Source organism: Dyella sp. (assembly GCF_035503745.1).
Lineage (GTDB): Bacteria > Pseudomonadota > Gammaproteobacteria > Xanthomonadales > Rhodanobacteraceae > Dyella_B.
This window is the reverse complement of the sequence record NZ_DATJTC010000036.1, coordinates 112,125-227,467: the sequence shown is the minus strand read 5'-3', so window position 1 is coordinate 227,467 and position 115,343 is coordinate 112,125. Positions and strand designations below refer to the sequence as shown.

Annotated in this window: 101 protein-coding genes, 2 tRNA genes, 1 pseudogene and 1 other annotated feature (2 of these 105 cut by a window edge); of the genes and pseudogenes, 60 read left to right on the top strand and 44 right to left on the bottom strand. The window is 62.9% G+C overall.

Annotated elements, in window-relative coordinates; translation table 11 throughout:
- From sigJ to VME63_RS14840, 6 genes are all read right to left on the bottom strand, one after another.
- Positions 1-710 carry the 5' portion of an RNA polymerase sigma factor SigJ gene (gene sigJ, locus VME63_RS14865; RefSeq protein WP_325434123.1) on the bottom strand. 190 nt of this gene lie to the left of the window's left edge, so only the first 710 of its 900 coding nucleotides appear in the window; its start codon is at positions 708-710; the stop codon falls past the left edge of the window.
- A 57-nt stretch (positions 711-767) separates the two neighbouring features.
- Positions 768-1,715, bottom strand: coding sequence for an aspartyl/asparaginyl beta-hydroxylase domain-containing protein (locus VME63_RS14860; RefSeq protein ID WP_325434122.1), 948 nt, complete (start codon positions 1,713-1,715; stop codon positions 768-770).
- Between the two features lie 90 nt (positions 1,716-1,805).
- Positions 1,806-2,594 (bottom strand): bifunctional hydroxymethylpyrimidine kinase/phosphomethylpyrimidine kinase, encoded by a 789-nt coding sequence (thiD, locus tag VME63_RS14855; RefSeq protein WP_325434121.1) that lies wholly within the window; start codon positions 2,592-2,594, stop codon positions 1,806-1,808.
- Between the two features lie 138 nt (positions 2,595-2,732).
- Positions 2,733-4,112 (bottom strand): PhoH family protein, encoded by a 1,380-nt coding sequence (locus tag VME63_RS14850; protein WP_325434120.1) that lies wholly within the window; start codon positions 4,110-4,112, stop codon positions 2,733-2,735.
- 73 nt (positions 4,113-4,185) lie between these two features.
- A complete protein-coding gene (locus tag VME63_RS14845; protein ID WP_325434119.1) occupies positions 4,186-4,647 on the bottom strand; it encodes a peroxiredoxin in 462 nt (153 codons plus the stop codon).
- A 363-nt stretch (positions 4,648-5,010) separates the two neighbouring features.
- Positions 5,011-5,574: a glycine cleavage system protein R gene (locus VME63_RS14840; protein ID WP_325434118.1), complete on the bottom strand. Its 564-nt coding sequence runs from the start codon at positions 5,572-5,574 to the stop codon at positions 5,011-5,013.
- Between the two features lie 113 nt (positions 5,575-5,687).
- Here VME63_RS14840 and dapA point away from each other — a divergent pair, with 113 nt between their 5' ends.
- Together dapA and VME63_RS14830 are read left to right on the top strand one after the other, a co-directional pair.
- Entirely contained in the window at positions 5,688-6,581 is an 894-nt protein-coding gene (dapA, locus tag VME63_RS14835) for a 4-hydroxy-tetrahydrodipicolinate synthase (protein WP_325434117.1), read from the top strand.
- A 53-nt stretch (positions 6,582-6,634) separates the two neighbouring features.
- Complete coding sequence (locus VME63_RS14830; protein WP_325434116.1) at positions 6,635-7,225, top strand: hypothetical protein; 591 nt, start codon at positions 6,635-6,637, stop codon at positions 7,223-7,225.
- 100 nt (positions 7,226-7,325) lie between these two features.
- Here the strand turns inward: VME63_RS14830 and fdxA are convergent, their stop codons facing one another.
- Positions 7,326-7,649, bottom strand: coding sequence for a ferredoxin FdxA (fdxA, locus tag VME63_RS14825; protein ID WP_325434115.1), 324 nt, complete (start codon positions 7,647-7,649; stop codon positions 7,326-7,328).
- Positions 7,650-7,696: 47 nt separating this feature from the next.
- Positions 7,697-7,772: transfer RNA gene (locus VME63_RS14820), tRNA-Glu, on the bottom strand.
- Positions 7,773-7,955: 183 nt separating this feature from the next.
- Between VME63_RS14820 and pcnB the strand changes: the two genes are divergently transcribed.
- From pcnB to panD, 5 genes are all read left to right on the top strand, one after another.
- Positions 7,956-9,290, top strand: a complete 1,335-nt coding sequence (gene pcnB, locus VME63_RS14815) for a polynucleotide adenylyltransferase PcnB (protein ID WP_325434114.1) — start codon at positions 7,956-7,958, stop codon at positions 9,288-9,290.
- Positions 9,287-9,769, top strand: a complete 483-nt coding sequence (gene folK / locus VME63_RS14810) for a 2-amino-4-hydroxy-6-hydroxymethyldihydropteridine diphosphokinase (protein ID WP_325434113.1) — start codon at positions 9,287-9,289, stop codon at positions 9,767-9,769. Before pcnB ends, folK begins: the two co-directional genes overlap by 4 nt.
- A 54-nt stretch (positions 9,770-9,823) precedes the next feature.
- Positions 9,824-10,654 (top strand): 3-methyl-2-oxobutanoate hydroxymethyltransferase, encoded by an 831-nt coding sequence (gene panB, locus VME63_RS14805; RefSeq protein ID WP_325434112.1) that lies wholly within the window; start codon positions 9,824-9,826, stop codon positions 10,652-10,654.
- Between the two features lie 11 nt (positions 10,655-10,665).
- On the top strand, positions 10,666-11,511 hold the full coding sequence (panC, locus tag VME63_RS14800; protein ID WP_325434111.1) for a pantoate--beta-alanine ligase: 846 nt from the start codon (positions 10,666-10,668) through the stop codon (positions 11,509-11,511).
- A 111-nt stretch (positions 11,512-11,622) separates the two neighbouring features.
- Entirely contained in the window at positions 11,623-12,009 is a 387-nt protein-coding gene (gene panD, locus VME63_RS14795) for an aspartate 1-decarboxylase (RefSeq protein ID WP_325434110.1), read from the top strand.
- A gap of 39 nt (positions 12,010-12,048) precedes the next feature.
- Here panD and queG read toward each other — a convergent pair whose 3' ends face one another.
- Positions 12,049-13,137 (bottom strand): tRNA epoxyqueuosine(34) reductase QueG, encoded by a 1,089-nt coding sequence (gene queG / locus VME63_RS14790; RefSeq protein ID WP_325434109.1) that lies wholly within the window; start codon positions 13,135-13,137, stop codon positions 12,049-12,051.
- Positions 13,138-13,273: 136 nt separating this feature from the next.
- Between queG and VME63_RS14785 the strand changes: the two genes are divergently transcribed.
- The 5 genes from VME63_RS14785 to VME63_RS14765 all read left to right on the top strand — a co-directional run bounded on the left by VME63_RS14785 (position 13,274) and on the right by VME63_RS14765 (position 19,868).
- On the top strand, positions 13,274-14,758 hold the full coding sequence (locus VME63_RS14785; protein ID WP_325434108.1) for an NAD(P)H-hydrate dehydratase: 1,485 nt from the start codon (positions 13,274-13,276) through the stop codon (positions 14,756-14,758).
- A complete protein-coding gene (tsaE, locus tag VME63_RS14780) occupies positions 14,751-15,236 on the top strand; it encodes a tRNA (adenosine(37)-N6)-threonylcarbamoyltransferase complex ATPase subunit type 1 TsaE (RefSeq protein ID WP_325434107.1) in 486 nt (161 codons plus the stop codon). Before VME63_RS14785 ends, tsaE begins: the two co-directional genes overlap by 8 nt.
- Positions 15,237-15,455: 219 nt before the next feature.
- Entirely contained in the window at positions 15,456-17,015 is a 1,560-nt protein-coding gene (locus VME63_RS14775; protein ID WP_325434106.1) for an N-acetylmuramoyl-L-alanine amidase, read from the top strand.
- Between the two features lie 44 nt (positions 17,016-17,059).
- Positions 17,060-18,889 (top strand): DNA mismatch repair endonuclease MutL, encoded by a 1,830-nt coding sequence (gene mutL, locus VME63_RS14770; protein ID WP_325434105.1) that lies wholly within the window; start codon positions 17,060-17,062, stop codon positions 18,887-18,889.
- A gap of 58 nt (positions 18,890-18,947) precedes the next feature.
- On the top strand, positions 18,948-19,868 hold the full coding sequence (locus VME63_RS14765; protein WP_325434104.1) for a DUF1684 domain-containing protein: 921 nt from the start codon (positions 18,948-18,950) through the stop codon (positions 19,866-19,868).
- A 51-nt stretch (positions 19,869-19,919) separates the two neighbouring features.
- Here VME63_RS14765 and VME63_RS14760 read toward each other — a convergent pair whose 3' ends face one another.
- On the bottom strand, positions 19,920-20,702 hold the full coding sequence (locus VME63_RS14760) for an enoyl-CoA hydratase-related protein (protein ID WP_325434103.1): 783 nt from the start codon (positions 20,700-20,702) through the stop codon (positions 19,920-19,922).
- Positions 20,703-20,875: 173 nt separating this feature from the next.
- Here VME63_RS14760 and VME63_RS14755 point away from each other — a divergent pair, with 173 nt between their 5' ends.
- From VME63_RS14755 to VME63_RS14745, 3 genes and pseudogenes are all read left to right on the top strand, one after another.
- Complete coding sequence (locus VME63_RS14755; RefSeq protein ID WP_325434102.1) at positions 20,876-21,628, top strand: FKBP-type peptidyl-prolyl cis-trans isomerase; 753 nt, start codon at positions 20,876-20,878, stop codon at positions 21,626-21,628.
- A gap of 35 nt (positions 21,629-21,663) precedes the next feature.
- A pseudogene (locus VME63_RS14750) lies at positions 21,664-22,445 on the top strand (NUDIX hydrolase).
- Positions 22,442-23,290, top strand: coding sequence for a sulfurtransferase (locus VME63_RS14745; RefSeq protein ID WP_325434101.1), 849 nt, complete (start codon positions 22,442-22,444; stop codon positions 23,288-23,290). The pseudogene VME63_RS14750 and the gene VME63_RS14745 overlap by 4 nt, the downstream one beginning before the upstream one ends.
- 28 nt (positions 23,291-23,318) lie before the next feature.
- Here VME63_RS14745 and VME63_RS14740 read toward each other — a convergent pair whose 3' ends face one another.
- Together VME63_RS14740 and VME63_RS14735 are read right to left on the bottom strand one after the other, a co-directional pair.
- The gene (locus VME63_RS14740) at positions 23,319-24,074 is read right to left on the bottom strand and encodes an enoyl-CoA hydratase/isomerase family protein (protein ID WP_325434100.1); all 756 of its coding nucleotides are present in this window, start codon (positions 24,072-24,074) and stop codon (positions 23,319-23,321) included.
- A 49-nt stretch (positions 24,075-24,123) separates the two neighbouring features.
- Positions 24,124-25,581 carry a DUF4139 domain-containing protein gene (locus VME63_RS14735; RefSeq protein WP_325434099.1) on the bottom strand — a complete coding sequence of 486 codons (1,458 nt, stop codon included), beginning with the start codon at positions 25,579-25,581 and terminating at the stop codon, positions 24,124-24,126.
- 203 nt (positions 25,582-25,784) lie between these two features.
- On the opposite strand from VME63_RS14735, the gene VME63_RS14730 reads away from it, so the two are divergent.
- On the top strand, positions 25,785-26,507 hold the full coding sequence (locus tag VME63_RS14730; RefSeq protein WP_325434098.1) for a response regulator transcription factor: 723 nt from the start codon (positions 25,785-25,787) through the stop codon (positions 26,505-26,507).
- Positions 26,508-27,200: 693 nt separating this feature from the next.
- Positions 27,201-35,243, top strand: a complete 8,043-nt coding sequence (locus VME63_RS14725) for a hypothetical protein (protein WP_325434097.1) — start codon at positions 27,201-27,203, stop codon at positions 35,241-35,243.
- Between the two features lie 251 nt (positions 35,244-35,494).
- Here VME63_RS14725 and VME63_RS14720 read toward each other — a convergent pair whose 3' ends face one another.
- Both VME63_RS14720 and uvrA read right to left on the bottom strand, forming a co-directional pair.
- Positions 35,495-37,066, bottom strand: a complete 1,572-nt coding sequence (locus VME63_RS14720) for a YadA-like family protein (protein ID WP_325434096.1) — start codon at positions 37,064-37,066, stop codon at positions 35,495-35,497.
- A 326-nt stretch (positions 37,067-37,392) separates the two neighbouring features.
- The gene (uvrA, locus tag VME63_RS14715) at positions 37,393-40,284 is read right to left on the bottom strand and encodes an excinuclease ABC subunit UvrA (protein WP_325434095.1); all 2,892 of its coding nucleotides are present in this window, start codon (positions 40,282-40,284) and stop codon (positions 37,393-37,395) included.
- 217 nt (positions 40,285-40,501) lie between these two features.
- Between uvrA and VME63_RS14710 the strand changes: the two genes are divergently transcribed.
- The 6 genes from VME63_RS14710 (at position 40,502) to VME63_RS14685 (ending at position 45,041) form a co-directional block, all read left to right on the top strand.
- Positions 40,502-41,026: a DUF2059 domain-containing protein gene (locus VME63_RS14710; protein WP_325434094.1), complete on the top strand. Its 525-nt coding sequence runs from the start codon at positions 40,502-40,504 to the stop codon at positions 41,024-41,026.
- Between the two features lie 117 nt (positions 41,027-41,143).
- A complete protein-coding gene (gene rplU / locus VME63_RS14705; protein WP_115476855.1) occupies positions 41,144-41,458 on the top strand; it encodes a 50S ribosomal protein L21 in 315 nt (104 codons plus the stop codon).
- 20 nt (positions 41,459-41,478) lie between these two features.
- Positions 41,479-41,736 carry a 50S ribosomal protein L27 gene (gene rpmA, locus VME63_RS14700; protein WP_325434093.1) on the top strand — a complete coding sequence of 86 codons (258 nt, stop codon included), beginning with the start codon at positions 41,479-41,481 and terminating at the stop codon, positions 41,734-41,736.
- A gap of 326 nt (positions 41,737-42,062) precedes the next feature.
- Positions 42,063-43,139 carry an Obg family GTPase CgtA gene (gene cgtA, locus VME63_RS14695; RefSeq protein WP_325434092.1) on the top strand — a complete coding sequence of 359 codons (1,077 nt, stop codon included), beginning with the start codon at positions 42,063-42,065 and terminating at the stop codon, positions 43,137-43,139.
- A 97-nt stretch (positions 43,140-43,236) separates the two neighbouring features.
- Positions 43,237-44,289: a N(4)-(beta-N-acetylglucosaminyl)-L-asparaginase gene (locus tag VME63_RS14690; protein ID WP_325434091.1), complete on the top strand. Its 1,053-nt coding sequence runs from the start codon at positions 43,237-43,239 to the stop codon at positions 44,287-44,289.
- Positions 44,289-45,041: a copper homeostasis protein CutC gene (locus VME63_RS14685; protein WP_325434090.1), complete on the top strand. Its 753-nt coding sequence runs from the start codon at positions 44,289-44,291 to the stop codon at positions 45,039-45,041. The genes VME63_RS14690 and VME63_RS14685 overlap by 1 nt, the downstream gene beginning before the upstream one ends.
- Before the next feature lie 257 nt (positions 45,042-45,298).
- Here the strand turns inward: VME63_RS14685 and rpsT are convergent, their stop codons facing one another.
- Positions 45,299-45,562 carry a 30S ribosomal protein S20 gene (gene rpsT / locus VME63_RS14680; protein WP_115476850.1) on the bottom strand — a complete coding sequence of 88 codons (264 nt, stop codon included), beginning with the start codon at positions 45,560-45,562 and terminating at the stop codon, positions 45,299-45,301.
- Positions 45,563-45,910: 348 nt separating this feature from the next.
- Here rpsT and murJ point away from each other — a divergent pair, with 348 nt between their 5' ends.
- From murJ to pgaD, 8 genes are all read left to right on the top strand, one after another.
- Positions 45,911-47,518 (top strand): murein biosynthesis integral membrane protein MurJ, encoded by a 1,608-nt coding sequence (gene murJ / locus VME63_RS14675; protein WP_325434089.1) that lies wholly within the window; start codon positions 45,911-45,913, stop codon positions 47,516-47,518.
- Between the two features lie 16 nt (positions 47,519-47,534).
- The gene (locus VME63_RS14670; RefSeq protein WP_325434147.1) at positions 47,535-48,488 is read left to right on the top strand and encodes a bifunctional riboflavin kinase/FAD synthetase; all 954 of its coding nucleotides are present in this window, start codon (positions 47,535-47,537) and stop codon (positions 48,486-48,488) included.
- Between the two features lie 363 nt (positions 48,489-48,851).
- The gene (gene ileS / locus VME63_RS14665; protein ID WP_325434088.1) at positions 48,852-51,710 is read left to right on the top strand and encodes an isoleucine--tRNA ligase; all 2,859 of its coding nucleotides are present in this window, start codon (positions 48,852-48,854) and stop codon (positions 51,708-51,710) included.
- Positions 51,711-51,860: 150 nt separating this feature from the next.
- Positions 51,861-52,385, top strand: a complete 525-nt coding sequence (gene lspA, locus VME63_RS14660; RefSeq protein ID WP_325434087.1) for a signal peptidase II — start codon at positions 51,861-51,863, stop codon at positions 52,383-52,385.
- 522 nt (positions 52,386-52,907) lie between these two features.
- On the top strand, positions 52,908-54,983 hold the full coding sequence (pgaA, locus tag VME63_RS14655; protein ID WP_325434086.1) for a poly-beta-1,6 N-acetyl-D-glucosamine export porin PgaA: 2,076 nt from the start codon (positions 52,908-52,910) through the stop codon (positions 54,981-54,983).
- A 2-nt stretch (positions 54,984-54,985) separates the two neighbouring features.
- Entirely contained in the window at positions 54,986-56,860 is a 1,875-nt protein-coding gene (pgaB, locus tag VME63_RS14650; protein WP_325434085.1) for a poly-beta-1,6-N-acetyl-D-glucosamine N-deacetylase PgaB, read from the top strand.
- Positions 56,857-58,107 (top strand): poly-beta-1,6-N-acetyl-D-glucosamine synthase, encoded by a 1,251-nt coding sequence (gene pgaC, locus VME63_RS14645; RefSeq protein WP_325434084.1) that lies wholly within the window; start codon positions 56,857-56,859, stop codon positions 58,105-58,107. Before pgaB ends, pgaC begins: the two co-directional genes overlap by 4 nt.
- Entirely contained in the window at positions 58,104-58,550 is a 447-nt protein-coding gene (pgaD, locus tag VME63_RS14640) for a poly-beta-1,6-N-acetyl-D-glucosamine biosynthesis protein PgaD (RefSeq protein ID WP_325434083.1), read from the top strand. Before pgaC ends, pgaD begins: the two co-directional genes overlap by 4 nt.
- Positions 58,551-58,705: 155 nt before the next feature.
- Here the strand turns inward: pgaD and VME63_RS14635 are convergent, their stop codons facing one another.
- Positions 58,706-60,172 (bottom strand): GGDEF domain-containing protein, encoded by a 1,467-nt coding sequence (locus VME63_RS14635; protein WP_325434082.1) that lies wholly within the window; start codon positions 60,170-60,172, stop codon positions 58,706-58,708.
- Between the two features lie 381 nt (positions 60,173-60,553).
- On the opposite strand from VME63_RS14635, the gene VME63_RS14630 reads away from it, so the two are divergent.
- From VME63_RS14630 to VME63_RS14605, 6 genes are all read left to right on the top strand, one after another.
- Entirely contained in the window at positions 60,554-60,718 is a 165-nt protein-coding gene (locus tag VME63_RS14630) for a hypothetical protein (RefSeq protein WP_325434081.1), read from the top strand.
- Positions 60,719-60,727: 9 nt separating this feature from the next.
- On the top strand, positions 60,728-60,988 hold the full coding sequence (locus VME63_RS14625) for a biotin/lipoyl-binding protein (protein WP_325434080.1): 261 nt from the start codon (positions 60,728-60,730) through the stop codon (positions 60,986-60,988).
- A gap of 871 nt (positions 60,989-61,859) precedes the next feature.
- Entirely contained in the window at positions 61,860-62,684 is an 825-nt protein-coding gene (locus VME63_RS14620) for a hypothetical protein (protein ID WP_325434079.1), read from the top strand.
- 931 nt (positions 62,685-63,615) lie between these two features.
- Entirely contained in the window at positions 63,616-63,903 is a 288-nt protein-coding gene (locus VME63_RS14615) for a DUF2845 domain-containing protein (protein ID WP_325434078.1), read from the top strand.
- A 376-nt stretch (positions 63,904-64,279) separates the two neighbouring features.
- Positions 64,280-64,396: a sequence feature (AL1L pseudoknot), on the bottom strand.
- A 566-nt stretch (positions 64,397-64,962) separates the two neighbouring features.
- Positions 64,963-65,835 (top strand): S1 family peptidase, encoded by an 873-nt coding sequence (locus tag VME63_RS14610; protein ID WP_325434077.1) that lies wholly within the window; start codon positions 64,963-64,965, stop codon positions 65,833-65,835.
- 974 nt (positions 65,836-66,809) lie between these two features.
- On the top strand, positions 66,810-67,718 hold the full coding sequence (locus VME63_RS14605; protein WP_325434076.1) for a hypothetical protein: 909 nt from the start codon (positions 66,810-66,812) through the stop codon (positions 67,716-67,718).
- 156 nt (positions 67,719-67,874) lie between these two features.
- Here VME63_RS14605 and VME63_RS14600 read toward each other — a convergent pair whose 3' ends face one another.
- The 4 genes from VME63_RS14600 to VME63_RS14585 form a co-directional block, all read right to left on the bottom strand.
- Complete coding sequence (locus VME63_RS14600; RefSeq protein WP_325434075.1) at positions 67,875-68,360, bottom strand: RidA family protein; 486 nt, start codon at positions 68,358-68,360, stop codon at positions 67,875-67,877.
- A 35-nt stretch (positions 68,361-68,395) separates the two neighbouring features.
- Positions 68,396-68,860: a cytochrome c gene (locus tag VME63_RS14595; protein ID WP_325434074.1), complete on the bottom strand. Its 465-nt coding sequence runs from the start codon at positions 68,858-68,860 to the stop codon at positions 68,396-68,398.
- Positions 68,857-70,440, bottom strand: coding sequence for a flavin monoamine oxidase family protein (locus tag VME63_RS14590; RefSeq protein WP_414648273.1), 1,584 nt, complete (start codon positions 70,438-70,440; stop codon positions 68,857-68,859). Before VME63_RS14590 ends, VME63_RS14595 begins: the two co-directional genes overlap by 4 nt.
- A gap of 110 nt (positions 70,441-70,550) precedes the next feature.
- Positions 70,551-73,103: a TonB-dependent receptor gene (locus VME63_RS14585; protein ID WP_325434072.1), complete on the bottom strand. Its 2,553-nt coding sequence runs from the start codon at positions 73,101-73,103 to the stop codon at positions 70,551-70,553.
- A 1,344-nt stretch (positions 73,104-74,447) separates the two neighbouring features.
- Between VME63_RS14585 and VME63_RS14580 the strand changes: the two genes are divergently transcribed.
- The 6 genes from VME63_RS14580 to VME63_RS14555 all read left to right on the top strand — a co-directional run bounded on the left by VME63_RS14580 (position 74,448) and on the right by VME63_RS14555 (position 80,453).
- Complete coding sequence (locus VME63_RS14580; RefSeq protein WP_325434071.1) at positions 74,448-74,951, top strand: hypothetical protein; 504 nt, start codon at positions 74,448-74,450, stop codon at positions 74,949-74,951.
- A gap of 301 nt (positions 74,952-75,252) precedes the next feature.
- Positions 75,253-75,918 (top strand): hypothetical protein, encoded by a 666-nt coding sequence (locus VME63_RS14575; protein ID WP_325434070.1) that lies wholly within the window; start codon positions 75,253-75,255, stop codon positions 75,916-75,918.
- A gap of 1,847 nt (positions 75,919-77,765) precedes the next feature.
- Positions 77,766-78,131 (top strand): lysozyme inhibitor LprI family protein, encoded by a 366-nt coding sequence (locus VME63_RS14570; protein WP_325434069.1) that lies wholly within the window; start codon positions 77,766-77,768, stop codon positions 78,129-78,131.
- A 526-nt stretch (positions 78,132-78,657) separates the two neighbouring features.
- Positions 78,658-79,254 (top strand): hypothetical protein, encoded by a 597-nt coding sequence (locus VME63_RS14565; RefSeq protein ID WP_325434068.1) that lies wholly within the window; start codon positions 78,658-78,660, stop codon positions 79,252-79,254.
- Between the two features lie 146 nt (positions 79,255-79,400).
- Positions 79,401-79,901, top strand: a complete 501-nt coding sequence (locus VME63_RS14560; protein ID WP_325434067.1) for a hypothetical protein — start codon at positions 79,401-79,403, stop codon at positions 79,899-79,901.
- Positions 79,902-79,928: 27 nt separating this feature from the next.
- Entirely contained in the window at positions 79,929-80,453 is a 525-nt protein-coding gene (locus tag VME63_RS14555; RefSeq protein WP_325434066.1) for a hypothetical protein, read from the top strand.
- Between the two features lie 211 nt (positions 80,454-80,664).
- Here the strand turns inward: VME63_RS14555 and VME63_RS14550 are convergent, their stop codons facing one another.
- From VME63_RS14550 to VME63_RS14540, 3 genes are all read right to left on the bottom strand, one after another.
- Positions 80,665-80,955, bottom strand: coding sequence for a tyrosine-type recombinase/integrase (locus VME63_RS14550; protein WP_325434146.1), 291 nt, complete (start codon positions 80,953-80,955; stop codon positions 80,665-80,667).
- A gap of 250 nt (positions 80,956-81,205) precedes the next feature.
- Positions 81,206-81,291: transfer RNA gene (locus tag VME63_RS14545), tRNA-Leu, on the bottom strand.
- A gap of 27 nt (positions 81,292-81,318) precedes the next feature.
- On the bottom strand, positions 81,319-81,900 hold the full coding sequence (locus VME63_RS14540; protein WP_325434065.1) for a cysteine dioxygenase family protein: 582 nt from the start codon (positions 81,898-81,900) through the stop codon (positions 81,319-81,321).
- Positions 81,901-82,036: 136 nt separating this feature from the next.
- Here VME63_RS14540 and VME63_RS14535 point away from each other — a divergent pair, with 136 nt between their 5' ends.
- Entirely contained in the window at positions 82,037-82,345 is a 309-nt protein-coding gene (locus VME63_RS14535) for a hypothetical protein (RefSeq protein ID WP_325434064.1), read from the top strand.
- Positions 82,346-82,369: 24 nt separating this feature from the next.
- On the opposite strand, the gene metX is transcribed toward VME63_RS14535, so the two are convergent.
- From metX to VME63_RS14440, 19 genes are all read right to left on the bottom strand, one after another.
- On the bottom strand, positions 82,370-83,470 hold the full coding sequence (gene metX, locus VME63_RS14530; RefSeq protein ID WP_325434063.1) for a homoserine O-acetyltransferase MetX: 1,101 nt from the start codon (positions 83,468-83,470) through the stop codon (positions 82,370-82,372).
- A 9-nt stretch (positions 83,471-83,479) separates the two neighbouring features.
- A complete protein-coding gene (locus VME63_RS14525; RefSeq protein WP_325434062.1) occupies positions 83,480-84,538 on the bottom strand; it encodes a tetratricopeptide repeat protein in 1,059 nt (352 codons plus the stop codon).
- Positions 84,535-84,939, bottom strand: coding sequence for a cytochrome c-type biogenesis protein (locus VME63_RS14520; RefSeq protein WP_325434145.1), 405 nt, complete (start codon positions 84,937-84,939; stop codon positions 84,535-84,537). Before VME63_RS14520 ends, VME63_RS14525 begins: the two co-directional genes overlap by 4 nt.
- 38 nt (positions 84,940-84,977) lie before the next feature.
- Entirely contained in the window at positions 84,978-85,520 is a 543-nt protein-coding gene (locus VME63_RS14515) for a DsbE family thiol:disulfide interchange protein (RefSeq protein WP_325434061.1), read from the bottom strand.
- A 3-nt stretch (positions 85,521-85,523) separates the two neighbouring features.
- On the bottom strand, positions 85,524-87,491 hold the full coding sequence (locus tag VME63_RS14510; protein WP_325434060.1) for a heme lyase CcmF/NrfE family subunit: 1,968 nt from the start codon (positions 87,489-87,491) through the stop codon (positions 85,524-85,526).
- Positions 87,488-87,958, bottom strand: coding sequence for a cytochrome c maturation protein CcmE (ccmE, locus tag VME63_RS14505; RefSeq protein WP_325434059.1), 471 nt, complete (start codon positions 87,956-87,958; stop codon positions 87,488-87,490). The genes VME63_RS14510 and ccmE overlap by 4 nt, the downstream gene beginning before the upstream one ends.
- A gap of 317 nt (positions 87,959-88,275) precedes the next feature.
- A complete protein-coding gene (ccmD, locus tag VME63_RS14500; RefSeq protein WP_325434144.1) occupies positions 88,276-88,473 on the bottom strand; it encodes a heme exporter protein CcmD in 198 nt (65 codons plus the stop codon).
- A gap of 11 nt (positions 88,474-88,484) precedes the next feature.
- Entirely contained in the window at positions 88,485-89,243 is a 759-nt protein-coding gene (locus tag VME63_RS14495; RefSeq protein WP_325434058.1) for a heme ABC transporter permease, read from the bottom strand.
- Positions 89,244-89,251: 8 nt separating this feature from the next.
- The gene (ccmB, locus tag VME63_RS14490; protein ID WP_325434057.1) at positions 89,252-89,947 is read right to left on the bottom strand and encodes a heme exporter protein CcmB; all 696 of its coding nucleotides are present in this window, start codon (positions 89,945-89,947) and stop codon (positions 89,252-89,254) included.
- Entirely contained in the window at positions 89,940-90,575 is a 636-nt protein-coding gene (ccmA, locus tag VME63_RS14485; RefSeq protein WP_325434056.1) for a cytochrome c biogenesis heme-transporting ATPase CcmA, read from the bottom strand. Before ccmA ends, ccmB begins: the two co-directional genes overlap by 8 nt.
- A gap of 21 nt (positions 90,576-90,596) precedes the next feature.
- Positions 90,597-91,031, bottom strand: coding sequence for a DUF3293 domain-containing protein (locus VME63_RS14480; protein WP_325434055.1), 435 nt, complete (start codon positions 91,029-91,031; stop codon positions 90,597-90,599).
- A 9-nt stretch (positions 91,032-91,040) separates the two neighbouring features.
- Positions 91,041-92,408 carry an NAD(P)/FAD-dependent oxidoreductase gene (locus tag VME63_RS14475; protein WP_325434054.1) on the bottom strand — a complete coding sequence of 456 codons (1,368 nt, stop codon included), beginning with the start codon at positions 92,406-92,408 and terminating at the stop codon, positions 91,041-91,043.
- 75 nt (positions 92,409-92,483) lie between these two features.
- Positions 92,484-93,245 (bottom strand): acetoacetyl-CoA reductase, encoded by a 762-nt coding sequence (phbB, locus tag VME63_RS14470; protein ID WP_325434053.1) that lies wholly within the window; start codon positions 93,243-93,245, stop codon positions 92,484-92,486.
- A gap of 70 nt (positions 93,246-93,315) precedes the next feature.
- Positions 93,316-93,813: a polyhydroxyalkanoate synthesis repressor PhaR gene (gene phaR, locus VME63_RS14465; protein WP_325434052.1), complete on the bottom strand. Its 498-nt coding sequence runs from the start codon at positions 93,811-93,813 to the stop codon at positions 93,316-93,318.
- An 87-nt stretch (positions 93,814-93,900) separates the two neighbouring features.
- Entirely contained in the window at positions 93,901-95,457 is a 1,557-nt protein-coding gene (locus tag VME63_RS14460) for a DHA2 family efflux MFS transporter permease subunit (RefSeq protein ID WP_325434051.1), read from the bottom strand.
- A gap of 22 nt (positions 95,458-95,479) precedes the next feature.
- Positions 95,480-96,685: an efflux RND transporter periplasmic adaptor subunit gene (locus tag VME63_RS14455; protein ID WP_325434050.1), complete on the bottom strand. Its 1,206-nt coding sequence runs from the start codon at positions 96,683-96,685 to the stop codon at positions 95,480-95,482.
- Positions 96,682-98,241: an efflux transporter outer membrane subunit gene (locus tag VME63_RS14450; RefSeq protein WP_325434049.1), complete on the bottom strand. Its 1,560-nt coding sequence runs from the start codon at positions 98,239-98,241 to the stop codon at positions 96,682-96,684. The genes VME63_RS14455 and VME63_RS14450 overlap by 4 nt, the downstream gene beginning before the upstream one ends.
- Positions 98,238-98,762 carry a MarR family winged helix-turn-helix transcriptional regulator gene (locus VME63_RS14445; protein WP_325434048.1) on the bottom strand — a complete coding sequence of 175 codons (525 nt, stop codon included), beginning with the start codon at positions 98,760-98,762 and terminating at the stop codon, positions 98,238-98,240. The genes VME63_RS14450 and VME63_RS14445 overlap by 4 nt, the downstream gene beginning before the upstream one ends.
- An 87-nt stretch (positions 98,763-98,849) precedes the next feature.
- On the bottom strand, positions 98,850-99,614 hold the full coding sequence (locus VME63_RS14440; protein ID WP_325434047.1) for a TatD family hydrolase: 765 nt from the start codon (positions 99,612-99,614) through the stop codon (positions 98,850-98,852).
- Between the two features lie 168 nt (positions 99,615-99,782).
- Here VME63_RS14440 and VME63_RS14435 point away from each other — a divergent pair, with 168 nt between their 5' ends.
- Both VME63_RS14435 and VME63_RS14430 read left to right on the top strand, forming a co-directional pair.
- Positions 99,783-100,427 (top strand): glycine zipper 2TM domain-containing protein, encoded by a 645-nt coding sequence (locus VME63_RS14435; RefSeq protein WP_325434046.1) that lies wholly within the window; start codon positions 99,783-99,785, stop codon positions 100,425-100,427.
- Positions 100,428-100,448: 21 nt separating this feature from the next.
- Entirely contained in the window at positions 100,449-100,922 is a 474-nt protein-coding gene (locus VME63_RS14430) for a glycine zipper 2TM domain-containing protein (RefSeq protein WP_325434045.1), read from the top strand.
- A gap of 83 nt (positions 100,923-101,005) precedes the next feature.
- On the opposite strand, the gene VME63_RS14425 is transcribed toward VME63_RS14430, so the two are convergent.
- Together VME63_RS14425 and VME63_RS14420 are read right to left on the bottom strand one after the other, a co-directional pair.
- Positions 101,006-101,440 (bottom strand): cell wall hydrolase, encoded by a 435-nt coding sequence (locus tag VME63_RS14425; RefSeq protein ID WP_325434044.1) that lies wholly within the window; start codon positions 101,438-101,440, stop codon positions 101,006-101,008.
- Positions 101,441-101,874: 434 nt separating this feature from the next.
- A complete protein-coding gene (locus VME63_RS14420) occupies positions 101,875-102,699 on the bottom strand; it encodes a folate-binding protein (protein WP_325434043.1) in 825 nt (274 codons plus the stop codon).
- 126 nt (positions 102,700-102,825) lie between these two features.
- Here VME63_RS14420 and VME63_RS14415 point away from each other — a divergent pair, with 126 nt between their 5' ends.
- The 14 genes from VME63_RS14415 to lpxK all read left to right on the top strand — a co-directional run.
- The gene (locus VME63_RS14415; protein WP_325434042.1) at positions 102,826-102,993 is read left to right on the top strand and encodes a succinate dehydrogenase assembly factor 4; all 168 of its coding nucleotides are present in this window, start codon (positions 102,826-102,828) and stop codon (positions 102,991-102,993) included.
- 90 nt (positions 102,994-103,083) lie between these two features.
- Positions 103,084-103,479 (top strand): succinate dehydrogenase, cytochrome b556 subunit, encoded by a 396-nt coding sequence (gene sdhC / locus VME63_RS14410; RefSeq protein WP_325434041.1) that lies wholly within the window; start codon positions 103,084-103,086, stop codon positions 103,477-103,479.
- Complete coding sequence (sdhD, locus tag VME63_RS14405; protein WP_325434040.1) at positions 103,476-103,871, top strand: succinate dehydrogenase, hydrophobic membrane anchor protein; 396 nt, start codon at positions 103,476-103,478, stop codon at positions 103,869-103,871. The genes sdhC and sdhD overlap by 4 nt, the downstream gene beginning before the upstream one ends.
- Positions 103,872-103,876: 5 nt before the next feature.
- On the top strand, positions 103,877-105,664 hold the full coding sequence (gene sdhA, locus VME63_RS14400; RefSeq protein ID WP_325434039.1) for a succinate dehydrogenase flavoprotein subunit: 1,788 nt from the start codon (positions 103,877-103,879) through the stop codon (positions 105,662-105,664).
- A gap of 24 nt (positions 105,665-105,688) precedes the next feature.
- Positions 105,689-106,471 (top strand): succinate dehydrogenase iron-sulfur subunit, encoded by a 783-nt coding sequence (locus VME63_RS14395; protein WP_325434038.1) that lies wholly within the window; start codon positions 105,689-105,691, stop codon positions 106,469-106,471.
- 61 nt (positions 106,472-106,532) lie between these two features.
- Positions 106,533-106,781, top strand: coding sequence for a succinate dehydrogenase assembly factor 2 (locus VME63_RS14390; protein WP_325434143.1), 249 nt, complete (start codon positions 106,533-106,535; stop codon positions 106,779-106,781).
- On the top strand, positions 106,753-107,184 hold the full coding sequence (locus VME63_RS14385) for a hypothetical protein (protein ID WP_325434037.1): 432 nt from the start codon (positions 106,753-106,755) through the stop codon (positions 107,182-107,184). The genes VME63_RS14390 and VME63_RS14385 overlap by 29 nt, the downstream gene beginning before the upstream one ends.
- A gap of 138 nt (positions 107,185-107,322) precedes the next feature.
- Positions 107,323-108,573, top strand: a complete 1,251-nt coding sequence (locus tag VME63_RS14380; protein WP_325434036.1) for a lipoprotein-releasing ABC transporter permease subunit — start codon at positions 107,323-107,325, stop codon at positions 108,571-108,573.
- Between the two features lie 4 nt (positions 108,574-108,577).
- Positions 108,578-109,273, top strand: coding sequence for a lipoprotein-releasing ABC transporter ATP-binding protein LolD (gene lolD / locus VME63_RS14375; RefSeq protein ID WP_325434035.1), 696 nt, complete (start codon positions 108,578-108,580; stop codon positions 109,271-109,273).
- Between the two features lie 160 nt (positions 109,274-109,433).
- Positions 109,434-111,752, top strand: a complete 2,319-nt coding sequence (locus VME63_RS14370; RefSeq protein ID WP_325434034.1) for a DNA internalization-related competence protein ComEC/Rec2 — start codon at positions 109,434-109,436, stop codon at positions 111,750-111,752.
- Positions 111,753-111,842: 90 nt separating this feature from the next.
- Complete coding sequence (locus VME63_RS14365; protein ID WP_325434142.1) at positions 111,843-112,508, top strand: MotA/TolQ/ExbB proton channel family protein; 666 nt, start codon at positions 111,843-111,845, stop codon at positions 112,506-112,508.
- A gap of 3 nt (positions 112,509-112,511) precedes the next feature.
- The gene (locus tag VME63_RS14360; RefSeq protein ID WP_325434033.1) at positions 112,512-112,943 is read left to right on the top strand and encodes a biopolymer transporter ExbD; all 432 of its coding nucleotides are present in this window, start codon (positions 112,512-112,514) and stop codon (positions 112,941-112,943) included.
- Positions 112,940-114,730 (top strand): lipid A export permease/ATP-binding protein MsbA, encoded by a 1,791-nt coding sequence (msbA, locus tag VME63_RS14355; protein ID WP_325434032.1) that lies wholly within the window; start codon positions 112,940-112,942, stop codon positions 114,728-114,730. Before VME63_RS14360 ends, msbA begins: the two co-directional genes overlap by 4 nt.
- 5 nt (positions 114,731-114,735) lie before the next feature.
- Positions 114,736-115,343 carry the 5' portion of a tetraacyldisaccharide 4'-kinase gene (gene lpxK / locus VME63_RS14350; RefSeq protein ID WP_325434031.1) on the top strand. The gene runs 373 nt beyond the window's last position, so only the first 608 of its 981 coding nucleotides appear in the window; the start codon lies at positions 114,736-114,738; its stop codon lies off the right edge, out of view.

The window sequence follows — 115,343 nt, the reverse complement described above, 5'->3', positions numbered from 1 at the left end:
ATCCGATGCCCCTGTTCGTGTTGGGCGATTTGCAGGTACAGCCGCGCAATGCGTTCGGCGCCGTGCAGCGGACGCAGCGTCGCGGTGACCACGCCGCCGCCGTCGGCGACGTGCACCGCATCGGCGGCGAGCAAAGCGTGCAGGTTCTGCGCGGTGGGGTGTTCCAGCGCGGCGGCAAAGCGTTCAAGCAGCTGGCGCTGGGTCGTCGTGTCGCTGTGAAAGCGCGGGCGATCCTGCCGCAGCCGCTGCCGGGCGCGATGCACGCGCTGGCGGCAACTTTCTTCGGTGATGCCCAGCATCGCGGCGGTTTCGGCGTGGCTGTAGTCGAACACTTCGTTCAACAGGAACGCGGCGCGCTCCTCGGCGCTGAGCCGTTCGAGCAGCAGCAGGAAGGATACGGTAAGCGTTTGGGCGCGCTCGGCTTCGGCCTCAGGTTGTTCGCCGCTTTCGATCAGCGGTTCGGGCAGCCAGGGGCCGGTGTAGCGTTCGCGCTCGACCTTGGCATGGCGCAGGCGGTCCAGCGCCAGACGGGTGGTGACCGTGACCAGCCACGCTTGCGGGTCGTCCAGCGCGTTTTTGTCCTGGGCGTGCCAGCGTAGCCATGCATCGTGCAGCACGTCTTCGGCATCGGCGGGGGTGCCTAGCATGCGATAGGCCAGCCCAAGCAGGCGCGAGCGATGTTGCTGGAAAAAGCGGGTGTCGCGGTCCATGGCGGATCTCCGATGGCTACGAACCAGGACGTGCCACACCCTTAAAACGTGACGGTTTCAGCGCACGAACGGCCACGGGGCGAGAAACACCAGCCAGATGAAGATCAGCATGCCGATGTATTTCACTGTCCGGAACAGCCTGGGGTACTTGCGCTTGAACGCCCGGTTGCGGTCGCGGTTGCGCTGGTTGAGCGCGAACATGCGATTGACGAAGCCGGTTTTTTCTTCCGGCGACTCGGTGTTGGGCGAGGCGGTGATCTTGCCCATGAATGCGCCGACACGATGGTTGATGGCGTTCATGACGCGCGTGCGCAACGGGCGCTCGACGTCGGCGAACAGGATCACGCGGGTCTGGTCGGTCTTGTTTTCGACCCAGTGCACGTAGGTTTCGTCAAAGACCACGTCTTTGCCGTCGCCCCAGGCATGCTCCTCGCCGTCGACGAAAATGCGGCAGTCGCGCGAGTTGGGCGTGATCAGGCCCAGGTGATAACGCAAGGATCCGGCGAACGGATCGCGGTGCGGATTGAGCTTGCTGTTGGGCGCCAGCGTGGCGAACATCGCGGCCTTGACGCTGGGGATGGATTTGAGCAGCGCCACGGTTTGCGGGCAAAGCGCCTCGGCCGACGCGAGCGGCTCGCCGTACCATTTCAGGTAAAAGCGCTTCCAGCCCTGCTTGAAGAAGCTGTTGAAGCTGGCGTCGTTGTTGTTCTGCGCGGCGCGTATGTGGCCTTCGTCGAACAGCTGCAGCGCTTCTTCGCGGATGGTTTGCCAATTCGCTTGCAGCAGATCCAGTTGCGGGAAGCCGCGGCGATCGAGGATCGGTCGTGCCGGCACCGCGGAAAATGCGTACATCAACAGGTTGTACGGCGCGAAGATGGCCGAGTGATCGACCAGTTGGCGATCAAAGCGCAACCGCGCGCGACCGCGCAGATGCACCAGCAGCACGCACAGTACGAAGGTCAGCAGCACGTAGAGGACGATAAAGCGAGGGCTGAGGAAATCCATCGTGAGAAGCGGTTCGGGTAGCGCCAGGTAGAAGGCTGGAATAAGTGGCCGGATGGCCGCAAGCCAAGGATTTTACAGCTATTGCAACGCTCAGTGGCGCAGCACGTGGACCGCGCCGCCGCCGGGGCGGTAGGCCTGCTTGAGTGCGCGATGCACGTAGGCGCTGGCTCGTCGCACGGCCTGGCGAGCGGAAAGACCGCTGGCGAGGCCCGCGGCGATCGCCGACGCCAGGGTGCAGCCGGTGCCGTGGCCTTCGCGCGGGAGACGGGCATGGCGGATTTCCAGTAGGCCGCGCGCGTCAAAAAAGCGGTCCACGACATCGTCGCCGGCCGCATGGCCGCCCTTCAGCAAAACCGCCTGGGCGCCCAGGGCGCGCAAGGTCTCGCCCGCCTTGATCATCTGGCTGGCATTGCGCAATGTGCGGCCGGTCAGCGCTTGGGCTTCGGGCAGGTTGGGCGTCAGCACGTCGGCCAGCGGGATCAATTCGTTGACCATCGCATCGAGGGCGTCTTCGTCAAGCAGGCGCGAGCCGCTGGTAGAGATCATCACCGGATCGACCACCAGCCACGCCGGTTTGCGCTTGCGCAGCTCGCGCGCGACCAGGCGCACGGTGGCGGCATTGCCGAGCATGCCGGTTTTTACCGCGGCGACAGGGAAGTCATCGAACAGCGCGTGGAGCTGGCTGCGGATGTGCGCGAGCGGGACGGGGTGCACCGCGGTGACGCCGCGGGTGTTCTGCGAGGTGATCGCGGCGATGACGGAAAGTCCATGCACGCCGTATGCATGGAAGGTTTTGAGGTCCGCCTGGATGCCCGCGCCACCGCCGGAGTCGGATCCGGCGATGGTGAGCGCAATGGGTGGTGATAAGGGTGGCCGCACGCTCTTGGCTCGTCATTCCGGCACAGGCCGGGATCCAGTTGGGTAAACCAGCGCGTAGCGCTCAAATTGACTAGCTTCGCTGTTGAAAGGCGCTTGGACCTGCACCGGAATGACGAGCCCAAAGCGACGAGCCAAAGGCTACATCGCCTCCGACGCAAAATCCGCCAGCCGCGAACGCTCGCCACGCCGCAGCGTGATGTGCGCCGAATGCGCCCAATGCTTGAAGCGGTCCACCGCGTAGGTGAGGCCCGACGTTGTCTCGGTGAGGTAAGGCGTGTCGATCTGCTCCACGTTGCCCAGGCATACGATCTTGGTGCCAGGGCCGGCACGCGTGATCAGCGTCTTCATCTGCTTGGGCGTGAGGTTCTGCGCTTCGTCGATGATCAGGTAGCGCGAAAGGAAGGTGCGCCCGCGCATGAAGTTGAGCGAGCGGATCTTGATGCGCGACGCCAACAGGTCATTGGTCGCCTGGCGGCCCCAACTGCCGCCTTCTTCCGGATTGGCGAGCACTTCGAGGTTGTCGGTGAGCGCGCCCATCCATGGCGTCATCTTTTCTTCTTCGGTGCCGGGCAGGAAGCCGATGTCTTCGCCCACCGACACGGTCGCGCGCGTCATGATGATTTCGCGGTAGCGTTGCTGGTCCATCACCTGGGCCAGTCCCGCGGCGAGCGCCAGCAGCGTCTTGCCGGTGCCGGCGGTGCCTAGCAGGGTGACGAAGTCGACGTCGGGGTCCATCAATACGTTGAGTGCGAAGTTCTGTTCGCGATTGCGCGCGGCGATGCCCCACACGCTGTGGTTGCTGTGGCTGTGATCGTCGAGCAGTACCAGCGTGGCATGTTGTTCGTCCACGTGCAGTACACGCAGTTCGACGCTGTTTTCGCCGGGCAGGAACAGGCACTGGTTGGGATGCCAGTCTTCGTCCTCGTGGCGATCGACCTTGTAGAAGGTACGGCCGCGCTCGTTCCACGACTGCACTTCGGCATGCTTGTCCCAGAAGTCTTCCGGCAGTTCGGTGGAGCCGGTATAGAGCAGGGCGAAGTCGTCCAGCGCGCGGTCGTTTTCGTAGTCTTCCGCATCGATGCCGTAAATCTTGGCCTTGATGCGCAGGTTGATGTCCTTGGTGACCAGGATCACCGCGCGATCGGGACTCTGGTCGCGCAGTTCGATCACCGCGGAGAGGATCTGGTTATCCGCCTTGCCGTGGCCGTTGCTGGTGCGCTGCTGAAAGTACAGGCGACCCACGCCCGCACCGCGGCGGAGCTTGACGCCCTCGGGGCTGCTCAGTTCCAGTCCGTTGCTGATGCCGTGGCCGTTGCCGCGTTCGATCAGCTCGTTGAGGAAACGGCTGACCTGGCGGCCGTTGCGCGAAACTTCCGACGCGCCTTTTTTCTTTTCGTCCAGTTCCTCCAGCACCGTCATCGGGATAAACACGTCGTGTTCCTCAAAGCGGAACAGCGAGGTGGGGTCATGCAATAGCACGTTGGTATCGAGAGCGTAGATGCGCTTGCTTCCGGTCATGCGGAAGGAACCTCGCGAGGCTGGAGGTGGAGGGGATGTGGCACGTTGGCGAAGGCGTGTGACGTAGAACAGATCACCGTGTTGGGATGGCGTCCAGCACCGCCTGGGCATGGCCGGGTACTTTTACGCCCCGCCATTCCGCGGCGAGCTTGCCGTCGGGGTCGATCAGAAAGGTACTGCGTACCACGCCCATGTGACGTTTCCCGTACAGCACCTTTTCATGGATCACGTCGAAGGCGTTGCACCAGGTTTCGTCGGCGTCGGACAGCAGCGGGAAGGGCAGTTCCTGCTTGGCTGCGAAGTTGGCGTGGGATTTGACCGAATCGCGCGAAACGCCGACGATTTCGGCATGCCGCTTGCGGAAGGCGGGGTACAGATCGCGAAAATCTTTCGCCTCGCTGGTACAGCCGGGGGTGCTGTCCTTGGGGTAGAAATAGACCACTACCCATTGGCCCTTCAATGCATCGAGTTTCAGTGTGCTGCCATCGCCGGTGACGCCGTGCAGCTTGGGGACTTTCTTGCCTAGGTCGGGCATGTGTTCTCCGGAAGCCTGACTGAAGTTCTGCGCTTGCTGGAGCGCAGACTAGCGCGTGTCGGGCTTCGGAAAACAGGCTTGTCAGATCATCCCAGGCGGAGCATTCTCAGGAATGCGCTGGCCCCTTTTTCGCGGGCGTCGCCAGCTCTGCCTGGTTGCAGGTCACAGGGGCGTCGGCGAGGGCCGGCCGGCTGTCTGTTGAGCCGATGGATCGAAGGGATGCGGACCGGCAGGGCCGGCCCGAAGGGTGATGTCCAGAAGGCGCGCATGCTGCGCCGCGCGTCTTGAAAAGACGTCCAGTCTTTGCTGTGCTGCGGACCTTCTGGACATCATGCCACCCACGAAAAATGGGCCGGCGCATCCTTAAAACTTCACCGGATCCATGATGGCGTCCAGATTCAGGCCGTCGCAGAACTCCAGGAAATCGTCGCGCAAGGCGGCGATGTGCAGCTTGTCCGGTACCCCGATGGTGAACTGCGCCTGGAACATCGCCGCGCCCGTCTGCATGGCCTGGTAGCGCATCGAACTGAGCTGCTCCACGCTGATGTCGTGGCGGCTGAAGAAATCCACGATCTTCACCAGGATGCCGGGACGGTCGGAGGACACCACTTCCACCAGATACGGCAGCAGGTGCGTGCTGGGTTCGCGCGGGCTGGTACGGTAGTGCGTCAGGCGCAGCTCTTCTTCGCGCGCCAGTTTGGTCAGTGCCGTCTCGAGCTTGGCCACCGCATCCCAGGCGCCGGTGGCGAGCAGGGTGAGAGAGGTGTCGGTGCCGATGGTCGATACGCGCGCGTCGGAGAGGTTGCACCCGGCATCGGCGATGCGCCTGGCCAGCGCGAGCAGGGGCGTGCGCGCCGCCGGCGTCAGCGTCTGGATCAGCAGTTGGTGATCGTTGCTGGACCGCGCGGAAAAAGGGTTCGTGGACATGGACGGTGCGACCCCGCGTCGTGCGGGATGACGACGAGCGAACCCCCAGCTTACTTGCCCGTCCCGCGGGGCCGCAAGTAACATGCTGGGCTTGGTTTTGTGCGGATTGCGCCATGAACATTCGCGGAAGCATCTGCGCGCTGGTTACCCCGTTCTCCCCGGACGGGGCGCTCGACCTGGCGGCCTTCGGCCGTTTGCTCGATTTCCAGATCGCAGGTGGCACCCAGGCTGTGGTCGTTGCCGGCTCCACCGGCGAGGCCCACATGCTCGAACATACTGAATACGATCAGTTGCTGTCCTTTGCGGTCGAGCACGTGGCCGGCCGCATCCCGGTGATCGCCGGCACCGGCGAGGCGGGTACGGCCAAGACCGTGGCCGCGACCCGGCGCGCGCGTGAACGGGGCGCCGACGCGGCGCTGGTGGTCGCACCTTATTACGTGCGGCCGACGCAGGAAGGCCTGCGCCGCCACTTCACCGAAGTGGCCGAGCATGGGGGGCTGCCCATACTGCTTTACAACGTGCCCTCCCGCACCGGCTGCGACATCGCGCCCGAAACCACCGCCGTGCTGCGCGATCATCCGGCCATCATCGGCATCAAGGAAGCGCGCGGCGATGCCGAGCGCATCGGGCGCAGCGCGGAACTTGTGCGCTCGGATTTCGTCTATCTGTCCGGCGACGACGGCAGCGCGGCCCAGGCCATGCTGGCGGGGGCCGCCGGCACCGTCTCGGTGGTGGCCAATCTCGTCCCCAGGGCTTTCCGGGCGCTGTGCGATGCGGCCACCGCGGGCGACCGCGCCGCGGCCTTGCATTGCCACGCCGCGCTCGATCCGTTGGTGCAGGCGCTCAACTGCGCTCCCAACCCGATCGCGGTGAAGGCGGGGCTGCCGGACCTGGGGCTGGGATCGGCCATGCCGCGGCTGCCGTTGGTGGAACTGGAACACGGCCCGGCGCGCGAGCAGTTGCGCAAGGCCTTGGCGACTCTGGCATCCTTGGCGGACGCCGCCTGACCGGCTGGTCGCTGTCTCGACACAAACTACGGAACATTACGGAACCTCACTACATGAAGAAATCGTCCCTCGCCGTTGCCCTGCCGGCCCTGGCTCTCACTGGCCTGCTGCTTTCGGGCTGCGGCATGTTCCGTTCCGAACGTGCCTGGCAGAACGCCAAGCAGGAATCGCCGCTGGAAATCCCCCCGGGCATGGATACGCCCTCGGCGAGCGCGGCGCTGGTGATTCCGCCCCCGGGCAGCAACCAGCCCTCGCCCAACGGCGCCACGGCGCGTGTGGGCAACGTAGCGGGCACCATTACCGACGGTTTCATCCTGGCCGACAGTGTGGATGAGACCTACCGCCGCGTCGGCGAGGCGCTGAGCAACGGCGAAATCGGCTCCCTGCAGTCTCACGACGACGTTGCGCACACCTACAGCCTGAGCGTGATGGCGTCTGACCAACCGGCTGAGAGGCCCGGCTTCTTCTCTCGCCTGCTGGGCAAGGGCGGCAGTTCGAGTAGCACGGGCGTGGCACCGCGCCCGGTGCTGGTCACCGTCAACTCCAGCGGTCAGGGCTCGAGCGAAGTACGCGCACAGGGCGAAGCCGCCGCGGTGGCGAAGGTGGTCGACAGCCTGAAGTCGCGCCTGGGCGGCAAGGGCTGAGCGTTCGCCTGGCCCTGGCGATCCTGAACACGGAAGCCTGAATACGAAAGCGCCGCCCAGGGGCGGCGCTTTCGTTTGCATGATCGATGGATGCCTGCGCTCAGCGCTCCAGCAGCTTGAGCTTGTCAGGCTTGTTTTCCCATTCCTTGGCATCGGGCAGGGCATCCTTGCGCACGGTGATCACCGGCCAGGACTTGGACAGCTCCTTGTTAAGCGCGGTGAACTGCTCCTGGCCGGCGGGCACGTCGTCCTCGGGATAGATGGCGTTGATCGGGCACTCGGGCTCGCACAGGGTGCAGTCGATGCACTCGTCGGGATTGATCGCCAGGAAGTTGGGGCCTTCGTGGAAGGCGTCGACGGGACAGACCTCGACGCAATCGGTGTATTTGCATTTGATGCAGTTGTCGGTGACGACGAAGGTCATGCTGCCGTGTGCCTGCTTGGGATCGGAAAACCGATCATAAGGGATGGTGGCGCTCCCAACGAGGTTCGAACTCGTGTTCCCGCCTTGAGAGGGCGGTGTCCTAGACCGCTAGACGATGGGAGCGGATTGCTGCGAGGCGCGGTAGTATAGCTGAATTGTTCCGCCCGGCAACGCGGGCGGACGGCGGCCCGGATGGGCCGGAACGCCTTCAGGACGATGCTTGCGGCCATCGAAAATCCGGCCACGGCACTGTGGTGTTTTCGGCTGTGCCACCGGTAGTTGAATGCTCCAAAGGACTTCAATCGCTTGAATCCAAAAGCCAGCCCTGGTCACGCGCTAAGCATCATTCCGCGCGAGCAGCACACGATTTCGCGCAAGAACATCAGCAAGGCGGCTTTGCGCGTGCTCTATCGCCTCAACGAAGCCGGGTACGACGCGTACCTGGTGGGCGGTGCGGTGCGCGATCTTCTGCTGGGCGGCCACCCCAAGGATTTCGACGTGGCGACCAACGCCACCCCCGACGAGGTCAAGAAGCTGTTCCGCAACTGCCGCCTGATCGGCCGCCGTTTCCGCCTGGCCCATGTGGTCTACGGCAACGAAATCATCGAGGTGGCCACCTTCCGCGGCACCAGCGACGAAGAGGGCGACCGCCATGTGGTGGATGGCCGCATCGTGCGCGACAACGTGTGGGGCTCCATCGAGGAGGACGCGCTGCGCCGCGACTTCCGCGTCAACGCGATGTACTACGACATCAGTGACTTCTCCGTGCGCGATTACGTAGGCGGCATGCAGGATCTGCACAACCGCGTGCTGCATCTGATCGGCGATCCGGCCACGCGCTACCGCGAAGACCCCGTGCGCATGCTGCGCGCCGCGCGCTTGGCGGCCAAATTGAATTTCCGCATCGATCCCAAGGCCGCCGCGCCGTTTGCCGAACTTGGGCCTCTGCTGAGCGGAGTGGCGCCCGCGCGCCTGTTCGATGAATCGCTCAAGCTGTTCCTCACCGGGCATGGCTTGAAAAGTTTCCAGATGCTTGAGGGTTGCGGACTGCTCAAATTCATGTTCCCGGCCACGGCGCGCGCGATTCGGCGCGGCGACCGCGCGCTGTGCATGCTGATCGAGCAGGGCCTGGAAAATACCGACGCGCGCATTTCCGAAGGCAAGTCGGTCACCCCCGCGTTCCTGTTCGCCGTGCTGCTGTGGGGCGAGGTGCGCGATCTGGCGCATACCTGGATGTCGCACGGCAAGGACGGCAACGACGCCTGGTCGCGCGCGGCCGCGCACGTGGTGAGCGAGCAGTGCCAGCGCGTGGCCATCCCACGGCGTTTCACCATCGCGATGGAGGAAATCTGGGCGCTGCAGCCGCGCTTCGAACAGATCCAGCGCAAAAAAGTGTTCCGCCTGCTGGCGCATCCGCGCTTCCGTGCCGCGTTCGATTTCCTGCTGTTGCGCGGTGCCGAATCGCAGGCGATGGAGGAACTGGGACGGTGGTGGGCGCATGCCCAGCAACTGCCGCATGAAACGCTCGCCGCCGCGTTGCCGGCGCAGCATGTGGGCGGGGATGTCGATACCGGTGTCCCGGCACCGGCGCGCAAGCGCAGGCGACGCCGCAAACCCGCCGGAAAATCCGGGGCTTCTTGATGCGCGCGTACGTTGCGCTGGGCAGCAACCTCGGCGATTCGCGACAGCAGTTGCTTGACGCCACCGCGGCCTTGGCAAACCTGCCGCACACCCGCGTGCTGGCGCGTTCGCGTTTCTACCGCACGCCGCCATGGGGTGTGCGCGATCAGCCGGATTTCCTCAATGCGGTGGTGGCGCTTGAAACGCCGCTGCCGCCGCACGCGCTGCTCCAGGCCTTGCTGGAAATCGAACGCGTCGCCGGGCGTCAACGCGGCGGCTTGCGCTGGGGGCCGCGCACGCTCGATCTGGACCTGCTGCACGTGGATGGGTACGCGATCAGCGACGAAACACTGACCTTGCCGCATCCGCACATCGCACAGCGGGCATTCGTGTTGTTGCCGCTGCGCGACGTGGCTCCGGAGCTTGAAATCCCCGGGCAAGGGCGGGTGGATGCGCTGTTGCGGAGTGTCGATACGCAAGGCTGCGAAGCCGTCGCTTGAGCCTTTGCCACTCCGCGCCGGATAATTGTTCGCCGCAGCATTGAAGGAAACGCCGTGTACGTGGAAAACGCCAGCGCTCCCGCCCGCAAGCCGGTCACCGTGCCGGGTCTGCATGCCATGAAGGCGCAAGGGCGCAAGATCGTCATGCTCACGGCCTATGACGCCAGCTTCGCCGCCCACGTCGAACAGGCCGGGGTCGATATCGCGCTGGTCGGCGATTCGCTGGGCATGGTCGTCCAGGGCCACCGCAGCACCTTGCCGGTAACGCTCGACCAGATGGTCTATCACACCACGGCCGTGGCGCGTGGCGTATCGGCCAGCTTGCTGGTCGCGGACATGCCCTTCATGGCCGATCGCGACGTGTCCTACGCACTGGAGGCGGGTGCGCGCCTGGTCGGCGAGGGCGGTGCCGCGATGGTGAAAATCGAAGGTGCCGCAGCGCATATCCTCGAATCGATCCACGCGCTGACCGAACGCGCGATACCGGTGTGCGCGCACCTGGGGTTGACGCCGCAATCGGTGCACAAGTTCGGTGGCTTCAAGATCCAGGGCCGTGCCCAGGATGCGGCCGACCGGGTGGTCAGCGAAGCCTTGGCCGTGCAGCAGGCCGGTGCCGATCTGCTGGTACTGGAGGGTGTGCCTGCGGCGCTGGGCGAACGGGTGACCAAGTCCCTGCATATCCCGGTGATCGGCATCGGTGCCGGCCCGCATTGCGACGGGCAGGTGCTGGTGATCTATGACATGCTGGGCATCACGCCCGGCAAGCGTCCGAAGTTCAGCAAGGATTTTCTCGCCGGACGCAACTCGGTGGGCGAGGCGATCGAAGCTTACGTCGCCGATGTGCGCAGTGGCGCTTTCCCGGCCGCCGAACACGGTTTCAACTAGAGCAAACGTTCATGCAAACGGTGCAAGACGCAGCCGGGCTGCGGGCCACGATCCGCGGCTGGCGCTCACAAGGGCAGACGGTCGGTTTCGTGCCGACCATGGGCAACCTTCACGCGGGCCACTACGCGTTGGTCAAGCTGGCGCGCGCACGCGCCGATCGCGTGGTGGCGAGCGTATTCGTCAATCCCACGCAATTTGGGCCCAACGAGGATTTCGAGCGCTATCCGCGCACCCTGGTGCAGGATCAGTCCGGGCTGGCCGAAGCCGGCTGCGATCTGCTGTTTACGCCGGACGTGGCGACCATTTACCCCTTCGGGGCGGCCAACAGCGTAAGTGTGCGTGTGCCGGAGATTACCGACACGCTGGAGGGCGCCCATCGCCCCGGCCATTTCGACGGCGTCGCCACGGTAGTGTGCAAGCTGTTCAACCTGGTGCAGCCGGATATCGCGATATTCGGACAGAAAGATTTCCAGCAGCTGAAAGTGATCGAGCGCATGGTGCGCGACCTGTCCCTGCCGGTGAAGGTGATGAGCGCGCCCACCCAGCGCGCGGACGACGGCCTGGCGCTCAGTTCCCGCAACCAGTACCTCTCCGCCCAGCAGCGCGCGGAATCGACGATGATTTACCAGACCCTGCAACAGATGCGCGAGCTGATCATCAAGGGCCACGCGCGCAAGGTGGTGGAGCAGGCGGCCGCCTCGCGGCTGGAGCGGGCCGGTTTCGCCCCCGATTACGCCGCGATCCGCCGTGCCGAGGATCTCTCCGAGCCCGCCGACGGCGACACCGAGGGCCTGGTGGCCCTGATCGCCGCCCGGCTGGGCAGCACCCGCCTGATCGACAACTTGCTATTGGACTGAGCCGGCCCCACCTTGCCGCCCGGGAGCCGATCCCGGGACCGATGTTGCGACGCAACGGCGGCAGTTCGATAATACGCAGCTATGCAGGCAGTTCCTGCTGGAATTGAAGTCATGCACCTCAACATGCTGAAGGCGAAGATCCACCGTGCAACCGTGACCCACGCGGAGTTGCATTACGAAGGCTCGATCGCCATCGACGGCTTGCTGCTCGATGCGTCGGGCATTCGCGAGTACGAACAGATCCACGCGTGGAACATCAACAACGGCAAGCGCTTCGTCACCTACGCGCTGCGCGCCGAGGAAGGCTCCGGCATCATCTCGGTGAACGGCAGCGCCGCGCATCGCGCGCAGCCGGGCGACCTGATCATCATTGCCGCGTTCGTGCACCTGGAAGAAGCCGAGGTGGCGAAGTTCCAGCCCACGCTGGTATACGTCGCCGAAGGCAATCGCATCAGCCACACCAACCGCTCGATTCCCAAGCAGATGGCAGCCGCCTGAGGCCTTGTTCCCTCTCCCCGCGGGGAGGGAATGGTTTGCCTACGCCCCCTCTCCCCCGTGGACGGAGGGGGCTTGCCTGGCCAACGCCCACGCTACGTGTTCGCGCACGATTTGCGAGGGGTGGTCGCGACGTGCGTCCAGCGCGCGCACGATCTCCTCTGACGGCGGGGCATTGCCCAGCGCAACGGCGATGTTGCGCAGCCAGCCTTCGTAACCGGTGCGCCGGATCGCCATGCCTTCCGTGCGCTCAAGGAATTGAGCTTCGCTCCACGCGAACAGCTCCACCAGTTTCGCGCCATCGAGGCGATGCCTTGGCGCGAAATCGGCCTCCACCGTTTCCTGCGCGAATTTGTTCCAGGGGCAGATCAGCTGACAATCGTCGCAGCCGAAGATGCGGTTGCCCATCGGCGCGCGCAGCTCCTGGGGGATGGACCCTTTCAGCTCGATCGTGAGATAGGAAATGCAGCGCCGGGCATCCAGCCGGTAAGGGCCGATGATGGCCTGTGTCGGGCAGATGTCGATGCATTTGCGGCAAGTACCGCAGTGTGCGTTGGCAGGTTCGTCGATCGGCAGCGGCAGGTTTGTATACAGCTCGCCGAGAAAAAAATACGAGCCGGCCTGGCGGTTGATCAGCACCGTGTGCTTGCCGATCCAGCCCAGTCCCGCATTGCGCGCCAATGCCTTTTCCAGCACCGGCGCCGAATCGACGTAGGCGCGGTAGCCGAAGTCGCCAGCCACGGCACGGATGCGTTCGGCCAGCTTCTGCAGGCGGTTGCGCATCAGCTTGTGATAGTCGCGTCCCAGCGCGTAGCGCGCGACATAGCCGGCCTGCGCGTCGCCGATTACGTCCCAGGCGTGCGTCATGCCGGGCGGCATGTAATCCATGCGTACGGAAATCACGCGCTGCGTGCCCGGTTCCAGTTCATCCGGCCGGCTGCGCTTGCTGCCGTGGCGGGCCATGTACGCCATTTCGCCGTGATAACCCTGTTCCAGCCAGTTTTGCAGATGCAGTTCGTCCTGGCCCAGCGCCACGCCGCTGATGCCCGCCTCGGCAAAGCCAAGCTCGCGCGCCCAGCGCTTGATATCGCGGGCGAGTGCGGTGTAGTCGGGCGGCACATGGGTGGGCATGCGCCCATTGTAAGAGCCCGCCTACGATCGCTGCGCGGTCTGCATTGGCCCTGTAGGTGGTGTCTGCGCGGCCGTCAGCCATCATGCCGGCCGCCCAGTGATCGTAGACAGGCGCCAGGCTGCCTATAATCGGCCGATGCATGCACAGGCGCATCACCGCGATCTTTATACCGTCGAGCAGGTCCGTGCGCTCGACCGGCGAGCCATCGACGATCTTGGCATCAGCGGATTGGAGCTGATGAGCCGCGCGGCGAATGCCGCATTCGCCGGCCTGTGCCGGCACTGGCCGCAAGCACGGCGCATCGTGGTGTTCTGCGGTCCGGGCAATAACGGCGGCGACGGCTACCTGCTGGCCAGCCTGGCGCATGGTTCGGGCATGCACGTGGAGGTGATCGAGCTGGCCGATGCATCGCGCGGCGACGCCACCTCGGCACGCGACGCCTGGCAGCGAAGCGGCGGCTACACGCATCGCTGGCAGCAGGATGGGCCATTGCCGCGCGCGGACGTGTACATCGATGCGCTCTACGGTACCGGCCTGAACCGCGCGCCGGACGCATCGGCGGCAGCCTTGATCGAGCGCATCAACACCGCGGGCGTACCGGTGCTGGCGCTGGACGTGCCATCCGGTTTGAATGCCGACACCGGCGATTGTCCGGGCGCCGCGATCGATGCCCAGCTTACGATCAGTTTCATTGCCGCCAAGCGCGGGCTCTACACCGGACGTGCCGCGACCAAGGTTGGCGTATTGCAGGTCGATACGCTCGGTTTGCCGGAGATTCTTTGGCAAGGCATGCCCAGCGACGCCAGTTTGCTCGATGCCATGCATCTGCCGCCGCGCGCGCGCGACGCGCACAAGGGCGATAGCGGGCACGTGCTGGCCATCGGCGGCGATCACGGCACCGCCGGTGCCATTCGCTTGTGCGGCGAAGCGGCGTTGCGTTCGGGCGCTGGCCTGGTCAGCGTGGCCACGCGCGGTGAAAACCTCTTTGCGCTCAACAGTGCACGGCCGGAATTGATGGCGCACGCCGTGCACGGCCCGCAGGAACTGCAACCCTTGCTTGAGCGCGCCACGCTACTGGCCGTCGGCCCGGGCCTGGGGCAGGGCGCATGGGGGCATGCGCTGTGGCTGACTGCGCTCGACAGCGGTAAACCGCTGGTGCTGGACGCCGACGGGCTCAACCTGCTTGCACGCGAAACGCGAAGCTTCACTGTTCCGGCCGTGCTGACGCCGCATCCGGGCGAAGCCGCGCGCCTGCTTGAAATCACCACCGCGCAAGTGCAGTGCGATCGCTTTGCCGCGGCGCGTGCGTTGGCCCGGCGCTATCACGCTGTCGTCGTGCTGAAGGGCGCCGGTAGTTTGATCGCGCATCCGGATGGACGTCTGGACGTCTGTACGTGGGGCAATCCCGGCATGGGCAGCGGCGGCATGGGCGATCTGTTGACCGGCGTCGTCGCGGCGCTGATGGCGCAGGGATGCTGTCCATGGGATGCCGCCCGCATGGGCGTGGGCCTGCACGCGCGTGCCGGCGACCTGGCCGCGCGCGCTGGCGAGCGGGGCCTGTTGGCCAGCGATCTGCTGGAGCCTCTGCGCACACTCGGCAACGGGCTCGAGCATGGCTGAGCAGCAATGGGTGCTGGCTGACGAAGACGCCACGCGTGCCTTGGGTGCGCAGTTGGCCGGCGCGCTGGACGAGGGCCTGGTGGTGTACCTGCGCGGCGAACTCGGTGCCGGCAAGACCAGTTTCGCGCGTGCGCTGCTCGCCGCGCTGGGCGTGGGCGAGCGCATCAAAAGTCCCACTTATAGCCTGGTCGAGGGCTATCAGGCCGGGAGTCGCCCGGCCTGGCATCTGGACCTGTATCGCATCGCCGATCCGGGCGAGCTGGAATGGCTGGGCCTGGACGCGCTGGCCGATCCCGATGCCCTGGTGCTGGTCGAATGGCCCGAACGGGGCGCCGGTGCGCTCCCGGCGGCGGATCTGGAGCTGGAGTTCGCCTACCAAGGGCTGGGGCGCAGCGCGTGGTTGCGCCCGCGCTCGGGGCGCGGCGAACGCTTGTTGGGGCGTTTGCGTTCAAACACCGCACCCGCCGGCTCGCGCTAAGTAGTCGTCCTCCTTGAGGAAACTGAATGAGCCTGCGCCGGGTGGCTTGCCTGTGAAATGCGCCGCTTAGGGCCGATAGCTTGAGCCGTTCTGACGAAAAGCTCGCAGGTTATGGAAAATCAAAGGAAAACCTATTGCATTCCCTTGGGTCGTGCGCTTCAATGCACCGCCATGAGGGGATTCCTGACCCGTGTTATCTGTCTATCTGGTGCCGCGATCATGACCGTGGCGCCTGGCGTGCTGCGCGCCGCCGACGTCAAGGATGCCCGCGTCTGGGCCGGGCCCGCCTACACCCGCGTGGTGTTCGATCTGTCCGGCCCGGCCAAGTACACGCTCACCCAGGACGGCGACCAGGTCGTGCTGGCGATGAGCGACAGCCGCGTCGCCGGCCGCCTCGCGCCGGGCGCGCAAGGCCTGTTCAAAGGCCTCAGCAGCACCCGGCAAGGCAATTCCGTGCGCCTGGTTGCAGCGGTGGCGCCCAATAGCCAACCCAAAACCTTCATGCTGGGGCCGTCGGGCCAGGCCGGCTATCGGCTCGTCCTCGATCTTTATCCGGCCAGCGCCAAGGCTGTGGCCCCGAACCCGGTCAAGCAGGATGACTCGCGCACAGCCGACACGCTTGCGATGCGCGTCCATCCCGCCACGCCGATCGCGCCCGCGCCGGCCGACTCCGCCTCCGACGATGCCACCGACAGCACCGCCGGCGCGCAAGAGCCGGCTCCCGTGCCGGTCACCATCAATGCGGCCAGCAAGCTGACCACCCGCAAGGGCGTGACCACCCGTCAGGCGGCGCTGCTGCTGAACAGCGAGCGCCAGGTCATCGTGGCGGTGGATGCCGGCCACGGCGGCAAGGACCAGGGTGCTCATGGCCCCGACGGCCTGCTGGAGAAGAACGTCACCCTCGCCGTGGCGCGCGACCTGGCCGCCCAGATCAACCGCCAGCCGGGCATGAAGGCGATCCTCACCCGTGACGGCGACTACTTCATCCCGCTCAAGCAGCGCTACGAGATCGCGCGGCGGAACCAGGCCGATCTCTTCGTCGCGATCCACGCCGACTCTTACACCAGCAGCGACGCGCGTGGCTCGTCGGTGTGGGTACTGTCCTCGCGCGGCAAGAGCTCGGTGGCCGCGCAGATGCTGGCCGACCGCGAAAACAGCTCCGACCTGATCGGCGGCGTCTCGCTGGCAGCCGAAAACGACAGCCTCGCCTCGGTGCTGCTGGACATGCAGCAAGGCTGGGCGGTGCAGGCCAGCGAAACGGTGGCGCAGAACGTGCTCAATGCGCTGTCCGCGCTGGGCCCGACGCATCGCGGCTACGTCGAGCATGCCAACTTCGTCGTGCTGCGCTCGCCGGACGTGCCGTCGATCCTGGTCGAGACGGCCTTCATCAGCAACCCTGTGGAAGAGCGCAAGCTGCGCGATCCGGTGCACCAGGATCAGCTCGCCACGGCCATCATGGACGGCGTAAAGCGTTATTTCCTCAGCAATCCGCCGCCCGGCACCTGGTTCGCGCAGGAGGCCGCGCGGCGTAAGGGTGTGGCGGTCGATGGGGGCACGCAAGTCGCCGCCGCCGGCAAGACCAGGAACAAGGTTGCGCTCGATGCTTCGTCCAATCCGGCCGATGCGGACGTGCGCGACATGCATCGCGTCACCGCGGGCGAAAGCCTCAAGAGCATCGCCAAGCAATATGGCGTGAGCGTGGATTCGCTCAAGAACATCAACGGCATCAGCGGTGACAGCGTGCACGCGGGCATGATGCTGGAAATTCCCGATAGCTGACGGCCGATAGTTGCATCTGGCGCCGGCTGTTAAGCTTGCGCCCCATGCCCCGCATCCAGCCGCTCCCCCCCGAACTCATCAATCAGATCGCCGCCGGCGAGGTGATCGAGCGGCCCTCCTCGGTGGTCAAGGAACTGGTCGAAAACAGTCTCGACGCCGGTGCCACGCGCATCGAAGTGGATATCGAATTGGGTGGTGCGCGCCTGATCCGCGTACGCGACGACGGCGACGGCATCGCGCCGGACGACCTGCCGCTGGCGATCGCCTCGCATGCCACCAGCAAGATCGGCAGCTTCGACGACCTGGAGCACGTGGCAAGCATGGGTTTCCGCGGCGAGGCGCTGGCTTCGATGTCGTCGGTGGCGCGCTTTGCCATGACCTCGCGCCTGCGCGGATCCGACAACGCGTTTCGCATCGAAGTGGACAGCGGACGCATGCAGCCCGCACGGCCCGCACAGCACCCCCAGGGCACCAGCGTGGAACTGCGCGACCTGTTCTACAACGTGCCCGCGCGGCGCAAGTTTCTGCGTGCCGAACGCACCGAATTCGCGCACATCGACGATCTGCTCAAGTCGCTCTCGCTGGCTCGCGGCGGCGTGGAGTTTCGCCTGAGCCATAACGGCAAATCCGTGCGCGTGTGGAAGGCCGCCCGCGATGAACAGGCCATGCTGATGCGCGTGGCCGAGGTGCTGGGCGATGCGTTCCCGCAGCAGAGCCTGCGCATCGATCACGCCACCGCGGGCATGCGCCTGTCGGGCTGGGTGGGCTTGCCGACCGCATCGCGTCCGCAGGCGGACTCGCAGTATTTCTACGTCAACGGCCGGCTGGTGCGCGACCGCGTGGTGGCGCATGCGGTGCGCCAGGCGTATGCCGATGTGCTGTTCCACGGACGGCATCCGGCGTTCGTGCTGTATCTGGAGTTGGATCCGGCCGGCGTGGACGTCAACGTGCATCCGGCCAAGCATGAGGTGCGTTTTCGCGAGCAGCGGCTGGTGCACGATTTCCTGTTTCGCACCCTGCACGAGGCGCTGGCCGAAACACGTGCCGGGCAAAGCGTGCCGACCGAAAACGCCGCATGGACGCATGCGCCCATGCAAACCGCGCCGACGGTGCAGCCGGTGGACACCCGCTCAAGCGCATGGCAAGGCACATTCAGGCAAAGCCCGCTGCAACTTGGCGTACGCGAGGAACCGCTGGCCGGCTATGCCGCCTTGCTGGGCAGCGGCGCCGGCGGCCAGCCCGAATCGCTGTCGCCGATACCCTCCATGCCATCGGCCAACGATGGCGAAGTGCCGCCGCTCGGCTATGCCATCGCGCAACTGAAGACCATCTACATCCTGGCGGAAAATGCGCACGGATTGGTGTTGGTCGACATGCATGCCGCGCACGAACGCATCACCTACGAAAAGCTCAAGTCCGGCCGTGCCTGCAGCAACCTGCGTTCGCAGCTGCTGCTGGTGCCGCTATCGGTAGCGGTGAGCGCAAAGGAGGCCGCCGCCGCCGAAGAGCATGGCGAGGCCTTGGCCGACTGGGGTCTGGAGCTGTCGCGAAGCGGTCCGTCGGCGGTGGTGGTGCGGCGCATTCCCGCCCTGCTGGAAGGCGCCGACGTCGCCGAACTCACGCGCAGCGTGCTGGGGGAACTGGCCCAGCACGGCAGTTCGCGGCAATTGCAGGAGCTGGAAAATGAATTGCTGTCCACCATGGCCTGCCATGGTTCGGTGCGCGCGGGGCGGCGCCTCACGCCGCCGGAAATGAATGCGTTGCTGCGCGAGATGGAGGCCACCGAGCGCTCCGGCCAGTGCAACCACGGCCGTCCGACCTGGGTGCAGGTCAACATGAACGAACTGGATAAGCTATTTCTGCGCGGCCGTTAGGCGGCGCCTGTTCCGAGGGCCATACTGGACGCTCCTTGCATCGCGCGGAGCGAACCCCATGTGGCGCCATATCCTGGCCGGATTGATTTTGAGTACTGGAGTTGCGCTCGTGCATGCCGATACCGCCCACACAGCCGCCGCGCCCGATGCCTATCAGCAGAGCATCGAACAATGGCGCGCCAAACGCGTTGCCAACCTTAACGCGCCGGACGGCTGGCTCAGCCTGATCGGCTTGGAGTGGCTGCAGCAGGGCGCCAATCGCGTAGGCAGCGCCGCCGATAACGACATCGTGCTGCAGGCTGGCCCGGCGCATCTGGGCGTGGTGACGCTGGACAAGGACGGCAAGCTGCACATTGCGCTGGCACATGGCGTGGATGCGCGCATCGACGGCAAATCCTTGCGCGAAGCTACGCTGATCGACGACGCGCATGCTACCGGCCAAGCCAAACCCACCACAGTGACATTCGGCAGCGCCAGCTTTTACGTGATCGATCGCGAAGGGCGCAAGGCGCTGCGCGTGAAAGACACCACCGCCGCAACGCGCCAGCATTTTCTGGGCATCGATTATTTCCCAATCGATCCTTCCTGGCGCATCGTGGCCGACTGGGTACCGTTCGATCCGCCGCACGATCTGCAGATCGGCTCGGTGATCGGCACCATCGAAACGCAGAAAGTGCCGGGCAAAGCGGTGTTCCAGCGCGACGGACACACCTACGAACTGCTGCCGTACCAGGAAGAGCCGGGCGGCGAGCTGTTTTTCGTGCTGGCCGATCGCACCTCCGGTCACGAGACCTACGGCGCGGCGCGCTTCCTGTACGCCGCATTGCCGGTGAACGGCAAGGTCGTGCTGGATTTCAACCAGGCCTACAACCCGCCCTGCGCGTTCACTGCGTTCGCCACCTGCCCGCTGGCACCGCCGGAAAACCGGCTGGACCTGCGTATCACGGCCGGCGAGAAGAAATATCGCGGCGCGCATTGATCGCCGCGCGGGCAGGGCGGGGCGCGTCGGCGCACCCGCCCGCGTGATCGGTCACAGGCCTTTGAACACGGCCTTGCGCTTCTCCAGGAAGGCGCTGGTGCCTTCGCGCATGTCCTCGGTGGCGAAAGCAAGCGCGAACGCCTGTGTTTCGAAGGCCAGGCCCTGGTCGATGGTCGTCTCGCCGCCTTGCAATATCGCGTCGAGGATGCCGGCGGCCGCCAGCGGCGCGGCCGCCGCGAGCTGGTCGGCGAGCGCGTTGACGGTTTCGTCCAGCGCCTCCGGCGCCACCACGCGGTTGACGATGCCCAGCTCGTAAGCGCGTTGTGCGCCGATCGGGTTGCCCACCAGGCACAATTCCAGCGCGGCGCTGCGTCCGGCCAGGCGCAGCAGGCGCTGCGTGCCGCCGAAGCCGGGGATCAGGCCCAGATGGATCTCCGGCTGCCCCAACTTCGCTTTTTCGCTGGCTACGCGCAGGTGGCAGGCCATGGCCAGCTCCATCCCGCCGCCCAGCGCGAAACCCTGAATGCGTGCGATCACGGGTTTGCCCAGCCGCTCGATCGTGCTCATCAACGTCTGCCCGGCCCGCGAAAAACGCTGCGCCTGGACCGGCGTGTAGCCGTTCATCTCGCTGATATCCGCACCCGCCACGAACGCTTTCTCGCCCGCGCCGGCCAGCACCACCGCGCGCACCGCATCGTCCTGGGCCGCCTGCGTAAAGGCCAGAGTCAGCTCGTTCAAAGTGTCGCGGTTGAGCGCATTGAGCTTGTCGGGCCGGTTGACGGTGATCGTACGCACGGCATCGCGGTTGCCGATTTCAAGATTGCGGTAGGCCATGCTCGACTCCGTCGGAAGATAAAACACGGATTTTAGCAGCGGGAACCTTTTCCGCCTCCGGGCGATCTCAGACAGACTCTTGACAATGGCGATCGGCAGGCGTGGCTGCACAAAGCGGCAGAACCGCTTAGGATGGCGGCTTTGGCCGTATGCTTGCCGCCATGGAGAACGTAATGGCATACACGCGAAGGCTGGTACCGGGCATCATGCTGCTTGCCGCATTTGCGGTACAGGCGCAGCAGGGTCCGGCTGCGCCTAGCTCGTCGCCGCGGACCTCGACGGTCAAGCTGGACAAGTACAAGCTTTCCTACGCCATCGGCTATCGCATCGGCAACCAGTTTTCCCAGGGGGATGTGCCGATAGACCTGGCCGTGCTGCAAAAGGCCATCGCCGACGCCTACGCCAAGCGTCCGCCCGCGGTGTCCAAGCAGGACATGTACAACCAGCTGGTGAGCCTGGGTACGCGTATGCGCGACCAGGCCCTGGCCGAATACAAGCGCATCGCGGCCGACAACGAGCGCAAGAGCAAGGAGTTCATGCAGCACAACGCCACGCAGCCCGGCGTAGTGCAATTGCCGTCAGGCATTCAGTATTCGGTCATCAAGAAGGGCGACGGCACGCTCAGTCCCACCATCGACAGCGTGGTTACGGTCAACTACCGCGGCATGCTGATCGACGGCACCGAGTTCGACAGCACCTACGCGCACGGCGCGCCGGTGAAGTTCGCCGTGGACAAGGTCATCCGCGGCTGGCAGTTCGTGATCCCGCGCATGCACGTGGGCGATCGCTGGAAGGTGGTGATTCCGCCCCAGCTCGCCTACGGCGAAGACGGCATGCTGCCGCGGATCGGCCCCAACCAGGCGCTGGTGTTTGATATCGAGCTGCTGGACATCAAGCCGCCCGATCCGCAGGCATCGGGCCCCTGACGCGGCGCCGGCGGCTGGGTTAGCATGTCCGGCGCATGTCAAACGAATCCCCGCTTCCGGTCCAACCCATTCTTACCCCGTGCGTGGGCATCTGCGAGCTGGATGCGCGCGGGTACTGCCTGGGCTGCCATCGCACCGGCAATGAAATCGCCCGCTGGCGCAGCATGAGCGACGCCGAGCGCGACCACTACCTCAAAGAAGTGCTGCCCGCACGCGAGAGCGCGTGATGGATGCCCTGCTGCGCGCGCTGCGGCCGCTGTCGCAACCGCCGGCGGCGCCGGGCTGGAACCACACGCAGATGGCCGCGCTGCTCGGCGACGCGCCGCTGCGTTCTGCCGCGGTGCTGATCGGCTTTCGCGACGCCGAGCCGCTGCGCCTGGTATTTACCGTACGCACCGATCACTTGAGTTCGCATGCCGGGCAGGTGTCTTTTCCCGGCGGCGGCACGGATCCCGCCGATGGCGATGCGGTGACCACCGCCTTGCGCGAAAGCGAAGAGGAAATCGGCCTGGACCGTACCCTGGTGACGCCGCTGGGCTATCTGGACTGCTTCGAAACCATCAGCGGCTTTTGCATCACGCCGGTGGTTGCGCGTATCGCGCCGCAGGCAAGCTATCGCCCCGCGCCCGACGAAGTGGCCGAGGTGTTCGAAGTGCCGCTGGCGCATTTCCTTGCACCGGCCAATCTCAGGCGCTATGTGATGGAATACCGCGGCCATCGTCGCGAGATGGTGGAATTTGAGCACTCAGGGCACCGCATCTGGGGCGCCACGGCCGCGATCCTGCAGCATCTGGTGCAGAAGATGGAGGACGCATGAAACGTACACTGATCTTGGTCGATGAACTGGCGCAGCTTGCGCCCGCCGATGTACTGATTGTCGACTGCCGCCACGATCTGGCCGACCCGGACAAGGGCGAGCGCGACTATCGCCAAGGGCATATTCCCGGCGCGGTGTTCGCCAGCCTCGATCGCGATCTTTCCGATCTTGGCCGCATACCCTTGGGCCTGGGGCGTCACCCGCTGCCGCTGGAAGAAAATTTTTCCGCGTTGCTGGGGCGCTGGGGTTGGCGGCCGGGTCTGCAAGTGGTCGGCTACGATGCCGGCAATGGTGCCTTGGCGGCGGCGCGTCTATGGTGGCTGTTACGCCTGACCGGTGTGCGCGATGTCGCCGTGCTCGATGGCGGCTTTGCCGCCTGGACGGCGGCAGGCAAGCCGATGTCGCAAGACACGCCATCGCGCCAAGCAACACAGGTAACGCTGCACTATGACACGAGCCAGTTCTTGCTCGATCACGCGGCGGTGGCCAAGCTGCAAGGCGATCTGTTGCTCGATGCGCGTGCAACGCCGCGTTACACCGGCGAAGTCGAGCCGCTCGACCGGGTGCCCGGTCACGTACCGGGCGCGGCGAATCGACCGTTCGCGGACAACGTGCAGGCGGACGGCCATTTCAAATCCGCCGATACGCTGCGGCGGGAGTTTCTCGCCGTGATCGGCGAACACCGGCCCGATCAGGTGGTGCACATGTGCGGCTCCGGCGTCAGTGCCTGCCACAACGTGCTGGCGATGGAACATGCGGGGCTTGCCGGCTCGCGCTTGTATGCACCCTCGTGGAGCGGCTGGGTCAGCGATCCATCGCGTCCGGTGGCGACGGGCGCCGGCTGACGCCTGCCGCCTTTCGCACGGCTAAGCGTCAATCCTTTTTCTTCAGGCGCGCGACCAGCTGCTTGAGCGTCGCCTGCGTCTGGTCGTGGAAGAACGCATCGACGAAGGTGTCGATCGGCAAGGCATCGACGTCGGCATACGTGCTGGTGAGATCGGTGCGTGCGATCTGGCGTGTGGCCAGCATTGCGTGGGAGGGCAGCGCCAGGGTTTCGTTGAGCCAATGCAGCGCGCGCGTCACTACCTGGTCCACGCCGGTGAGGTCGTCCACGAAACCTGTCGCCAGCGCCTGTTCGGCGTCGATCAGGGCGCCTGCGATCAACAGGCGTTCGGCACGGTACGCACCCACGATGCGGCGCAATGCCATCTGGATGCAATCGGGCGCCACCAGGCCCACCTGCACCTCGTTCAGGCCGATCCGGTATGGCCCCTGCGCCATCACGCGGTAATCGCAAAACAACGACAGCACCGCTCCGCCGGCGGGACTATGCCCGGTGATCGCCGCGACCACCGGTACGGGCGCATGCGCGAGCGCCGCGCAGGCAAGAAAGAATTCGCGCCAGAACTCGCGCACGCCGGCGCGATCCTTGGTCATCAGCTCAGGTACGTCCACGCCGGCGGAAAACATGCCTTGCGCGCCCGACAGCACGATGCCGCGCGCGCCTTCCTGCACGGCCTGCGCGAGCGCTGCCTGCAGCGCTCGCAGCAGATCCAGATTCAGCGCGTTGACGGGCGGGCGCGCCAACTGGATTTCGGTAACGGCATCGTGCTTGACGAGATTGAGCATGGTTGGTCCAAAGAGAAGTGAATGGGGTACCGGCAACAGTGTACGGCGATCAGGATTGTGGTTGCTCGTCGGCGCTCCAGGTGTAATGCACCCGGTAATCGAGCACGGCCTTGCCGTTGGCGGGCACCTCGACGCGGAATTCCAGCGTATCGGTGGTCTGCTTGCTGGGCTTGACGCTAGATGATGCGACGGTCCACTCGCGCCAGCGGTTGGGATGCTCGCGCACGGTGACGATGCGTACCGCATCGCCGGCGTTGGTCAAGGTGATGCGGAAGGCTTCGTCCATCGTGCGGCCGTCCTTGTCCACGTGGAAGCTGGTGCGTTCACGCTGGCCGCGCAAATCGAAAGCCGTGCCCAACGTAATCATCGCGTCGCCACCTTTGGGCGTATCGTTGATGCGTCCTTCGCCGATGAACTGCGGCACGCCGTTGCGATCGGCGGCAAGTACGCGCAAGTAGCCGGCCGGCAGGCTGTCGAAGGCGGTAAAGCGCAGTGTGCTGACAATGGTATTGTTGCTGTCGGTATTGAAATCGACGTTGAGCATCGGCTGCGGCGGCATCCAGGCGCTGCCGTTTTCATACAGCTCCGTGCGCTCGCAACCCAGCGTGCGCGCCGCATACAGCGGCACCTGGCTGATGCTGCCGTCGGGCAGATCGACCGGCGCGGGCAGGGTGTAACTGCGGTAATCGCCCATCGAGGCCTGCTCGGGCAAGGCATTGGGTGCGGCACCCATTTTCGCCATCACCATCATCATCGGGCGCGGCCCGCTGGCTTTGGCGAAATTCGGCTCGCCCGCGATCAGGGTGAGATGGGTGCCGTTCCAGTCGCGGCCGCTGCGGTTGGCGATGCTCGCGCGCGATTCCCATTGCATGCTGCACGTCTTGCCCGGCTGCAAGGTGGCCACGTACGCCGCGCGCCAGCCGATGCCCGAAGTGGGATAGCTCAACACCGCGTCGGCCTGGCCGCTGCGCGACGCATCCACGCGCAGGCGCAGGCTGGAGCCGGTGGGGAAGTTGCCGCCTTGCGTATTCACGGCCGCGTATTGGCGGATCAGGGTGGTGCCGTTGCTGCCGCGTACGACCAGCCCGTCGTCGCCGGCGCGCAGCAAGGTACCGTTCGCCAACGGCTGGCCGTTGTCGCCAAGCACGCTGATGTTGCTGCCGGTCAAACCTGTCAGGGCGGCATTCGCGCCCTGGCCAAGCAGCAGGCGTTGCGAAATCACTTTGGCTTCGCCGCCAGGGAAACCGAGCGCTAACGCTTCGGCGTCAAGATGCTCGGGCAGGTCGCCCAGCACCAGGTCGTGCACACCCGATTGCAGCGTCACGCTGCGTTGTTCGCGTACGACGGCGTAGCCGTCGTCGCCATTGTTCTGGCCATCGCTCGCGTACAAGGCCGGGCTGTCGCTGCGATACAAGGTGATCGAGGTGCCATCGGTCGCGCGGGCCAGCGGCACGCAGCATGACGCGGCAATGGCGATGCTCATGATGTTCCTGCGCCAGGTTGGCATGGTGCACTCCTTTGACAGATGATTCAGGAACGATCATAGCGGGCCGAACGCGACCCCGTATGTGTCCCAATCGCCCCCCGTTGCTCGCGCTTCAGCCCGCTTTTTCGTACTGCAAGGGAGGTAGAACTGGCTTATGATCCGGTCGCTCCGGTTCGACGGTGCCATGCCGCCTGCATCGGATCGTGGCGGGATATCTGTTGAACGTGCAACGGATCCAAGGGCCGCTCATGCACGGTTATTCGCTAAAAGTAGTACTTGCGGACGATCATCCCGCGCTGATCGCGGGTATCGCGCACAGCTTGTCTTCGGCCGACACCCTTCAGCTGGCCGGCACGGCGGGCGACTCCACCGAATTGTTGCGCATCCTCGATGGCGGCGGCTGCGACGTGCTGGTTTCGGACTATTCCATGCCGGGAAACGAGCATGGCGACGGCGTCGCGCTGTTTTCGCTGATCCGGCGGCGCTACCCGTCAGTCAAGCTGGTGGTATTGACCGGATTGGACAATCCGGCCGTGCTCAGCGCACTGGGTGGCTTGGGCATTTTCTGCATCGTCAGCAAGGCGGATGCAACCAGCTATCTCATTCCCGCCATCCACGCCGCTGCGACGGGCGGCAGTTATTACTCGCCTTCGGTTGAGAAAAGCATGCGCTTGCGCGGCGTGGATCATCGTGAAGGAAATGGGCCCAAGTCATTAAGCAAGCGTGAAGTGGAAGTGGTGCGGTTTTACGCCAGCGGCCTCACCGTCAATGAGATTGCCGAACGTTTGAATCGAAGCAAAAAAACCATCAGCTCGCAGAAGGCGCGCGCCATGCAAAAGTTGGGTATCGAGCGCGATATGGATCTGCTGCGTTATGCGATGGAAAACGGCATCGTGGCGTCCTCCTCGCAGCCTGGCGCATCGAAGACTGAGGCACCTGGCGACTAGGGATGCTCTGATTAATCTTCGCAGGTGGCCTTCTGGACATCACCCCGTCAAGTAAAATTCAAAGTGCTGGTGACACCTGCGAAGCATTAATCAGAGCATCCCCAGGTGCGTGCAAATCGCATGCGAGGGATGCATGCAAATCGATGACATGAATACCCTGTCATGTCAGCGACATATTCACGGTGATGGATGCACATGCGCTTAAGCAACGTGTGGCATGTTTTACACAGTGGATTAACGACCCTCCTGCGATGCTTCGCAAGGCCGGCCGTGCCCTTGGGGATGCGTTCGGCAGCGCCAAAGTAGACCGCGTTATCCGTTACAGCTTGTAAGTCACGGCCCTCGTTCCATCGAGCGGCAACATGCTTAGACCACCCTGCCGCTGCGATGGGATGTGGCGAAGACGGTTCGTTTCGCGCGTTTGCTTCACGGAGGAAATCCGTCGATCGATAGTTCATTGCTCCGCTGACGTCCCTGTCTTGGGCCGTGGCATGTCTTGCGGCCGAGCCTGACGTTGGAGAAAGCCCTCGACCTTCCGCGATGTGAAAGCATGCGCGCGTTTAAACGACGCCGGCGCTGAGAGCGTGGCTGTTCCTTTAAGAAAAGTAACGAGTCGATGCGGCGTCGAGATGGCACGTGTCTGCGTGGCGCAAACCCCTACCCATCCTTGCATTGCAGAAAGGACGCGTCGCCATGAAAAAGCACAACGGTCATTCCCAAGGTTCGGCTCAGTCCAAAACCCGCAATGGGTTGCCGGGTGGCCTTCAGGCTGCACTGGCCAAGAACATCGCTCGCGCGCTGACGCAGCAACCGGGCGGACACGCCCCGGTACTGCGTGGCGGCGGGTTCAAGACCTCTTCCAGCATTGCCCGCGGGACCGTGGGCAAGCAGTCGGCCGGTCCGCTGGCTGCGCTGGATGATACGTATATCAAGGTGCTAGGCGGCACGGCTGCCCAAGCCAGCAATTACGGCCCCCTTTACGGCATGGCCATTGGAAACAATGCTCAGGCGACCGGTGCTATCGCCATCGGCAGCAATGCCTTTGCAACGCGTTCATCGTCCACGGGATCAAGCTATGCGGACTATACCGGTCTGGCGATCGGTTCCGGCGCGACGTCTTACGCCCAGGGCGTGGCTTTGGGGCAAGGCGCCACCGCATCGGGTCTCTACGCATCGGTGGCATTGGGCACTGGCTGCATTGCGACGGGCAATTATTCGGTGGCGGTGGGTGATGCTGCGCAGGTACCTGGCAATCAGTCCATGGCTATCGGCTACGCGGCGGGAGCGAGTGCTTCCCAGGCGATTGCCATGGGTCCAAATGCATCGGCATCCTCTGATGGTGAGATTGCGCTGGGCCTCAATGCAGGCCACGGGACGGGCGCCAATGCAAGCGCGATTTCCCTGGGTACTCGCGCAAGCGCCAATTCCCCTGATGCCGTGGCAATTGGTACCAGCGCAGTCACGCAAGGCCCTAATGGTGTGGCGATCGGCAATGGGGCGGGGGCTTCATTGGATAGTGTTGCGGTGGGTCATGATGCGCAAGCGCCCAATCAAGGCGGTACCGCCATTGGCGCAGGTGCCGACGCGGACATGAATGCCACGGCTATTGGTCAGGGCGCCTCAGCTTTTGAAGGTTCAACGGCGATCGGTGCCAGCGCGACGACAAACTTTTCTTCCAATGCCGTGGCGTTGGGCGCCAACAGCTCCACCACGCGCAACAACACCGTGGCGGTAGGCGCCGTGGGCGGCGAACGCCAGATCGTGAATCTTGCGGCCGGTACGCAAGGCACCGATGCGGTGGATGTGAATCAGCTTAGTCCGGTGGTGACGGCGTTGGGTGGCGGTGCGTCGATCAATCCGACCACTGGTGCGGTAAATCCACCTAGCTACGCGCTGGCAAACGGCGGTACGCAAAGCACTATCGGTGGCGCCTTGGGCGCATTGGACGGGTCGCTGACCACCGTCAACGAGCAGGTGAAGGCGTTGCAAGATGCCGCAGATGAATCGTTGCGTTACTTCAAAGCCAACGGTCTGGATAATGGTACCGATGATGCCGATGCGTCGGGCAACAACGCGGTGGCCATCGGCAGCAGCGCCGATGCCAGTGCTTCCGGAGCGATTGCCCTGGGTCAAAGTGCTGTCGCAAATACCAGCGGCGAGATTTCGATTGGTGTCAACGCAGGCAATAAGACGGCCACTAGCCCGAATGCGGTTGCCATCGGCACCAGCGCGAGCGCGGGCTTTGCCGGCGCCGTGGCGATCGGCAACCAGTCGGCAGCTGCATTGGAAAGTGTTGCTGTGGGCGATGGTGCGAAGGCGACCAATCAAAACGATACCGCCATTGGTGCAGGTGCCACCGCAACCGTAAACGCCACGGCCATTGGTCAGGGAGCTTCGGCTATTCAAGGTTCGACCGCGATCGGCCTTGGTGCGACGACGATTGTTTCCTCCAATGCGGTGGCTTTGGGCGCCCACAGCTCCACCACGCGTAACAACACCGTGGCGGTGGGTGCCGTGGGCAGCGAACGCCAGATCGTCAATGTTGCGGCCGGTACGCAAGGCACCGATGCGGTGGATGTGAATCAGCTCAAGCCGATGATAACGGCCCTCGGCGGCGGCGCGTCGATCGATCCGAACACCGGCGCGGTGACCGGGCCCACCTACACGATCGACGGCGCCGAGCAGACCACGGTCGAAGACGCACTCACTGCGCTCAATGAAGCCATCGGCGAGCAAGAGCCGTATTTGGACGTCAACAGCACTGGGCCAGATGCGTTGGCCACGGGTAAAGATGCCGTTGCCCTGGGCAGTAACGCCAACGCCAGCGGCGATGATGCGATAGCCATCGGTAGGGGGTCGCTTGCCGACATCGACAACACGGTGTCCTTGGGCAACATCACGCTCAAGCGCAAGCTGGTCAATGTCGCGCCCGGCGATATAGCGTCGGCGAGCACGGATGCCATCAATGGCAGCCAGCTTTACGACACCAATCAGCAACTGGATACGCTGCAAAACGGGTTGATCGACAGCGGTGTGTTCGATCCGGCTACCGGAGTGTCCTTGGCGGTAACCTATAGCAATGACGCCAAGACTTCGATTGTGCTTGGCTCCCTGGGCAACCCGGTGGAGATTATCAACGTCGCCCCCGCCATCCAGCCCACCGATGCGGTGAATTTGACGCAATTGACCGATGCGGTGGACCAATTGCGCAGCGAGTTCAGTACCGGCACACCTTACGTCAAGGTCAACTCCACCGGCCCCGTGGCCAATGCCGTTGGCGTGGACGCGGTGGCGATCGGTTCCTCCGCGCTGGCATCGGTCGATGGCGTGGTGGCCCTGGGGCTTAACTCGCGCGCCGCGGCCGCCCAATCGGTGGCGATCGGCAACAACAGCCTGGCCGATGCGCCCTTGACGGTATCCATCGGCGGCCCCGGCCTGCAGCGCCGCCTGGTCAATCTACAAGCCGGCATCGCGCCGTTTGATGCGGTGAACGTAAGCCAGCTTCAGCCGCTGGTGATGGGGCTGGGAGCGTCGATCGATCCGGCTACCGGTACGGTAACGGGGCCGACCTACAACCTGGTCAACGGTGGCACGCAGACCACGGTGGACGGTGGCCTGAGCGCTTTGGATAGCGCCTTGATCAACGTCAATGCCACCGTTACCCATATCGACAACACCGTCAACAGCCTCACGACACAGCTACAGGAATTGCAAGACGCAGCAGGCGAAAACTTGCACTACTTCAAGGCCAACGGCCCCGGCAACGGCTCCGATGATGCCGACGCCGCGGGCCTGAACGCCGTGGCCATCGGCAGCGACGCTAGCGCCAATGCGGCTCGCGCAATTGCGATGGGCGCAAGCGCAAGCGCTTCGAGCGGCGCCGTGAATGCCATTTCCATCGGCACCGGCGCGACGACAGCGGCCCCTGGCGCCGTGGCGATCGGCGCTAATACCGGCGCTTCGGAAAACGCCATTGCCCTGGGTGACGGAGCCCAGGCGATCAACATCAACGATATGGCGATCGGCGCAGGTGCTTTCGCGTCCTCGAACTCGACGGCCTTGGGTGCGGGTGCACAGGCTGATGGCAATTCAACCGCCGTCGGTCCGGGTGCACTGGCCTTTGGCGGAAACACAGCCGCGATCGGCGCGGGGGCCACGACCAATGCCGCGACCAATGCCGTGGCGCTGGGCGCCAACAGTTCCACCACGCGCAACAACACCGTGGCGGTAGGTGCGGCCAGCAGCACACGCCAGATCGTGAACCTCGCTGCGGGTACCCAGAACACCGATGCGCTGAACGTAAGCCAGCTTGTGCCGGTGGTGAATGCGCTGGGCGGTGGTGCGTCCATCAATGCGGCGACGGGCGTGGTGACCGGGCCGACCTATACCCTGGTCCATGGCGGTGAACAGACTACGCTGGAAGGCGCATTGAGCGCCTTGGATCAGGCCGTGAGCGAAAGCGGCGGGGAGGGCAATCCGTACCTGGTCGTCAACAGCAGCGACGCGTACCCGTTGGCACACGGCATCAACTCCATCGCCCTGGGAGCTTTGGCCTTGGCCCCGGGCAATTACTCGGTGGCCGTGGGCTACCACTCGGTGGCCAATGCTGACGATGTCTTCTCGGTGGGGCGGCACACCCATCTGCGCCGGATCATTTTTGTTTCGCCCGGCAATATTGCCGAAACAAGCACCGATGCGATCAATGGCGGCCAGCTGTATGACACCAATCTGCAGTTGAGCACGCTGCAAGATACCTTGACCGACGGCGGCGTGATCGATCCGGCCACGGGCCTCTCGCTGGCAGTGACCTATAGCAACAGCACGAAGAACATCATCGTGCTCGGAAACCCGGGTGCGCCAGTGGAAGTGACGAATGTCGCTACCGGCCTGGTGGACAGCGATGCGGTGAACGTGGCGCAGCTCAATACCGCGATAAGCAATTTGACCGATCAGCTGAGCGGCGCCATCAAGTATGTCAAGGTCAACTCGACAGGGTCTCAAGCCAACGCCACAGGCGTCGATTCAGTAGCGATAGGATCGGCCGCCAGCGCCACGGCGCAAACATCCGTGGCGATCGGCACCGGTGCGCGCGCGTCGGGCATCAATAGCGTTGCGATCGGCGTAAATTCAACCACCACTCAGGCGTCCACCGTATCGGTGGGTGGCATTGGCAGCGAACGTAAAATCATCAACGTGGACGATGGCGACATCAGCGATGGCAGCACCGACGCTATCAACGGTGGGCAATTGTTCAATGCGCTGGGTGCGCTCAACACGCGCATGGGCGTGTTCGATGTCACCGCGCCGCTGTTCGCGATCGAGGGGGTGCAGGGTGACAACACCGCTTCGCTCAACGGTGGTGACGCCAGTTCATTCACTTCCATGGTATTTGGCGTGGGGTCGTTCGCTAGTGGTGTTCAAACAGCAGCCTTTGGCCTGACCAATGTCGCCGCGTCGGACTATTCGGCAGCGATTGGCGTATTTGCTCAGACCGGTGCAGGCCAGCCGTATTCGGCGGCGATCGGAACCTATGCCTCGACCACGGGCACGAATGCCGTAGCCATCGGCTCACAGGTCCAGGCCAACGCCGACAATGCCGTGGCGATTGGCACCAACAACGCCTTGGCCATAGGCACAGGCACGGTTGCGCTCGGTAACGGCGCGAGGGTCAATGCGCGCACGGATAACTCGATCGCTATCGGCACCGCCGCAACCATAGCCACCAATGTCACCGACGCCATTGCACTGGGTCACAGCGCAAGCGTCTCAACGGGAGCGGTGGGTGGCATAGCGCTGGGGCAGGGTTCGGTGGCCAACCGCAATAACGCGCTGTCGTTGGGTAGCGCAGGCGGAGCCCCCATAACGCGGCAAATCGTCAATGTGTCCGCCGGTACGCAGGCGACTGACGTGGTCAATGTCAGCCAGCTTGCGCCGGTGGTGACCGCGCTGGGTGGCGGTGCGGCCATCGGTTCGGACGGAAGCATCCAGGCGCCGGCGTACGAGATCGACGGTACACCGTATAGCGACGTGGGTTCGGCGCTCACCGCCCTGGCTGACATGACCGGAAGCGACCCCAATGCGGTCTCCTATGACGACACCGCAAAAGACACTGTGACGCTGGATGGTACCAACGGCACGCTGCTGACCAATCTGCAAGATGACAGCGTGGCGGCAGACAGCAAGGATGCAATCAACGGTTCGCAGTTGTTCGATACGGCACTGAGCGTCGCCACCAGCCTGGGCGGCGGTGCCACGGTGAATCCGGACGGCACGGTGAGCGAACCGGTCTATACGGTCGGCGGCGCGCCCGTGACGGGCGTGGGCGATGCCATCGCCCAGCTCGACGACCAGGTGACCGGATTGCAGGACACCCTGGACAACAGCGGCCTGTTCGACCCCAGTGGCGATCTTTTGGCCGTGATCTATACCGACGATACGAAGACCGCCGTAACGCTTGGCACCGCAGGCACGCCGGTGGCGATGACGAATCTGGCGCCCGGCGCCGTGTCCGATACCAGCACGGATGCCGTGAACGGCTCGCAGCTGAATGCCACCAACCAGGCCGTGAGCGATTTGACGGACGCACTCAAGGACGGCGGCGTGCTCGATCCGACCACGGGCGAGTCGCTGGCGGTGACCTACGCCGACGATACCAAGACCAACATCGCGCTCGGTTCGACGGGTACGCCAGTGACGATGTCGAACGTGGCACCGGGCGACTTGTCCGACACCAGCACCGATGCCGTGAACGGCGCGCAGTTGAACGCCACCAATCAGGCGCTCAACAACCTGCAGGACGCGCTGGACAGCAGCGGCCTGCTGGATCCGGCGACGGGCGAGCTGCTGGCGGTGGTCTACACCGATGACACGAAGACGGCAGTGACCCTGGGCACCGCCACCGGCACGCCGGTGGCGATGACCCACCTGGCCGCGGGCGAAGTGTCCGCCACAAGCGTGGATGCGGTGAACGGCTCGCAGTTGTTCGGCACGGCGCAAAGCGTCGCCACCACCCTGGGTGGCGGGGCCACCGTGAATCCGGACGGTACGGTAACCGATCCGGTCTACACGATCGGCGGTGCGCCGGTGACGGGCGTAGGCGATGCCATCACCCAGCTCGGCGACCAGTTGACCAATCTGCAGGACACACTGGACGACAGCGGCCTGCTGGATCCGACGACGGGCGAACTGCTGGCGGTGGTCTACACCGATGACACGAAGACGGCGGTGACACTGGGCACCACTGGCACACCGGTAGCGATGACCAATCTGGCTGCGGGCGAGGTGTCCTCCACGAGTGTGGATGCCGTAAACGGCTCGCAGTTGTACGGTACGGCGCAAAGCGTCGCCACCGCCCTGGGTGGCGGGTCAGCCGTGAATCCGGACGGTTCGGTCAGCGATCCGGTCTATACGGTCGGCGGCGCGCCGGTGACGGGTGTAGGCGATGCCATCACCCAGCTCGGCGACCAGTTGACCGGTCTGCAGGACACGCTGGACAACAGCGGCCTGCTGGATCCGACGACGGGCGAACTGCTGGCGGTGGTCTACACCGATGACGCGAAGACAGCGGTGACCCTCGGCGCGGCAGGCACGCCGGTAACGGTCTCTAATATGGCCCCCGGTGTAGCCGATACTGATGGTGTCAACGTAGCCCAGTTGAACGATGGCTTGAGCACGCTCTACGACGAACTGACCACGGGCGCTATCGATCTGAAATACATCAAGGTGGCCTCAACCGGCGCGGCAGCCAATGCGAACGGTGCTAATGCCGTCGCCATCGGCTCGTCCGCCAGCGCCACGATAGCGGGCGCGGTGGCTATCGGTACGGGCGCACGTGTCTCAGGCGTTAATTCAATAGCGATTGGTTACAACTCTGTAGCCACCGATGCCAATGTGGTGTCCGTGGGTGCCATCGGCAGCGAGCGCAAGATCGAGAACGTCGATAATGGCGATGTCACCCCCACCAGCACCGACGCCATCAACGGCAGCCAGTTGTATGCCGTGCGCAAGGTGCTGGATACCTTCGTCAAGCAACAAGGCGGCATTGGGGCCATGGGTGCGGCCGATCCGCTGGCGGCCATGGAAGGCCGGGCCAACCACAACATTGCTTCGTTGAACGGCGGGGATCCCGCGCAGATGACGGCAGCGGCGATCGGCGCCCTTTCGATGGCCAGTGGCGCCAATGCCATCGCAATGGGTCTGCTGAATGTGGCCGCTTCCGACTACTCGGTGGCCTTGGGACATAGGGCCCACACCGGTGCGGATCAAAGTTATTCCGTGGCGATGGGTTCGGACGTCCAAACCAACGGCGTGAGGGCGGTGGCGCTGGGTACGCGGGTGCAGGCCAACGCCGAACAGGCACTGGCGCTGGGCAGCAACGACACCTTCGCGATCGGCAAGAGTTCCATCGCGATGGGCGATGGGGTGAAAGCACGCAGCGACAACAGCATTGCGGTGGGCCGGCATGCGATGGTGGTCGCGGACGAGGCGCTGGCGTTGGGCGCCGATGCAAGCGTGGTGGCCGAGGCTGCCGGTGGTGTCGCGCTCGGTTGCGGCGCGGTGGCCGATCGCGGCAACGCGATCTCCATCGGTGGAGGCAGCATCGGCGATCGGCAAATCATCCACGTGTCGAAGGGTACCGAGCCGACCGATGCGGTGAACGTTGAGCAATTGCGCGAGGCCATGGCGGCCATGCGGGCCGAGATCCAGCTACTGCGTAGCCAGTTGGGTGCGCGTTAGGCCCGATGATGGCGCATAGGCAAGGTATGCCGATGCGTCTTCGCGGATGAAACGAAGCCGATGGAAGCGGGCGGGGCTTTTCAGGCCCCGCCCGCAGGGCAAAGCCCGGGCGGTTCGTATCGCGCGGCACGAGTTCATCGTCTGAGCTGCGTCGTGACGAAAAAGAAGCCTGGCCGAGGCCAGGCTTTGAAGGAACATCGAGTCTGCCGCGGGTGGGTCGTTGCTCCACCCGCACTTTCTTCACCACGTCATCACCACTGGTAGGAGGCGCCTACGCCGACCGTGTTGCCGCTGCTGGACAAGCTCACGCCTGCGCGAACCTTCCAGTTTTCGTTGATGCGCGCTTCACCACCCAGTGCCGCAGCGGTATAGCCCTTGTAGTTGCCCACGCCCGCGCCGATCGCTACGGTCTTGCCCACATCCACGCCTGGGATCATGGTGAGCGCGGTGACGCCTGCAATGCCGGAATAGGCGCCGCGTGCGGTCTTGTTGAGCTGACCCTGCAGGCCGTCGATCTGGCCCTGCATGCCATTGATGCGCTGGTCGAGCTGGTTCACCGCACCTTCCACGCCGCGCACCTGCTGTCCGCCTACGGTGTAGGTCGGCATGGTGATGCTGCCGTCGGCGTTGACGGTGGAGCCGCCACCCAGCGCGTTGGCCGTGCTCTGCGCCGTGTTGGCCAGCTGCGAACCGTTGACGGCGTCCTTGCTGCCCGCGTTCACCGCGCCGTCGCCGACGTTGACCACCTTGTCGCCCTGCGCATCCTTGTTCCAGCTGCCATCGCCGGGGCTGGGGGTAGGAGTGGGGGTGGGAGTGGTACCGGTGCTGTTTTCGATATTGGTGACGCGGTTGTCGATGTTGTTGACCTGGTCCTTAAGACCGTTGAGCTGGCTGACGTTGACCGCGTCGGTGAGCTGCGTGCCGGCCGCCACGTTGGTGATCTGGCGTTCCGCGCCGGGCGCGCCGATGGACAGCACGTTGGCACGGTTGGCGATCGAGCCGCTACCCAGCGCTATGCTGCCGTAGGCGCCCGCCACCACGCTGCTGTTGGGCCCCATGGCCATCGCGTCGGTAACATCGCGGGCGACGCTGGCGCTGGTGCCCAGGGCGATCGAGTTGACCGCGCCACGGCTTACCAGTGCGCCATCGCCCATCGCGATCGAGCTCTGGCCGACGGCCGCCGTGTTGTTGGTACCTACGGCCACGGCGTTATCGGCGTTCGCCTGGGTGTTGGAACCCAGCGCCACGGCTTGCGCGCCGTTGGTATTGGCATTTGAACCGACGGCGACGGAGTAGGGCTGATCCGCTCCCGTGCTCACACGGCTTCCCAGGGCGACGGCATTGTCCGAGCCCGCGACGGCCTGCACGCCGACTGCAACCGTGTTGCCACCGGAAGCATTGGAGCTTACGCCCATGGCCAGTGCGGTCGTCGTGGTCGGATCGGCACCATTGAGCGATGCGTTATTGGGTCCACGCGTGCCTTCGATGGCGATGGTCGGGTCGCTGACATCCATGGTGCCGATGGAGCCGCCCGCGGGCGTGCCCGTCGTCAAGGCCTGGACGAACGTGTCATGCAAGGAGGTATCGCTAGAGGCTTTGTCGCCGTCAGTGTCCTTGTCACTGTCGGTGAGCACGATGTCGGTGCTGGACGTTACAGGCGGGGTGGTGCCGGCGAATGCCGAGCCGATCATCAAGGCTTCGGCCAGTGCGACGGCGATCAGGCTGCGGACAAAACCGCCTTTCTTGTGGCTATCCGTAGCCTTCGCCGGAGTCGGCGAAACATTCGTCGAGATGTTCCGGTTGTTGCGGGTTGCCACGTTCATGGTGATTTCCTCATCAGGAGTGTTGGTTGACGAGGAAATGGTAAAAATCGCGCTCGGATGGATCAGTCAGCCGGGGATGATTGCTACCGCGCGAATCGTAGGCCTGGTCTTAAATTGCACCGATGCGCGTAGCTGGCTGAATGGCGCGGCGCGACCCGTTCAGCTTCCACAGTTGCCGCCCGCTTGCGCGGCGGTTTTTGCAACGTAGAAATCTCCCCTGGCTTGCACCGGCAGGGCGCGTTTTGAAGGCGCGCCGCGCCGGATGCACATCTATCTCGAACGAATAGGAAATAGAGCGGTGCGCGTGAGGGGGAGGGTGGCGATGTTTACGACGCCACCTTGCGCTTGGCGTTGGCCTTGGGCTTGTCGGCTTGCGTGCGCGCCGGCTTGGCGGGCTTCAGATGCGGCGCCAGGAAGTGTCCGGTATGCGACGCTGGCGTCGCGGCGACGGTTTCGGGCGTGCCATTGACCAGGATGCGGCCGCCGCCGGCGCCACCTTCGGGGCCGAGGTCGACAATCCAGTCGGCGGTCTTGATGACGTCGAGGTTATGCTCGATCACCACCACGGTGTTGCCTTGATCGACCAGCTGGTGCAGCACGTCGAGCAATTGTTCGATGTCGTGGAAGTGCAGGCCCGTGGTGGGCTCGTCCAGGATGTACAACGTGCGTCCCGTATCGCGCTTGGACAGTTCCTTGGACAGCTTCACGCGCTGCGCTTCGCCGCCTGACAGCGTGGTCGCGCTTTGGCCGAGCTTGATGTAGTCCAGGCCCACCGCGCGTAGCGTGTCGAGCTTGCGCGCTATCACCGGCACGTTCTCGAACAGTTTGGCGGCATCTTCCACCGTCATGTCGAGCACGTCGGCAATGGTGTGGCCCTTGTAGAGGATCTCCAGCGTTTCGCGGTTATAGCGCTTGCCATGGCAGACGTCGCAGGGCACGTAGACGTCGGGCAGGAAGTGCATTTCCACTTTGATCATGCCGTCGCCTTCGCAGGCTTCACAGCGCCCGCCGCGCACGTTGAAACTGAAGCGTCCCGGTGTGTAGCCGCGCGAACGTGCCTCGGGCACCTGCGCGAACAGTTCGCGCAGCGGCGTGAACAGCCCCGTGTAGGTGGCGGGATTGGAACGCGGCGTGCGGCCGATCGGCGACTGGTCGATGTCCACGCATTTGTCGAACAGTTCCAGCCCTTCAATGGATTTGTACGGCGCCGGCTGCGTGGTCGCACCGTTCAACTCGGCGGCGGCAAGGGCAAACAAAGTGTCGTTGATCAGGGTGGATTTGCCTGAGCCGGAGACACCGGTAACGCAGGTGAACAGACCGGCCGGAACCGCCAGGTCCACCGCTTTGAGGTTGTTGCCGCTGGCACCTTTCAGATAGAGCCAGGAATCCTTGTCCAGTTGTTCGCGTCGGTCGGCCGGCACTTTGATTTGCCGCTTGCCGGACAGGTATTGGCCGGTGAGCGAACGCGGTGCATTGAGGATGTCCTTCAGCGCGCCCTGTGCGACGATCTCGCCGCCATGCACGCCTGCGCCGGGGCCAATGTCCAGAACGTGGTCGGCGGCACGGATGGCATCTTCGTCGTGTTCGACCACGATCACCGTGTTGCCCAGGTCGCGCAGCCGCGTGAGCGTGCCCAGCAGCCGCTCGTTGTCGCGCTGGTGCAGGCCGATGGACGGTTCGTCCAGCACATACATCACACCGACCAGGCCCGCACCGATTTGCGAGGCGAGGCGGATGCGCTGCGCTTCGCCGCCGGAAAGCGTGTCGGCCTGGCGATCGAGCGTGAGGTAGTTCAGGCCCACGTCGTTGAGGAAGCTCAGGCGTTCGCGGATTTCCTTGATGATCTTCACCGCGATCTCGCCGCGCCAGCCGGAGAGCTTGAGCGTGTCGAAAAACGCCAGCGCATCGTCGATGGAGCGCGCGGTAAGCACCGGCAGCGCATGATCGGCGACGAACACGTTGCGCGCGGAACGATTCAGGCGCTGGCCGCCGCATGCGGGGCAGGGATGGTCGCTGATGTACTTGGCCAGTTCCTCGCGCACCGCGGGAGATTCGGTTTCCTTGTAGCGCCGTTCGAGGTTGGGCAGGATGCCCTCGAAGGCATGCTCGCGCGTGACCTTGCCCCCGCGTTCGGTCAGATAGCGAAACGCGATCTTTTCCTTGCCGCTTCCATACAGCACCGCCTGCTGCACCGTTTTGGGCAGCTTCTGCCAGGCCGTATCCACATCGAAACCGTAGTGGTTGGCCAGCGACATGATCAGCTGGAAATAATGCGCGTTGCGGCGATCCCAGCCGCGCACCGCGCCGCTGGCGAGCGACAGCTCCGGATGGCCGACCACGCGGTCGGGCGAAAATACCTGGGTGACGCCCAGGCCGTCGCAGGCCGGGCAGGCGCCCACGGGCGAGTTGAACGAGAACAGGCGCGGTTCCAGTTCCGGCAGCGAGTAATCGCACACCGGGCAGGAGTAGCGCGAGGAGTAAAGCTGCTCGCTGGCCTTGGAATCGTCCATGTCCACCACGATCGCCAGGCCGTCGCCCAGGCGCAGCGCGGTCTCGAACGATTCGGCCAGGCGCTGCTTGATGTCCTGGCGTGGGCGGAAGCGGTCGATCACCGCTTCGATGGTGTGCTTTTGGCGCAAGGTCAGCGGCGGCACGGCATCGAGGTCGTGCACCGTGCCATCGACGCGCGCGCGCACGAAGCCTTGCGCGCGCAATTGCTCGAACACCTGCACATGCTCGCCCTTGCGTTCGCGGATCACCGGCGCCAGCAGCATGAAGCGCTTTTCCGGATCGAGTGCCAGCGTGGTATCGACCATCTGGCTGACCGTTTGCGCTTCCAGCGCAATGCCGTGGTCGGGGCAGCGCGGCGTGCCCACGCGTGCGTAGAGCAGGCGCAGGTAGTCGTAAACCTCGGTGATCGTGCCCACGGTGGAGCGTGGATTGTGCGAGGTGGATTTCTGCTCGATCGAGATGGCCGGCGACAGGCCTTCGATGTGATCAACGTCGGGTTTCTCCATCATCGAGAGAAATTGCCGCGCGTAGGCGGACAGCGATTCCACATAACGGCGCTGCCCTTCGGCGTAGATGGTGTCGAATGCCAGCGACGACTTGCCCGAACCCGACAGGCCCGTGATCACGATCAGTCGATCGCGCGGCAGGTCCAGGTCGATGTTCTTGAGGTTGTGCGTGCGGGCGCCCCGGATGCGGATGGTGTCCATGACGCGAGAATGGTTGGGTAATTGGGCACTATAGCAAGCCGGCGCCGCAGGGCCGCGCGCGGCGCGTGAAAAGCTGCTGACAACGTGGTGGCAGCAGGCGCGTTACCTGACCGTGGGCGGGCCATGCCCATAGGGTAGGCAGGCCCTAGGCAGCGGCATGCAGGCTCACTATGCTCGCCCGCTGTTCCCCGATTTCCGTGAAGCCGGAGGGTTCGATATGACAGTTGGCAAGTGGTTGATGGGCGCGGGTGCGTGCATGGCGCTGGCGACCGGGCCGGCTCTCGCGGTCCAGCCTACCGAGGCGCAGGTGCGGGAGCTGATGCAGGTGATGGACGTGCCCGGCCAGTTCGCCGTCATGAACAACCAGATGGCCGCGATGATGAGCCAGCAGCTGCCCTGCGTGCCGGCCAGCTACTGGCAGACCTACATCGACAAAAACGGTCAGGAAGAGCTGATCAAGGCGATGATTCCCGCCTACCAGCATCACTTCAGCGCCGAGGAGGTGACTGGGTTGATCAAGTTCTACCGCTCGCCGCTGGGCCAGAAGCTGGTGGCGCAGATGCCCGCGACCATGGCCGAGGCGGCGCAAAGCGGCCAGCAGTGGGGCCGCCAGCGTACGTCGGACATGTTTTCGCAGCTGCAGAAGGACGGCAAGCTGGACGCCCAGGGCCGCTGCCCGGGGGCGGCCGGGTCCGACAGCCCGGCCCCGGCAGGTACCGCCGGGGGCGCGAGCCAGCCCTGAGTGCGCCGGCGGGCCACAGGTTGACCCGTCGGCGGCCCGGTCGCTATAATCCTCAGTTCGCTGCGTCCGAATCGTTCGCGGCGAACCCAAGAGAATAACGACAGAAGGGCCATTCCCATGAGTTATGCAGTCATCAAGACCGGCGGCAAGCAGTACCGCGTTCAGCAGGGCGACGTCCTGCGCGTGGAGCTGCTGAACGCCGAAGAAGGCGCCAGCGTGAAGTTCGACCAGGTGTTGCTGGTCGGCTCGGGCGAAACCATCACCGTTGGCGCCCCGATCGTCGCCGGCGCCACCGTAAGCGCCACCGTGCGCAAGCATGGCCGCGCCGACAAGGTCCGCATCATCAAGTTCCGCCGCCGCAAGCACCACAAGAAGCAGCAGGGACATCGTCAGCATTTCACCGAAGTCGAGATCACGGGCATCAACGCCTGATATAGCCGGAGTAGACAGTCATGGCACATAAAAAAGGCGTAGGTTCATCCCGCAACGGTCGCGATTCGAACCCCAAGTACCTCGGTGTGAAGGTGTACGGTGGCCAGGCCATCGAAGCCGGCAACATCATCGTGCGTCAGCGCGGCACCAAGTTCCATCCCGGTACCGGCGTGGGCCTGGGTCGTGACCACACGCTCTTCGCGCTGGTCGATGGCACGGTCGAGTTCAAGACCCGCGGCGAGAACAGCCGCAAGTACGTCAACGTCGTCAAGGGCTGATCCAGCCCTCGCGTTGCCACAAAGGCCCCGCCCAGGCGGGGCTTTTGCTTTATTTGACATCCGGATCGTGTGCGGCGGCGTACTTCCTGCCTGGTAGTTATGCGGCACCTGCCACGTTCGACACAGGCCAACTGCGCTGTTGAAAGGCGCCCGGGCGAAGGCCCGAATCCAGTTTTCATGCTTGGTGCAAGCACGCTAGGTCCAGCAAGATTCAGCGTCCTTCGAACACCTGCTTACGCTGGATGGGGCCTGCGCCGGCATGACGATGGAGGCGGTGTGGCAAGATCGCACTGCCGTCACGATCCCACCAATACGGTTCCACACCCATGAAATTCGTCGACGAAGCGATCATCAAAGTCCACGCCGGGGATGGCGGCAACGGCTGCATCAGTTTCCGTCGCGAAAAATTCATTCCGTTCGGCGGCCCCGACGGCGGCGATGGCGGCACCGGCGGCTCGGTATGGCTGGTCGCCGACGAGGGTCTGAACACCCTGATCGATTTCCGCCACCAGCGCAGCTTCAAGGCTCAGCGCGGCCAGAACGGCATGGGTAGTGACATGTACGGCAAGGGTGGCGAAGACACCGTCATCCGTGTGCCCGTCGGCACGGTGGTTACCAACGTCGATACCGACGAGGCCATCGGTGATCTCACCGCCAACGGCCAGCGCCTGCTGGTGGCACAGGGCGGCAAGGGCGGGCTGGGCAATATCCACTTCAAGAGTTCGGTCAACCGCGCGCCGCGCAAGTCCACGCCGGGCACCCCCGGCGAAGTGCGCGAACTGAAGCTGGAACTGAAGCTGCTGGCCGATGTGGGCCTGCTCGGCTTCCCTAACGCGGGCAAGTCCACCTTCATCCGCGCCGTTTCCGCCGCGACGCCGCGCGTGGCCGACTATCCCTTCACCACCCTGCATCCGAACCTGGGCGTGGTCAGCCTGGGCAGCGACCAGAGCTTTGTGATCGCCGACATTCCAGGCCTGATCGAAGGCGCCGCGGAAGGCGCCGGCCTGGGGATCCAGTTTCTGCGCCATCTGGCGCGCACGCGGTTGCTGCTGCATTTGGTGGACATCGCGCCGATCGATGGCTCCGATGTGGTCGAGCAGGTGCATGCCATCGAGCACGAGCTGGAGAAGTTCGATCCCCAATTGCTCGGTCGTCCGCGCTGGCTGGTGCTGAACAAGGCCGACGTACTTCCCGAAGACGCGCGCCAGTCGGTTGCCCAAGACATCGTCAAGCGCCTGGGTTGGACGCAGCCGTGGTTTCTCGTCTCGGCCATCGCGCGCGAGAACACGCTGGCGGTGTGCCAGCAGGTGCAGCGTTTCTTCGAAGCACAGAAACAGGCGCGCGAGGAACGCAGCGACATGTTGCCGGGCGACGTGCGCCTGCGCGGCGAAGACCCAGGCTAGTGCGGGCAGGCCCTAGATCGATATACAGGGTCGCCTGAACGCGCCGCATCGTTCATCATGGGCCTCTTGCGGCGCCGCGCCGCTGTCTGGAGGCCTCATGAGCAATCGCCGCGATTTTCTGAAAACCACCTTGCTGGCTACGTCCGCGCTGGCGCTGCCGCGCGTGTCGCGCAGTGCCGCCACGCTGTCGGGTACGGTCCCCGGCGGAGTCGGGGCGCGCGTGGTGTCCACCTGGGATTTCGGCGTGCCCGCCAACATCGCGGCGTGGGGTGTGCTCGGCAAGGGCGGCAAGCCGCTCGACGCGGTGGAAACCGGCGTGCTGATTCCCGAGGCCGATCTGCACAACCATAGCGTGGGCAGGGCGGGCTATCCGGATCGCGACGGCAAGGTCACGCTCGATGCCAGCATCATGGACGGCGACGGCCGTTGCGGCGCCGTTGCCGCGCTCGAACACATCGCACATCCGATCAAGGTGGCGCGCAAGGTGATGGAAGACACGCCGCACGTACTGCTGGTCGGCGACGGCGCGCTGGAGTTCGCGCTGCAGGAAGGTTTCACCAAGGAAAATCTGCTTACGCCCGAATCGGAAAAGGCGTGGCGCGAATGGCTCAAGACATCGCGCTACAAGCCCGTCGCCAACAGCGAGAACATCGACTATCACCGTAGCCTGCAGAGCCTGGGCATGCCCGGTGGCAAGAACAATCACGACACCATCGGCATGCTTGCCGTGGACGCCAACGGCCGCCTCGCCGGTGCCTGTACCACCAGCGGCATGGCGTGGAAGCTGCACGGCCGCGTCGGCGACAGCCCCATCATCGGCGCGGGCCTGTATGTCGATAACGACGTCGGCGCCGCCACCTCCACCGGCGTGGGCGAGGAAGTGATCCGCAACGCCGGCAGCTTCCTGGTGGTGGAATTGATGCGGCACGGCCGCAGTCCGCAGGAAGCCTGCGAGGAAGCGGTGCGGCGCATCGTGAAAAAGCGCCCCGATGCCGCCAAGGAGTTACAGGTGGGCTTTCTTGCCTTGCGCCGCGATGGCGAGTGCGGGGCGTATGCGATCCAGAAGGGCTTCAGCTACGCCGTCTGCGACGTGCATCAGCAGGACCGCCTGCTGGCTTCGCCCAGCCTTTACGAGACGACGTTCAGCTGATGGCGACGCAGCAACCTTTGCTTGAAATCGCCGCGGGTTCGCTCGCCTCTGCCATTGCCGCGCAAGCAGGCGGCGCCGATCGCGTGGAGTTCTGCGGCAGCCTGGCCGAAGGCGGCATCACCCCTTCCTACGGTGCGTTGGCGATGCTGCGCGAACGCGTGCGTATTCCGGTCTATGTCCTGATCCGCCCGCGCGGCGGCGATTTTCTCTATGGCGATGCCGAGTTCGAGATCATGCGGCGCGACGTGGAAACGTGCGCGCGCATCGGTTGCGAGGGCGTGGTGATCGGTGCACTGGATGCCGATGGCCACGTCGATCCGCGCTGCCGTGAACTGGTCGGTGCGGCAGGCTCGCTGGGCGTGACGTTTCATCGCGCGATCGATGCCAGCGCGGATCTGCATCGCGCACTGGAGGACATCATCGCGTTGGGCTGCGAGCGCGTGCTGACGTCGGGTGGCTGCGCCAATGCGCTGGCCGGTGCGCAGGCAATTGCGGGCTTGGTGCAGCAGGCGGGCGATCGTCTGCGGGTGATGGCCGGCGCCGGCATTCGTTCCGCCAATCTGGCGCAGATTGCCGGGCTTACGCGCGCGCGCGAATTCCATGGTTCGGCGCGCGCGGTACTGCGTTCGGCCATGCGCCATCTCAATCCGGCACTGCAGGATCTGCCGCCGGATATCGAGCAGACCAGCGTAGCGGAGGTGCGGGCAATGAAAGAGGCGCTGCAGGCTTTCTCCAGTCCGCCGACGGGGTGAAGGCGATGGCTTCGTTCCCTCTTCCTGCGGGAGGAGGGTCGGGGCGGGGGACAACCTTGGCCAGCGGGTGATGCGAAGCGGGGTTCGCTGAGGGGCTTTCGCGAGGTGACCACTCATCCGGGCATTCTTCTGGCTGTTCAAGGCCGGGGCGATCCATGTCCCTCTGCGCGTACCCTTGAGGGAAAGGCAAAAACAAACAACAAAAAAAGCCGGCGTTTGCGCGCCGGCTTTTTCGCCAACCCGATAGCGCCAGGCGCTTAGGCGAGCTCGCGGATCTTGGCGTTCAGGCGGCTCTTGTGGCGAGCGGCCTTGTTCTTGTGGATCAGGCCGCGGGCGGCGTAGCGATCCATCACCGGCTGAGCGATGTCGAAAGCGGCCACGGCGGCAGCCTTGTCCTTGGCCTCGATGGCCTTGACGACCTTGCGCAGGGCGCTGCGGACCATGGAACGGGCGCTGACGTTGCGCAGGCGGCGCTGCTCGGACTGGCGCGCACGCTTCTTCGCGGACTTGATGTTGGCCAAGGTAGAACTCCGGAATGAATTGCTTGGGTTGGAAAAAGGCGGCAATTATGACGCTAATTTGCCGGTGGGTCAACCCATTGAAAAAGCCGCCCCAAGGGACGCTGATTAACTTCTCCCCTCGGGCTACGCGGGGAGGGGTCATGGATGGCCCCGGCTCTGAGGAGCGAGGAGAAGGTGGCCCGCAAGGCCGGATGAGCGGCCATTCTAGCTGCTACGCCCATCAAAAAGGCTCTTAAACCGCATCGAGGCAAGAAGCGGCCCCTCCCCCCAGCCTCTCCCCGGAGGGCACAGGGGAAAGCGCAAAACCTGCCAAACTAGGCGCTGTTTCCCCAGGACCCCGACCGGAGCATGAAGTCCCCCAGCATGTTACGCGGGCTGCTTTCGTTCAGCAGCATGACCATGGTTTCGCGCGTGCTCGGGCTGTTGCGGGATATCTCGATCAGCCACGTTTTCGGCGCCAATGTGGCCACCGACGCCTTCTGGGTGGCGTTTCGCATTCCCAACTTCATGCGCCGCATGTTCGCGGAAGGTTCGTTCTCCACCGCCTTCGTGCCGGTGTTTACCGAGGTGAAGGAGACCCGCAGCCACGCCGAGTTGAAGGAGCTGATGGCGCGCGTCGCGGGTACGCTGGGCGGCGTGCTGATGATCTTCACTGCGCTGTGCGTGCTGTTCGCGCCGCAGGTCGCCACGGTGTTTTCGCCGGGTGCGATAGATCAGCCGCAGAAGTTCGGCCTCACAGTGGAACTGTTGCGGCTCACCTTTCCGTTCCTGCTGTTTGTGTCGCTGACTGCGCTGTCGGGCGGCGCGCTCAACAGTTTTCATCAATTCGGCTTGCCGGCGCTGACGCCGGTGATCCTCAATTTGTGCATGATCGCCGGTGCGTGGTGGTTGTCGCGGCGTTTGCACACGCCGATCCTGGTGATGGGCTGGGCGGTGTTCGCGGCGGGCATTTTCCAGGTGCTTTTCCAGTTGCCGGCATTGCGCAAGCTCGATCTGCTGGTATGGCCGCGATGGGGTTGGCACCATCCGGACGTGCGCCGGATCATGCGCCAGATGGTGCCGACGCTGTTCGGTTCGTCGGTGTCGCAGATCAACCTGCTGTTCGATACGGTGATCGCTTCGCTGCTGGTGTCCGGTTCGCAGACCTGGCTTTCACAGGCCGACCGCTTTCTGGAATTGCCGCTGGGCGTGTTCGGCGTGGCCTTGGGCACGGTGATCCTGCCGTCGTTGTCGCGGCATCACGTGGCGACCGATCACGAAGGTTTTTCCAAGGCTTTGGACTGGGGCTTGCGCACCACGCTGCTGATTGCGGTGCCGGCGATGTTCGGCCTGATGCTGCTGGCCCAGCCGCTGGTGGCGACGCTGTTTCAGAACGGGCAGTTTCGGCCCTTCGACACACGCATGGCCACGCTGTCGGTGACCGCGTTGAGTTTCGGTGTGCCGGCGTATGCGCAGGTAAAAGTGTTGTTGCCCGCATTCTATGCGCGCAAGGACACGCGTACGCCGGTGCGCGCCGGCGTGGCGGCGTTGTTGACCAATATGCTGCTCAATGGCGTTTTCCTGCTGATGCTGTATACGATGTGGGCACCGGCGTCGCTGCAGGCAGGGCCATTGCTGGAGGGCCTTTCCAAGGTGCCCGGCTTGCATCTGGCGCTGGGCATGGCCAGTGCGGTGGCCAGCTACATCAACCTGTTGCTGTTGTGGCACTGGCTGCGCCGGGCGGACATCTACCAGCGGCAGCCGGGCTGGGGACGTCACCTCATGCGACTGGCGCTGGCGTGCGCGGCGATGACGATCGTGCTGCTGGCCGGCCGCCTGTACTGGCCGGACTGGACGCAGATGCAGGTGCTGGGGCGTATCTGGCGCCTGGCGCTGCTGGTGTGCGCGGGCGGCGGGACGTATGTGCTCGTACTTTTCGCAACGGGTTTCCGGCTACATCAATTGCAGCATGACTGACCGTTATACTGAGCGGATGATGAAACTATCCCGGGACGTCGCGGGGCCGTGTCTGGCTCCCGGTGGCAGTGTGATCGCGGTGGGTGCCTTCGACGGTCTGCATCGCGGCCACCAGGCCTTGCTCAGCCAGGTGCGCGAACGCGCGCAGGCACTCGGTTGCATGCCGGTGGCGGTGAGCTTCGAACCCTTGCCGCGCGCTTATTTTTCCCAGGAGCCGGTGCCGCGCCTGTCCAGCGTGCGCGAGAAGCTGCGCGGCTTCGCCGCCGCGGGCATGGAGCACGCCCTGCTGCTGCGCTTCAACCAGGCGCTCACCGCCATGTCGGCGCAGGATTTCATCGAGCGCGTGCTGATCGATCGCCTGGGCGTGCGCGAGGTGTGGGTTGGGGCGGATTTCCGCTTCGGCTACAAGCGCGAGGGCGACGTGGCGGTGCTCGAAAAGGTCGGCGCCGAACGCGGCTTCGCCGCGCACACCATGCCGATGGTGCAGTTGGATGGCGAGCGCGTCTCGGCCAGCCGGGTGCGCGCCCTGTTGGCGGCCGGCCATTTTGGCGCCGCCACACCCCTGCTGGGCCGCCCGTTCGTGATCGAAGGCAAGGTGGAATACGGCAATCAGCTGGGTCGCACGCTGGGTTTTCCTACCGCCAACATCCACCTGCGCGACCGCGCCACGCCGGTACACGGCATTTTTGCCGTGCGGGTGGGCCTGGGCGAGGGCGAGTGCAGCTGGCCGGGTGTGGCCAGCCTGGGCGTCAGGCCCACGGTGAACGAGGTGGCCGAGCCGTTGCTGGAGGTGCATCTGTTCGATTTCGAGGGCGATCTCTACGGCCAGCGCATGGCGGTGGAGTTCGTGGCCAAGCTGCGCGAGGAGATGAAATTCGACGGACTGGACCCATTGAAGGTACAAATGGATCATGATGCACGTTCGGCCCGGGAGATCCTGGGCATGAACCCGGTACTGATCAACGCGTGAAAGCCCCCGACATGAGCCTCCACACCATGCCAGCGCTCCGCACCACTTCGCCGCAAGCGACCGTGGCGATCATTATTATTTGAAACAGCCGCCAAGCGCGTGCGTCAGGGGTGGCCCGCAGGGCCGGCTTTGTTTGCCCGCATCGCTTTGGGGCATCGGTTCGACAGACAACCCGTCTGCCTTCACCGATGTCCCTGTGATTTGCGAGCAAACAAAGCCGGTGCCGACCGCGAATGCGTGCTCAGGTCACCCCGGACCGCCGCGCGCGGCAAGCAAGTAGCACCAGGCTTCGGTTCCCCCCGGCATCGAAGCGGAAACCACCGGCATGCCGTCATCGCGACGGTATCCCTTGAGACCCGAGCGATGACCCAGGACTACAAGAGCACCATCAACCTGCCGCAGACCAGCTTCCCCATGCGCGGCGACCTGCCCAAGCGCGAGCCGGGCTGGCTGGCCGAATGGGAAAAGGCAGGGCGCTACCACCAGATCCAGGCCAAAACCACGGGCCGCCCGATGTTCCTGCTGCACGACGGCCCGCCCTACGCCAACGGCGCAATCCATATCGGCCACGCGGTCAACAAGATCCTCAAGGACATCGTGGTCAAGTCCAAGGTGCTGTCGGGCTTCCATGCACCCTACGTGCCCGGCTGGGATTGCCACGGCATGCCGATCGAGATCCAGGTCGAGAAGCAGTTCGGCAAGAACCTGCCGGCGGCCGAAGTGCAGCGCAAGGCGCGCGCCTACGCCAACGAGCAGATCACCGCGCAAAAGGCCGACTTCAAGCGCTTGGGCGTGCTGGGCGACTGGGATCGTCCGTACCTGACGATGGACCACTTCAACGAAGCGGCCGAATTGCGCGCGCTGTCGGAGATGCTGCGCAAGGGTTACATCTATCGCGGCTTGAAGCCGGTGAACTGGTGCTTCGATTGCGGCTCCGCACTGGCGGAGGCGGAAGTCGAATACGAAGACAAGACCGACATTGCCATCGACGTGGGCTTCGCGTTCGACGATCCGTCTGCCGTGGCCAAAGCCTTCGGCCTGGCCAGCCTGCCCAGGCCCAACGGCCAGATCGTGATCTGGACGACCACGCCGTGGACGATCCCCGCCAACCAGGCGCTCAACCTGCATCCGGAATTCAGCTACAGCCTGGTCGATACGCCCAGGGGCCTGTTGATCCTGGCGACCGAGCGCGTGGAAGAGTGCCTGAAAACCTACGGGCTGGAAGGCACGATCGTGGCTTCCGTGCCGGGCAGTGCGCTGGGCGAGCTGCGTTTCCGCCATCCGCTTTATCACGCCGACCCGGGTTATGCGCGCCTCGCGCCGGTGTATTTCGGCGATTACGTGACGCTCGATACCGGTACCGGCATCGTGCACTCCTCGCCTGCGTATGGCGTGGAAGACTTTCTCTCGTGCAAAGCGCACGGCATGAAGGATGCGGACATCATCAACCCGGTGATGGGCGATGGCCACTACGCGTCGTCGCTGCCGCTGTTCGGCGGCCTGTTCATCTGGAAGGCCAACCCAAGGATCGTCGAGGCGCTGGAGCAGGCCGGCTCGCTGCTGCACCAGCAAAAGTACCCGCACAGCTACATGCACTGCTGGCGGCACAAGTCGCCGATCATCTATCGCGCCACCTCGCAGTGGTTCGCCGGCATGGACATCGCGCCCCGCGATGGTGGCAAGACGCTGCGCGAAACCGCGCTGGAAGGCATCGAGGCCACCCAGTTCTATCCCGCGTGGGGCAAGCAGCGCCTGCACGCGATGATCGCCAACCGCCCCGACTGGACGCTCTCGCGCCAGCGCCAGTGGGGTGTGCCGATGGCGTTCTTCGTGCATCGCGAAACCGGCGAGCTGCATCCGCGCACGCCGCAGCTGCTGGAAGAGGTCGCCAAGCGCATCGAGCGCGACGGCATCGAAGCGTGGCAAAGCATCGAGCCAGGCGAATTTCTCAGCCAGGAAGAAGCCCCGCAATACGAAAAGAACCGCGACACGCTCGACGTGTGGTTCGATTCGGGCACCACCCACTGGCATGTATTGCGCGGCTCGCACGTGGACGTGTCCACGTTCCCCGCGGACTTGTACCTGGAAGGCTCGGACCAGCATCGCGGCTGGTTTCATTCCTCGCTGCTCACCTCGTCCATGCTCGACGGCAAGCCGCCGTACAAGGCGCTGCTCACGCACGGCTTCACCGTGGACGGGCAGGGCCGCAAGATGTCCAAGTCGCAGGGTAATGTGGTCGCGCCGCAGAAGGTGATGGACACGCTCGGCGCGGACATTCTGCGCCTGTGGGTGGCGTCGGCCGATTATCGCAACGAGATGTCCGTCTCCGACGAGATCTTGAAGCGCGTGGCCGATGCGTATCGGCGCATCCGCAACACCGCGCGTTTCCTGCTCGGCAATCTCGACGGTTTCGATCCGGCCACGCATCTGGTGCCTGCCGACCAGAGCCTGCTGCTCGACCAGTGGGCGATCGGGCAGGCGCATGAAGTGCAGCAGGCGGTGATCGGTGCTTACGAGCGCTACGACTTCCCCGAGATCGTCCAGCGCGTGCAGAACTTCTGCACCAACGAAATGGGCGCGCTGTACCTGGACATCACCAAGGACCGCCTCTACACCATGCCGACCGAAAGCCTCGGTCGCCGCAGCGCGCAGAGTGCGATGTATCGCATCCTGGAAGCGCTGGTGCGCTGGCTGGCGCCGGTGCTGTCGTTCACCGCGGAGGAGATCTGGCAGCACATGCCCGGCGAGCGCGGCGAAAGCGTGCTGTTCGAAACCTGGTACGACGGCTTGGTGAACACGCAGGATTCGCCCGCTCAGCGTCGCTACTGGGGCGATCTGCTGGCGATCCGCGATGCGGCCTCGCGCGTGCTCGAAGACATGCGCAAGGCCGAACGCATCGGCGCAGCACTGGAAGCGAAGGTAGTGCTGCATGCCGATCCGGCGACCGCGGCGCGCTATGCGGCGTCGGCGGACGAGCTGCGCTTCTTCTTCATCACGTCGGAGCTGAGCTTTGCGCCGTTGCAGCCGCGTCCGGCCCAGGCGCTGGCCGTGTCGCTGGAGGATGGCGAGGTGTACGTTGCCGCCGAGGTGAGCGACGCAGCCAAGTGCATCCGCTGCTGGCATCGTCGCGACGACGTGGGCAGCAACCCCGCGCATCCGGAGATCTGCGGCCGTTGCGTCGGCAATGTGGAAGGGCCGGGCGAAGATCGCCGCTGGTTCTGAAAACTTGCCTCAACGTGCTCCCTCTCCCTTCCGGGGGAGAGGGTTGGGGCGAGGGACCACTGTTGCCTCAGGCCGCGATGGAACCTCACCGCAAGATTGTCCCTTCACCGCAGTCCTCTCCCCGGAGGGGACAGGAAGCAAAGAAAATCCATGGCTACCCACTCGCTCATGAACCGCTCGGCACGCCAACCCCACGCACTGCCATGGTTGCTGGTGTCCGCACTGCTCATCGCACTGGACCAGCTCAGCAAGATCTGGGCACTGTCCGCGCTGCAGCCGGCCGGCACGCCGCATCCGGTGATTCCGGGTTTCCTCAACTGGACGCTGGCGTTCAATACCGGTGCCGCATTCAGTTTCCTGGCCCAGGGCAGCGGCTGGCAGCGCTGGTTCTTTGTCGTGCTGGCACTGGTCATCAGCGTTGCGCTGGTGGTGTGGCTGGCCCGCACCGCCCGCCGCGAATGGCGCACGGCATTGCCGCTGGCGCTGGTGATCGGCGGCGCGCTGGGTAACCTGATCGATCGCCTGCATGCCTCGCAGGTCACCGATTTCATCCAGGTCTACTACCGCGACTGGTATTACCCCACCTTCAACGTGGCCGACAGTGGCATCTGCGTGGGGGCGGTGCTGCTGATCCTGTTCGGCTTGCGCCACCCGGCCCAGGACAAGACGGCCTGACGGGCCGACGCCTGATCGTGCGGGGAAGAGCGTCACGGTGCGTTCTTCGCCATCGGGCTTGTTGAACCTCGCGCCGGCTGCCGTTGCGCATCCGTGCCGGCGAATAGGAATCTTCTGAGGGCTTCCCTGGCGGGCCATCGATAGATTGGCTGGGCCGGTGCGATCGCGCGCTGTTGGTCGCAATCGGACGCGCACGGGCACCCGACCCGACGTGCCGGTCAATCCAGGCTGGGTTGGCGGGTGGCCGCGCGCATAAGCAAGCGCCGGGATGCGAGCCGCCAAGCACGGCCGGTCGCGCGTGGATACGACGGCAAGCGGCTTTCGGCCGGGACGCGGCAGGGTTCGATGGGTCATCCAGGGCAAAAATGTGAACTGCATCACAGATGGCCTAAATCTTGCGTAATTCTCGGCACATAGCCTAGGCACCTGGTGATGCATTCCGGCCCCGTGGCCGCCTCACCTCTGCCAGGCGCGGGGAAACACAGCAAACCAACGATTGCATCGGGTGGTGCAGGTCTACGCATGTCCATGGAAAACGCAACCATCAGGAAGACCCTGTCCCTGCGCCGCGCAAAAACGGCCTTCTGCGTGTTGCTGTCGCTCTATGGCGCCGGCGAATGCGTCTGGGCGCAGTCTGGCGCCCCGGCGGCCGGCGACGCGGCGACCCTGCTGGCGCTGGCCCGCACGGAACGCGCGGCGGGGCAACGGGTGGATGCGCTGGCCCATTGCCAGCAAGTGCTGGCACGCTGGCCCGACAACCAGGCTGCGCGCGAACTCAATGTGCAACTGCTGGCCGAACTGGGGGCATCCGCCCGCGCCAACGAGCTGGCGTCGGCCTTGCCCGATCCGGCCGCGCGCATGCGCATCCGCGCCGACTACTACGCCCACCAGGTGCGCTGGGCACGCGGCGAGCCCGCCGATCCGCATCACCCCTACGCCGAGGCCGACAAGGCCGCCGCCGACATCGCGCGGCTGGCCAACGATGCCAGCGCACCCGCCGACATCCGCCAGCGCGCGCGGATGGACATGCTTACCGTGCTCGATCAGGCCGACCGTGCCGGCGAGGTGCTGGCGCTGTACGAGCCGATGAAGAAGCAAGGGGTGCAACTGCCCGCGTATGCGGAGCAGGCGGTGGCCGACGCGATGATGCAAAAGCATCGCCCCAACGAAGCGATTGCCCTGTATGAGGACAGCATCCGTCGCGATCCGGGCCCGTACGATCCCACCGAGATCGATCCGCGCATCGGCCTGGCTTCGGCTTACCTGGCCGCCGGCCGCACGCGCGATGCGTTGAAGACCATCGACGCCGTGGCCGCCAGCGAGCCGCGCTGGCTGCGCCTGCGCAACGTCCGTGGCCCCAGGCAGAACCCGCGCAAGGTCGATGCCGACACCAATGCCGCGGCGATCCGCCAGGACGTGGGCTTGTTGAAGGACGCTTACCGGCAACTGGCCGCGATGAGCGCCCAAGCGCCGGGCAATGCCGATATCCGCCGCGACCTGGCGATGGCCGAACTCGCACGCGGCTGGCCGCGCCGCGCGCTGGATACCTTGAAGATCGCCGACACCGTCGACGAACGCGACGCCAACGCCGCGTTGAATGAATCCGAAGCGCACCGCACGTTGTACGACTACGCCGCCGCACAGGCCGATCTCGCCCAAGCGCAGCAGGAAGCCGGCCGCAGCGGCCGCGTGCAGGATGCCCAGGCGGAATGGGATCGCGCCACCGGCTGGCAGTTCGATCTCACGCACGACAACGGCCGCGGCAACAGCCCCGACTACGGCGATCGCGACCAGGAAACCCAGGCCAGCCTGGCCAGCCCCTTGCTCGACGACCACTGGCGCGTGCTCGCGCTCGCCCAATACGCCACCGCCGGCCTGCCGGAAGGCAATGTCGCGCGCGAGCGGGCAGGCCTGGGCCTGCAGGGTTATTTCCACGCCATCCAGTTCTACCTGCAGGCGCTGCCTTCCGCCGACAGCTTCGTGCATCGCACGGCGGTGGAGGCGGGCTTCAGCTGGGCGATCAGCGATCAATGGTCGTGGTCGGCCGATTGGAGCAGTGCCGGCAACGACGTGCCGCTGCGCGCGCAGTACTACGGCATCACCGGCAACACCTTCAGCAACGCCGTGCAATGGCGGATGAGCGAACTCACCGCCGCGCGCCTGGCGGTGTATCGCGACCGCTTCAGCGACGGCAACCTGCGCGAAGGCTGGCTGGCGGACTTCACGCAGCGTTTGCACACCGGGGTCAATCTCAGCTGGGACGGCGGTGTGGAGATCGGCGGTTCACACAACAGCGAAACCGATCGTCCTTACTTCAACCCTTCCCAGGACCGCTCCTACGCGCTCACCAGCACCTTGCAGAACGTGCTGAGCCAGTATGACCAACGTAGCTGGACCGAACGCGTCGATCTCGCCGTGGGCGAATACGCCGAACGCAACTATGCGACCGGCCTGATGCTCAGCGCGCGCTACGGACAAATTTTCCAACCCAAGGCGGGCTTGCGTTTTGGCTGGGGCCTGGGCTGGCATTACCAACCTTACGACGGCCGGCACGAATCGCGTCTCGTGCTCGACGTCAGCATGCATTGGGGAGAGTGACCATGCGCCGCATCTTCCTCGCCCTGATCCTGCTCGCAGTGACGCATCTGGCCTTTGCGCAAACCAAGGCGCCGGCCAAGCCTGCTTTCATCGTGCTCACCTACCATGACGTGCGCGACGACGTGGGTGCACAAGGCGATCGGGATCCAGACGCCATCAGCACCGATCACTTGATCGCACATTTCGACTGGCTCAAGGCCAACGGCTATCACGTGGTCAGCCTGCAGGACGTGGTGCAGGCCTCCAAGGGAGGCCCGGCGCTACCCGATCACGCCGTGCTGCTTACCTTCGACGACGGCCTGGAAAGCTTCTACACGCGCGTGTATCCGCTGTTGCGCGCGTACAACTATCCCGCGGTCTCCGCGCTGGTCGGCTCGTGGATGGATATGCCCAAGGGCCAGACCATGGCCTACAACGGCGAGCAATGCTCGCGCGACTGTTTCCTCACCTGGGACCAGGTGCGTGAGATCCAGAAATCGGGGTTGGTGGAATTTGCCTCGCATACCTGGCAGCAGCATCTGGGCATACCGGGCAATCCGCAAGGCAATGTCATGCCCGCGGTGGTGACGTTGCGCTACAACAAAACGTCGGGCACCTATGAAACAAAGGCCGCTTACGTGCAGCGCCTGCGGGACGATTTTCACCACAGCGCCGAGGAAATCGAAAAAGAAACCGGACACCGCCCGCGTGCGATCGTGTGGCCGTACGGCGCCTACAACGATACGGCCGTGCGGGTGGCCGCCAGCGAGGGCCTGACGCTGTCCTTCAGCCTGGGCGATTCGCTGCCGGACGTGCAACTGGACAGTACCATTCCGCGCCTGCTGGTCAGCGGCAACATCTATCCCAACCGCCTGGGCTGGCTGATGCGCCATCAATCGCGCATCGATGCGGTACGCGCGGTGCAGGTCGATCTGGATTATGTCTACGATCCCAATCCCGCGCAGCAGGAACGCAACCTGTCCCAGCTGCTTGATCGCATCAAGCGCCTGCAGCCTACGGTGGTGTGGCTGCAGGCCTACGCCGACCCCAAGGGCGACGGTGTGGCCGAAGCGGTGTACTTCCCCAATCGCCATCTGCCGATGCGTGCGGATTTGTTTTCGCGCGTGGCATGGCAGCTGCGCACGCGCGCGGGCGTAAGGGTGTATGCCTGGATGCCGGTGCTGGCGTTCCGTTTTCCCGATGCGCCGAACCTGCCTTCGCTGGCCGGCGAGCCCAAGCCCGGCGGCGATCACTACCGGCTGGCGCCGTGGGACCCGCGTGTGCGGCAAATGATCGGCGACGTCTACGAAGACCTTGCCATGCACGCCGACGAGGCGGGCCTGTTGTTTTCCGACGATGCCTATCTGCGCGACACCGACAACCTCGGTCCGTGGTCGGGCATGACTCCGGCGCAGAAAACCCAGGCCCTGATCGATTTCACCCATGCGTTGGCCGATCGCGCACGCAAGTGGCGTCCACAGCTGAAGACGGTGCGCAATATCTATGCGCGGCCGATTCTCGATCCTGCTTCGCAAGCATGGTTCGCGCAAAGCCTTCCCGCGTTCCTCGCCGGTTACGACCTGACCGCCGTGATGGCGATGCCGCAACTGGACAAGCAGGCCGATACCGCCGGCTGGTATCGCAAGCTGGTGCAGTGCGTGGCGTCCACGCCGCATGCGCTGGATCACACGCTGTTTGAATTGGCCACGCACGATTGGCGCACCAACCAGCCGATCGGCGAGACGCAGATGAGCGAGCGCATCCGCCTGCTGCAGGCCGCGGGTGTGCGGCACCTTGGCTACTACCCGGACGATTTCATCCGCAATCAGCCGCAGTTGGAGCGTATCCGGCCGTCCATCTCGATCGCCGATTATCCCTACCCGGAGCCGGCGCGATGAACGGCGAACTGGTCCATTCATTGCTCGAATTCGCCTTCTTCTATCCGTTGGCGATGTCGCTGATCTGGATGAGCGGCGGCCTGATCTATTTCCTGCGCTGGGAGCGCACCGAGCCTTCGCGCCTGAAACCGCCGGCGTTGCCCTCCTATCCGCTGGTGTCGCTGATCGTGCCCTGCCATAACGAGGGCGAACAGGTGCGCGAAACCATCGCGCACCTGGCCGAACAGACCTGGCCCGATTTCGAGATCATCGCCGTCAACGACGGTTCCAAGGACGACACCGGCGAGCAACTGGACCAGTTGATGAAGGAGTACCCGCAACTGCGCGTACTGCACCTGGCCAGCAACCAGGGCAAGGCGATGGGGCTGCGCGCCGCGACGCTGGCGGCGAAAGGCGAATACCTGGTTTGCGTGGATGGCGACGCAGTGCTGGATCGCTACGCCACGCATTGGCTGATGGTGCACCTGCTGGGCGGCGCGCGCGTGGGCGCGGTCACCGGCAATCCGCGCATCCGCAACCGCTCGACCTTGCTGGGCAAGCTGCAGGTGGGCGAGTTCTCTTCCATCATTGGCCTGATCAAGCGTGCGCAGCGCGTGTACGGACGCATCTTCACCGTGTCGGGCGTGATCGCCGCATTTCGCAAGGTCGCGCTGCACGATGTCGGTTATTGGAATACCGACATGGTGACCGAAGACATCGACGTGAGCTGGCGTCTGCAGATGCGGCATTGGGAAATTCGCTACGAGCCCAACGCCCTGTGCTGGATTCTGATGCCCGAAACGCTGCGCGGTCTATGGAAGCAGCGCCTGCGCTGGGCGCAGGGCGGGTCCGAAGTGCTGCTGCGCTACGGGACCAAGCTTTTGTCATGGCGCCAGCGGCGCATGTGGCTGGTGGCGCTGGAATACCTGGTAAGCCTGGTGTGGTCGCTGGACATGGCCATCATCGTTCTGCTGTGGCTGCTTGGCTACGTGATCGACTTGCCCGCCTCAATGCGCGTTCCGACGTTGTTCCCGCAGTGGAACGGCGTGGTGCTTGGCATCGTGTGCATGTTGCAGTTCCTGGTGAGCCTGCTGATCGACCGGCGCTACGAGAAGCGCATCGGCCGCAATTACTACTGGATGATCTGGTACCCGATCGCCTATTGGATGATCACCACCACCACGTCCATCGTCGCGTTTCCCAAGGCCTTGTTCAAGCGCAAGGGCACGCGCGCGGTATGGACCAGTCCCGACAGAGGTGTCCGATGAAAGCCGAACCGCTGATCATCAATCGCCCGGAGCGGCAAAAACCGCTGCAGCGCGCGACGTCCGCACTCATCACCATGATCGCGTGGACCTTGTGGGTGTCGTTGTGGCTGCCGCTGCTGACTCTGATTGCATGGCTGCTCGGACTGCAGGACATCTACGTCAAGCTAGGGCTGGATCATCCGTTCCAGGCCGCGCAGAACCTGGACATGGTGTTGAGCGTGGGCTGCGTGTGCGCGTTTTCGCTCGGCGCCTGGGCGTTCTACAACCGCATGCGTTTTGCAGGCAGGCAGCGGCGCCACGCCAACCGGGTGATCGATATCCAGGAGATGGCGCCGGTGCTGGAAGCGTCAGTCGATACCGCGCGGCACCTGCGCGCAAGCCGCCGTTCGATCATTCATTTCGACGAACAGGGCGGCATGTTCTTGAAGGCTGACGCCTCATAGTGTCCCGGCGTTGGCACAGGTCAGCGCCGGGTCAACAAGAAAGTGCGCCGATGTCCGCGACGAAGTCGCGGGGCACGATAGGGGTGTTTTTTTCGACGATCGCTGCAGTCGGTCCAGCCGGGCTTCGATGGCCGCGCGCTGTTCGTTTAGATGGCTCACGTAGCCGCTTCAAATCGATTGCGGCCCTTGCGCTTGGCCTCGTAAAGCGCGCGGTCGGCGGCAGCGACCAGTTCATCCGACAGCACGCCTTGCGCAGGCACAATGCTGGCCACGCCGATGCTGATGGTGACGTGCCCGACCGGGCTGTCGTCATGGTGCAGATTCTGCTGGCGCACCAGGTCGCAAAGACGTTCGGCCACATCCGTGGCGCCGGCCAGCGGTGTGGCGGGAAGAATCAGCACGAATTCCTCGCCGCCGTAGCGTGCAAGCAGATCCGATGGCCGTTGCACGGCCTGGGTGAGGATCGCTGCCACGTCGCGCAGGCACGCATCGCCGGCCAGGTGCCCGTAGCGATCGTTGTATTGCTTGAACATGTCCACGTCGATCAGCAACAGCGACATCGCCTGCTGCGTGCGCGATGCCAGGCGCCACTCGCGCTCAATCGCTTCTTCGAAGGCGCGTCGATTGGATATGCCGGTGAGGCCGTCGTGCAGCGCCAGTTCGGCCAGCAACGTTTGGTCGTTGCGCAGCCGGTCTGCCGCCTCGACCTGGGAAACCTGGCTGAGAATGCTGCGCAGCCCATAGCCGAGCGCGGCCGCGACCACGCCCGCAACGCCAAGCGCGAAGCGCTGGCGTACCACCAGCAGCGCGACGGTCAGCACCGACAGCGCCAGCAACAGTGGACTGCCGAGGCGGACGAAGCGCACCAGCGCGTCGGGTGGGTTGAGCGTATGAGCACGTGGCTGCCGGATGCGCCAGGCTACGATGATGAAGACCAGGAACGGCACGTCGACCACTACGTCGTACACCGTGCCGATGTCCGGGGCTACATCGAGCGCAACATGATGGTTGTAGTACGCCGCGACCAGGCCATACAGCAACGTGAACACCGACAATGCACCGAACAGGTGGCGCAGCCTCGGCGTGTTGGCCGCGAAAAACCGGATCGTCGTCATCGCCGCCAGAAAGGCGTTTTCCAGGTCGAACATCAAGGCGATCATTTCCGCCGATTCCCGGCTCGACACGCCCTGCAAGGTCGTCCACGAAAACATCAGCACGAAATACAGGTAACCCAGCGACACGGCAAGAATGGCGTCGATGCCGCGCTGTAAGCCCGAACGGTAATCCACGCCGACAGTCGCTACCGCGTAGGAAATGGGCACGCCATATAGCGTGTACAGCAGCATCGTGGCGCCCGGGGCGACGTTGAGGTTGCGAAAAACCAGATCCTGGCAAAGGCTGGTAAACATGCCCGCCGTCCACAGCAGCATGCTTAGCGCAATCAGGCTCCAGCCGTGGCTATGGTGCAACCCCACCATCAAGCCGCGCCGCAGCGCGCAGGCAAAGGCGAGCAGGGGCGCGGCCAGCAGGAACACATACGATGCGGCGATCGCATGCGCCGGCAGCAGCAGGACGCACAATGCATGCAACAACATAAAACCGATCGCGAGCAGCAGCATCATGGAATCCGTCGTGGTCCCCTGTATGGCACAGGTCCTACCATATCCCATGGTAGCAATGCGTGTATGCGATCGCGGCCTGCGATGCCGGTAGCGGGCGGGCGTTTCCCTTCAAAGCCCGCGTGCCGGCACAATGGGACGCTTGTGCCGGTCGGCACGGGGTTGGCCCATAGCCAGTCGGACAATAAGTCGCCGTGTGCGGCTTTTCTCGTTGGCAGGTTGTACAGGCGCGCCCGGTCGCGCCGCGGCGTCCGGATGCGGACGAGGCCATCCGGACGCGGACGGCGAGGCACCGCCTCATTGGTGCGCCGTCTTCACCGGGCCTTGATCCACAAGGTTTTTCTATTGCGCGAGGGCTGGCATGCCGCTTGCCATGCAGCGCACATGGATATCGCAAACCCTATGTATGGCATCCGCAGGCGTCGCCGCGTTCGGTTCTTCGTGGGCGGCGGTGCGCTGGTCATGGCTGCGCTGGCCGTGCTGGCTTGGCGGCTGGGTCCGGCGCTGCCCGTGGCCGATCGCAGCAGCCTGTGGATCGACACGGTGTAGCGGGGCGACATGCTGCGCGAAGTGCGCGCCACCGGCACGCTGGTGCCGCGCGAAATCCGTTGGCTGGCGGCTGCCACGCCCGCCCAGGTGGAGAAAATCCTGGTGTGGCCCGGCACCCCGGTGCAGCCCGGCACGGTACTGATGCAGCTTTCCGATCCGCAGGCCGAGGATGCGCTGCGCAATGCGCAGGCGGCGGCGCGGACGTGGAAGCCACCTTGCCCGATGGCGGCGTACGCCTGCGCTGGTGCCACGACAACGGGCGGGCCGTGATCGAAGTGGAAGACGATGCCCCGGACCGTCTTCCAGCGATAACCTGTTCGTGCCGCTCTTCACCACCAAACCCGGCGGCTCCGGCATCGGCCTCGCCCTGACTCGGCAGGTTGCCGAAGCGCACGACGGCGGCGTAACGCTGACCGCACGCAAAGACGCGCGTGGAGCATTGGCGCGTATATGGGTGCCGTTGGCTTCTGGTGCCCTTTCGAGTGAGGGGCGCGTCTAGTCGTTCAAAGGAGAGAGCTGGGCCCGGTAGCTTGAACAGCGAAGCCAAAGTCTGACGATTCGCCGTAACTTTCATGCGCCGCAACCAATACGGATAGGCCGGAAGCCCCGTACGGTGGAGGGTGTCTGCTTTGCAATAAATCGCTTCGATGCCCGACAAGCCCGAGGCATTGTTCAGTGACGATGCCCATCATGGCATGACTTGGTTGAAGTGCACATCAAACTGCTTGGCAAGCTCTGTCAGCATTTTCTCGTTGCGAACGGTGGCTTAGATTATTTTCCTGTCTAGGTCTGGCGAGAGGTTAAAGTGCGATTGTCTTGCCTTGAGTCTGCTTCTTACGTGGAGACCATCTCCGCCTTATTGAGCAGGAAATCCAACGGTCGCGCTGTTCAATTTTCGGGGCAGCTTAGTTAAAGGCCCATAAATGTCCCCTAGTAGTCGCAAAGCACTGCATGTCGGCGATTACTTACAAAGAGCTGACAAAATTCCTACGCGGCTTATGGGATCAGTCTTACAGCGAGCGTATCACTGACATTGGTAGCTTGAGGTCAGATGGTATTTATTCGCGGCTCGCAAACGAGCCAAGGCAGGTTACTGGTGACACGCTTTACTGAGATATTTGAGTCCGTGCACTGTCAATGCATGATTATCGTGTTGACATTTCCCTTTCTCGTATTTTCCGCTGACGCATCTTCCTCAAAAAAAGACGTCAACTTAGCCGCCGCAAATGGCAGTTACTCGGTTTGTCATAACGTTGCGATACCGCCTACTTACGCAGTTATCGGTATGGCGACCAATTATGCGTGCAGTAACTACATGGAATACACCGTTGCACTTGCTCAAGGAGGCTTGAGAATCTGCAACTTGAGTGAATCAATCGGGGGTGCCCCCGTTCAGATGCCTTTCCCCGCGGACTTCATTGTTCAATCGATTGAGCTAGTGCAATATCAACGCAGTCATTGTGGCGGGGCAACCGCGGTTTACGTAATTCAGCCTGTTTCCGAAGGGGCAATGGCCTGCAGCGGTTCGCACATACCGTCAGGTTGGTCATACACAGGATCATTGCCATCCATCGGTTCATGCGGAACGACGGTGAGAAACGAAATCCATAAGGCTGTTGAAGGTCTTCGCATATGTACGATGTCGCCCTACCCGAATTCACTTGTCATCGGAGCCATTGAGCCAATAAATGCGTGCGACATGCGCGAACGCAATGTGTTAACTAAAGCGCTCGACGGCATCAAGGCATGCGGCTCCACTCGAATTCCTGAAGGGTATGTGATCACAGGCATTGACCGATCAGGACAATGCAGTACCTATCAAACACTAACTTTGCGAGAGGGCCATGACGGAGTTGTCGTGTGCCCTCAGTCGCCAATTCCAAATCGCTATGTGATCGAGGCGGCGGTGCCTTATGGCAATTGCGAGGGATGGGATAAAGGGTATCGATTGAAGTACATACCATAATCGAAAAGGAACCCGAGACATGAGCCCTTTTCAAAAAATCAACGGTCGCAAAGCATTGTGTGTGGTTAGCCTGCTGCTGGTAATGCCCAGTGTGCTTGGAAGGCCGAAGCTGGCGCATGCGTCTGATACGATGAATAGAACGGCGGAGGTTATCTGTAAGAACTGGCCTATGCCCTCCAGCTACGTCATAGTCAGTGTGCGGTTTAGCCAGTCATGCAGCGGCTTAGCGCAGAACATTGAATATACGGTAAGCCCTCCTTCGGACGGTATGGTCGTATGCAACAACTTCTCGATACCATCTCCTTACGTCATCACGAGCTTGGCGTCTTCAAGTAAATGTAATGGGCTATTTGATGAGGGCGTTATTCGCCACGTCGCCGATGGTATTTCAATTTGCGGTGACGGCATTTCGCCAGTTCCAGACGGTTACATAGTTACCACCGCATCTAAACACGATGCCGTCACCTGTCATGGCACAGAAATTTACCGTCTATCAGTCGCAACCAATGGGGCCTCAATGTGCAGCTTCTCCTCCAGGCCACCGGGCTTTGTAGTCAGCTACGTAGCCCACAGTACGCAATGTCTTAAGTTTAACGCGCATGTGCTTCTATCGGTGATAGAGGGTGTTATGGGTTGCAGCTTCTCCCGGCTTCCGGACGGGTACGTCGTTACAGCGGCGACTCAGACTCAAAACTGCATCGATGGCGACCTTCGAGGGGATTACTGGACGTTCAATCAACCCTATGAAGGTATTAACGTGTGTCCGTTTTCCCCAATACCATCTGGATACTACCTGATGGGAACGGTGACAAAGACAAACTGCTATGGAGCTTCCTTTGGCTATCTACTAAAAAGGCCGTAACTGGATCGCCGGGAGTTTTTGCAACGTATAAGTCTTGGTATTAAGCACGATACAAAAAGGAGAAACACTATGCCACGCTATCTTCCTTTAGTCATATTGCTCTTAAGCACCGTTGTTCAAGCGGCCACTTCACTGCGCGTAGGTAATAAAGTGCTAACCATAGGTGACAGCGCGGTGCGAGTGCAGGAATTATTGGGGCCTCCGGCGATGCGTACTTTTCTCGCTCAAGAAACCGGTGGCATGCCCAAAAATCAGATGGGGCCGGGTGAACAGTGGCAATATGCCCGTGAAGGAAGCACTGTTGTAATAACGATCGTTGGCGGTAAAGTGGCCAACATCGACACCTTGTATCACTGATTAATTATCACTTGAATGTCCTATCGAGTCGAAACTCTGGTGTGATCACTGATCCATAGTCGATCGGGGATGTCGGTGCGGAACTGTCGATTCACCCGATCCAGGGGCGATGGCGTAGCCTTTTCACCGAACGTGGTGCGCACCAGACGGCCATGGATGACACCCTGCAAGCCGAGGCAACGCATCGGCCACTCGACCGTGCGGCGCGCCGCTACCATACCTTCGCGCTTGAGTTGCCACCGCTGCGAACGACATAAACCTGCAAGTGTTCGGCCCGGATGCGCTGGATGGCCAGCGACAGATCCTTATCACGCTTAGCGTGTATGGAACGTTCGTTGGCACGCTAGCGTTCCGCTGCATCGTGGCAATACGTCGGCGGAGCAATCGGCAACGTACGACAGATCGGCTCGACTCCGTGGACGATGCAGTGATGGTTGGTGAAGGCGATCATGAATTGGGACGGCGGTCGAGCTCCGCGTGAGCAAAATACGCGGAGTCCTTGCGCAGGATCTCGTTGGCTTAGCGCAGTTAGCGGACCTCGCGTTCCAGCGCCCTCACGGTCGCTTTTGGTCAAGCTCCCGCGCTCCTTGGCATGCACCTGTGCCTTGCGCAGCCAGTTGCGCAATGTTTGCGACGCACAGTCGAGCTTGGCGGCTACTGACTGGATTGCGACCCATTCTTACGGATGATCAGGCTGGTGCACGCGCACCAGCCGCACCGCACTCTCACAGACTTCCTCCGAGTAATTTGGCTTCGTCATGGTCCCGCCTTCTCAAGATTGAGAGCTGGCGGTGAAGCCGGAGTCGGTTCATCCAAATCGGTGCACCTGTCCGTGTGTCCGCACATCTGTCCGCGGACACACAATGTCGTGGACGGGCGATATGCATCACATTGATACGTAAAAGCTTTTTTGGAGCTTGTTTTCGTGGTACGCAACTTGCTGACTACCAAGCGCGGTGAGCGTGACCGTCGAAGGCCGTTCACTGTGCAACTTGAAGCTATCAAATGATGGTTGCTCGCACCGGTAAACTCACCCATCGATCCAACGGAAGGAATCCTATGAAGGCAATTCTGCGTTTCACACTTCCACTGTTGCTGCTCAGCACAAGCGCTAACGCAATCGTGATACGCCACGATCAACCGGATGCACGCTACCGCGTCACCCGGCAAGCCATCCCCGCACTGGTGGATCTTCCCGACGAAGGTCATGGCACGCTGATCGCCCCACGTTGGGTAATCACTGCGGCCCATGCAGTTAATATGATGCAAATGATGCCCGAAGAGCATTTCGTGATCATCAACGGAAAGCGGCGCGCGGTGAGTCGGATTGTTGTTTACCCGGATTACCCGCCGGCGCGAGAGGCTTGGCAGCGAATGTTCAAGCAGGTCAAAACAGAAAAGCCCGACGTCTTTATGCATCAGTACATGACCGCGATGGCAAATATGCACGACATTGCTCTGCTGGAACTCAGCAAGCCCGTGACTGATGTCAAGCCGATGCCGATAGATCGCGGCTACGCCAAGCCCGGAATGCTGAGCATGGTTTACGGCGCAGGCGCCACCGGCACCGAACTCACCGGCGCTCCGGATAGTGAAAGTCACCGTACCCAATTACGACGCGCGGAGAATCGCCTGACTCAGTCCGATGGCCCCTGGTTGCGTTACGTATTTGACTGCAGCGCCGGCGCTCCAGCCCTTAGCGGTGCCACAGCGGGCGGCGATAGCGGTGGTCCAGTCACCGTAGATGTAGCTGGCCGTACCTACCTGGCCGGCGTCACTCACGGCCTGGATGGGACAGCCAGTGAAGTGGAGCATCTCGTGCGGCAAATGCAAGATGGCTCATTTCGCATAGGCGTATGCGGGCAGCGCTTTGCCGCTGCGCGGGTCAGTTTTTACGCAGCGTGGATCGATCAGACCATTGCCGGGCACTGAGTCCGAGACGACTCGCTTGCGTTATAGGGATTAGGGAATGGCTGCCTTCAATCCCAAAGTAGTTGTTGGAGTTTCGGGACCAACATGGGGTGCCATATGAAGAAAAGCATCGAAGCGGTAGAAATTGATGCCTTGGATGTGGCTGGCTTCGGCGCGGTCCGCAAGGACCATGGTGTAACGCATCCACTCTTTGGAAACGTTGCGGTTTAAGTCCGAAAGACGCAAGTATGCGGAAACCGCTCCGATTTTAGTGGCGGGTAAAGAGTTTAGGGAAATGGGGCGAAGAAAAATTCCAGGTGCAAAGGAATGGGCTAGTTACGAAGCGGATCTAGACGTTCGCTAACTCGGAGGATGAGGCGATGCATCAATAATCAAGAACTGAGCGGCTACCGAAGCCAAGTTTTCCTGTCTGGCTGGCGTTGCAAAAGGGTGTCTGCGCTCGACGGCGAACCTTCTTCGGATCGGCCGGTCCCGAAAAGCGTCCATGGGATCGCGAGTGACCATGGCTGGTCCGGTCCTGGGCCGCACCCGTTGTGCCTTCAATCCCGAAGGGGGTTCAAGTAAGGTGTATCGACACTTTATTGCGGCTGTATTTCAGATCCAAAAATAGGGCGAGGCTAATCTGGCAACCTCACCGCCGCCACGTGTACCGGTGTTCGTCACCTAACTTTTACACGCGTTCGCGCATTCCCTTGTTAGCATTTCAGTGGGAATCCGGTTTTGGGGGCGGGGCAGGGCGTAATAAACGTTCTATCGTGGCGGTAGCCGGCACGATGTTCATGGGCTGCGCATTGGGGCGGCTAAATCCAATGGACCATAAGTTGATCTGGTGGGCTGGGCCGTCACGTGATGGCGCCCTTCATCCGCCTGTACGCCATGAGCCTGTACGCCATGAGTTCAGACGCGCATCAATAGGCGTTGCCCAAACGGCTATCTGATAGTCACAGCCACGAAAGGGACAAGTTGCAATGACGATGAAGACATTTAAGTTGGCAACCTGGAACTTGCAAAAAGGTCCCGCCCTGGAGGATTTCGCCAAAAGCAATTTTTTCGCTGCCGCCGCGCGCAGCGCAAGATACCAAGTATTAGGTGGTCTGATAAGAAACTCAGATATTGTGTTCGTTCAAGAGCCGCCTGTGGAAATCAGGCAAGAAACGCAGCAAGTCGACTTCGCTAATATTGAGGCGCAGGAGCAAGTCTGGTCCTCGTATAATCAGGAAGCGGACAACCAAGCTCACAAGAGTGCAAATCGCCCAGCGTACTACTCGCAATTTGCAATGAGATTGCTGGAGGTTCCTTCTGATTGCCCTGCCAACGGCAGTGAAGACGCTTTCCGGCTGTCGGCAATGGGATGGGCCGTCACTGCACTTGGCGAAGCTATATTTGTGAGTCTGCACGCAACATCGGGATACGGCGCCAAGAGAAATACCACGGAATTTCTAAAGTGGTTGGCTAAATGGGTGCCCGACCAGCATCGTAACGTCAGGTTCGTCTTGATCGGCGCGGATTTCAATCACACACCGAATCCAACCAGCTACAAAGTCGAAAATTGCAGCGTGGAGTTTAGCCTTCCAACTCAGATGACGCAGCAAAGCGGCAATGCCATCGACGGGTTCTGTTGCTTGATTGTAGACCCAGCCATTACGGTGAAGTGGCAGAATTCGCAGCGGGTGTGTACAGGTGAGTGTGCTGGCGCTATTGAGACGAAAATGGTGCAGGTAAATCCAAACATACTTCAAGCGGTCAACCAGCGAGGGTATCTTGGAAAGCTAACGGCGGGCCCTTTGGCTGGAACAAGCGCGGTGCTGTCTAGCGATATGTGGGTACGGATGTCTGATCATTGTGCGGTGGTGGGTGCGATCGATATATCTTGCCCTGACTGATCGTGAGGTGCCGATCGCTAAAACCGGGACGGTAGGCTTAACAGGCTGTTGAGAAACGCCCCGCAGCAGCGACAATCATCGTCTTCATCAATCATCAGGGTCGTGGCAGTGCGCCGAGCGGATATTCCGCTTGGCGTATTCTCGTACGATGTCCGCCTATGGGCGAACCGCAATCACCTCGATCTCCACCAGCGCCGAAGGACGCGCCAGCGCCGCCACCTGTACTGCCGAGCGTGCGGGCAGGTTGGGTTGATCCTTGGTGCCGAAGAACTGCGTATAGCCGGCCATGAAGCCTTCGAAGTCGAGCTTGCCCGCCTTGTTCTTGTCGGCCACCAGATACACGTTCATCTTCACGACGTCGCGCAAGCTCAAATGCATGCTCTCCAATTGCGCCTTGATGTTTTCCAGCGCACCGATGGTCTGTGCCCTGGTGTCCAGCGCTTCCGCCGAGCCGCCGCCGCCCTTGGCATCCTTGGGCATGCTTGCCATCTGGCCGCTCAGGAACACTAGCGATTTGCCCGCTGGCACTTCGACGGCGGCGGAGATCGGGAAGTTGCTGTTGGGGAGCTTGTAGCGAGTTACGTCCTGGGCGTGCGTGGCAAGCGGTATCAACCCGAGCATGCAGATGGCGAGTTTGCGCATGGCGTTCTCCTTGTGTCGTGCAAGATAAGATAGGGTCAGTGAGCCTTGGGATGCAAAGCGGCGACGTCGGCTGCGCTCAGGCTGTCCGGGTAATGGTTGCCGAAATGCGTCCGGATGAAGTTGATCACCTCGGCAATCTGCGCATCGGACAGCTCCGCGCTGCGCATGAATTTCGCCTCCTCGTCTTCGCGCAGATTGGTCATGAAGGACGGCATGTCGTGTCGTCCGTACAGCACGGTGACCGCCATGTAGGATGCCGATGCAAGTTTCGGATTGCCGACGAAGGCGGGATAGCGGCCCGCACCTTCCGCACCTTTTCCATCGGGCATGTGGCATCCCTGGCAAATGTGCGTATAGACCTGTTCGCCGTTGGCGGCCTTGAGCGTGGCGGGATTGTAGATGCCGGCGCTGTCGGCCCGCGCGGTGCCGGGCAGGCCTGCGCCGAGCAGCAGCGCGCAGACAAGCACGCATGCGTGTAGCGGGGTGCGAGTCCTGATCATGCGTGCGCTCCGGTTGCCAGGGCTTTCTGATGCAATCGACCGATGGCGTTCAAGGACGACGTCACGGCGCCTTCCTGCCAGGCGGGAATGTAGGAGGCATGTTCGCCGGCCAGCACGATGCGCCCGTCGATCTGGCACAAGTCGTCGTAGTGCTTCTGGCGCAGCGCCTCGCTCCACAGACCGAAGCAGCCAAGCGTGAACGGCGAACGATGCCACGCCACGGCGACGCCGTTGTCGAACTCCGTGGCGTATTGCGGATGGATCTGGCTGCCGTAGCCCACCGCGGCCTTGACGCGTTCTTGCGGCGACATGGCCGTAAACTCGGTGGCGTTCATGCCCCAGATGTAGGCGCCGAGCAGCACGCCCTTGCCCGGGTTGAAATAGCCCGTGCTCGGATAGCTGATATTGGTGATCGGCAAGTCTGTATAAGTAATGCCGCCATAGATCTGCTCGTCCTGCTCCCAGAACCGGCGCTTGAACTGCAAGCCGACCTTGACGGCCGCGGCATAGGGCACTGCCGCGATGGCATCGGCCATCGCCGCGCCGACGTTCATCGGGATCTGGCTCAGCACGGACAACGGAATGGTGTTGACGCACCAGTCCGCGCGCGCGCTGAATTTGCTGCCCGGCTTCAGCGTATCTTCGTAAGTGACGGTGACGCCGGATTCATCCTGGTGAATGTCGATGACTTTGGCGTGATAGCGGATCAGCGACCCGAGTTCGCGCGCAAACGCTTTGCCGATCTGCCCCATGCCGCCCACCGGCTGGAATAGCGTGGTTTGCATATCGTAGTCGTCGCCGGCGGAAATCATGCTCCACAAGCCTGAATCGAGCAGATCGCCGAACGCGATCGGTTTGGACGGTACGGCCTTCTGGTCCAGACCGCCGCCTGGGTCGATGTCGTAGCCACGGCGCTCGCTGCTGTCGCGTCCTCCTACGTACGCATAGTGCTTGTCGAGCGCACCGGTCATGCGCAGCGACATCAGCAGCTTCTCCTGGTCCTCCTTGGTGACCCGTTCGTCGAGCTTGTGGTTTTGCGTCGCCTTGGCGAGCAGCTCGGCGACGTGTCCGGCGTAGTCGGCGCGCACGTGCCGATAGCGTTGCGGCTTGCCGCCAAAGGCTGTGCTGCTGTGCACGTAGGCGTTGTTGTTCACTTGGACAAACGACTCCAGCGGTACGCCGAGCCGCGTGCAATAGTGAAGAATGCCCTGGTGGTGATAGGGGATGCGCCATGGGCCCGGATTGATGTAAAGCCCGGGATCGAACTGGCAGTGCTGGGTAAATCCGCCAAGTTCGGTGTAGACATCGCCGCTGTGGATGCTCCAGTTACGGCCGCCGGCGCGAGCGTTGTATTCAAGCACCTGTACCTTGTAGCCGGCCGCGCGCAATTCATAAGCGGCCACCATGCCGGCGATGCCGGCTCCAAGCACCAGCACCGAGGCGCCTTTAGGGGCGCCCTGCAGGCCGATGGGCTTTTTGAAACGCGACTCCGCCGCAAAACCCAGGCTGCTCATGGCCTGGTACATCATCGCGCTGCCTGCCGTCACGCCGATCATGCGCAACAGCTGGCGACGCGTCATCGTGCTGCTGTTTTTCCCATTCATCACACCAACCTCGCGGATAAGGGGGCGGTTCGGTGAACGAGCCGCCCCTGCCGATGCCTTTTGCGATGTGGAAACCGCGCCCGGCGTCAGAATTGATAGGCGAGGCGCAGGTAGTAATACCCGCCGTCATAGCCGACCTGCGAACTCTGGGTGTCGTACAACTGACCTTCCAGCGCGGTGACGTAAGGGATCTTGGACGGATACCGGTCGAATGCGTTGTTCGCACCCAACGCCACCTGCAGTTGCTTGGTCACGTTGTAGCGGACCTCGAAATCGGTGGTGTAGATGGCCGCATTGCGCCACGGGTAGAAGGTATCCGGCACCACCGAATCGGGGCCGACGATGTAGGAAAGTTGATCGGTGGTAGCGCCCCAACGCGTTTCATGTACGGTCACGCCCCACTTGCCCTGGTGCCAGGTACCGCCGACGATCACCTTGCTCTTGGGCGTGGTCGAGGTGAGATAGTCGATCTGCTGCGCGTTGAGGATGGGCTCGCCGTTCTCCGTCACCAGGTGCGTCAGGCGGGTCGTATTGAGGTTGGCCGACAGATCCCAGTCCACCTTGCCGAAGGAACCGTAATCGGTGTGGTAGACGCTGGTCAGGTCGAGTCCGCGCGTGCGCGTGTTCGCGCCGTTGGTGAAGTACCACACGCTGGCGAGCCCCGTATCCGGATTGGCCTGCGCGGCGGCCACGACATACGGCGGCACGGGGAAGCCTGCGGCCGTCATCGCATCGACGGCGGGCAGGCCGTACACGGTGCCGCCTGCGACGATGCGATTGCGGATATTGATCTGGTATGCATCCGCCGTGATGTTGAGGTTGTCCAGCGGATTCAGCACCAGGCCCAGGTTGAGGTTGGTGGCTTTTTCCGGTTTGAGCGGTTGCGCACCTAGCGCGGCGGCGCCGGCCGAGTCGGAAGGCAACTGCGCCGACGCGCTGTCGGGCGTTACGGCGAGCGAAGAGAAATGTTCTTCGGCCAAGGAAGGCGCATGGAAGCCAGTACTGGCGCTGGCGCGCAGCGCGATCTGCGGCGTGAAGTCGTAGCGCGTGGAGACCTTGGCGTTTCGGGTATTTCCAGCATCGCTGTAATGCTCGTAGCGCCCTGCGACATCCGTCTGCCACTTGTCGGTGATGTGCGTGGACAGGTCGATGTAAGCCGCTGTCACGTTGCGCGACCATTGGCCGGAGTTGTATGGATTGAAGCCGGCCTCCGACGATGCGCCGCCATCTTCATAGGAAGACGGGTCGCCGGGCTGGATCTGGAACGTGTCGCGCCGCGCTTCGAAACCAAAGGCGAAATTCAAGGGCGCGGCGAATGCGGAAACCTGGAACGGCCGCGTGAAGTCGAGGTTGCCGGTGAGCTGCGAGTTGCTGGTGGCGCCAATGCCGAACGAGGTGGGCGAGTCCGTCAGCGATGGATTGACCGAATGGACCAGCCCAAGGTTGTCGCGATCGCCGCCGTAGGTGGTGCTGAGGTCCACGCTCCAGCCAAAGAAGTTGTCGTCCATGACGCCGCCGGTAATCGAGTAGTCGTTTTCGTCGATGGTGAAAATGGGCACGAAGCCGTTCGGGTAAACCTCCGGATCGACATAAGGCGGGCGATAGTTCTCGTAGGATTCGGCGTAGCGATGCCCGAACGTACCGAAGGCGTAGGCTTCGACATTGTCGGTAAAGTCGTAGCCGGCATTGAATCCGAACAATTGGCGAGTGCTTGCCGTATCGCTCGACCAGGGGTTTTTGTAGGCCGGCCCGACCGGGTAGGGCGGCGAGTAGCCGTTTGCGTTTACATACGCAATGGCTGCGGGTGTGTTTTCGCCGTACAGACCGTCGGCATAGTCCGGTCCAGTGCGTATCGCGTGGTTGATGCGATCGTATTCGGCGCTCAGATCAAGGTATCCGTTGCCGCCCAGGCTGAGGCCCACGCTGGCAGTCTCGGTGTTCTTGAAGCCGTCGCCCTTGTAGGTCTGCCCGCTGGTGCTGGACACCGTGCCGCCGCTGGCCTTGGTCTTGAGGATGATGTTGACGACGCCGGCGATCGCATCTGAACCGTACTGCGCCGCTGCGCCGTCGCGCAGGATTTCGATGTGATCGATCAGGTCGGTGGGAATCATGTCGATGTCCACACCGGTCGAGCCCTGATCGAGGCCCGGATCCTGCACGATGTTCGCCGAGCCGTGACGGCGCTTGCCGTTGACCAGCACCAATACGTGGTCGGGGCTCAGGCCATCGAGCTGAAGTTCGTCGGTAAATTCCGCGTTGTCCGCGCCGTAGCTCGTATGCGAAATCGACGGCGAGAGCTGGACGAGCGCATCGCGCAGATTGGCCTGGCCGGTGGATTGCAATGTGGCGCCACTGATCACAGTCACCGGGGTGGTGCTTTGACCTACCGTCGTTTCAAAGCGCCCTCCGGTGACGACGACTGCATCAAGCTGGGATGCGTTGGCGGGGTTGGGCGGCGTGCTCGACGTCGTGTTCGTGTTTGTATTCGTATTGGTGGAAGTGGCGGTGTTGGAAGAAGTGCTTGTAGCGGCGGACGTGTCGTCGGCCCAGGCCGGTGGTGTAGCCGCCGTGGCGAGGTTCATGGAGAGTACGGACAGCACTGCGGCGGCGAGCGAGCAACGAGTAAGACGTACTTTCATGGGTGATCCCCCGATCAAAGAGTTGCGGCAAAAGGGCGCCCTCCAATGGACTTGGCTTTTTCGATTCCTTCTTTGGGTGCGTCGATGAACAGCTTGCTTGGCCGGAATCCCCCCCCTCAGGGGCCGGCAAAGTCAGGCTACATGCCAATATTGCAGTGCGTCAATAACTTGGACGATTTTGTGGGGGATTTGTCACAAGCAGGTCATTTTGCTTATTTTTGGGCTTGTTTGGTGCAATGCGCCAATTTCTTCTATCGTAAATATTATTCATATAAAACAATAATTTATAATTAAATAAAATACGTAATGTCCTAAATGGTGAAACCGTTGCCACAAAATGATGCGTTGAACATCCTGGCATGCTGCATGGCCGCATATTTCATTGACGGGCTGTTGAGAAACACCCATCGACCAGTTTCCAAATAGGCGCACGCTTCCTCACGTTGGCGAGGGATTCCACCACTCACCGATGCCGCCGAACCGGATCAGGTTGTACGCAGCGAAGTTCCAGTTCACCCACGCGCTGATCTTCGTTATTTCGCTTGACTCACAAATGCGATGGTCGCTGCTGGTTTCGATAGGCTGGAACTTCGGGTCTGCCTAGCGCCGAACACCCTGTTGCTGCGCCGGTGCCCGTCTGGGGCGGGTGAGCTGATCTAAACTCGCCCTAAGGTCCGCTTCCGCATCCCATAGCGGACAAGCCGACGCCAATCATGGAGATGAGTAGTTGAGGGAAAATATGGATAAGAGTTATACGGCATCTTGGGGATCTCGAATTTGCCTACTGTTGTTCGTTGCGCCTGGAATAGGCATGTTCTTTTGGGTAGGCCTTGCAATATTTGAAAGTCGCAACGTACTTGTTGGCCTCACATTTGAAGTGGCCGCGGTTCTCCTATCAATATGGTTGATATTCATGCTCACCACACGCGTCGACATGAATGATCGTTCGATTGTTCGATCCTGGCTGTTTGGCCACAAGATGGTGCCAATAGCGGACATCACGAAGCTCCAATGGGGTGGAGCGCGCGGTCAAACTATCTTGACTATCATGTATGGCAAGAGGCGATTTGTCGGGCTCTCAAGCATCGTCGTTTCAAGAGAAAATCTGCATCGGGATGCAAAAAGATATTCTGGCGTTGCGTGGGCTGGAGGGTGAGTCGCTCTGGCCGCCAATGGCGCCTTATGTCGATATCGAGAAGATGACGGAACTTAAACACCGAAATCCGGAAATTGGGTAGAGTCCGCTTCCGACCCAGAGCGATTCTCAGCGGAACAAGATTGATCAGAGGTAGATAGCCAAGCATCAGCATCTCGAGAAAGCAATGAACGACAGGGGGAAAGGAAATGACCGATGACACCAAAATGGTCGTCACCGCGCGAAAGCGGTTGTCAGACATCGATACAGATACGCTCAAGGAGATGTGGTCTGCGGAAGGCAGGACCGAATGGGCGGAAGAAGCACTACGTCTCGAATTGATTGAACGAGGTGCGAACACGCACCAACTCGATGCCGTTGCAGCGCGCCGTGCGGAGATTGCCGCTAACGCACCTCCCGAGGTTCGCGGGACGCTTTGGAACTATGGTGTTGTCGGGCGCCTCCTTACATTTGCCAGCGCCATACTATGGCTCCTTGTCGCTCAATCCCTGCACGCCTCAAGCGCATGGGTGATCACCGGCATCGTTGCTATAATAGGTGTCTACGTCTACGTGCTAACCAGTCGCACGATCTCCCATAGACGGCATGCGATTGCGGGGGCGGCAAGCTTTGCCATGTATTGGCAACTTGGCGAAGCGTGGCTTATTTTGCTCATTGCCGTCATTTCTGCTTGCTTCATTTATGCGGGATGAAAGCCGTGGACATCGACGATCGGTATTATGAATGTCCGCTTCCACCGAGACTGTGTGAAAACACAAAGTGGAAATTTTCAATGCGCAGTTCTTGATCAAAATCGGCGACCTAGGTGCGATTCTGACCAACTTGAGGTAAGCAACTCGGTCAGATTTCGCGTAGGAGGCACATCGTCAGTGGTGAACTTGCGTTTTCACACAGCCTGGACCCGGAGCGGTCGCTTTCGGTAAGCATTGCCTGAAAAACATCATGAACTTGAGGTTGACCATGCTTACCCAGGGGAAATTCGCAAGGTTCAGAATGAGATTACTGACCTTTTTCTGCCTCTCATTGGCATCGGGTACTTTATATGCCGATGAGCCAGCGCTTTTTGTGTCGAGTCAATTCAACGCAGCCATGATCGCAGAAGCGGTCAATTACTACGTTTTGATAGGCGAAGACAGAGCCAAGGTGGAGCTCGAAGCACTCTCACCACTTGAAGCATACAGTCCAATTTCTTATACGCACGCACTGACCAACGTGGAGGTTGCGGAAAGGATTAGTTGGGTATGTACGATCTTATGGCAGGGGAAATCCCAGCTCCCTCCTGGTTATGGAGGACTTTGGGACGTGGAAGGTCGATTTGGCGATTCGCGTCTTTGGCCGCTATACCCCGTCGTACAGTCCGGCTCTTCTTATTTTGTATTGAGCACGAGCTACGTTATAGCCGGCGTTGCCGAGCGACCACGTGACTATCTTCGTCGTTGCGAAGGACGCGGTCCTTTCAGAACTGAACCTGTCCCCGTGCCATCTCGCTCGCAAGCAGAAAGGGAGTTACGGCAATTGCGCAATTCTTCCGAATGGATGTCTGCGTGGGCAGGCCTGCGGCCTGGAGAAAAGTCCAGCACGGAGTCGAGCGTCTGGAATTTCCTGTGGAACCAAGCTGAGGGCATCTCGGATAGAGGGGCGATTTTAGGCCATCATTAGTTTGACGAGGCGACCGCTTCCGACCCAGAGCGGACATTCCCATCACCTACCATCAATACCAGGACAAATCATAAGGTGAGCTGATGTACTCAAAATACTGGCTCCAACTGCGTACCTGGTCGTACGCATCGTGGGGAGTTCTCATCCTTGGGCTTGGGATTGTTTTACTGATATCAGAGTCCCGCTTCGCCTCCATCGGCGACTACGTCGGCCTGTGCTGGTTCATAGTCTTTGCATACACACGATTGGTCGTAGTGCTCTTCCGATGCCCAAGATGTGCAAAACTTTTTTTCGTGGTCAAGGGTCGAGGTTTCAATACATACACCCAAAAATGTCGGCATTGTGGGTTGCAAAAATGGGCTCCCGATCCTCGTTGAATTATTTTGATCAGAGCACGCGCACGTCTTGTTGAGCGCAAGGTTTATGCCAATGTTCGTGGCTGCTTCCGACCCAAAACAGACGTTGCTCCTTGATCGGAGTCCAAACAAAGATCGCAAGGTTGCATCCAATGCCAATACTTCTGCATTCGCGCTTGATCAATGCGGCCGCCAAGCTGCCCTTAGCCCTCTAGGCTGCATGCAGAAGGGGCGATCGAGAACGTGGCTTGATGACCGCAGTTGGTGGATAGGGGTTGTCGAGTTTCAGCCGTCCGCGTGGGCTAGAGGGAGCTACCTAAACGTTGGAGCGTGTTGGCTTTGGTATGAAAAGGAATACCTGTCATTCGATGACGGGCATCGGGTGGAGAGCTTTCAATCATTCGCAAGCGATGAGCAGTTCGCATCAGTTGCGGAAAAGCTGGCGCAGCGGGCCAGTCAAGAGGTAATGACCCTGCGTCAGCGCTTTCCATCTTTTGCGCATGTGCAGGCCTGGCTCGCTGCGAAGTCACCCACCTCAATATGCATCACTACCATTTGGCTGTATCGGCAGGTATGGCCGGAGCAATTGATCAGAGCAAGAGATCTTTCACTAGTGTCATGACTGATCCGGAGGAGAGGTCTTGGGCTGTTGACATTAAGCGGCGCGCCGCCGAATTCATGCGTTGCCTGGAACTTGGAAACGGGTTTGAGGCAGAGGTCATGGATACAGTTGAACGAGCGAGGAGCTTGCTGGGCCTTTCAGCCCTCCGAGAGGAAAATCAGGCGCATTCCGAGTAGGGTGGAGGGTCTCATAGGGGCCGCTTCCGACCCATAGCGGACGCTACCAATCAGTAATCAATCCGCCAGATGTCGGTTTAAAAGGGAGGGGCGCGTGACAAGACATTTTGTTACATTTGCTGGGAGCATGATCTTCATGGCGACTGCGTCAGCTACTGGTGGCACGTCGCCGCCGCAACTAGACAAGGGCGGTGTAGTGGTCGTTGCTACGCCGTCATTGGACGCACAAGGAACGTTGCATGTGATCGGTAGCGTCATTAATTCGAGTCAGAAAAGATGGCTTATTGTTCGCTTTACCTGTTCTAGCGACAACAGCGGGACCGACGGGTTGCCATCCCAGTCATTTGATTTGACTATTCGTTTCCAAACACCTATTGAGCCTGGAAGTCGACGTCATTTTGATGTGCAACCCGACCTAACGACAGATCGGCGACGCCTGCACGATGCAGTTGTGAATTACCCGCAGGCATATTGGTGGGTATGTAGTGAAACGACGGGTGACGATACTGATCACCACACATTCAAGATCACTCCTCATGTGGTTCCACCGCCTATGCTACCCGTCCCATAAGGCCCGCTTTCGACCCATAGCGGATATGATCGAAGTAAGCAAAGAAGGTCAATAGTCATTCTTGGAGGTTCACGGTGGTCGTTAGTAGGAACCGATCCCGCTTGGTAAATGTTTCGGCGCGCTTGGCGTCGTTACTGATCGTTACCTTTTCTTTTCAGGCAGTGGCTCAGGGCAACGTCTGTCATAACGACGGTTCCGGTCGCGACGCCTATATCTGCGCCGCCCAAGAAACTCGGGCAGCTGATACCGAGCTCAATGCGGCTTATCAGCATGCCCTAAGTCAGCTTGACGGTAGTGACAATCTTAGGGCGGCAAGGGCGTCCCTGATCGAGTCAGAGCGCGCTTGGATCAAGTTCAGAGATGCGGATTGCGATGTTCAGGCCAACATCTTCAAGGGTGGATCGATGGACGGCGCGATGGTTGAGGCGTGCAAAAAGTCGCTGATAGAACAGCGAACGAAAGAGTTGAAAGCGATCTGGCTTCCATAGGTCAGTATTGTCCGCTTCCGACCCGAAGCAGACGTTCTTCATTTCCTACTAACATTCGGAGATCGGTATGGACGGCCTGGAGTTCGAGCTAGAGGGCGTCTTGGATGGTGGCCTCTTAACTGGGCGAAACGGTGCCGTGCAGCTTCCGGTGGGGGCATTGTTCGATCGCGTAGTTAAAGAGTGAATCTGCGAAAACGGCCCCCACGAACTCGTCGAATCCATCTCGGTGCAGATCGTCGCCCGCGAAGTTGAAATCTGGCGCAAGTCGGCGCCATTTGCTTTCGCCTGACATTCGGCGGGCCTTCGGGTCGATGGTTTGGGGACAGCCAGGCTCAATGTTCTGCTGCAATCGAGAGTCGGGCACGAAGTCGTGTATCTTCGGAGCTGAAGTCGCAATCCAAATCGGACCTTAGGGCGGGCGACCAGGGACAGCTGTCGGGGATAGGCTGAAGCCTGAGGAGTTCACTTGAGCGCGACGATGAATCAAACCCACACCCCTTTTCAATTGCACGATCGGAACAGAAACATGAAGACACTGACTCCGCTTATCGGCTTCCTACTGGTATCGGCGTGCCAGGCGGCAATGGCTGGCCATGATGGTGGAAAGGAAGCCTCGGCCGCGACAAACGCAGCAAGTGCCGCACCTGCAGCGCAGATGTCCCAGCTTTATCCAAGACTTGGCACCTGGCAGGTCACCATCAGAACCATGCCAAGCAAGAACCTGCCCTCGGGTGGCGTGGACAAGGGCGTTGCGACGATCAAGAAAGGCCCGGGCGGATTTTCCATCGTCCAAGACTTTTGGTCACGCGGCACGGGCGGTTATGCCGTTGGTCAGAGTTACACATGGTGGGATGGTAACGCCAAGGCGTTCAAGAGCGTGTGGTGCGATAACGTACAAGGTTGCACGGAGTTTACAACCGAAATCGATGGCAACTCATGGACGGTGGAATTGGATGGTGAGGCCAACGGCGAGAATGTCCACACCACGATTCGTGCCACCATGAGTCCGAATCACAATGCCATCCACGAGGAGGTTGCGAATTCTTATAACGGAAGCCCCGCGAAGACGGAAACAATCAGCGAATATAAGCGCGTTATGTACGGCGCAGCTCAAACACCGTAATGGTCTGGATTCTGGGCTCTTGGTTGTTTCGCGTAACGTATTGACCGTTGGATTTGCTTTGGCTGCAAGATTGCCGTGGGTATTTCGGCTCCGGCTCAGACGCTGCAGTGGCAGAGTCGAGTTCGCTTATTGGGGCAATAAACTTAATGTCCGCAGCCCAGAGCAGACCTAAAGACATGTTGTCAGGGATATCTATGCGGCAATCGATGATGTTATGTGCTGGAATGGCGTTTTTCTTAGGTGGCTGTGCAACAGTTAGTGTCACGACAAGCCGCCAAGATGAAATATTGGTTTGCGATGGAACATGGGAGCAAAACAGTATGTTTGGTCATACTTCTGCGAACCATCGTATCTTCATCTATCCGAATCCGGATGCCAAAAAAATTAAAATTGAGACCTTTGACCACGTCGAAGGAGTTTGTTTTACTGAGGAGAATGCGACGTGCAAGACCTCACTCAAGGGTAAAACGCTGGAAGTTACTTCCACGTTTCCAAAGTTAGTTGGATCACAAACATTTACCTTCAACGCAGACACTGCACATGCTTCTTTGGCGCAGGTGGCCTTGATGGCGGCCAGGTGTTTTCCGGTACGTGCCGGCGTAAAACTGATTGATTGCATCTGGGTTGACGGCATGTCTGCAACCTAAAGCAGACCTTACATCCAGGGGGTAGAGATGACACCGAAACACTTTGTTGCTGTATGCCTTAGGCTGTTCGCGCTATGGCTGATAATCAGTGGATTGCAACTTTTCTTCATTGCGACAGCGCTTAAGACCTTTAACACCGAGCTAGGAAGCAGCCCGATCTGGATGTTCGCGGTGATCTGGTCGGTCATTTTACTGATCGCATTCATCTTATGGATCTTTAGCGCACCCCTGGCTACAGGGCTGCTATCGGGAGTCCCGCGTCCGCAGGCATCTTCACTCTCGTTGGGCGACATCATCGTTGCTGGCTGCGTTCTGCTGGGACTTTGGTGGCTTAAAGAGGCACTCATTCCCTTCTTGAACCTTTGGTTCAAAGCCGTAGCGCTATCTAGCGATGGCCAGTCTGTATTCGCATCGTTTGGCCCGACGGGCAAGATAAGTATGACTTTGTATCTCGTTGAGATGATTGCAGGCTGCTTCTTCGTCAGCCGTCCTTTCGATATTGCCAGATGGGTTATTCGGCGAGGGGCTGCTCTTCAAGCCGAAGCTGGCTAATGGGGGCATTGGCAGCAAAAACGGCGGACTTATAAAGGTTGGCGAAAAAAGGGGTTGTGTTCACCTATTGAGGTTGCGAACCTAATGTTCGTTTCCAACCTGGCGTAGACATGGCTGTTGCCCAGTTTGTGCATACGATAATTGCGCTTCGGGATGCGCAGAGGGTTGGGCAAAACTACAGATCAGGATAGACGCGCCCGAAAGCAGACAGCTAGCCTGTTTTCCGAAACGGAATGACGCTGGCGCCGTTTTTCAGTCCATCCAGATAGTCCGCCCACGCCTGCATCATGCGAGTGCGCTCATCCAGGTATTGCGCGGCGTTCGTATATGCTGCCCGGACTTTATTCGATTCGGCCTGAGCTAGTTGGCGCTCGATTGCATCGGCGTTCCAGCCCATCTCGTTCAATCGCGAAGCGGCCATGCTTCGGAAGCCGTGGCTGGTCATTTCATCCTTTGGGTAACCCAGGCGCCGTAGAGCACCATCGACTGTGTTTTCTAACATAGCGCGGCTATCTGTGAGCACGTCGAGGTATCCGCAGTTCCTGTGTGCATTGAAACCCGCGCATTGGGGGTATCAGCAAATTCTTGCGGAGCCTAACCTGAGCAAGTACCCCCGTAAATACCCCCATGTACCCTGAGCTTGGTCGCTCTTTGGTGATATTCGATGAGATGCTTCAGATACGAAAAAACCCGCATTTACGCGGGTTTTTCAGTGTTTCGGAGCTTTGTTGAGACTGCTTGAAACACACTGTTGGTACCGGTGATAGGACTCGAACCTACACGACATCGCTGCCAGTGGATTTTGAGTCCACCGCGTCTACCATTCCGCCACACCGGCAGGGAACGAACGACCATTATGCCGGGTTTAGTTGACCGGGTCGAGACTCAGTTGGCGGTCGGAGCGTTCGTACCAGTGGTCCTGGCCCTTGGGCTGGAAGACGGCGCAGTGGGTCATGTTGCCCGAGTAGATGTGCAGGCTCACCGCCACGGTGTCGTCGCTGGGGTTGCGGATGGTGTGGTATTCGTGGGGCGGGATCAGGCTGCCGGCGGAGCCGGGGCCGGCCTGGATGGAGCCGACCGGCTGGAAGCGGAACATTTCGCCCTGGTCGGCCAGGCGCTCGTACTGCACCACTTCCAGGGCGCCGCTCCAGACGCCCTCGACGCACCACATGCCGCAGTGATCGTGGATGGGGGTGCCCTGGCCGGGGCCCCAGGTCATGGCCACCACGCAGTAGCCGTATTCGTCGCTGTGGTACAGCTCGCGGCGGGCGTAGCGGTCCTGGGCGGTCTCGAACACGCAGTCGGGCAGGATGATTTCCCTGCTGCGGATCAGCTTGCACAGGCTGTTGCGCAGGCTGTCGGTGATGGCGGGCGTGGAGCCTTGGCTGACGGCCTCATCGATCGCGTGGATCAGCTTTTGCGCGCCGGGAAATTCCGTGGTGAGCATGGACGGTCTCGGTGAATCGGGGTCTTACGCGGACCCTTATTGGAATACAAACTGGCTGAAGCCTGGATAAGGCGTCTCTGCTAGCCTTCTTACGATCGATACCTGATCGAGCCCGGAGGGGGAGTCCATGGGTGCAATGGTGATTGTAGCTTACCGGCCCAAGCCGGGGTGCGAGGCCAAGCTGGAGGCGCTGGTGCGCGAGCACGTACCGTGCCTGCGCGCCCTGGGCCTGGTCACGGACCGGGCCGCGCAGGCCATGCGCGCCAAGGACGGCACGGTCGTGGAGGTGTTCGAGTGGCAGGACGGGGCGATCGAGGCGGCGCACTCCAGCCCCCGCGTGGTGGAGTTGTGGGAGCGTTTCGCCAGCGTGTGCGACTATGTGCCGCTGCGCGAATTGCCGGAAGCGGAAACGTTGTTCGCCGGATTCGAGCCGATCGCCCTATAGCGGCGCCGGCAGGGCCACCATGCGTTACAGCCGCGCCAGGAAACCGCCGATGGCGCGGCTGTAGTTGTCGATATCCACCAGAAACGCATCGTGTCCTTGCGGCGAGTCGAGTGCGACGAATTCCACCTGCGCGCCGGCCGCTTGCAGTCCTTCGGCGATCTGCTGCTGCTGTTGGAGCGGAAACAGGATATCGGTGCTTACGCCGATCACCATCGCCTGTTCGATGCGGATGCGCTGCAAGCCTTCCATCACGCTGCCGTTGCCGTACTCGCCGATGTCGAACCAGTCGCTGGCGCGCGAAAGATACAGATAGCAGTTGGGGTCGAAGGTGCGCACGAAGCGGCGAGCATGGCCTTCCAGATACGACTCCACCTGGAATTCGAAGCCGAACGGCTCGTCTTCGCGCTGCTCGGCCTCGAGCCGGATGCGCGCGAAGCGGCCGTTCCATTCCATGGCCGAGCGGTAGGTGATCACACCGAGCTTGCGCGCGATGCTCATGCCGATGTCCGGATAATGCGTGGCGTCGTAGCGGCCTTCGTTCCAGTGCGGATCGAGGCGGATCGCCTCGCGCTGCAGCGAGCGGATCGCAATGGCGAACGGCTGCGCCTGCGGCGCGGTGTCGACGCTGATGTGCGTGCGCACGCTGCCCGGATGCAAGAGCATGTAGGCCAGCGCGGTCATGCCGCCCATGGAGCAGCCGATCAGGCAGGCGAGCCGCTCGATGCCCAGGTGCGCGACCATGCCGTGCGCGGCGTTGGCCACGTCTTCCAGCGAGAGGTCGGGAAAGCTCAGCCGATAGGCCTCGCCCGTCGCCGGATCGATCGACGCCGGGCAGGTGGAGCCCTTGTCGCTGCCTAGCGAATTCATGCAGATCACGAACCAGCGTGTGGTATCGATGGCCTTGCCAGGGCCGAGCATGTCCTCCCACCAGCCCGCGCTGGGGTCTTGTGCGTTGGAGGCTGCGTGGGCGCTGGGGGAAAGTCCGGTGAAAATCAGCACCGCGTTGTCGCGTGCCGCGTTCAGCGTGCCCCAGGTTTCGAAGGCGACGTGCGCACCGTGCAACGCGCCGCCGCGCTTCATCGCGAACGGCGAGACTAGCTTGAAATACTGGCGCGCATCGCTCATGACCCTTCCTTAGTGCACTTTGTCGATCAGGATGCTGACGGGGGTCTTGCTGTCGACCGCCACGACGCCGGCATCGCCTTCCAGATCGCCTGGCCGGGCGACGGCCTGGCCACTATGACTGATGCGCGCGCCGACGAAAACACGCGGCACGGACGACAGTTTCATCGACGGCAGCATACTCATCGCATCGGTCAGGGTGACGGTGGCGGGCAGTTGGCTTGCGCTCAAGCGGGCCACGGCCAGCGGCATCGGCGGGCCGCTTGGGGCGCGCGCGTAGACGAACAGCGAGTCGCCGGTGGCGAGTTTGGCTTTCAGCGCCGGCGCGATGGCAACTTTTACCTGCAGTGCCGCTGCCGGTGCCTGCACGGGGGACGAAGCGCCCGTGCGCGAGGCAGACGCCGGGGTACCCCCTGCGCGCGCATCGGCCAGCGCAATCTGTTGCGCCACCGCTTGCGCGACATTGGAGCCGGGCTGCAGCTGCGGCTGCAGCACACGCCAGGTCGCGGCGGCATCGGCAAAGTGGCCCTGCTGGAAATCGCTGATGCCCAGCAGCCATAGTCCGCGCTGGTTGTCCGGTTCCAGCTTGACCGCCTGTTCCAGCAGCTCGTGGGCGCGGTCTCCGATGCGATGGTCCGGCTGCAGGGCCGCATCGGATTCGGCCCAGCCGACCATCGCGGTCGTATCGTTCGGAGTCACTTGCAGCACGTGGGCGAACGCATCACGCGCTTCGTCCATATGCTGCATTTCGGTGGCGGCCTGGGCGAGCAGCATCCAGCCCTGCACGTCCTTGGGATTGCTGGCCAGATGCGCGCGCAGTTCGTCCAGCGCCTTGTTGATGTCGGTAACCTGCGCCGCTTGCGTGGCGACGCCGTTCAAGGTCGATGGCGTGCCCACCCTCAGGTACAACAGCGCCGTGCCGGCCGGAACGGCCAGCACGATCAGCAGCATCAGGGCGAACACGCCGCGCGGCTGGCCCGATTTGCGGCCGTTGCGAAGCAGGGGAACCAGCAGCAGTGCCAGCGCCACAGCGATCATCACTGCGGCGGCGATGTAGAAAGCGAACTTCACCAATCGTCCCCATTGTCGGCCGGTGCGGCGGGTGTGCCGGTGCGACTGCGCTTGTTGATGGTGTAACCCACCGCAACGCCACCGGCGATCAGGATCAACAGCGGCCCGAACCAGAGCAGCCAGGTGCGCGGGTTGACCGGCGGATCGTAAAGCACGAAGTCGGAGTAGCGGTCTACCAGGTATTGCTTGATCTGCGCGTCGCTCTTGCCTTGCTGCATCAGCTCGAACACCTTGTGGCGCAGGTCGCGCGCGAAATCGGCGTTCGAATCGGCAAGGTCTTCGTCCTGGCAGACCAGGCAGCGCAGTTCGCCGGTGAGATGCTGAAAACGCAATTCCTCGGCGTGATCGCGAAACGGCAACGGATCGATCGCCTGCGCCATCGCCAGGCCGCTGACGACCATGAGCGCCAGCCAGGCCCCCTTGCGCAACAGTCCGCCCATCACGGCGCTTCCTTTTGCAGCGCGTCGATGGCCGGCTTCAATTGCTGTGCGATCACGTCCGGCGTCAGCGGGCCGATGCGCTTGTAGCGGATCACGCCCTTGCTGTCGATCAGGAAGGTTTCCGGTGCGCCATACACGCCGAAATCGATCGCGGTGTGGCCCGATGGGTCGGCAATCACAAGGTCATAGGGATTGCCGTGCTGCGCCAGCCAGGCTTTGGCGTCGGCCGGGTCGTCCTTGTAGTCGTAGCCGATCACCGGAACCCCAAAAGTTTTCGATTCCGCCATCAGAACGGGATGTTCCTCGCCACAGGCGAAGCACCAGCTGGCGAAGACATTGATCAGATACGGCTTGCCCAGCATCGCATCCTTGCTCACCGTTTGCGCGGGGTTGTCCAGCCTGGGCAGCACAAACGCGGGCGCGGGCTTGTTGATGAGCGGCGAGGGTACCGCGGTGGGATCGTGCGAGCTGTTCCACCAGATGCCAAAGCCGAGCAGGCCAGCCAGCAGTACGAAGCCGATGAACGGCAACAGGCGGCCCATGTCTTAAGCCTCCTGCACGGTGGCGGTGATCGTCTGCGCGGCTTCGGCTTCGCGTTTCACGCGGAAACGGCGATCGGCCGCGCTGACGAAGCCGCCCAGCATCATGAACAGGCCGCCGGCCCAGATCCAGCGGATGAACGGTTTGGTATACAGGCGCAATGCCCAAGCGCGTTCCACGTGGTTCGGATCCATCGGCTCGCCCAGCGCGACGTAGAGATCGCGCGTGATACCCGGATCGACCGCCGATTCGGTCTGGACCTGTTCGTGCACATAGGTGCGCTTCTGCGGATGCATCACCGCCACCGGCGCGCCGTTGCGCGTTACCGTAACCACGCCTTGCACGGCTTGCCAATTGGGGCCGGTGGTTTGCGTAACGCCGTCGAAGTGGAATTGATAGCCGCCCACGGTGGCGACCTGTCCGGGCGTCATGCGCACATCGCGGGTTACGCTCAACGATTCGGAAAGCATCACGCCGATCAGGAAAACCGCCACGCCTGCATGGGCCAGCAGCATGCCGGCCATTTCCGCCGGATAGCGGCGTCCGCGCGGCATCTCGCGCCAACGCTTGACGATGTACAGCGCCACGCCCACGCCAACCCACACCGCACTGGCAACGCCCGCAATCGCCTTCAGTTGCCCCTGCACGAAGAAGGCCGCGAGCAAGGCGCAGGCAAGCGCGGCGATCCCCGCACGCACAAGCACCTGCTTGAGTACGGGCGTATCGCTTTTGCCCCAGCGCAAATAAGGCCCGAACGGCAACAACAGGATTACCGGCAGCATCAGCAGCGGAAACAATAGGCCGAAGTAGGGCGGTCCCACCGAAATCTTGCCCAGGTTCAGCGCATCGCCCAGCAGCGGAAACAGCGTGCCCAGCATCACCATGGCCGCGGCGACGGTGAACATCAGGTTGCCGATCAGGATGGCGCTTTCGCGCGACACCAGCGCAAATGCCTTGCCGCCCGCTACTTTCGGCGCGCGTAACGCGTAAAGCAGCAGCGATCCGCCCACCACCACGGCCAGGAAGCCCAGGATGAAGGTGCCACGGCGCGGATCGGAAGCGAACGCATGCACCGAGGTAAGAATGCCCGAGCGAACCAGAAACGTGCCCAGCAGCGACAGCGAGAACGCAAACAGCGACAGCAGAATGGTCCACGCGCGCAGCGATCCACGCTTTTCGGTGACGGCTTGCGCATGGATCAGCGCCACGCCGACCAGCCACGGCATGAAGCTCGCGTTCTCCACCGGATCCCAGAACCACCAGCCGCCCCAGCCCAGTTCGGCATACGACCACCAGCTGCCCGCCACGATGCCGCAGGACAGGAAGGCCCATGCGGCATTGGTCCACGGCCGCGCCCAGCGCACCCATGCCTGTTCCATCGAACCACCCAGCAACGCCGCGATGGAAAACGCGAACGCCACCGAGAAACCCACGTAGCCCATGTACAGCACCGGCGGGTGGAAGGTCATGCCCGGATCCTGCAGCACCGGGTTGAGGTCGGCGCCGTCCGGCGGCATCGGCAACAAACGGCCGAACGGGTTGGACGTGAACAGGATGAAGGCGAGGAAACCGGTGGAAATGATGCCGAGCACGCCGAGTACGCGCGCAAGAAACACCTCCGGCAGCTGGCGGCTGAACAAGGCCAGCGCCACCGTCCACACGTTGAGGATCAATACCCACAACAGCATCGACCCTTCATGCGCGCCCCACACCGCGGCAATGCGGTAATACCAGGGCAACTGCAGGTTGGAATTGTCCGCGACGTACTGCACCGAAAAATCGAAGTGCAGGAACGCCCATACCAGGATCGCGAACGCGAGCGCCACGAACACCGCCTGGCCGCTCGCGGCAGGACGCGCCACGGCCATCAGCGCGCGATTGCCCCGCCATGCGCCCAGCAGCGGCAGCGTGCTCTGCGCGATGGCCAGCAGCAACGCAAGGATAAGTGCCAGTTGACCGAGTTCAGGGGTCATAGCGTGGATTTGTCCTGGCCGGCCGACTCATCGATGTGCTTGCCCTGGTGGGCTTTGGCCATGGCGTCTTTGAGCTCTTTGGGCATGTAGGTTTCATCGTGCTTGGCCAGCACCTCGGTGGCCACGAAGCGCGCGCCCTCCATGTGCCCGGTGGCGATCACCGATTGGTTTTCGCGGAACAGGTCCGGCAGGATGCCGTTGTATTCCACCGGCATCGCGCCGCCGGCATCGACCACGGTGAAGGTGACCTGCAGCGAGTCGCTGCTGTGCTGGATGGAGCCTGCCTTCACCATGCCGCCGAGACGGAAATTTTTGTAGTGCGCGGCATCCCCCGCCTGCACCTGCGAGGGGGTGAACAGGTAGTTCATGTTCTGCTGCAGCGCATACACCACCAGCGCCGCCGCCACGATCACGGCAACCAGTACGGCGATGACGATGGTGAGCCTGCGTTGACGTGTCGGGTTCATAAAGAAATAAGTGCCGGTCGAAGGCCGTTAGGGATGCTCTGATCAATGCTTCGCAGGTGTCACCCGCTCTGTCTGTTCGCAGGCCACAGGACCATCGGCGCTGGCAGACTGGTTGTCTGTCAAGACGATGGACCGAAGGCCTGCGAACAGACAGAGCGGGCCCCGCATCCTGAATTGACTTGATGGGGTGATGTCCAGAAGGCCCGCAGGCGGTGTTGCGTGGCGTCGGGAAGACTGGCCGTCTTGCCAAGCCGCGCGGCACCGCCTGCGGGCCTTCTGGACATCATGCCACCTGCGAATCATTGATCAGAGCATCCCTAGGTTGCGGTTGCGGAGTTGCGGTTGTTGCGTTCCTTGCGCGCGTCCTGGCGCGCCATGCGCCCGCGCAGTTCGCGCAGCAGACGGCGGCGGCGAAACTGCGGCGCCAGCCAGTCGATCAGCAACACCAGGAAGAACACGCCATAAGCGGGCCATACATAGGCGGCATAACCGCCCATGGCGAGGAAGGATTGCAGCGTATGGGCGTTCATCGGCGCACCTCGCGCTCGGCGATCTCGCGCACCCAGTCCTTGCCGCTTTCCAGCGACAGCAGATCCACGCGCGCGCGGCCGAACAGGCTGGCGAAGTAGTAGCACTTGGTGGCGGCCATCATCGTCAGCAGCGGCCAGATCATCGATGGCGCGATGGAGGAGGGGCCGAGCAGGCGGATGGTCGAACCTTGATGCAGCGTGTTCCACCAGTTCACCGAGAAATGCACGATCGGCACGTTGACGATGCCGATCAAGGCCAGGAACGCGGCGGTGCGCGCACCCTGGCGGCGATCCTCGAACGAGTGATACAGCGCGATCACGCCCAGGTACAAAAACAGCAACACCAATTCGGAAGTCAGCCGTGCATCCCACGTCCACCACGTGCCCCACATGCGTGCGCCCCACAGCGAACCGGTGACCAGGGTTATGAAGGTGAACGATGCGCCGATCGGCGCCGATGCCATTGCCGCCACTTCGGCCAGCTTGATGCGCCACACCAGCGCGATGAACGAAGCGATGCCCATCACCGCGTAGATGAACAGGCTCATCCAGGCACAGGGCACGTGGATGAAGATGATGCGGTAGTCATCGCCCTGCTGATAATCCGGCGGCGCCAGCACCAATCCGCCATAGAGCGCGACCAGGCCCAGGATCAGGGCCAAGGCGATCGCCCATGGACGCAACTTGCCGGCGAAGCCGTAGAACACCGGCGGCGAGCTCAACTTGTGCAACCACAGCGGAATCCAGCGGGCCATAGGCGATCTTAAGAATCCAGCGCGATACGAAGTGCGGCAGCGCAGGCCAACGGCGCCAGCACTACAGCCAGGGCAAGCGCTGCGCCCAGCCATGCGATGGGGGCGGTCCACGGCAGCCCCTGTTGGGCGGCTGCCAGAGCCCCGGCGGCGAAGATCACCACCGGCACGCACAGCGGCAGCAGCATCAAGGCCAGCAGCATACCAGAGCGCCGCGTCCCGGCCGTAAGCGCCACCAGTATTGCACCCAGCAGGCTGAGCAGCGGCGTTGCCAGCAGCAGCGCCAGCAGCAGCACCGGTACCACCGGCGCGGGCAGGTGCAGCATGCCGGCCAGCAGCGGCGCGATCACGATCAGCGGAACGGCCGTGGCCACCCAATGCGCCAGGATCTTCATGCCAAGCATCAGGGCCAGCGGCTGTGGCGCCAGCATCAGTTGCTCCAGCGAGCCGTCCTCGATATCGCTGCGGAACATCGCGTCCAACGCCAGCAGCATGGCCAGCAGCACCGTCACCAGCACCGCGCCGCCGGCGATCCTCCGCAGCAGGGCCTCTTCCGGGCCCAGCGCGAACGGAAACAACGAGATGACGATCAGCGCATACAGCACCGGCAGCAGCATGTCGCCGCGCTGGCGCCAGGCCAAGGTGAGATCGCGGCGCAGGATGGCGGTGCAGGCGTGGCCCAGCCTCGGACGTCGCAGCTCAGCCATGCAGCCGGATCCGCTGCGGCTCGCCGCCGTGGAACTGCACGGCGCCATGGCTGGTGACCAGGGCCGCGCCGCCGTGCGCGATGTGCGCTTCCAGCAGACCGTTGACCAGCTCGATGCCGGCCCGGTCCAGGTTGGCGTAGGGCTCGTCCAGCAACCACAGCGCGGCGGGAACCAGCAGCAGGCGCGCCAGCGCGACGCGTTTTTTCTGGCCGGCCGAAAGTTTGCGCACCGGCTCGTCGCCGAAGCCGGCCAGCCCCACGCGCGCCAGGGCGTTGTCGATGTCGCTGTGCTCGCGGTGACCGTGCAGGCCGACGGCAAAGCGCAGGTTCTCGCGTGCGCTCAGTTCGGCCTTGAGCCCTAGCTGATGGCCCAGGAACAGCACCTCGCCGCTGCAGCGGTCCCAGCTCAGCGGCTGGCCGCGCCAGTAGAGCTGGCCTTCCTCCGGCCGCAGCAAGCCGGTGAGGATGCGCATCAGGGTGGTCTTGCCGCTGCCGTTGTCGCCTTCGATCAAGGTCAGTTCGCCTGCATCGAGACGAAAATCCAGCGGGCCGAACACCGGTTCGTCCTGGCGGTGGAAGCTTAAGGCGCGTGCTTCAAGCAGCGGCGTGGCGGAGGGCTCGGAGGTCATCGCCGGCATTGTCGAGAAGGCTCAACCGGCTTGTCCATGCGGCGGCCTGTCACTGGTCAGGCGCAGCCGTGCCGCGCCGGCGCCCAGTCCATGGACGTAGGCGTTCTGGTGGAATTGTTGCGCCAGTTTGTCGATCTCTTCCAGCTCGGGGCCGATCACGAAAAAGCTGGGTTCGCGCCAGTCGCGGCCCGCGCCGAGCCCGGGGCGGATGTAGAGCGTGCGCCGCAGCCCGCGCAGCGCTCCCAGCAGGGCGATCTGCGCAGCATGGTTGAGCGAGCGCGGCAGCAGCATCGACTGCGGATTCCAGGCGGTGATGAAGGCCCAGCCGCGGCCGCCGGTCAGCGCCTGCAGCGCGGCAGGTAGAACCTTGTCGATGCGGATGCTGGCCCAGCCGCCTTGCAGCAGGCGTACGCGGTAGTCGGTGGTCCGGTAATGGGTAATCAGCGTGCTGTCCATCTGACAACTTTACGCTCTTAGCCTGGGGAGTGGGGGCAGGGTGGCTTGCAGCGCGGCGACGGCGGCATCCAGCGAAACCGTGCCGGCATCGGTGGAGCCGCGCAGCAATTGTTCAAGCAATTGATCCTGTGCGCGGCCACGTTCATAGGCGTAGGCGTACGGCAGGTGGGTGAAGGTGACCATGCGGTAGCGCGCCATGAAGTGCCTGGGCGCCCGCTCGGCCAGCCGCGCGCCCAGTTCGCGCTTGGCCAGGTAGTGCGGATCGGCGACCGAATCGCGCATCTCGATGTAGTTCTCCAATGCCATCGCCGCGATTGCGTTGGCGTTGGGCTGGCGGACGCGCTGGAATTCGGCGAAGGCATCGGCGCTGTCGTGGCCCGATTCGGCCAGCAGGTCGGCCAGCACCACCGTGTCTTCGAAGCCGCAGTTCATGCCCTGGCCGTGGAACGGCACGATGGCGTGCGCCGCATCGCCGATCAGAAGGGCGCGTCCGTCGATGTGCCAGCGGTCGAGATAAAGCGTGGAGAGCGTGCCGACCGGATGGCTGTCGTAATCCTCGGCCAGGCGCGGAATCTGCGGCAGCAGGTCGGGGAAGTCTTCGTGCAAGAACGCCTCGGCGGCCGCGCCATCGGGCAACGTGTCGAAACTGGGATGCGGCCCGTGCGCGGGCAAGAACAAGGTAACGGTGAAGCTGCCTTCGGTGTTGGGCAGGGCAATGCACATGTAGCGACCGCGCGGCCAGATGTGCAGCGCGTGCGGTTCGATGGCGAAGCGTTCGGCGCCGCTGCCCGGCGGAATTTCCAGCTCCTTGTAACCGTGGCCGAGAGATTCGACGCGGATGCCCAGCGGCGCATACGCGTCCATCGCCGCGCGCAGGGCGGAGCCGGCGCCATCGGCACCGATCAGCATGGATGCCTCATGATGGCGTTGCGTGCCGTGTTCGTCGGCCAGCACGACGCGCTGCCGGTCCAAGTCGGCCGACACCAGCGATTGGCCGAAATGCAGCGTTACACCTGCCGCTTCCGCCGCTTCGAGCAGCAGCTTGTTCAAGGCGGCGCGGGAGACCGACCAGATCACTTCGCTGTCGTCCACGCCGTAGCGCTGCAGGCTCGGGGCGCCTTCGCGCGGATGCACCATGCGTCCGCGCATCATCACGGTTTGTTGCAGCACGTCCTCGGCCAGCCCGGCGCTGCGCAGGGCTTGCAGCCCACGCTCGGCCAGCGCCAGGTTGATCGAGCGGCCGCCCAGGAAACCGAACCGCCGCGGGTCGGGACGCTTTTCGAACACCTCCACGGCGAAACCGCGCCGGGCCAGCAGTTGCGCCATCAAGGCGCCAACCAGGCCACCGCCAATCAGGGTGATGGATTGCCGTGTCATGCCGCGTCTCGTGGAAGGTAGCGCAACACTTTTCCGCAACGGCGCCGTTCCCGCAAGTACGGCCGCCGCAGGCGCTTAGAAGCTCATGAAGTAGCCGCCGTTCACCGGCAGGTTGGCGCCGGTGATGTAGCTGGCGTCGTCGGCGGTGAGAAAGACCACGGCGCGCGCGATGTCCGACGGTGTGCCCAGGCGTCCTACGGGAATGTCGGAAATGATCTGCTGGCGGATATCTTCCGGCACTGCCGCCACCATCGGCGTATCGCAATATCCGGGCGAAACGGTGTTGACGGTGACGCCCTTGCGCGCCGTTTCGCGCGCCAGCGCCATGCTAAATCCATGCACGCCGGCCTTGGCCGCCGAGTAGTTGGTTTGCCCGAACTGGCCGGTCTGGCCGTTGACCGAACTCAAGTTGACGATGCGCCCGAAATGGCGGGTGGTCATGCCTTCGACCACGTGCCGGCACATGTTGAATACGCCATCGAGGTTCACGCGCATCAACTCGTGCCATTGCTGCGGATCCATCTTGCGCAGGCTGGTGTCGCGCGTGATGCCGGCGGCATTGACCAGGATGTCGGCATGACCGATGTTGCGCTCGATGTATTCGATCAGGTTGCCGCAAGCCTTGAAGTCGCTGACGTCGCAGGGTTCGAAGCGGATGGCGCCGTCGTAGGAGGCGGTGCTCGCGCGAAACGCTTCGATGCGTTCGCCGCGCGTGGCCAGGTCCACGGCGATGACGGCGCGTCCGGCTTGCGCCAGCCGCATGCAGATTTCGGTGCCGATGCCGCCGATGCCGCCGGTAACAATGGCGACACGTGCTGCGGGGGTTGACGAAACCATCACGAAATTCCCTCAACGCATGCCGCGCGGCAGCACATGTTGTGCTGCAGCGGGAAGTAGGCGAAACGGATCAGGGCTTCTTGGTGCCCGGACGACCGGGCTGGCCCGGCGCGGAATGGGTCTGCGAGGCGGCATCGAGGAACCCGCGCTGCATCGACTTCCAGGCGTCCAGGTTGCGCTCGGTCAGCTCGTTCAGCAGCGACCAGGGGGTTTGCCCCATCAGGCTGTTGAGCTGGGTTCGGAACTGCTGCTGCTGGTCCAGGAAGACCTGCAGGCTGCGTTCCAGGTACGGCCCCATGAATCCCTGCAGGGAGTCGCCGTAGAAACGGATGATCTGGCTCAGCAGCTGCGGCGAGAGCATCGGCTGACCTTTTTCCTCGTGCTCGGAGATGATCTGCAGCAGCACGGAGCGGGTCAGGTCCTCGCCGGATTTGGCGTCGCGGACCTCGAAGTGTTCGCCATCCAGAACCAGCTGACGGACCTCTTCCAGCGTGATGTAGCTGGAGATTTCCGTGTCGTAGAGCCGACGGTTCGGATACTTCTTGATGATGCGGTTTGTTTGTGCCATGCGACACAAACTAGCAGAAGGTATTGCGCCGCACCAGTCAGCCGCCGCCTTTTATGCTGCACCCCGGGGTGCAGCAATAGCCTGGGATCAATGCCCCGCCGCACCCCCGCCGGCCGTGCCGAAGGGCGGCCGGGCCAGCCAAAGTACCGGCAACAGCAGCACGAACAGCACGGCGCAGCCGTAGAAGATGTCGTTGACCGCCAGGGTATAGCCCTCGCGGTCCACGATCTGGTTGATATAACCCAGTTGCCGCGCCGCGCTCATGCCCAGGTGAGACAGGCCGTGCAGGTACTGCGTCGTGGCCGGGGCGCCATCGCTCACGTACTCGCTCAGGGTGGCGTGGTGGTAGATGCCGCGGTGTTGCCACAGGGTCACCATCACCGCGGTGGAGACACTGGAGCCCAGCGTGCGGAAGAAGTTGGAAAGACCCGATGCGCTGGCGATCTCCGCCGTGGGCAGCCCGGACAGGTAGATCTGGTTCAGCGGGATGAAGAAACATGGGATCGCCAGGCCCATCACGAAGCGCGGCACGATCAGCGTGCCGAACGATGCGTCGCTGGCGAAGGTGGAAAACCAGTACGAGGTGGCCGCAAAGATGATGAAGGCCAGCGATACCAGGATGCGCAGGTCGATCCTGTGCATGTTGCGCCCGATCAGGGGCGAAAACACGAATGCCAGCACGCCGCTGGGCGCCGCGGCGAGTCCGGCCCAGGTGGCGGTGTAGCCCAGCGTGGTCTGCAGCCACAGCGGAAACACCACGTTGATGCCGAAGAACGCGAACATGCCCATCGACAGGCTGATCACGCCCGCGGTGAAATTGCGTTTCTTGAACAGCGTAAGGTCGATCACCGGATGCTTGGCGTGGATTTCCCATACCACCAGAAACGTGAGGCAAACCAGCGCGATCAGCCCCAGTGACAGAATCAACGTGGAATTGAACCAGTCGTGATCGTTGCCGTTGTCCAGCATGAACTGCAGGCAGCCCACGCCGGCCACCAGCAGCACCAGGCCGATCACATCGATGGGCGCTTTCACCGTCTTGGTTTCGCGCTTGTGCAGCAACGTCCAGGTAATGATCGCGGCCAGAATGCCCACCGGCGCGTTGATGTAGAAAATCCACGGCCAGGAAAAATTATCGGTGATCCAACCGCCGAGGATCGGCCCGAAAATCGGTGCGATCACCACGGTCATCGCCCACATCGCCAGCGCGATGCCCTGCTTCTCTCTTGGATAGCTGGACAGCAGCAGGGTCAGCGACAAGGCCACCATCGGGCCTGAGCCGGCGCCCTGCATCAGGCGGGCGAACACCAGCATGGGCATGGTGGTGGCGGCGCCGCACAGCATCGAGAACAGCACGAACAGGACTACCGAAGTGACGAAGGTGCGCACTTCGCCGAAGCGGCGCGCAATCCAGCCGGTAAGCGGCTGCATGATCGCGCTGGCCAGCGAGTAGGAGCTGATCGTCCAGGTGCCTTCGTTGGGGCTCACCGCGAGGCTGCCGGCGATATGCGGCACGGATACATTGACGATGGTCATGTCCAGCACCTCCATGAAGGTGCTGAAGGCGACCGCGATGGTCAGCAGCACCAGCGGGGTGCCGTGCAGCGGCTTCAACGGCGCCGCGTTCGGTGGGGTGGCAGCCATGGGTGCGCTCGTCAGGCCCGCATCAGTGGGAGGTATCGGCTTGGCCGCCGAGGTTGGCGCGGATGATCTTCTCCGCTTGCGCGTCGGCCTGGCTGGCGACCTGGTCGTACACCGAGGTTTCGGCCGGGGCCTGTTGCGGTGCGCCGGCCAGCAGCGGGCCCTTGTCGTTGGTGATGTCGACGGTGACGTCGGCGGACAGGCCGATGCGCAGCGGATGTTTATCCAGTTCGTCGTTATCCAGCGCTATCCGCACCGGCACGCGCTGGACTACCTTGATCCAGTTGCCGGTGGCGTTCTGCGCGGGCAGCAGCGAAAACACGCTGCCGGTGCCTGCGCCCAGGCCAATGACCTTGCCGTGATATTCCACGCCGCCACCGTAGATGTCCGTGGTGATCTTCACCGGCTGGCCGATGCGGATGTGGCGCAACTGGTTTTCCTTGAAGTTGGCATCGACCCACAGGTTGTGCAGCGGAATGATGGTCATCAGCTGCTCGCCTGGCGTGATGCTGCTGCCCAACTGCACGCTGCGCTGGGCGACATAGCCGGAAACCGGGGCGACGATGGTGTTGCGCTGTGCGGCCACCCAGGCGGCGCGAAAATTCGCGCGGGCCTGCAGCACGGCCGGATTGTCGGCAATGTCGGTGCCTTCCACCGCTGCCAGCGATGCCTTGGCCTGCGCCTTGGCCTGGTCGAGCGCGGCGCGCGCCTGCGCGACACTGTCGCGCATGTGTTGCACGATTTCCGGCGATTCGGCCTGCGCGGCGACCAGCGGCAGATGGCGCCTGAGATCGGCCTCGGCCTTGCGCAGGTCGACCTCGCGCGCGGCGACGGCGGCATCGGCGCCGGTGACGGTGTCGGTTTGTTCGCGCACCTGGCGCACGGCCTGCGCAAGCGCGCTGCTGGCCTGGCGCAAGCGTACATCGGCATCGGTGCCGTCCAGTTTCACCAGCACCTGTCCGGCTTGGACGTGTTGCGTGTCGTCGGTCATGATGGCCGTGACGGTGCCGGCCACCTGCGAGGACAACGCCACCTGGTAGCCGCCCACGTAGGCGTTATCGGTGCTTTCTCGCGTGGAAAAGACAAAGATCCACAACAGCAGCCACGCCAGCGCGGCAAGCACGAAAACGCCGCCTACGATCAGCAGCGCGCGGCTGCGCTTGGCGGGGTTTTTCGCGGCAAGGCCGCTGTCGTTGGTGTCCTTGGCGATAGCGGACTCAGAGGCGCTCATGGGGCGGTGGCTCCGTCGGAGTGAAAGTGGGAAGAGGTGGATGAGGACGCGCTCGCAGGCGTCGCATTGTTGTCGATATCGGAGCGATAGCCGCCGCCCAGCGCCTTGATCAGCGCCAGATCCGTGCTCAGCGCCTGCGCGTGCAGGCTCACTGCCAGGTCGCGCTGTTGCAGAAGCTGCGCCTGGGCCGCGAGGCTTTCGCGCGCGTCCTGGGTACCTTGCCGGACGCGTGCCAGCGCGGTACCGACCAGCATGTCGCTGGCGTGCACTTGGACGTCCTGCTTGCGGCGGCGCGCGGCGATCTGCTTGGCCGTGACGGCCTCCGTCGCCACGTCGCGCGCGGCATCCCGCACCGCGACGTTGTATTGCGCAATGGCAGCATCGAGCTGCGCGCGGCTCGCACCGTAATTGGCCTTCAGCTGGCCGCCTTCGAAGATGGGCAGGTGTACCGCCGGCGTGATGCCGAAAACGCGGCTGCCCCAATCGAACAGATGGCCAAGATCGCCCGAACTGCCCTTGGAAAAGCCGGGAATGTCCGGCGCCCCCTGGTTGGTGCTGGAAAGGCCGGCCATGGCATTGATGCTGACGTCGGGGAAGTATTGGGCACGTGCGACATCGGTCTGCTTGAGCGCCGCTTCTACCTGCCAGCGGCTGGCGGCGATGTCAGGGCGGCGTGCGATCAGGTCCAGGCGAGCATCATCGGGCAACGCGCCTTCGATGCTCGGTAGCGCATGCGCATGCAGCTTGGGGAGATCGGCGGGCGATACGCCCGCCAACGCGGCAAGTGCCACCTTGCGAAGCTCGATCGAACCCTGCAAGGTCACTTGCGTCTGCTGCGCGTTGGCCAGTTGCGCGCGCGCCTGCTGTACGGTGTCAGGCAGATCCACGCCTTGTTTCACGCGAAGCTCGGCGATCTGCAGGAGTTGCCGCTGGATCTGGACGGACTGCCGTGCCAGCCGGAGCCGCGCTTCGTCGGCCAGCCACGCGAAGTAGGTGTCGGCGACGGCGTTTTGCAGGGTCAACGCCGCGGCACTGTGCTGCGCCTGGGCCGCGTGCGCCTGGTCGAGCGCCGCTTCGATCGATGCGCGTTTTTTACCCCACCAGTCGAAGTCGTATTCGGCCTGCACGCCAAGGTCCGCCTGGTCGTACCAGTTGAAGCCGAGCAACGAGGGTGGGAACAGGCCGTGATCGCTCATGCGCTGGCGCGTGAGTTGCGCGTTGCCGTTGATGGTCAGGCCCGCCTGCGCCGCCGCGACTTTCACGGACTGTTCGGCCGTTTGTACGCGCGATCGGGCTTGCACCAGATCGGGCGACTGCTTCATTGCCAGATCGATCAACTGATCCAGTTGCGGATCGTTGTACACGCGCCACCAGTCGGCTGCCGGCCAGCCGGGGCGCGTGGGCACCTGCAAGCCGGCCAGCGGCACATCGTCGCGCAGTGCCGGGTGCTGCACTTTCTTGGGAATAAAACCGCAGCCGGCGAGGCCGGCGGCAAGCAGCACCGCCATCGCAAAGGGGCGCAGGCGCGAGGGCGCGGGTAGGGCAGCTAGGTTCATAGTGGATCACCCGCTTCGTTTTCGAAATGGCTGATGTTGTCGGCAAGCTTGCGCAGCAAGCGGCTGAGATGACGCCGGTCGGTCTCGGAAAAGCCCGCGAAAATCAGCCGCACGGGTGGGATCATTGCGGGCAGCATTTTTTGCACGAAGCGCCGGCCGGCGGCGGTGATGCGCATCACCACGCGCCGCCGGTCGTCGGCGCTGGGGCCGCGCGTGATCAGGCCGCGCTTGGCCAGCGCATCGGCGATGCGGGTCATGTTGGTTGCCCCTTGGGAGGTGAATTCGCACAGTTCGCCCGGCGTGGAACTGCCGTCGGGCCGCGAGAACAGGATCATCAAGGTGCGAAACTCGCTGTCGTTGAGCTTGAACGGCTTGAGCGTGTTTTCGAACTGTTCTTTCATGCGCTCGCCCACCAGTAGCAGTACGCGGCAGAGGCCGGCTTCTTCCGGCACCTCGGGTACGGCCTGGCGGACACGGGCAATGCCCTCGTCCAAGTGTTTCAATTTTTCGAGCAATGACATTTCATCGGTGCATATTTCACTGATGAAATAAATGATGGGCATTATGGCGGCGGCTTGCAAGTGCCTTGGTTCATGCCGATGGGGTGCTCAGAGACCGAACAGCCGGCGCACGTTGGCCGTGGTGGCTGCGGCAACCTGCGCGGGATCTTCGTTGCGCAATGCCGCCACGCAGGCCAGGACGTCGGTGAGATAGGAGGGTTCGTTGCGTTCGCCGCGATGCGCGGCGCCGGGTTGGTCCGGGGCGTCGCTTTCGAGCAGCAGGTATTGGATGGGCATGCCGGTGACGATCCGCCGCAGCCGTTGCGCGCGATCGTAGGTGATCGGGCCGCCGATGCCGATGTGAAAGCCGATTTTCCACAATTGTTCGGCTTGCTGCTCGCTGCCGGAGAAGCTGTGCACGACGCCGCGCAAACCGCCCGTTCGGCGCAGCGTCGCGGTCACTTCATCCATCGCGGCGCGCGCGTGCACGATCACCGGCAAGTCGTGTTCGCCGGCGAGCCGCAGCTGCTGTGTGAAGTAGTGGCGCTGCCGCTGCTCGTCCTGTCCGCGCTGGTGGAAGTCAAGGCCGATTTCACCCACCGCCACCGGGCGCTGCGTCTTCAGCCAATGGGCGAGGGTGTGCAGGTGCTCGTCGCGGTGTTCGTGCATGAACATCGGATGCAGGCCATAACCTGGTAGCAGGCCGCTACCCGGCTTGCAAAGGGCGTGGATGCGCGGCCAGCTCGCCGCCGTGGTGCCCGGTACGACCAGCAGCTCCAGGCCGGCACCATGTGCGCGCTCGAGCGTCGCCGCGCGGTCCGGGTCGAAGCGTGCGTCGTCCAGGTGAACGTGGCTGTCGGCGAGTGTGGGCATGCTGGAACGGGTCCGTCGCGGCAAGGTGCGGTGGAGTCGACAGTTTTGAAATCAGTCTAGGCGCTATTCAGCGTAGCGGCGCTTCAATGCGCCTGCGCAATATATTTCGCTATATTTCGAGGGTCGTGGCTTTGGGTCGCGCCTATTTATGATCCGGGAGAGTCTGAAATGAGCAAGTTGGTAGTCAAGGCATTGTGCATGAGTCTGGCGGCGACCTTTGCACTGGGTTTGACGGCCTGCAGCAAGCAGGCGGCGACCACCGCCGACGGCACGGGTGCGGCGGCGGCAAGCAGTGTGGCGGTGGCAGGCAGCGCGCCGGCCGGCGCCCAGGCGACCGCCGGGCAGCCTGGGGCTGCCGCCGGTGGCGCGCTCTACGCGCAGGTGGTGAGCGTACAGCCGGTCAGCCAGGAAGCCGGACCGCCGCAGCAGGTCTGTCATGACGAGACCGTATACAAAAAAGTGCCGCCGAAGGATCAGCACCGGATCGCGGGCACAGTCATCGGCGCGGTCGCCGGCGGCCTGCTGGGCCACATGATCGGCGGCGGCAAGGGTAATGCGCTGGCGACTGTCGCCGGTGCGGCGGGTGGCGGGTACGCGGGTAATCGCATCGAGGCCAACGCGCAGAATCACAACGTCAAGGCCGAGGTGGTACGCCGTTGCACTACGGTTGCGACTTCGGGCGGTAATATCGCTGCCTATGAGGTGACGTATGTTTTCAACGGCGTCACGCGCACGACCCGCATGGATCACGATCCGGGCAGCCAGGTCATGGTGCAGCCGGACGGTGTCGTGGCAGTTTCGAGCGCGCAATGATCGTTACATCAGGAGGTCGTCATGAATATGAAGTCAGGCAAGTTCGGTCTCGTGGCAGCGTTATGGGTGGCCGTGGCGGCGCTTTCGGGGTGTCAGACGCAACCGGCTTTTCAGGGGCAGACCACCTACGGCTATCGGGGCTGCCAAAGCTGCGGCGTGGTGCAGCAGGTGCAGCAGATCTACATCCAGCAGCAGGGCACCAATAACTCGGGCATCGGTACGGTGATCGGCGCTGTGGCCGGCGGCTTGCTCGGCAGTACGATCGGTCACGGCCGCGGCAATACGGCGGCGATCGTTGGCGGCGCGGTCATCGGCGGTGCGGTGGGTAATCAGGTGGGCGCGGCCAACAGCCAGCCTGGCGGTACGGTGCCCGCGTGGCAGATCGTGATTCGCCTGGACAATGGCCAGTATGCGACGGTTACGCAGATTCCCAATCCCGGCGTTCGCCCCGGCGACTATGTCGTGATCAACAACAACCTGGTCTATCCACGCTGATGGCGATTCAATAAATGGACGTCTAGACGTCCAAAAGAAGAGGCCCTCTTTCGAGGGCCTTTTTTATGGCTTTTCGACGGCTATCAATTGACCGAATAGAATTTGTGATCGCCGATCGTTACCGCAGTGCGGTTATGCGACCATGCCGGCGCAACGGATGCGGTGGCGAAATGGTCGGCTCGCGGTACGAAGAGACGACGCTCATCGGCCGGAAGATCCCAGTTGTCGATCGACTTGCCTGCGATATCCCACGCCTTCTGGAAAGCCTTGAGATTGTCGATATCCTGGGTTTGCGAGGTAGTGCTGAGTGCGAATTGGTGTGGGGATTTCACCACGTCGCAAACCGTATTGCCCCATTGACCGCGTTCGCGTCGACGCATGGCGACTTCCGCCACGGCCATCTGACCGACCGTCGACTGGCTGCGTGCTTCCAGATAGACGGTGGTCGCCAGACAAGTCTGGTCTGCGAGCGGTTGGGGCAGTACGGACATCAGCCACAACAACATGGAAAGTTTCATACCTGCCTCCAACTTGCAGTCGCGCCAGGGCATTACATGCATGCCAGGGCGCAGTTGCGGTGGACGGGCGGGCAGACCGTTCCACCTGGATTTATCGCACGCACCGAAACTTGTGGCGCGAGCGGTTAGCCACCAGAAAGCGTGGCGGAATCGACCAGCATGTCCGGTGCTGATCGGCGTTGATTTGGCAATTACGCTGCGGGCTTAAGAGCCCATGCGTGCAGCGTGTTCGCGCATACGGCGAGTTGTCCTCCGGCAAACACTTCTGCCGGGTCGCGCCGATCCGGACCCCTCCGGTTCGTCGCGTGTTACGGCATCCTGTGGGCTGGTGGATGCCGAAAAAAGTTTGGCGGAATCTAGTGGGGCTTTTTTAAGTTTGCAAGTGCCTGTTCAGGTTGATTCACATTTTGCTCACATTGTGAATCGCGCATGCATCAATTTTGCCAAGTGTCCAAAAGCTCTACTTCGATGCCATCATCGCTAGTGTTTTCCGTACCTTGCGCGATGTTGCTTGCAACCTCGTCAGCGATGACGGCCAGCGCTTCAACGCGTCCGGCATGCGATGTTGCATTGAGCAATCGCACGAATTCACGACCATTGCGGAGCAGCGCTGCGCCATCTGAAACGGGCATGGAAAGTTTGACTCTGTGCAAGTGGCGCTTGTTCCCGCCGCGGTAATGCAGGCGCGCAACGATCTCTTGTCCTGGGTAGCAACCCTTGTCCAGCGCCACCGCACCGAGCCGATGCAGCGACAGCGCAGGTGCAACAAATTCGCCCAGCGCTTCATCGGCAAGCCATGGCCATCCCTCATGCACTTGCGCAGTGCGCCATGCGTCATTGCCGTTGTCCACAGCGTTGGCGTTTGCGTTCAATTGCAACGTGTGCGTGCCGCAGCCAAGACGTATGGTGTCGCTGCTTGCGGCGACGGCATACATAGCTATGTCCTGCGTCGTTGTTGCATCGCTTAAAGTCCATCCGCCGTCGACGAGGACTTTTACGCGCGAGCGAAATACGAAACGACGCAACGCATCGGCGAACGTCGCGGCGTTGCCGCCGCGCAGGACGAGTAGCAGGCGCTCGTCGCTGAGTCTTGCCAGATGAAACAGTGCGCGCACTCGGCCTTGGGCGTCGAGCCAGCTGCTGAACTGCCATTGGCCGTTAGCCAGGGCGTTGACCTGGCTGGTGAACTGGGTGTGTGCGAAAGCGAGGGCGTCCGGGCCTTCGAGCGCAACGATCTGGGCAGTAGGGGAGTTGGGCATGGGCTAGTGATGGGGGCGGTGAGGGTGTGCTGCAAGGCAACGGGCAAGGCCATGCAAAGCTTGATGCCGCCCGTCAACTGGTTGTGCCGCTATGCCGCAAGTATTACGCTTTTAGCGATACGAACCATGCCCGACACATCCTCCAAACCCGCAACCAGTTCCGAACCCGCACCGGCGGAGCGTGCCGTGACGCCCGCTTTGCCCTTGCAGGAGAAGGAGCCGGACGGGCGATCGGCGCCGGATCCCACACGCTACGGCGATTGGGAAAAGAACGGGCGTTGCATCGACTTCTGATCCGCTGCGCTCGGTGCCATGGACGCGGCGATGGAGCAGGGGAACAGGTGGCGATGCGGGCATTAGCGATTCCACCCCAGGATAGCCGCCATGGCAGACACGCGACGACCGGTTTCACCCCACCTGCAGATATATAAGTGGCAAGTGCAGATGGCGACCTCCATCCTGCATCGCGCCACCGGCATCGTGCTTGCCGTGGGCGTTCTGCTCATCGTGTGGGCCATGCTGTCCCTTGCGGCCGGCGAGGACGCCTTCAACCAGTTCAAGGTGTGCATGGGCAGCCCGCTCGGCATGCTGGTGATGTTCGGTTGGAGCTGGGCATTCTTCTACCACTTGTGCAACGGCATCCGTCACCTGGTGCAGGATGCCGGCGCCGGCTACGCCATTTCGCAGTTCGTGCGCTCCAGCTGGGCGTCGGTGGTCGTCAGCATCGTGCTGACGCTGCTGGTCTGGGCCTACGTGCTGACTGCCGGGGGTGCCGCATGAGCACGAATGCGAAGGATCTGCGTAATCCGCTCAAGCGCGCGCGCGGATTGGGCTCGGCCCAGTCCGGGGTGTCGCATTGGTGGACGCAGCGCGTTACCGCCGCGGCGCTGATAGTGCTGGGCCTGTGGCTGGTGGTCACCGTGCTTGGCCTCATGCATGCCGATTATGCGGCCGCCCGCGCCACCCTCGCCAAGCCGTGGAATGCCGTGCTGCTGGTGGCGTTTCTGATCAGCGCGCTGTGGCACGCGGTGCTCGGCCTGCAGGTAGTGATCGAAGATTACGTGCACACCCGCTGGAAGGAAGTCTTCCTGATGGTGGCGATTAAGTTCCTCGCGGTGCTGGGTGCGCTGGCAGGCGCGCTGGCTGTGCTGCGCATCGCATTGGGAGCCTGAGGCCGATGGAAGCCTACAAGATTCAACAACACAAGTACGACGTGATCGTGGTCGGCGCCGGCGGCGCGGGATTGCGCGCCACCTTCGGCCTGGCTGAGAAAGGTCTCAAGGCTGCCTGCATCACCAAGGTGTTCCCGACCCGCTCGCACACCGTGGCGGCGCAAGGCGGCGTGGCTGCCGCGCTCGGCAACATGGGCGAGGACGACTGGCGCTTCCACTTCTACGACACGATCAAGGGCTCGGATTGGCTGGGCGACCAGGACGCGATCGAGTACATGTGCCGCGAGGCCATTCCGGCCATTTACGAGCTGGAACACTACGGTGTGCCGTTCTCCCGCACCGACGACGGCCGCATCTACCAGCGTCCGTTTGGTGGCATGACCACGCATTACGGCAAGGGTACCGCCCAGCGCACCTGCGCGGCAGCGGACCGTACCGGCCATGCGATCCTGCACACGCTTTACCAGCAGGCGCTGGCGCACGACGCCACGTTCTTCATCGAATACTTCGTGATCGACCTGATCTTCGACGAGGAAGGCGTGTGCCGGGGCGTGCTTGCACTGGACATGAATGAAGGCACGCTGCATTTCTTCCGTGGCCAGGCGGTGGTGCTGGCGACGGGTGGTTATGGCCGCGCTTATTTCAGCGCCACCTCCGCCCACACCTGCACGGGCGACGGCGGTGGCATGGTGTTGCGCGCAGGCCTGGCACTGCAGGACATGGAGTTCGTGCAGTTCCATCCCACCGGCATCTACGGTGCCGGCGTGCTGATCACCGAAGGCGTGCGCGGCGAGGGCGGCTATCTCACCAACTCCAATGGCGAACGTTTCATGGAGCGCTACGCGCCCAGCGCCAAGGACCTTGCCTCGCGCGATGTGGTCAGCCGGGCCATCACCCTGGAAGTGCGCGAAGGCCGCGGTGTGGGCGAACAGAAGGATCACGTGCATCTGAACCTGATGCACCTGGGTTCCCAGGTGATCCATGAGCGCCTGCCGGGCATCGCCGAATCCGCGCGCATTTTCGCCGGCGTGGATGTCACCAAGGAGCCGATCCCGGTGCTGCCCACCGTGCACTACAACATGGGCGGCATTCCCACCAACTATCACGGCGAAGTGGTGCAGAAGAAGGGCGACAACGTCGACGCGGTCGTGCCGGGGCTGTTCGCCATCGGCGAAGCGGCGTGCGTGTCCGTGCACGGCGCCAACCGCCTGGGCTCCAACTCGCTGCTCGACCTGGTGGTATTCGGTCGCGCGGTGTCGCATCGCTGTGCCCAGATCATCAAGCCGGGCACCGCGCACAAGGATCTGCCCGCCAGCGTGCTGGACAAGGCGCTCGCCCGCTTCGATGGCCTGCGCAACGCCAGCGGCAGCACGCCGACCGCGAAGATCCGTGCCGAAATGCAGCGCACGATGCAGAAAGACGCCGCCGTGTTCCGTACCGGCGAAACGCTCGCCGAGGGCAGCGCGAAGATTTCGGCGGTCCACGACTCCTTCAAGGACGTCAAGGTCAGCGATCGTTCGATGGTATGGAACTCCGACCTGATCGAGACGCTGGAGCTGTCCAACCTGCTCTCGCAGGCCGTGGCCACCATGCATTCGGCCGAGCAGCGCAAGGAAAGCCGCGGCGCACATGCCCGCGAGGATTTCTCCGAACGCGACGATCACGACTGGATGAAGCACACCCTGGTCAAGGTCGACGAAAACGGCAAGAGCAGCTTCGACTTCCGGCCGGTGCACATGTACACGCTCACCAGCGATGTCGACGTTGTGCCGCCCAAGAAGCGCGTTTACTAAGCATTACCGACTGGAGAGGCAATCGTGGCCGAGTTCACGCTACCGAAGAATTCCAAGATCCAGCCGGGCAAGCATTATCCGGCCAAAGACGCGAAGAAATCGCGTACGTTCCGCATCTATCGCTGGTCGCCGGACGATGGCCAGAACCCGCGCATCGACACCTACGAAGTCGATCTGGCCGCCTGTGGCCCGATGGTTCTGGACGCGCTGCTCAAGATCAAGAACGAAATCGATCCCACGCTCACGCTGCGCCGTTCTTGCCGCGAAGGCATCTGCGGCTCGTGCGCGATGAACATCGACGGCACCAACACGCTGGCCTGTACCAAGGCCATCGAGGATTGCCCCTCGGGCGACGTGAAGATCTACCCGCTGCCGCACATGCCGGTGGTGAAGGATCTGGTGCCCGATCTCACGCACTTCTACGCCCAGTTCGCCTCGATCAAACCCTGGCTGCGCACGCAAAGCGCGGCGCCGGATCGCGAGCGCCTGCAGTCGCCCGAAGACCGCAAGAAGCTCGACGGCCTGTACGAGTGCATCCTTTGCGCGTGCTGCTCGACCAGTTGCCCAAGCTACTGGTGGAACGGCGACCGCTACCTCGGTCCGGCCATCCTGCTGCAGGCGTATCGCTGGATCATCGATTCGCGTGACGAAGATACCGGCGCACGCCTGGACGACCTGGAAGATCCGTTCAAGCTCTACCGCTGCCATACCATCATGAACTGCGCCCGCACCTGCCCGAAGGGTCTAAACCCGGCGAAGGCGATTGCGGAGATCAAAAAGCTGATCGTGGAGCGCCGTTCGGCGTAATCCCGTCCGCCGCCCCGGTCAGTGCCGGGGTGGCGATGCCATGCACAGGCTCTGGGAGTTTATGGACGCCGCCCGCATCAAACGCCTGCAATGGCGCACCCGTCGCGGCACGCGCGAACTCGATTCGCTGTTTGGCGGCTGGCTGGAGCACGCTTTTCCCAGCGCTGACGAAACCATGCAACAGGCCTTCGAGGAACTGCTGGACGTGCAGGATCCAGACCTTTGGGACTGGGTGATGGGTCACGGCAAGGCCCCGCGCGCGGACTGGCAGGCGATCATCGATGACATCCGCGCCCGCCATCGGCTTTGAGTATCGCCACTCGCGCTGGGCGCAGTGTCTGCTCGTCGCCGTGACCGCCTTGACGCTGCTGGCGACGGCGCTGTCGGGCCTCCCCGGCTGGCTTCGGATAGCCCTCTCGCTCGGTGCCATCGCTGCCTGCGGGCATGCGCTGCGCGGCCTGCGCCTGCCGGTGGTGGCGGTCGGCTGGAGCGGTGGCAGCGGCTGGAGCCTGCACGGCAGGGATGGGGCGGACGAGCCGGCCACGCTGCTCTCGCACAAGGTCGTGCGGACCGCCATCCTGTTGCGCATGGCAAGCCGTCGCCACGGCAAGCTCACGCTCTGGTTGATGCCGGACAACTCCGATGCCGACACCCGCCGGCGTCTGCGCATGCGCCTGGCCCTGGTACGAGCCCGCACCCAAGAGGCCCCCTGACGCCCGCGGTTGCCGCCCGGCGCCGCTTCGGGCACTCTGCGCGCGCGGCACGGTCCAAGTGGTTCCACGATGTAACCGCGATCTACCCAATTAGGCACCCGGACGGCCTGTCACCCGAATCCCATAAGCGAACCCTCCATGTTCCGACCGCTCGAGCTTTTCATCGGCCTGCGCTACTCCCGCGCCAAACGGCGCAACCAGTTCATCTCTTTCATCTCCACCGTCTCCATCGTGTGCATCACGATCAGCGTGATGGCCTTGATCACCGTGATGTCGGTGATGAACGGTTTCGATTACCAGTTGCGCTCGCGCATCCTCGGTGCGATCTCCGATGCCACGGTGTCGGCGGTGTCCGGCGAAAGCGTGCAGAACTGGCAATACGCCATGAAGGTGGTGAAAGCCAATCCGCATGTGCGGGGCGCCGCGCCCTACGTTGAGATCCAAACCTTCATGCAGGCGCAGCGATCCACTGGCGCGCTGGTGCGCGGCATCGATCCGGCGCAAGAGCCCAATGTGTCGGACATCAACAAGCACATGATCGCCGGCTCGTTCGATTCGCTGACGTCCAAGCCCGACAGCTGGAATATCATCCTCGGCAAGGATTTGGCGATTCAACTAGGTGTGGACGTTGGCGATCACGTCACCTTGGTGGTCCCGGAATTGCGCGCGACACCCTTCGGTGCGGTGCCGGTGGTCCGTGGTTTCACGGTCAGCGGCATCTTCGAAATGGGCATGGAGGAGTTCGATTCCGGACTGGGCCTGATCAGCATCGCCAATGCCGAGAAGCTCAAGAGGATCGATGGCCCCACCGGCATCCGCCTGAAGCTCGACGATCTCTACAACGCCGGTCCGGTCGCGCGCGAACTGGCCAATACCCTGGGCCAGGTCTACCAGGTGACCACCTGGATGGACAGCCACGCCAATTTCTTCTCCGCGATCTCGATGGAGAAGAAGGTGATGTTTATCATTCTCTCGCTGATCATCCTGGTCGCGGTGATCAACTTGATCTCCATGCTGATGATGCTGGTCACCGACAAGCAGGCCGATATCGCCATCCTGCGCACGCTCGGTTCCACGCCGCGCAGCATCATGGGCATGTTCATGGTGCAGGGCGTGCTGGTGGGCGTGATCGGCATCGCCTTCGGCGTGACGTTCGGTTCGCTGCTGAGCTGGCAATTGCCCGTCATCGTGAAGTGGATCGAGCACGTCACCGGCATCGTTTTCCTGTCGCCGGACGTCTATTACATCAGCGAAGTGCCCAGCAAGCTCGACTGGCACGACGTGACCTGGGTGGCGTTGATCACCTTTGCCTTCTCCCTGCTGGCCACGCTTTACCCCGCTTGGCGCGCATCCCGGACCCAGCCGGCGCAGGCTTTGCGCTATGAGTAAGCCCATGACGAATGCTTCCACCGACATCGTGCTGCGCGCCAGCCACATCGCCAAGACCTACGAGGAAGGCGACCTGCGCACTACGGTGCTCACCAATGTCAATTTCAGCCTCAAGCGCGGCGAAACGCTGGCGATCGTGGGCGCGTCCGGCTCGGGCAAGAGCACGCTGCTGCACATCATCGGCGGCCTGGACACGTTTACGGGCGGCGAGGTGGAAGTGGAAGGGCAGATGCTCTCCAGGCTGTCCGACGCCGACCGTGGGCGCGTGCGCAATCGTTCGCTGGGCTTCATCTACCAGTTCCATCATCTGCTGCCCGAATTCACGGCGCTGGAGAACGTGTGCATGCCGCTGCTGATTCGCGGCACCGGGGTTGGCGAGGCGCAAAAGCAGGCCAGGACGCTGCTTGAGCGTGTCGGGCTCGGGCAGCGGCTGGAACACAAACCGGCCGAGCTTTCCGGCGGCGAGCGGCAGCGCTGCGCGGTGGCGCGTGCGCTGGTGACGCGCCCTTCCTGCGTGCTGGGCGACGAGCCCACGGGCAACCTGGACGAGGTCAACGCCGAGCAGGTTTATGCGCTGATGCTTGAACTCAATCGTGAAATCGGCACCAGCTTCATCCTGGTCACGCACGACAATCACTTGGCAGCACGCATGGACCGCACGCTGGAGCTGCACAATGGCGAGCTGCGCGAAAAACCTTGAAACACCGGGCCAGTTCGGCATGCATGTCCCATGGGCTCGCGTAAGGTCCGCTGGCGGGCCAAATCTGCATTGCCGGATCCGATAACGAGCCCTTCGCCTACACGAAAAGCCCAAGGTTGGGCGCTAGTGTGCATGGATCGGAACACGGAGCGGGACGCTCATGGTGCAGGGGGGCAAATGGCCTGGGGTGGTTGCGGCGGCGCTGGCGCTGCTGATTGGTATCGCCTCGGTGCAATGGATGTCCGTATTGCCGCCGCCGATGGCGTTGGTTGCGCTGGTGGCGTGCATGGCGATCCTGGCGTGGCGATTTCCGCGCATGCGCTTGCCTGCGATCGTGGCGCTTGGTTTTGCCTGGGCTGCCTGGCGTGGCGCTACCGCCATGGAGGCGCGGTTGCCGCGTGCGTGGGAAGGACAGGATTTCGACGTGGTCGGCCGCATCGAGAGTCTGCCGCGCACCCGGGCCGACGCCACCAGTTTCGAATTCCAGATCGAACGGGCCACGCGCAATGGGCAGGTCATACCCTTGCAGGGCCTGGCGCGCATCAGCTGGTACAACGGCGCGGCAGCGAAGCTTGAGCCCTGCTCGCGCTGGCACCTGGCGTTGCGTTTGCGCAGGCCCCGCGGACTGATCAATCCCGGCGGCGCCGATGGGGAGCGTAGCGCGCTGGCGCGTGGAATTGTCGCGGTGGGTTATGTGCGCGACGATCCTGCCAATCAACGGCAGATGGTCGCCTCCTTTTGCATGGACCGGCTGCGCGCTGCGTTGGCCGACGACATCCAGGCCCGTGTGCCCGATGCGCACGATGCGGCCTTGCTGCGTGCGTTCACGGTCGGCGACACGCGCGAGCTGAAGGAGCACGACTGGGATGTCGCCCGCGCCAACGGCGTCTCGCACCTGATCGCCATCTCAGGCTTCCATGTCGGCGTGGTGGCGGTGTTCGGGGCTGGGCTGTGCTACGCGATTTACGCGCTACTTCCGGCACTAGCATTGCGCTTTCCGCGCGTGCAGGCGCAGGCGATAAGCGCGCTGAGCTGGGCGGCGTTCTATGCGGCGCTCGCCGGCTTTGGCATGCCGACGGTTCGCACGGTGTTGATGATCGCCGCGGTGGCCTCGGCCCGTTGCTTCAGGCGCGCGTCCAGCCCGGGCCATGCCTTGGCGCTGGCGCTTATGGCGATCCTGATGGTCGACCCGCTGGCGGTGCTGGAAGCGGGTTTCTGGCTGTCGTTCGTCGGTGTCGGTTTTCTGATTCTGTGCCTGGAAGCGCAGGGGCGCGGCATCGGCGCCTTCCTGCGCGAATTGACGCTGGGGCAACTGGTGATGACCGTCGCCTTGTTGCCGCTGACGCAATGGTTTTTCGGCGAGGCATCGATAGTGGGGGCGGCATCCAATCTTGTCGCCGTGCCATTCATCAGTTTCGTGGTGGTGCCCTGCGCATTGATCGGCGTGTTGCTGCTGCTGATCTGCCCGCCCGCAGCCGGCCCGGTGTTGCAGGGCGCCGCAAAGCTGGCGCATGCCCAATGGTGGTTGCTGGAACAGACGGCCACTTGGCCGGGTGCGCATTGGTATCTGCCTGCCGTGCAGCCCTGGGCGCTGCTGCTGGCGACATGGGGGGCGCTGTGGCTGTTCATGCCCGCCGGCATGCCGTTGCGAGTCTTCGGTGCGTTGCTGTTTCTGCCGCTGGTGTTCCCGGTGCGCCACGAACCCGCCGAGGGTGCCTTCCAGGTGTGGGTGCTGGATGTGGGGCAGGGGCTTGCGGTGGTGGTGCGCACGCGCGGTCACGCACTGGTCTACGACGCCGGTGCGCGCTATCCCTCGCAATTCGACCTGGGCAGCGCGGTGGTGATTCCCTCGCTGCATGCGCTGGGGATCGATCGGCTGGACATGCTGATGATCAGCCACGCCGACAACGATCACGCGGGCGGCGCCGCGGCGGTGGCGGCGGCGTTTCCTCGGGCCGCGCGCTATGCGGGCGAGCCCGAACGCATGCCCTTGCCCATGGCACCGTGCGCGACCGGTCAGCAGTGGAACTGGGATGGCGTGCGCTTGAGGGTTCTCAACCCCACGGCCAACGGACAGGCGTCTTCGGATAACGATCGCTCCTGCGTGCTGCTGATCGAGGGCATCGGCGGGCGCATGCTGCTGACCGGTGACATTGCCTCGGATATCGAATCGCGCGTCGCAGCAGCGGTCGGACCAGGCCCGGCGCCGGTGCTGCAGATGCCGCACCATGGCAGCAAGACTTCATCCAGCCCGGAATTTATTGCGGCGACGAAGCCTGCACTCGCCATTGCTTCGGCTGGCTGGCTGAATCGTTTCGGCCACCCGCGTCCGGAGGTTTTGCAGCGCTACGCGGTGGCCGGAGTACCGGTTTTCAATACCGCCCTGGACGGTGCCGTTCAGATTGATTTTCCCATCGATGGCGCAGCCTATGTCGCGGCGCGCTGGCGCCGGCTGGAGCGGCGCTACTGGCGGGAATGAAATGCCACCCCCCGCACGGTATGCCATGGCGACGCTGTTATGATGGCCGCTTACGGCACAGGGCTTGTCCGGGAGTTTGTTGTGGGTGATTTGGGTCAGATTCTGATGGCGGGCGGTTGGGCGATGGCGCCCATCCTGATCTGTTCGGCGGTGGCGCTGGCGATCGTGCTGGAACGCTGCTGGACCTTGCGCCGCGGTTCGGTGCTGCCGCCCGGGCTCGCCCAGGAAGTGCGCGAATGGGCACGCTCCGACCAGCTCGATCCGGCGCATCTGGAAAAGCTCGCCACCGGCTCGCCCCTGGGTGAATTGCTGGCCGCCGCGCTCGCCGTGCGCGATCGTCCGCGCGACTTGATCAAGGAACGCATCGAGGATACCGGCCGCCATGTAGTCCATCGCATGGAGCGCTACCTCAATACGCTGGGAACGATCGCCCTGATCGGACCCCTGCTGGGCCTGTTCGGCACCGTGATCGGCCTGATCCGCATGTTCATGCAGGTGATGGTGGGCGGCATGGCCGATCCGACCAAGATGGCTGGCGGCATCGGCGAGGCGCTGATCTGCACCGCCGCGGGTCTCACGGTTGCCATTCCCGCGTACGTGCTGCACCGCTATTTCCGTTCGAAGGTCGCCGGCTATTGCGTGGATATGGAAAAACAGGCCACGTTGCTGCTGGACGACCTGACCTTCAACGCAGCCGCCGCCACGCCGCGTGCACGCCGCGCACCGGTGGCTGCGGGCGGCAAGGCGCCGGTCTGAGCCATGCGCATAAGTAACGACCGTCGCGGCGACGATTTCGAGATCAACGTGGTGTCGTTGATCGACGTGCTGCTGACGCTGCTGATGTTTTTCGTGCTGACCACGACCTTCGTGCAGCACTCGCGCCTGAAGGTGGAGCTGCCGCAGGCCAGCGCGGAAGATCGCGACATGCAGCCGCCGGCAATCACTATCATGGTCGATCGCGACGGCCATTTTTACGTGGGTAGCGACGAAGTGATGGGCGAGGGTGTGGCTCCGCTCAAGGACGCCATCGCCCGCGTTGCCGGCGATGACCGCAACCAGACCGTCACCATCCGTGCCGATGCCATGACGGCGCACCAGAACGTCGTCACCGCCATGGATGCGCTGGGCCAGTTGGGCTTTACTCATCTTTCCATCGCCACGACGCCCACGCAGGCGGAAGCGGGCAAATGAGCGACGGTAAAAAGAAGGTCGCCCTGTGGGACGAGGAAAGCCGTCGCGTCTACCGGCGGCTGTTGTCTTATTCGGCCCGCTATTGGCCGATACTGATGGTCGCCATCGTCGGCTTTGTCGTGGATGCCGGCGGCTTGGCGCTGTTTACGCGCCAGTTGCAGCCGATCATGGACGACCTCCTGACCAAGAAGGATCAGTACCTGATCTTCTGGATGCCGATCTGGATCATCGCCATCTTCATGGTGCGCGGCATCGCGATTTTCGTCAGCAACTACGGCATGGGCTACGTCGGGCGCAATGTCGTGCAGACCATGCAGCGCGACGTGTTCGACTCGTACCTGCGCTTGCCGGTCGCCTATTTCGGCAACGAACATTCCGGCCATCAGGTTTCGCGCATCACCTTCACCAGCGAACAGATCGCCGGTGCCTCGACCGATGCGCTGAAGGTGGCGGTTACCGAAGGCGCCACCGTCATCGGCATGTTTATCGTCATGCTGTATGAGAGCGTTTACCTCACCACGGCGCTGCTGGTGCTGGTGCCGGCAATCGTGCTGATCAGTGCGGCGGTCAGCCGGCGCTATCGCACCATCAGCCGCCGCATCCAGGGCATGATGGGTTCGGTCACCGGTACCGTGGAAGAAATGCTCAGGGCGCACCGCGAGGTGCGCATCTATGCCGGCCAGGAGCAGGCGGCGGAACGTTTCAAGCAAGTCACCGGGCGTGCGCGCTATCTGAATCTGAAGATCGTCGCGACCAGTGCCATCTCCGGCTCCACGATCCAGTCGGTGGCTTCGTTTTCGCTGGCGGGCATGGTGTTCCTGGCGTCGCGTCCGTCGGTCATCGACAGCATCTCGCCGGGCGTGTTCATCACGGTGATCGGCGCCATGGGCGGCATGCTGTCCTCGCTCAAGCGCCTCTCCAACGTGCAGTCGACGATTCAGACGGGTATCTCGGCGGCGGAGAATTTGTTCGCGCTGATCGATACGCCGGCGGAAGTCGATCAAGGCAGCGCCGTGTTGGAGCGCACGCGTGGCGATCTTCGCTTTGAGGAAGTGCGCCTTGTTTATCCACGCGGCGAGTTCGAAGCCTTGTCGGGCCTGGACCTGCATTGCGCACCAGGCACGGTCACCGCGCTGGTGGGGCGTTCGGGTAGCGGCAAGAGCAGCCTGGTCAGTCTGCTGCCGCGCTTTAATGAGCCTACCAGCGGCCGCGTTCTGCTCGACGGTGCCGATTACAAAAGCTACACGCTCGCTTCGCTGCGCAAACAAATCGCCTGGGTGGGGCAGCAGGTCGTGCTGTTCGATGGTACGGTGGCCGAGAACATCGCCTATGGCGAGCTGGCTGGCGCGTCCGAGCAGGAAATTGCCGCCGCCGCCGATGCGGCCAACGCGATGGAGTTCATCCACAAACTCCCGCAGGGCATCCATAGCCAGATCGGCGAGGGCGGTCACATGCTGTCCGGTGGCCAGCGGCAGCGCATCGCGATCGCGCGGGCCATTCTCAAGAACGCGCCGATCCTGGTGCTGGACGAAGCCACCAGTGCGTTGGACACCGAATCGGAGCGATTGATCCAGCAAGCCCTGCAGCGACTGATGCGCGACCGCACCACGCTGGTGATTGCGCATCGTCTTTCGACTATCGAGCATGCGGACCAGATCGCCGTGATGGACCACGGCAAGATTGTCGAGCGCGGCACCCATGCCCAGTTGATCGCGCTGAGCGGGCATTACGCCGCGCTACACCGCATGCAGTTCAACGAGCACCCCGTCGTTGCAGGTATCGACTAAGCGTCATGGCGCTGGCTCAAACGCTCCAGGCAGCGTGGTACGGCGCGGGGCGCCTACCCTGGTGGTGTCATCCGCTGGCAGGGCTTTATGGTTCGGTGGTGAAACTTCGGCGCGGCTTGTACCGCGCCGGCTGGCTGCGTACGGTGCGCCTGCCTTGCGCCGTGGTGGTGGTGGGTAATCTCACCGCCGGCGGTGCCGGCAAGACGCCGCTGACGCTTGCCTTGATCGATGCGCTGCGCGCACGCGGCTACCAGCCCGGCGTGGTCAGCCGAGGCTACGGCGGCAGCGTGCGCGAACCGACCTTGCTCGGCGATGCGCCCGATCCGACACAGGTCGGCGACGAACCCTGCCTGATCCGCGCAGCCGGCGTTCCCGTCGCGATCGGTCGCGACCGGCCCGCCGCCGCCCAGTTGCTGATTGCCGCCGGCTGCAACGTTGTGATTGCCGATGACGGCCTGCAGCACTATCGGCTGGCCCGCGATGTCGAGATCTGCGTGATCGATGGCGAGCGCCGCTTTGGCAACGCGCGATTGCTGCCAGCCGGGCCCTTGCGCGAATCCATGGACCGGCTGGCAACTGTCGATTTTCGCGTATGCAACGGCGGGGTTGCGCA

Coding starts and splice junctions, on each gene's coding strand:
- uvrA (WP_325434095.1), bottom strand. CDS start 40,284: ATGGACACCATCCGCATCCGGGGCGCCCGCACGCACAACCTCAAGAAC.
- VME63_RS14840 (WP_325434118.1), bottom strand. CDS start 5,574: ATGTCCACGAACCCTTTTTCCGCGCGGTCCAGCAACGATCACCAACTG.
- VME63_RS14550 (WP_325434146.1), bottom strand. CDS start 80,955: ATGTTAGAAAACACAGTCGATGGTGCTCTACGGCGCCTGGGTTACCCA.
- msbA (WP_325434032.1), top strand. CDS start 112,940: ATGAGCGACGGTAAAAAGAAGGTCGCCCTGTGGGACGAGGAAAGCCGT.
- VME63_RS14480 (WP_325434055.1), bottom strand. CDS start 91,031: ATGGACAGCACGCTGATTACCCATTACCGGACCACCGACTACCGCGTA.
- queG (WP_325434109.1), bottom strand. CDS start 13,137: ATGCCCACCCATGTGCCGCCCGACTACACCGCACTCGCCCGCGATATC.
- VME63_RS14735 (WP_325434099.1), bottom strand. CDS start 25,581: ATGCCAACCTGGCGCAGGAACATCATGAGCATCGCCATTGCCGCGTCA.
- VME63_RS14585 (WP_325434072.1), bottom strand. CDS start 73,103: ATGAAAGTACGTCTTACTCGTTGCTCGCTCGCCGCCGCAGTGCTGTCC.
- pgaD (WP_325434083.1), top strand. CDS start 58,104: ATGAAAGCCGAACCGCTGATCATCAATCGCCCGGAGCGGCAAAAACCG.
- phbB (WP_325434053.1), bottom strand. CDS start 93,245: ATGGTTTCGTCAACCCCCGCAGCACGTGTCGCCATTGTTACCGGCGGC.
- VME63_RS14575 (WP_325434070.1), top strand. CDS start 75,253: ATGAGATTACTGACCTTTTTCTGCCTCTCATTGGCATCGGGTACTTTA.
- VME63_RS14430 (WP_325434045.1), top strand. CDS start 100,449: ATGAATATGAAGTCAGGCAAGTTCGGTCTCGTGGCAGCGTTATGGGTG.
- VME63_RS14635 (WP_325434082.1), bottom strand. CDS start 60,172: ATGATGCTGCTGCTCGCGATCGGTTTTATGTTGTTGCATGCATTGTGC.
- VME63_RS14620 (WP_325434079.1), top strand. CDS start 61,860: ATGATTATCGTGTTGACATTTCCCTTTCTCGTATTTTCCGCTGACGCA.
- VME63_RS14370 (WP_325434034.1), top strand. CDS start 109,434: ATGGTGCAGGGGGGCAAATGGCCTGGGGTGGTTGCGGCGGCGCTGGCG.
- VME63_RS14580 (WP_325434071.1), top strand. CDS start 74,448: ATGACCGATGACACCAAAATGGTCGTCACCGCGCGAAAGCGGTTGTCA.
- VME63_RS14830 (WP_325434116.1), top strand. CDS start 6,635: ATGAAGAAATCGTCCCTCGCCGTTGCCCTGCCGGCCCTGGCTCTCACT.
- pgaA (WP_325434086.1), top strand. CDS start 52,908: ATGTCCATGGAAAACGCAACCATCAGGAAGACCCTGTCCCTGCGCCGC.
- VME63_RS14600 (WP_325434075.1), bottom strand. CDS start 68,360: ATGCGCAAACTCGCCATCTGCATGCTCGGGTTGATACCGCTTGCCACG.
- metX (WP_325434063.1), bottom strand. CDS start 83,470: ATGAGCGATGCGCGCCAGTATTTCAAGCTAGTCTCGCCGTTCGCGATG.
- ccmE (WP_325434059.1), bottom strand. CDS start 87,958: ATGAACCCGACACGTCAACGCAGGCTCACCATCGTCATCGCCGTACTG.
- VME63_RS14425 (WP_325434044.1), bottom strand. CDS start 101,440: ATGAAACTTTCCATGTTGTTGTGGCTGATGTCCGTACTGCCCCAACCG.
- VME63_RS14725 (WP_325434097.1), top strand. CDS start 27,201: ATGAAAAAGCACAACGGTCATTCCCAAGGTTCGGCTCAGTCCAAAACC.
- sdhD (WP_325434040.1), top strand. CDS start 103,476: ATGAGCACGAATGCGAAGGATCTGCGTAATCCGCTCAAGCGCGCGCGC.
- VME63_RS14555 (WP_325434066.1), top strand. CDS start 79,929: ATGACACCGAAACACTTTGTTGCTGTATGCCTTAGGCTGTTCGCGCTA.
- VME63_RS14625 (WP_325434080.1), top strand. CDS start 60,728: ATGCTGCGCGAAGTGCGCGCCACCGGCACGCTGGTGCCGCGCGAAATC.
- VME63_RS14510 (WP_325434060.1), bottom strand. CDS start 87,491: ATGACCCCTGAACTCGGTCAACTGGCACTTATCCTTGCGTTGCTGCTG.
- VME63_RS14360 (WP_325434033.1), top strand. CDS start 112,512: ATGCGCATAAGTAACGACCGTCGCGGCGACGATTTCGAGATCAACGTG.
- lolD (WP_325434035.1), top strand. CDS start 108,578: ATGACGAATGCTTCCACCGACATCGTGCTGCGCGCCAGCCACATCGCC.
- VME63_RS14630 (WP_325434081.1), top strand. CDS start 60,554: ATGGATATCGCAAACCCTATGTATGGCATCCGCAGGCGTCGCCGCGTT.
- mutL (WP_325434105.1), top strand. CDS start 17,060: ATGCCCCGCATCCAGCCGCTCCCCCCCGAACTCATCAATCAGATCGCC.
- rpmA (WP_325434093.1), top strand. CDS start 41,479: ATGGCACATAAAAAAGGCGTAGGTTCATCCCGCAACGGTCGCGATTCG.
- sdhC (WP_325434041.1), top strand. CDS start 103,084: ATGGCAGACACGCGACGACCGGTTTCACCCCACCTGCAGATATATAAG.
- VME63_RS14415 (WP_325434042.1), top strand. CDS start 102,826: ATGCCCGACACATCCTCCAAACCCGCAACCAGTTCCGAACCCGCACCG.
- VME63_RS14860 (WP_325434122.1), bottom strand. CDS start 1,715: ATGGATTTCCTCAGCCCTCGCTTTATCGTCCTCTACGTGCTGCTGACC.
- ileS (WP_325434088.1), top strand. CDS start 48,852: ATGACCCAGGACTACAAGAGCACCATCAACCTGCCGCAGACCAGCTTC.
- VME63_RS14390 (WP_325434143.1), top strand. CDS start 106,533: ATGGACGCCGCCCGCATCAAACGCCTGCAATGGCGCACCCGTCGCGGC.
- VME63_RS14450 (WP_325434049.1), bottom strand. CDS start 98,241: ATGAACCTAGCTGCCCTACCCGCGCCCTCGCGCCTGCGCCCCTTTGCG.
- VME63_RS14535 (WP_325434064.1), top strand. CDS start 82,037: ATGGTGATTGTAGCTTACCGGCCCAAGCCGGGGTGCGAGGCCAAGCTG.
- VME63_RS14495 (WP_325434058.1), bottom strand. CDS start 89,243: ATGGCCCGCTGGATTCCGCTGTGGTTGCACAAGTTGAGCTCGCCGCCG.
- VME63_RS14445 (WP_325434048.1), bottom strand. CDS start 98,762: ATGTCATTGCTCGAAAAATTGAAACACTTGGACGAGGGCATTGCCCGT.
- ccmA (WP_325434056.1), bottom strand. CDS start 90,575: ATGACCTCCGAGCCCTCCGCCACGCCGCTGCTTGAAGCACGCGCCTTA.
- rplU (WP_115476855.1), top strand. CDS start 41,144: ATGAGTTATGCAGTCATCAAGACCGGCGGCAAGCAGTACCGCGTTCAG.
- VME63_RS14440 (WP_325434047.1), bottom strand. CDS start 99,614: ATGCCCACACTCGCCGACAGCCACGTTCACCTGGACGACGCACGCTTC.
- VME63_RS14690 (WP_325434091.1), top strand. CDS start 43,237: ATGAGCAATCGCCGCGATTTTCTGAAAACCACCTTGCTGGCTACGTCC.
- VME63_RS14460 (WP_325434051.1), bottom strand. CDS start 95,457: ATGGCTGCCACCCCACCGAACGCGGCGCCGTTGAAGCCGCTGCACGGC.
- VME63_RS14845 (WP_325434119.1), bottom strand. CDS start 4,647: ATGCCCGACCTAGGCAAGAAAGTCCCCAAGCTGCACGGCGTCACCGGC.
- VME63_RS14385 (WP_325434037.1), top strand. CDS start 106,753: ATGACATCCGCGCCCGCCATCGGCTTTGAGTATCGCCACTCGCGCTGG.
- ccmB (WP_325434057.1), bottom strand. CDS start 89,947: ATGGCTGAGCTGCGACGTCCGAGGCTGGGCCACGCCTGCACCGCCATC.
- VME63_RS14560 (WP_325434067.1), top strand. CDS start 79,401: ATGTCCGCAGCCCAGAGCAGACCTAAAGACATGTTGTCAGGGATATCT.
- sdhA (WP_325434039.1), top strand. CDS start 103,877: ATGGAAGCCTACAAGATTCAACAACACAAGTACGACGTGATCGTGGTC.
- VME63_RS14740 (WP_325434100.1), bottom strand. CDS start 24,074: ATGCTCAATCTCGTCAAGCACGATGCCGTTACCGAAATCCAGTTGGCG.
- panD (WP_325434110.1), top strand. CDS start 11,623: ATGCACCTCAACATGCTGAAGGCGAAGATCCACCGTGCAACCGTGACC.
- VME63_RS14540 (WP_325434065.1), bottom strand. CDS start 81,900: ATGCTCACCACGGAATTTCCCGGCGCGCAAAAGCTGATCCACGCGATC.
- VME63_RS14435 (WP_325434046.1), top strand. CDS start 99,783: ATGAGCAAGTTGGTAGTCAAGGCATTGTGCATGAGTCTGGCGGCGACC.
- lspA (WP_325434087.1), top strand. CDS start 51,861: ATGGCTACCCACTCGCTCATGAACCGCTCGGCACGCCAACCCCACGCA.
- pgaB (WP_325434085.1), top strand. CDS start 54,986: ATGCGCCGCATCTTCCTCGCCCTGATCCTGCTCGCAGTGACGCATCTG.
- VME63_RS14615 (WP_325434078.1), top strand. CDS start 63,616: ATGCCACGCTATCTTCCTTTAGTCATATTGCTCTTAAGCACCGTTGTT.
- VME63_RS14710 (WP_325434094.1), top strand. CDS start 40,502: ATGACAGTTGGCAAGTGGTTGATGGGCGCGGGTGCGTGCATGGCGCTG.
- VME63_RS14515 (WP_325434061.1), bottom strand. CDS start 85,520: ATGGGCCGCCTGTTGCCGTTCATCGGCTTCGTACTGCTGGCTGGCCTG.
- tsaE (WP_325434107.1), top strand. CDS start 14,751: ATGGCTGAGCAGCAATGGGTGCTGGCTGACGAAGACGCCACGCGTGCC.
- VME63_RS14760 (WP_325434103.1), bottom strand. CDS start 20,702: ATGGCCTACCGCAATCTTGAAATCGGCAACCGCGATGCCGTGCGTACG.
- VME63_RS14720 (WP_325434096.1), bottom strand. CDS start 37,066: ATGAACGTGGCAACCCGCAACAACCGGAACATCTCGACGAATGTTTCG.
- VME63_RS14850 (WP_325434120.1), bottom strand. CDS start 4,112: ATGACCGGAAGCAAGCGCATCTACGCTCTCGATACCAACGTGCTATTG.
- VME63_RS14755 (WP_325434102.1), top strand. CDS start 20,876: ATGGCATACACGCGAAGGCTGGTACCGGGCATCATGCTGCTTGCCGCA.
- VME63_RS14605 (WP_325434076.1), top strand. CDS start 66,810: ATGAAGACATTTAAGTTGGCAACCTGGAACTTGCAAAAAGGTCCCGCC.
- murJ (WP_325434089.1), top strand. CDS start 45,911: ATGAAGTCCCCCAGCATGTTACGCGGGCTGCTTTCGTTCAGCAGCATG.
- VME63_RS14595 (WP_325434074.1), bottom strand. CDS start 68,860: ATGATCAGGACTCGCACCCCGCTACACGCATGCGTGCTTGTCTGCGCG.
- VME63_RS14475 (WP_325434054.1), bottom strand. CDS start 92,408: ATGACACGGCAATCCATCACCCTGATTGGCGGTGGCCTGGTTGGCGCC.
- VME63_RS14785 (WP_325434108.1), top strand. CDS start 13,274: ATGCATGCACAGGCGCATCACCGCGATCTTTATACCGTCGAGCAGGTC.
- VME63_RS14520 (WP_325434145.1), bottom strand. CDS start 84,939: ATGGTCGTCAGCGGCCTGGCGATGGCGCAGGCGATCGATCCGTTGCCG.
- cgtA (WP_325434092.1), top strand. CDS start 42,063: ATGAAATTCGTCGACGAAGCGATCATCAAAGTCCACGCCGGGGATGGC.
- VME63_RS14455 (WP_325434050.1), bottom strand. CDS start 96,685: ATGAGCGCCTCTGAGTCCGCTATCGCCAAGGACACCAACGACAGCGGC.
- VME63_RS14685 (WP_325434090.1), top strand. CDS start 44,289: ATGGCGACGCAGCAACCTTTGCTTGAAATCGCCGCGGGTTCGCTCGCC.
- VME63_RS14775 (WP_325434106.1), top strand. CDS start 15,456: ATGACCGTGGCGCCTGGCGTGCTGCGCGCCGCCGACGTCAAGGATGCC.
- VME63_RS14420 (WP_325434043.1), bottom strand. CDS start 102,699: ATGCCCAACTCCCCTACTGCCCAGATCGTTGCGCTCGAAGGCCCGGAC.
- VME63_RS14590 (WP_414648273.1), bottom strand. CDS start 70,440: ATGACGCGTCGCCAGCTGTTGCGCATGATCGGCGTGACGGCAGGCAGC.
- pgaC (WP_325434084.1), top strand. CDS start 56,857: ATGAACGGCGAACTGGTCCATTCATTGCTCGAATTCGCCTTCTTCTAT.
- fdxA (WP_325434115.1), bottom strand. CDS start 7,649: ATGACCTTCGTCGTCACCGACAACTGCATCAAATGCAAATACACCGAT.
- VME63_RS14565 (WP_325434068.1), top strand. CDS start 78,658: ATGAAGACACTGACTCCGCTTATCGGCTTCCTACTGGTATCGGCGTGC.
- panC (WP_325434111.1), top strand. CDS start 10,666: ATGCAAACGGTGCAAGACGCAGCCGGGCTGCGGGCCACGATCCGCGGC.
- VME63_RS14745 (WP_325434101.1), top strand. CDS start 22,442: ATGAAACGTACACTGATCTTGGTCGATGAACTGGCGCAGCTTGCGCCC.
- dapA (WP_325434117.1), top strand. CDS start 5,688: ATGAACATTCGCGGAAGCATCTGCGCGCTGGTTACCCCGTTCTCCCCG.
- VME63_RS14670 (WP_325434147.1), top strand. CDS start 47,535: ATGATGAAACTATCCCGGGACGTCGCGGGGCCGTGTCTGGCTCCCGGT.
- VME63_RS14610 (WP_325434077.1), top strand. CDS start 64,963: ATGAAGGCAATTCTGCGTTTCACACTTCCACTGTTGCTGCTCAGCACA.
- VME63_RS14380 (WP_325434036.1), top strand. CDS start 107,323: ATGTTCCGACCGCTCGAGCTTTTCATCGGCCTGCGCTACTCCCGCGCC.
- VME63_RS14765 (WP_325434104.1), top strand. CDS start 18,948: ATGTGGCGCCATATCCTGGCCGGATTGATTTTGAGTACTGGAGTTGCG.
- phaR (WP_325434052.1), bottom strand. CDS start 93,813: ATGGCACAAACAAACCGCATCATCAAGAAGTATCCGAACCGTCGGCTC.